Annotated in this window: 119 protein-coding genes, 4 pseudogenes and 2 riboswitches; of the genes and pseudogenes, 27 read left to right on the top strand and 96 right to left on the bottom strand. The window is 36.4% G+C overall.

Annotated features, from left to right (window positions below):
* The coding region (locus ACYQ73_RS23770) for an IS3 family transposase (RefSeq protein WP_460014710.1) at positions 1-89 on the top strand (89 nt) is incomplete at its 5' end.
* 180 nt (positions 90-269) lie between these two features.
* Here ACYQ73_RS23770 and ACYQ73_RS23765 read toward each other — a convergent pair.
* The 8 genes from ACYQ73_RS23765 to ACYQ73_RS23730 form a co-directional block, all read right to left on the bottom strand.
* Positions 270-644 carry a carboxymuconolactone decarboxylase family protein gene (locus tag ACYQ73_RS23765; RefSeq protein WP_460014707.1) on the bottom strand — a complete coding sequence of 125 codons (375 nt, stop codon included), beginning with the start codon at positions 642-644 and terminating at the stop codon, positions 270-272.
* A 210-nt stretch (positions 645-854) separates the two neighbouring features.
* The gene (gene argH, locus ACYQ73_RS23760) at positions 855-2,228 is read right to left on the bottom strand and encodes an argininosuccinate lyase (protein WP_460014706.1); all 1,374 of its coding nucleotides are present in this window, start codon (positions 2,226-2,228) and stop codon (positions 855-857) included.
* A 79-nt stretch (positions 2,229-2,307) separates the two neighbouring features.
* Entirely contained in the window at positions 2,308-3,501 is a 1,194-nt protein-coding gene (locus ACYQ73_RS23755) for an argininosuccinate synthase (protein ID WP_460014705.1), read from the bottom strand.
* Positions 3,502-4,005: 504 nt separating this feature from the next.
* Entirely contained in the window at positions 4,006-5,358 is a 1,353-nt protein-coding gene (locus tag ACYQ73_RS23750; protein WP_460014704.1) for a serine hydrolase domain-containing protein, read from the bottom strand.
* The gene (locus ACYQ73_RS23745; RefSeq protein ID WP_460014703.1) at positions 5,345-5,800 is read right to left on the bottom strand and encodes a MarR family winged helix-turn-helix transcriptional regulator; all 456 of its coding nucleotides are present in this window, start codon (positions 5,798-5,800) and stop codon (positions 5,345-5,347) included. The genes ACYQ73_RS23750 and ACYQ73_RS23745 overlap by 14 nt, the downstream gene beginning before the upstream one ends.
* A 120-nt stretch (positions 5,801-5,920) precedes the next feature.
* Positions 5,921-6,676, bottom strand: coding sequence for an SDR family NAD(P)-dependent oxidoreductase (locus tag ACYQ73_RS23740; RefSeq protein WP_460014702.1), 756 nt, complete (start codon positions 6,674-6,676; stop codon positions 5,921-5,923).
* Between the two features lie 8 nt (positions 6,677-6,684).
* Entirely contained in the window at positions 6,685-7,632 is a 948-nt protein-coding gene (locus ACYQ73_RS23735; protein WP_460014701.1) for an MBL fold metallo-hydrolase, read from the bottom strand.
* A 290-nt stretch (positions 7,633-7,922) separates the two neighbouring features.
* Entirely contained in the window at positions 7,923-8,141 is a 219-nt protein-coding gene (locus ACYQ73_RS23730) for a hypothetical protein (RefSeq protein WP_460014700.1), read from the bottom strand.
* An 83-nt stretch (positions 8,142-8,224) separates the two neighbouring features.
* Here ACYQ73_RS23730 and proC point away from each other — a divergent pair, with 83 nt between their 5' ends.
* Complete coding sequence (gene proC / locus ACYQ73_RS23725) at positions 8,225-9,031, top strand: pyrroline-5-carboxylate reductase (protein WP_460014699.1); 807 nt, start codon at positions 8,225-8,227, stop codon at positions 9,029-9,031.
* Between the two features lie 197 nt (positions 9,032-9,228).
* Positions 9,229-10,239: an NADPH dehydrogenase NamA gene (gene namA, locus ACYQ73_RS23720; RefSeq protein ID WP_460014698.1), complete on the top strand. Its 1,011-nt coding sequence runs from the start codon at positions 9,229-9,231 to the stop codon at positions 10,237-10,239.
* Positions 10,240-10,526: 287 nt separating this feature from the next.
* Here namA and ACYQ73_RS23715 read toward each other — a convergent pair whose 3' ends face one another.
* The 7 genes from ACYQ73_RS23715 to ACYQ73_RS23685 all read right to left on the bottom strand — a co-directional run bounded on the left by ACYQ73_RS23715 (position 10,527) and on the right by ACYQ73_RS23685 (position 14,787).
* Complete coding sequence (locus ACYQ73_RS23715) at positions 10,527-11,141, bottom strand: Imm43 family immunity protein (RefSeq protein WP_460014697.1); 615 nt, start codon at positions 11,139-11,141, stop codon at positions 10,527-10,529.
* A gap of 230 nt (positions 11,142-11,371) precedes the next feature.
* Positions 11,372-11,725: a hypothetical protein gene (locus ACYQ73_RS23710; RefSeq protein ID WP_460014696.1), complete on the bottom strand. Its 354-nt coding sequence runs from the start codon at positions 11,723-11,725 to the stop codon at positions 11,372-11,374.
* 132 nt (positions 11,726-11,857) lie between these two features.
* The gene (locus ACYQ73_RS23705; RefSeq protein ID WP_460014695.1) at positions 11,858-12,079 is read right to left on the bottom strand and encodes a hypothetical protein; all 222 of its coding nucleotides are present in this window, start codon (positions 12,077-12,079) and stop codon (positions 11,858-11,860) included.
* A 145-nt stretch (positions 12,080-12,224) separates the two neighbouring features.
* On the bottom strand, positions 12,225-12,761 hold the full coding sequence (locus tag ACYQ73_RS23700) for an SMI1/KNR4 family protein (RefSeq protein ID WP_460014694.1): 537 nt from the start codon (positions 12,759-12,761) through the stop codon (positions 12,225-12,227).
* Between the two features lie 49 nt (positions 12,762-12,810).
* A complete protein-coding gene (locus ACYQ73_RS23695; protein ID WP_460014693.1) occupies positions 12,811-13,455 on the bottom strand; it encodes a DUF1963 domain-containing protein in 645 nt (214 codons plus the stop codon).
* Between the two features lie 53 nt (positions 13,456-13,508).
* Positions 13,509-14,060: a hypothetical protein gene (locus ACYQ73_RS23690; protein ID WP_460014692.1), complete on the bottom strand. Its 552-nt coding sequence runs from the start codon at positions 14,058-14,060 to the stop codon at positions 13,509-13,511.
* Between the two features lie 79 nt (positions 14,061-14,139).
* Positions 14,140-14,787, bottom strand: a complete 648-nt coding sequence (locus ACYQ73_RS23685; RefSeq protein WP_460014691.1) for a hypothetical protein — start codon at positions 14,785-14,787, stop codon at positions 14,140-14,142.
* Positions 14,788-16,120: 1,333 nt separating this feature from the next.
* Between ACYQ73_RS23685 and ACYQ73_RS23680 the strand changes: the two genes are divergently transcribed.
* Entirely contained in the window at positions 16,121-16,216 is a 96-nt protein-coding gene (locus ACYQ73_RS23680) for a putative holin-like toxin (RefSeq protein ID WP_460014690.1), read from the top strand.
* A 364-nt stretch (positions 16,217-16,580) separates the two neighbouring features.
* Here the strand turns inward: ACYQ73_RS23680 and ACYQ73_RS23675 are convergent, their stop codons facing one another.
* The 19 genes from ACYQ73_RS23675 to ACYQ73_RS23585 form a co-directional block, all read right to left on the bottom strand.
* Positions 16,581-17,654: a hypothetical protein gene (locus tag ACYQ73_RS23675; protein WP_460014689.1), complete on the bottom strand. Its 1,074-nt coding sequence runs from the start codon at positions 17,652-17,654 to the stop codon at positions 16,581-16,583.
* A gap of 110 nt (positions 17,655-17,764) precedes the next feature.
* Positions 17,765-18,238: a hypothetical protein gene (locus ACYQ73_RS23670; RefSeq protein WP_460014688.1), complete on the bottom strand. Its 474-nt coding sequence runs from the start codon at positions 18,236-18,238 to the stop codon at positions 17,765-17,767.
* 328 nt (positions 18,239-18,566) lie between these two features.
* Positions 18,567-19,163 (bottom strand): hypothetical protein, encoded by a 597-nt coding sequence (locus ACYQ73_RS23665; RefSeq protein WP_460014687.1) that lies wholly within the window; start codon positions 19,161-19,163, stop codon positions 18,567-18,569.
* A 171-nt stretch (positions 19,164-19,334) separates the two neighbouring features.
* Entirely contained in the window at positions 19,335-19,814 is a 480-nt protein-coding gene (locus ACYQ73_RS23660; protein WP_460014686.1) for an Imm30 family immunity protein, read from the bottom strand.
* Positions 19,815-20,250: 436 nt separating this feature from the next.
* Positions 20,251-20,502, bottom strand: a complete 252-nt coding sequence (locus ACYQ73_RS23655) for a DUF2750 domain-containing protein (RefSeq protein ID WP_460014685.1) — start codon at positions 20,500-20,502, stop codon at positions 20,251-20,253.
* Positions 20,503-20,881: 379 nt separating this feature from the next.
* On the bottom strand, positions 20,882-21,445 hold the full coding sequence (locus ACYQ73_RS23650) for a DUF4303 domain-containing protein (protein ID WP_460014684.1): 564 nt from the start codon (positions 21,443-21,445) through the stop codon (positions 20,882-20,884).
* Positions 21,446-21,537: 92 nt separating this feature from the next.
* Positions 21,538-22,080, bottom strand: a complete 543-nt coding sequence (locus tag ACYQ73_RS23645) for an Imm26 family immunity protein (protein WP_460014683.1) — start codon at positions 22,078-22,080, stop codon at positions 21,538-21,540.
* 108 nt (positions 22,081-22,188) lie between these two features.
* Positions 22,189-23,040 carry a leucine-rich repeat domain-containing protein gene (locus ACYQ73_RS23640; RefSeq protein WP_460014682.1) on the bottom strand — a complete coding sequence of 284 codons (852 nt, stop codon included), beginning with the start codon at positions 23,038-23,040 and terminating at the stop codon, positions 22,189-22,191.
* 659 nt (positions 23,041-23,699) lie between these two features.
* Entirely contained in the window at positions 23,700-24,206 is a 507-nt protein-coding gene (locus ACYQ73_RS23635; protein ID WP_460014681.1) for an imm68 putative immunity domain-containing protein, read from the bottom strand.
* Positions 24,207-24,354: 148 nt separating this feature from the next.
* A complete protein-coding gene (locus ACYQ73_RS23630; protein ID WP_460014680.1) occupies positions 24,355-24,825 on the bottom strand; it encodes a hypothetical protein in 471 nt (156 codons plus the stop codon).
* 45 nt (positions 24,826-24,870) lie between these two features.
* On the bottom strand, positions 24,871-25,395 hold the full coding sequence (locus ACYQ73_RS23625; RefSeq protein ID WP_460014679.1) for a hypothetical protein: 525 nt from the start codon (positions 25,393-25,395) through the stop codon (positions 24,871-24,873).
* Between the two features lie 380 nt (positions 25,396-25,775).
* Positions 25,776-26,261 carry an SMI1/KNR4 family protein gene (locus tag ACYQ73_RS23620; protein ID WP_460014678.1) on the bottom strand — a complete coding sequence of 162 codons (486 nt, stop codon included), beginning with the start codon at positions 26,259-26,261 and terminating at the stop codon, positions 25,776-25,778.
* Positions 26,262-26,818: 557 nt separating this feature from the next.
* A complete protein-coding gene (locus ACYQ73_RS23615) occupies positions 26,819-27,046 on the bottom strand; it encodes a hypothetical protein (RefSeq protein WP_460014677.1) in 228 nt (75 codons plus the stop codon).
* A 279-nt stretch (positions 27,047-27,325) separates the two neighbouring features.
* The gene (locus ACYQ73_RS23610; RefSeq protein ID WP_460014676.1) at positions 27,326-27,832 is read right to left on the bottom strand and encodes a hypothetical protein; all 507 of its coding nucleotides are present in this window, start codon (positions 27,830-27,832) and stop codon (positions 27,326-27,328) included.
* 446 nt (positions 27,833-28,278) lie between these two features.
* Positions 28,279-28,818: an SMI1/KNR4 family protein gene (locus ACYQ73_RS23605; RefSeq protein WP_460014675.1), complete on the bottom strand. Its 540-nt coding sequence runs from the start codon at positions 28,816-28,818 to the stop codon at positions 28,279-28,281.
* Between the two features lie 48 nt (positions 28,819-28,866).
* The gene (locus ACYQ73_RS23600) at positions 28,867-29,751 is read right to left on the bottom strand and encodes a leucine-rich repeat domain-containing protein (protein ID WP_460014674.1); all 885 of its coding nucleotides are present in this window, start codon (positions 29,749-29,751) and stop codon (positions 28,867-28,869) included.
* 51 nt (positions 29,752-29,802) lie between these two features.
* Positions 29,803-30,255, bottom strand: coding sequence for an SMI1/KNR4 family protein (locus ACYQ73_RS23595; RefSeq protein ID WP_460014673.1), 453 nt, complete (start codon positions 30,253-30,255; stop codon positions 29,803-29,805).
* Between the two features lie 59 nt (positions 30,256-30,314).
* The gene (locus ACYQ73_RS23590) at positions 30,315-30,596 is read right to left on the bottom strand and encodes a hypothetical protein (RefSeq protein WP_460014672.1); all 282 of its coding nucleotides are present in this window, start codon (positions 30,594-30,596) and stop codon (positions 30,315-30,317) included.
* 54 nt (positions 30,597-30,650) lie between these two features.
* Entirely contained in the window at positions 30,651-31,502 is an 852-nt protein-coding gene (locus tag ACYQ73_RS23585) for a hypothetical protein (protein WP_460014671.1), read from the bottom strand.
* Between the two features lie 528 nt (positions 31,503-32,030).
* On the opposite strand from ACYQ73_RS23585, the gene ACYQ73_RS23580 reads away from it, so the two are divergent.
* Positions 32,031-32,240, top strand: a complete 210-nt coding sequence (locus ACYQ73_RS23580) for a hypothetical protein (protein WP_460014670.1) — start codon at positions 32,031-32,033, stop codon at positions 32,238-32,240.
* 27 nt (positions 32,241-32,267) lie between these two features.
* Positions 32,268-33,269 carry a DUF2167 domain-containing protein gene (locus ACYQ73_RS23575; protein ID WP_460014669.1) on the top strand — a complete coding sequence of 334 codons (1,002 nt, stop codon included), beginning with the start codon at positions 32,268-32,270 and terminating at the stop codon, positions 33,267-33,269.
* Between the two features lie 367 nt (positions 33,270-33,636).
* On the opposite strand, the pseudogene ACYQ73_RS23570 reads toward ACYQ73_RS23575, so the two are convergent.
* Positions 33,637-34,226: pseudogene (locus ACYQ73_RS23570) on the bottom strand (IS66 family transposase); the annotation flags it as partial.
* Positions 34,227-34,393: 167 nt separating this feature from the next.
* On the opposite strand from ACYQ73_RS23570, the gene ACYQ73_RS23565 reads away from it, so the two are divergent.
* On the top strand, positions 34,394-35,290 hold the full coding sequence (locus tag ACYQ73_RS23565) for a DegV family protein (protein ID WP_323646460.1): 897 nt from the start codon (positions 34,394-34,396) through the stop codon (positions 35,288-35,290).
* Between the two features lie 260 nt (positions 35,291-35,550).
* On the opposite strand, the pseudogene ACYQ73_RS23560 reads toward ACYQ73_RS23565, so the two are convergent.
* The 10 genes and pseudogenes from ACYQ73_RS23560 to ACYQ73_RS23515 all read right to left on the bottom strand — a co-directional run.
* Positions 35,551-35,777: pseudogene (locus ACYQ73_RS23560) on the bottom strand (DDE-type integrase/transposase/recombinase); the annotation flags it as partial.
* 83 nt (positions 35,778-35,860) lie between these two features.
* On the bottom strand, positions 35,861-36,409 hold the full coding sequence (locus ACYQ73_RS23555; protein WP_460014668.1) for an IS66 family transposase: 549 nt from the start codon (positions 36,407-36,409) through the stop codon (positions 35,861-35,863).
* Positions 36,351-36,479 carry an IS66 family transposase gene (locus tag ACYQ73_RS23550; protein WP_460014667.1) on the bottom strand — a complete coding sequence of 43 codons (129 nt, stop codon included), beginning with the start codon at positions 36,477-36,479 and terminating at the stop codon, positions 36,351-36,353. The genes ACYQ73_RS23555 and ACYQ73_RS23550 overlap by 59 nt, the downstream gene beginning before the upstream one ends.
* On the bottom strand, positions 36,476-36,784 hold the full coding sequence (locus ACYQ73_RS23545) for a hypothetical protein (RefSeq protein ID WP_460014666.1): 309 nt from the start codon (positions 36,782-36,784) through the stop codon (positions 36,476-36,478). Before ACYQ73_RS23545 ends, ACYQ73_RS23550 begins: the two co-directional genes overlap by 4 nt.
* Positions 36,785-37,006: 222 nt before the next feature.
* A complete protein-coding gene (locus tag ACYQ73_RS23540) occupies positions 37,007-37,192 on the bottom strand; it encodes a hypothetical protein (RefSeq protein ID WP_460014665.1) in 186 nt (61 codons plus the stop codon).
* A gap of 229 nt (positions 37,193-37,421) precedes the next feature.
* Complete coding sequence (locus ACYQ73_RS23535; protein ID WP_460014664.1) at positions 37,422-37,781, bottom strand: SMI1/KNR4 family protein; 360 nt, start codon at positions 37,779-37,781, stop codon at positions 37,422-37,424.
* A 373-nt stretch (positions 37,782-38,154) separates the two neighbouring features.
* Positions 38,155-39,039: a sensor histidine kinase gene (locus ACYQ73_RS23530; RefSeq protein ID WP_460014663.1), complete on the bottom strand. Its 885-nt coding sequence runs from the start codon at positions 39,037-39,039 to the stop codon at positions 38,155-38,157.
* A 13-nt stretch (positions 39,040-39,052) separates the two neighbouring features.
* Entirely contained in the window at positions 39,053-39,835 is a 783-nt protein-coding gene (locus ACYQ73_RS23525; RefSeq protein ID WP_460014662.1) for an ABC transporter permease, read from the bottom strand.
* Positions 39,828-40,751 carry an ABC transporter ATP-binding protein gene (locus ACYQ73_RS23520; RefSeq protein ID WP_460014661.1) on the bottom strand — a complete coding sequence of 308 codons (924 nt, stop codon included), beginning with the start codon at positions 40,749-40,751 and terminating at the stop codon, positions 39,828-39,830. Before ACYQ73_RS23520 ends, ACYQ73_RS23525 begins: the two co-directional genes overlap by 8 nt.
* A gap of 82 nt (positions 40,752-40,833) precedes the next feature.
* The gene (locus ACYQ73_RS23515; protein ID WP_460014660.1) at positions 40,834-41,496 is read right to left on the bottom strand and encodes a response regulator transcription factor; all 663 of its coding nucleotides are present in this window, start codon (positions 41,494-41,496) and stop codon (positions 40,834-40,836) included.
* Between the two features lie 133 nt (positions 41,497-41,629).
* On the opposite strand from ACYQ73_RS23515, the gene ACYQ73_RS23510 reads away from it, so the two are divergent.
* Complete coding sequence (locus tag ACYQ73_RS23510; protein ID WP_460014659.1) at positions 41,630-41,806, top strand: hypothetical protein; 177 nt, start codon at positions 41,630-41,632, stop codon at positions 41,804-41,806.
* A 112-nt stretch (positions 41,807-41,918) separates the two neighbouring features.
* Here ACYQ73_RS23510 and ACYQ73_RS23505 read toward each other — a convergent pair whose 3' ends face one another.
* Entirely contained in the window at positions 41,919-42,800 is an 882-nt protein-coding gene (locus ACYQ73_RS23505; RefSeq protein ID WP_460014658.1) for a LysR family transcriptional regulator, read from the bottom strand.
* A gap of 122 nt (positions 42,801-42,922) precedes the next feature.
* Between ACYQ73_RS23505 and ACYQ73_RS23500 the strand changes: the two genes are divergently transcribed.
* Complete coding sequence (locus ACYQ73_RS23500; RefSeq protein WP_460014657.1) at positions 42,923-43,948, top strand: DUF2332 domain-containing protein; 1,026 nt, start codon at positions 42,923-42,925, stop codon at positions 43,946-43,948.
* 144 nt (positions 43,949-44,092) lie between these two features.
* Here ACYQ73_RS23500 and ACYQ73_RS23495 read toward each other — a convergent pair whose 3' ends face one another.
* The 4 genes from ACYQ73_RS23495 to cdaS all read right to left on the bottom strand — a co-directional run bounded on the left by ACYQ73_RS23495 (position 44,093) and on the right by cdaS (position 47,318).
* Positions 44,093-45,148, bottom strand: a complete 1,056-nt coding sequence (locus ACYQ73_RS23495; RefSeq protein WP_460014656.1) for an LLM class flavin-dependent oxidoreductase — start codon at positions 45,146-45,148, stop codon at positions 44,093-44,095.
* 14 nt (positions 45,149-45,162) lie between these two features.
* Positions 45,163-46,104 carry a ring-cleaving dioxygenase gene (locus ACYQ73_RS23490; protein WP_460014655.1) on the bottom strand — a complete coding sequence of 314 codons (942 nt, stop codon included), beginning with the start codon at positions 46,102-46,104 and terminating at the stop codon, positions 45,163-45,165.
* Between the two features lie 52 nt (positions 46,105-46,156).
* The gene (locus ACYQ73_RS23485; protein ID WP_460014654.1) at positions 46,157-46,600 is read right to left on the bottom strand and encodes a MarR family winged helix-turn-helix transcriptional regulator; all 444 of its coding nucleotides are present in this window, start codon (positions 46,598-46,600) and stop codon (positions 46,157-46,159) included.
* A gap of 97 nt (positions 46,601-46,697) precedes the next feature.
* Positions 46,698-47,318 (bottom strand): sporulation-specific diadenylate cyclase CdaS, encoded by a 621-nt coding sequence (gene cdaS, locus ACYQ73_RS23480; RefSeq protein ID WP_460014653.1) that lies wholly within the window; start codon positions 47,316-47,318, stop codon positions 46,698-46,700.
* A 300-nt stretch (positions 47,319-47,618) separates the two neighbouring features.
* Between cdaS and ACYQ73_RS23475 the strand changes: the two genes are divergently transcribed.
* Positions 47,619-48,071, top strand: a complete 453-nt coding sequence (locus tag ACYQ73_RS23475) for a hypothetical protein (protein ID WP_460014652.1) — start codon at positions 47,619-47,621, stop codon at positions 48,069-48,071.
* Between the two features lie 31 nt (positions 48,072-48,102).
* Here the strand turns inward: ACYQ73_RS23475 and ACYQ73_RS23470 are convergent, their stop codons facing one another.
* Positions 48,103-48,333: an acyl-phosphate glycerol 3-phosphate acyltransferase gene (locus ACYQ73_RS23470; protein ID WP_460014651.1), complete on the bottom strand. Its 231-nt coding sequence runs from the start codon at positions 48,331-48,333 to the stop codon at positions 48,103-48,105.
* Positions 48,334-48,770: 437 nt separating this feature from the next.
* On the opposite strand from ACYQ73_RS23470, the pseudogene ACYQ73_RS23465 reads away from it, so the two are divergent.
* Positions 48,771-49,413 (top strand): annotated as a pseudogene (locus tag ACYQ73_RS23465) (transposase); the annotation flags it as partial.
* 2 nt (positions 49,414-49,415) lie between these two features.
* On the opposite strand, the gene ACYQ73_RS23460 reads toward ACYQ73_RS23465, so the two are convergent.
* The 7 genes and pseudogenes from ACYQ73_RS23460 to ACYQ73_RS23430 all read right to left on the bottom strand — a co-directional run bounded on the left by ACYQ73_RS23460 (position 49,416) and on the right by ACYQ73_RS23430 (position 56,456).
* Positions 49,416-49,985: a DUF6434 domain-containing protein gene (locus ACYQ73_RS23460; RefSeq protein WP_460014650.1), complete on the bottom strand. Its 570-nt coding sequence runs from the start codon at positions 49,983-49,985 to the stop codon at positions 49,416-49,418.
* A 402-nt stretch (positions 49,986-50,387) separates the two neighbouring features.
* Positions 50,388-51,743, bottom strand: coding sequence for a sensor histidine kinase (locus ACYQ73_RS23455; RefSeq protein ID WP_460014649.1), 1,356 nt, complete (start codon positions 51,741-51,743; stop codon positions 50,388-50,390).
* Entirely contained in the window at positions 51,740-52,378 is a 639-nt protein-coding gene (locus tag ACYQ73_RS23450) for a response regulator transcription factor (RefSeq protein ID WP_460014648.1), read from the bottom strand. Before ACYQ73_RS23450 ends, ACYQ73_RS23455 begins: the two co-directional genes overlap by 4 nt.
* Positions 52,379-52,390: 12 nt before the next feature.
* The gene (locus ACYQ73_RS23445; protein WP_460014647.1) at positions 52,391-52,963 is read right to left on the bottom strand and encodes a glycoside hydrolase family 73 protein; all 573 of its coding nucleotides are present in this window, start codon (positions 52,961-52,963) and stop codon (positions 52,391-52,393) included.
* A gap of 347 nt (positions 52,964-53,310) precedes the next feature.
* A pseudogene (locus ACYQ73_RS23440) lies at positions 53,311-54,486 on the bottom strand (glycoside hydrolase family 5 protein); the annotation flags it as partial.
* Positions 54,420-54,611, bottom strand: a complete 192-nt coding sequence (locus ACYQ73_RS23435) for a hypothetical protein (RefSeq protein ID WP_460014646.1) — start codon at positions 54,609-54,611, stop codon at positions 54,420-54,422. The gene ACYQ73_RS23435 and the pseudogene ACYQ73_RS23440, both read right to left, overlap by 67 nt.
* Positions 54,612-55,022: 411 nt before the next feature.
* On the bottom strand, positions 55,023-56,456 hold the full coding sequence (locus ACYQ73_RS23430) for a DHA2 family efflux MFS transporter permease subunit (RefSeq protein ID WP_460014645.1): 1,434 nt from the start codon (positions 56,454-56,456) through the stop codon (positions 55,023-55,025).
* A gap of 170 nt (positions 56,457-56,626) precedes the next feature.
* Between ACYQ73_RS23430 and ACYQ73_RS23425 the strand changes: the two genes are divergently transcribed.
* A complete protein-coding gene (locus ACYQ73_RS23425; protein WP_460014644.1) occupies positions 56,627-57,169 on the top strand; it encodes a TetR/AcrR family transcriptional regulator in 543 nt (180 codons plus the stop codon).
* Positions 57,170-57,325: 156 nt separating this feature from the next.
* On the opposite strand, the gene rnz is transcribed toward ACYQ73_RS23425, so the two are convergent.
* The 19 genes from rnz to ACYQ73_RS23330 all read right to left on the bottom strand — a co-directional run bounded on the left by rnz (position 57,326) and on the right by ACYQ73_RS23330 (position 74,863).
* Entirely contained in the window at positions 57,326-58,258 is a 933-nt protein-coding gene (gene rnz / locus ACYQ73_RS23420; RefSeq protein ID WP_460014643.1) for a ribonuclease Z, read from the bottom strand.
* A 99-nt stretch (positions 58,259-58,357) separates the two neighbouring features.
* Positions 58,358-59,194, bottom strand: coding sequence for a class I SAM-dependent methyltransferase (locus ACYQ73_RS23415; protein ID WP_460014642.1), 837 nt, complete (start codon positions 59,192-59,194; stop codon positions 58,358-58,360).
* On the bottom strand, positions 59,191-60,690 hold the full coding sequence (locus tag ACYQ73_RS23410; RefSeq protein ID WP_460014641.1) for a cobyric acid synthase: 1,500 nt from the start codon (positions 60,688-60,690) through the stop codon (positions 59,191-59,193). The genes ACYQ73_RS23415 and ACYQ73_RS23410 overlap by 4 nt, the downstream gene beginning before the upstream one ends.
* Before the next feature lie 69 nt (positions 60,691-60,759).
* Positions 60,760-61,602 carry a hypothetical protein gene (locus ACYQ73_RS23405; protein ID WP_460014640.1) on the bottom strand — a complete coding sequence of 281 codons (843 nt, stop codon included), beginning with the start codon at positions 61,600-61,602 and terminating at the stop codon, positions 60,760-60,762.
* A 40-nt stretch (positions 61,603-61,642) separates the two neighbouring features.
* Positions 61,643-62,179: a cob(I)yrinic acid a,c-diamide adenosyltransferase gene (locus tag ACYQ73_RS23400; protein WP_053483796.1), complete on the bottom strand. Its 537-nt coding sequence runs from the start codon at positions 62,177-62,179 to the stop codon at positions 61,643-61,645.
* 14 nt (positions 62,180-62,193) lie between these two features.
* Positions 62,194-62,754, bottom strand: a complete 561-nt coding sequence (locus ACYQ73_RS23395; protein ID WP_460014639.1) for a nitroreductase family protein — start codon at positions 62,752-62,754, stop codon at positions 62,194-62,196.
* Positions 62,755-62,786: 32 nt separating this feature from the next.
* Entirely contained in the window at positions 62,787-63,554 is a 768-nt protein-coding gene (cobA, locus tag ACYQ73_RS23390; protein WP_460014638.1) for a uroporphyrinogen-III C-methyltransferase, read from the bottom strand.
* On the bottom strand, positions 63,551-64,189 hold the full coding sequence (locus tag ACYQ73_RS23385; protein ID WP_460014637.1) for a precorrin-2 dehydrogenase/sirohydrochlorin ferrochelatase family protein: 639 nt from the start codon (positions 64,187-64,189) through the stop codon (positions 63,551-63,553). The genes cobA and ACYQ73_RS23385 overlap by 4 nt, the downstream gene beginning before the upstream one ends.
* Positions 64,182-65,549: a cobyrinate a,c-diamide synthase gene (locus ACYQ73_RS23380; protein WP_460014636.1), complete on the bottom strand. Its 1,368-nt coding sequence runs from the start codon at positions 65,547-65,549 to the stop codon at positions 64,182-64,184. The genes ACYQ73_RS23385 and ACYQ73_RS23380 overlap by 8 nt, the downstream gene beginning before the upstream one ends.
* An 11-nt stretch (positions 65,550-65,560) precedes the next feature.
* Complete coding sequence (locus tag ACYQ73_RS23375) at positions 65,561-66,682, bottom strand: cobalt-precorrin 5A hydrolase (RefSeq protein WP_460014635.1); 1,122 nt, start codon at positions 66,680-66,682, stop codon at positions 65,561-65,563.
* Entirely contained in the window at positions 66,675-67,460 is a 786-nt protein-coding gene (gene cobM / locus ACYQ73_RS23370; protein WP_337989697.1) for a precorrin-4 C(11)-methyltransferase, read from the bottom strand. Before cobM ends, ACYQ73_RS23375 begins: the two co-directional genes overlap by 8 nt.
* Complete coding sequence (cobI, locus tag ACYQ73_RS23365) at positions 67,460-68,167, bottom strand: precorrin-2 C(20)-methyltransferase (RefSeq protein WP_460014634.1); 708 nt, start codon at positions 68,165-68,167, stop codon at positions 67,460-67,462. The genes cobM and cobI overlap by 1 nt, the downstream gene beginning before the upstream one ends.
* Entirely contained in the window at positions 68,160-69,380 is a 1,221-nt protein-coding gene (cbiE, locus tag ACYQ73_RS23360) for a precorrin-6y C5,15-methyltransferase (decarboxylating) subunit CbiE (protein WP_460014633.1), read from the bottom strand. Before cbiE ends, cobI begins: the two co-directional genes overlap by 8 nt.
* Positions 69,337-70,470 carry a cobalt-precorrin-5B (C(1))-methyltransferase gene (locus ACYQ73_RS23355; protein ID WP_460014632.1) on the bottom strand — a complete coding sequence of 378 codons (1,134 nt, stop codon included), beginning with the start codon at positions 70,468-70,470 and terminating at the stop codon, positions 69,337-69,339. Before ACYQ73_RS23355 ends, cbiE begins: the two co-directional genes overlap by 44 nt.
* The gene (locus ACYQ73_RS23350) at positions 70,470-71,129 is read right to left on the bottom strand and encodes a precorrin-8X methylmutase (RefSeq protein WP_197143136.1); all 660 of its coding nucleotides are present in this window, start codon (positions 71,127-71,129) and stop codon (positions 70,470-70,472) included. The genes ACYQ73_RS23355 and ACYQ73_RS23350 overlap by 1 nt, the downstream gene beginning before the upstream one ends.
* 12 nt (positions 71,130-71,141) lie before the next feature.
* Positions 71,142-71,903, bottom strand: coding sequence for a precorrin-6A reductase (cobK, locus tag ACYQ73_RS23345; RefSeq protein ID WP_460014631.1), 762 nt, complete (start codon positions 71,901-71,903; stop codon positions 71,142-71,144).
* Entirely contained in the window at positions 71,900-72,802 is a 903-nt protein-coding gene (locus ACYQ73_RS23340; RefSeq protein ID WP_460014630.1) for a sirohydrochlorin chelatase, read from the bottom strand. The genes cobK and ACYQ73_RS23340 overlap by 4 nt, the downstream gene beginning before the upstream one ends.
* A gap of 14 nt (positions 72,803-72,816) precedes the next feature.
* Positions 72,817-74,487, bottom strand: a complete 1,671-nt coding sequence (cobJ, locus tag ACYQ73_RS23335; RefSeq protein WP_460014629.1) for a precorrin-3B C(17)-methyltransferase — start codon at positions 74,485-74,487, stop codon at positions 72,817-72,819.
* Positions 74,488-74,491: 4 nt separating this feature from the next.
* A complete protein-coding gene (locus ACYQ73_RS23330; RefSeq protein WP_460014628.1) occupies positions 74,492-74,863 on the bottom strand; it encodes a (2Fe-2S) ferredoxin domain-containing protein in 372 nt (123 codons plus the stop codon).
* A gap of 138 nt (positions 74,864-75,001) precedes the next feature.
* A riboswitch (cobalamin riboswitch) is annotated at positions 75,002-75,183 on the bottom strand.
* Positions 75,184-75,411: 228 nt separating this feature from the next.
* A riboswitch (cobalamin riboswitch) is annotated at positions 75,412-75,597 on the top strand.
* Between the two features lie 143 nt (positions 75,598-75,740).
* On the opposite strand from ACYQ73_RS23330, the gene ACYQ73_RS23325 reads away from it, so the two are divergent.
* From ACYQ73_RS23325 to ACYQ73_RS23305, 5 genes are all read left to right on the top strand, one after another.
* Positions 75,741-76,487, top strand: coding sequence for an energy-coupling factor ABC transporter permease (locus tag ACYQ73_RS23325; protein WP_460014627.1), 747 nt, complete (start codon positions 75,741-75,743; stop codon positions 76,485-76,487).
* Between the two features lies 1 nt (position 76,488).
* On the top strand, positions 76,489-76,761 hold the full coding sequence (locus ACYQ73_RS23320) for an energy-coupling factor ABC transporter substrate-binding protein (RefSeq protein ID WP_460014626.1): 273 nt from the start codon (positions 76,489-76,491) through the stop codon (positions 76,759-76,761).
* Positions 76,762-76,766: 5 nt separating this feature from the next.
* The gene (cbiQ, locus tag ACYQ73_RS23315) at positions 76,767-77,537 is read left to right on the top strand and encodes a cobalt ECF transporter T component CbiQ (protein WP_460014625.1); all 771 of its coding nucleotides are present in this window, start codon (positions 76,767-76,769) and stop codon (positions 77,535-77,537) included.
* A complete protein-coding gene (locus tag ACYQ73_RS23310; protein ID WP_460014624.1) occupies positions 77,537-78,373 on the top strand; it encodes an energy-coupling factor ABC transporter ATP-binding protein in 837 nt (278 codons plus the stop codon). The genes cbiQ and ACYQ73_RS23310 overlap by 1 nt, the downstream gene beginning before the upstream one ends.
* 261 nt (positions 78,374-78,634) lie before the next feature.
* Positions 78,635-82,132 carry a S8 family peptidase gene (locus tag ACYQ73_RS23305; protein ID WP_460014623.1) on the top strand — a complete coding sequence of 1,166 codons (3,498 nt, stop codon included), beginning with the start codon at positions 78,635-78,637 and terminating at the stop codon, positions 82,130-82,132.
* 437 nt (positions 82,133-82,569) lie between these two features.
* On the opposite strand, the gene ACYQ73_RS23300 is transcribed toward ACYQ73_RS23305, so the two are convergent.
* Positions 82,570-83,673, bottom strand: a complete 1,104-nt coding sequence (locus ACYQ73_RS23300) for a glycosyltransferase family 4 protein (RefSeq protein WP_460014622.1) — start codon at positions 83,671-83,673, stop codon at positions 82,570-82,572.
* 290 nt (positions 83,674-83,963) lie between these two features.
* Here ACYQ73_RS23300 and ACYQ73_RS23295 point away from each other — a divergent pair, with 290 nt between their 5' ends.
* The 3 genes from ACYQ73_RS23295 to ACYQ73_RS23285 are packed head-to-tail and all read left to right on the top strand — an operon-like array spanning position 83,964 to position 86,482.
* Positions 83,964-84,563, top strand: coding sequence for a glycosyltransferase family 2 protein (locus ACYQ73_RS23295; protein WP_460014621.1), 600 nt, complete (start codon positions 83,964-83,966; stop codon positions 84,561-84,563).
* Between the two features lie 39 nt (positions 84,564-84,602).
* Positions 84,603-85,631: a polysaccharide biosynthesis protein gene (locus ACYQ73_RS23290; protein WP_460014620.1), complete on the top strand. Its 1,029-nt coding sequence runs from the start codon at positions 84,603-84,605 to the stop codon at positions 85,629-85,631.
* Positions 85,628-86,482, top strand: coding sequence for an SDR family oxidoreductase (locus ACYQ73_RS23285; protein ID WP_460014619.1), 855 nt, complete (start codon positions 85,628-85,630; stop codon positions 86,480-86,482). Before ACYQ73_RS23290 ends, ACYQ73_RS23285 begins: the two co-directional genes overlap by 4 nt.
* Before the next feature lie 143 nt (positions 86,483-86,625).
* Here ACYQ73_RS23285 and ACYQ73_RS23280 read toward each other — a convergent pair whose 3' ends face one another.
* The 6 genes from ACYQ73_RS23280 to ACYQ73_RS23255 all read right to left on the bottom strand — a co-directional run bounded on the left by ACYQ73_RS23280 (position 86,626) and on the right by ACYQ73_RS23255 (position 93,493).
* Positions 86,626-87,759, bottom strand: a complete 1,134-nt coding sequence (locus ACYQ73_RS23280) for a DUF4261 domain-containing protein (protein WP_460014618.1) — start codon at positions 87,757-87,759, stop codon at positions 86,626-86,628.
* A 235-nt stretch (positions 87,760-87,994) separates the two neighbouring features.
* Positions 87,995-88,441, bottom strand: a complete 447-nt coding sequence (locus ACYQ73_RS23275; protein WP_460014617.1) for a YfmQ family protein — start codon at positions 88,439-88,441, stop codon at positions 87,995-87,997.
* A gap of 165 nt (positions 88,442-88,606) precedes the next feature.
* The gene (pdxR, locus tag ACYQ73_RS23270) at positions 88,607-90,037 is read right to left on the bottom strand and encodes a MocR-like pyridoxine biosynthesis transcription factor PdxR (protein WP_460014616.1); all 1,431 of its coding nucleotides are present in this window, start codon (positions 90,035-90,037) and stop codon (positions 88,607-88,609) included.
* 576 nt (positions 90,038-90,613) lie between these two features.
* Entirely contained in the window at positions 90,614-91,405 is a 792-nt protein-coding gene (locus tag ACYQ73_RS23265) for a putative hydro-lyase (RefSeq protein ID WP_460014615.1), read from the bottom strand.
* Positions 91,406-91,470: 65 nt separating this feature from the next.
* Entirely contained in the window at positions 91,471-92,688 is a 1,218-nt protein-coding gene (locus ACYQ73_RS23260) for an NRAMP family divalent metal transporter (protein WP_460014709.1), read from the bottom strand.
* Between the two features lie 40 nt (positions 92,689-92,728).
* Positions 92,729-93,493 carry a LamB/YcsF family protein gene (locus ACYQ73_RS23255; protein ID WP_460014614.1) on the bottom strand — a complete coding sequence of 255 codons (765 nt, stop codon included), beginning with the start codon at positions 93,491-93,493 and terminating at the stop codon, positions 92,729-92,731.
* Between the two features lie 277 nt (positions 93,494-93,770).
* On the opposite strand from ACYQ73_RS23255, the gene pxpB reads away from it, so the two are divergent.
* Together pxpB and ACYQ73_RS23245 are read left to right on the top strand one after the other, a co-directional pair.
* Entirely contained in the window at positions 93,771-94,511 is a 741-nt protein-coding gene (gene pxpB / locus ACYQ73_RS23250) for a 5-oxoprolinase subunit PxpB (protein ID WP_460014613.1), read from the top strand.
* Complete coding sequence (locus ACYQ73_RS23245) at positions 94,502-95,503, top strand: 5-oxoprolinase subunit C family protein (protein ID WP_460014612.1); 1,002 nt, start codon at positions 94,502-94,504, stop codon at positions 95,501-95,503. The genes pxpB and ACYQ73_RS23245 overlap by 10 nt, the downstream gene beginning before the upstream one ends.
* A 114-nt stretch (positions 95,504-95,617) precedes the next feature.
* Here ACYQ73_RS23245 and ACYQ73_RS23240 read toward each other — a convergent pair whose 3' ends face one another.
* The 4 genes from ACYQ73_RS23240 to ACYQ73_RS23225 form a co-directional block, all read right to left on the bottom strand.
* Positions 95,618-96,376, bottom strand: a complete 759-nt coding sequence (locus ACYQ73_RS23240; protein WP_460014611.1) for an IclR family transcriptional regulator — start codon at positions 96,374-96,376, stop codon at positions 95,618-95,620.
* 416 nt (positions 96,377-96,792) lie between these two features.
* Positions 96,793-98,073 (bottom strand): MFS transporter, encoded by a 1,281-nt coding sequence (locus tag ACYQ73_RS23235; protein WP_460014610.1) that lies wholly within the window; start codon positions 98,071-98,073, stop codon positions 96,793-96,795.
* A 114-nt stretch (positions 98,074-98,187) separates the two neighbouring features.
* Positions 98,188-98,400: a hypothetical protein gene (locus tag ACYQ73_RS23230; RefSeq protein WP_460014609.1), complete on the bottom strand. Its 213-nt coding sequence runs from the start codon at positions 98,398-98,400 to the stop codon at positions 98,188-98,190.
* 108 nt (positions 98,401-98,508) lie between these two features.
* Positions 98,509-99,108, bottom strand: coding sequence for an alpha/beta fold hydrolase (locus ACYQ73_RS23225; protein WP_460014708.1), 600 nt, complete (start codon positions 99,106-99,108; stop codon positions 98,509-98,511).
* A 208-nt stretch (positions 99,109-99,316) separates the two neighbouring features.
* On the opposite strand from ACYQ73_RS23225, the gene ACYQ73_RS23220 reads away from it, so the two are divergent.
* A complete protein-coding gene (locus tag ACYQ73_RS23220) occupies positions 99,317-101,410 on the top strand; it encodes a hypothetical protein (RefSeq protein ID WP_460014608.1) in 2,094 nt (697 codons plus the stop codon).
* 139 nt (positions 101,411-101,549) lie between these two features.
* On the opposite strand, the gene ACYQ73_RS23215 is transcribed toward ACYQ73_RS23220, so the two are convergent.
* Both ACYQ73_RS23215 and ACYQ73_RS23210 read right to left on the bottom strand, forming a co-directional pair.
* Positions 101,550-102,785 carry a DNA polymerase IV gene (locus ACYQ73_RS23215; protein WP_460014607.1) on the bottom strand — a complete coding sequence of 412 codons (1,236 nt, stop codon included), beginning with the start codon at positions 102,783-102,785 and terminating at the stop codon, positions 101,550-101,552.
* A gap of 150 nt (positions 102,786-102,935) precedes the next feature.
* Positions 102,936-104,333, bottom strand: a complete 1,398-nt coding sequence (locus tag ACYQ73_RS23210) for an aminotransferase-like domain-containing protein (protein WP_460014606.1) — start codon at positions 104,331-104,333, stop codon at positions 102,936-102,938.
* 133 nt (positions 104,334-104,466) lie between these two features.
* Between ACYQ73_RS23210 and ACYQ73_RS23205 the strand changes: the two genes are divergently transcribed.
* Entirely contained in the window at positions 104,467-105,633 is a 1,167-nt protein-coding gene (locus ACYQ73_RS23205; RefSeq protein WP_460014605.1) for an aminotransferase-like domain-containing protein, read from the top strand.
* 102 nt (positions 105,634-105,735) lie between these two features.
* Here the strand turns inward: ACYQ73_RS23205 and ACYQ73_RS23200 are convergent, their stop codons facing one another.
* The 6 genes from ACYQ73_RS23200 to bioD all read right to left on the bottom strand — a co-directional run bounded on the left by ACYQ73_RS23200 (position 105,736) and on the right by bioD (position 110,777).
* On the bottom strand, positions 105,736-105,912 hold the full coding sequence (locus ACYQ73_RS23200; RefSeq protein ID WP_460014604.1) for a hypothetical protein: 177 nt from the start codon (positions 105,910-105,912) through the stop codon (positions 105,736-105,738).
* Between the two features lie 383 nt (positions 105,913-106,295).
* Positions 106,296-106,418 carry a hypothetical protein gene (locus tag ACYQ73_RS23195; protein WP_255350007.1) on the bottom strand — a complete coding sequence of 41 codons (123 nt, stop codon included), beginning with the start codon at positions 106,416-106,418 and terminating at the stop codon, positions 106,296-106,298.
* Between the two features lie 583 nt (positions 106,419-107,001).
* Complete coding sequence (bioB, locus tag ACYQ73_RS23190; protein ID WP_460014603.1) at positions 107,002-107,997, bottom strand: biotin synthase BioB; 996 nt, start codon at positions 107,995-107,997, stop codon at positions 107,002-107,004.
* A gap of 134 nt (positions 107,998-108,131) precedes the next feature.
* Positions 108,132-108,722, bottom strand: a complete 591-nt coding sequence (locus tag ACYQ73_RS23185; RefSeq protein ID WP_460014602.1) for a biotin transporter BioY — start codon at positions 108,720-108,722, stop codon at positions 108,132-108,134.
* The gene (bioA, locus tag ACYQ73_RS23180) at positions 108,689-110,092 is read right to left on the bottom strand and encodes an adenosylmethionine--8-amino-7-oxononanoate transaminase (RefSeq protein ID WP_460014601.1); all 1,404 of its coding nucleotides are present in this window, start codon (positions 110,090-110,092) and stop codon (positions 108,689-108,691) included. Before bioA ends, ACYQ73_RS23185 begins: the two co-directional genes overlap by 34 nt.
* Complete coding sequence (bioD, locus tag ACYQ73_RS23175; protein ID WP_460014600.1) at positions 110,073-110,777, bottom strand: dethiobiotin synthase; 705 nt, start codon at positions 110,775-110,777, stop codon at positions 110,073-110,075. Before bioD ends, bioA begins: the two co-directional genes overlap by 20 nt.
* A gap of 387 nt (positions 110,778-111,164) precedes the next feature.
* Here bioD and ACYQ73_RS23170 point away from each other — a divergent pair, with 387 nt between their 5' ends.
* The 3 genes from ACYQ73_RS23170 (at position 111,165) to ACYQ73_RS23160 (ending at position 113,468) form a co-directional block, all read left to right on the top strand.
* A complete protein-coding gene (locus ACYQ73_RS23170; protein WP_460014599.1) occupies positions 111,165-111,938 on the top strand; it encodes a CPBP family glutamic-type intramembrane protease in 774 nt (257 codons plus the stop codon).
* A 219-nt stretch (positions 111,939-112,157) separates the two neighbouring features.
* On the top strand, positions 112,158-112,622 hold the full coding sequence (locus tag ACYQ73_RS23165) for a hypothetical protein (protein WP_460014598.1): 465 nt from the start codon (positions 112,158-112,160) through the stop codon (positions 112,620-112,622).
* A 147-nt stretch (positions 112,623-112,769) separates the two neighbouring features.
* Positions 112,770-113,468: an ABC transporter ATP-binding protein gene (locus ACYQ73_RS23160; protein WP_460014597.1), complete on the top strand. Its 699-nt coding sequence runs from the start codon at positions 112,770-112,772 to the stop codon at positions 113,466-113,468.
* The last annotated feature ends 257 nt before the right edge of the window (positions 113,469-113,725 follow it).

Here is a 113,725-nt window from a genome sequence, read left to right as displayed (position 1 = left end):
ATATCAATTACTATAATACGAAACGGATTAAGGCAAAATTAAAAACGAGTCCGGTGCAATACCGAACTCGTTTTACCCAAGCTGCCTAATGAAATAACTGTGTCTAACTTTTAGGGGTCACTTCAAAATGCAGAGTTTTATTTTAGGCGTCTTCTTTAAAGACTTGTTGCGCAATGGATCAATTATGCCTCGGCATAATTGCGTCCGGAATCGGCTTTGTGCTTGCACAAAGCCGATTCCGTGACATCCGCCGGAGGCTTTAACTTTTTTCAATAGGTGTTTGGACACCTGCTGAAAAAAGTTAAAGCATTTTGTACACGTGGAAAACCTATATATGGCACTAATTGTAATAATGCTTCCACAATTTCTATCTGTGTCAAACCTGCATGTAGACCTCGTTTAATATGTGTTTTTGTTTGTGGGGCAGCACCTTGAGTTACTACTGCTGTAATGACAACAAGTGCACGGCTTTTTGCATCTAGCCCTGGTCGTGAATAAACATCACCATAGGCAAATTCAATAATCATTTTGCGTAAATCTGGGGCTACATCAGTAAGTGCATCTGCCTCAATCATTCGTGCTACTTCTTCCTTTGTCACATACTGTTTTATTGTTTCTAATCCCTTTGTAAAACGCTCATTCATTGAAATCCCTCCCATTGTTATTTCTTTACACAAAAACCCCAATTCCGCGTCTCCAGAATTGGGGATTGTCCTTCACCTATGTAAGGGGCTCTTTTTCGTTTCACCCTCTGGCTCTAACGAAAAAGGAAAATGGTTTTTCATAGTGCCTCACTGGACAGCTTTAATGAATATCTATGCAAAAGTCACAAGGACATGCACGCTAAGTTATGGTTAAACAAGACAAGCTTTTGCCTTTTCGATTTGGATGTTTACTTGATCAAACCCTGTACCACCTAAAGAATGGCGACGACGAACGGCTGCTTCAGGCGCTAATACATCGTAAATATCCGCTTCGATAAGCTCACTTTCTTTTTTCATGTCTTCCAGCGGTAAATCTAATAAGTAGATACCCTGTTGAATACATGTGAATACAAGTTTTCCTGTCACTTCATGTGCTTCACGGAAAGGCATACCTTTTGTTGCTAGGTAATCTGCAAGCTCCGTAGCATTGGAGAAGTCAGAGTGTACTGCCTGGTGCAAACGCTCTGTATTGACAGTCATCGTGCGAACCATACCTTCAAAGATTTTTAATGAACCAAGAATTGTATGGACTGTATCGAACATACCTTCTTTATCTTCCTGCATATCTTTGTTGTATGTTAACGGTGTTCCTTTAAGAACGGTTAATAAGCCCATTAAGTTACCGTAAACGCGTCCCGTTTTTCCACGGATTAACTCCGCCATATCGGGATTTTTCTTTTGTGGCATAATAGAAGAACCTGTTGAGAAGGCATCATCTAATTCGATAAATTTAAATTCATCTGTCGACCACAAAATAACTTCCTCTGCAAAACGAGATAAATGCGCCATTAATAATGATGAATTGCTTAAAAATTCAACGATAAAATCACGGTCACTTACTGCATCCATCGAGTTCGCATAAACCTCGTTGAAGCCTAAAAGCTCCGCGGATTTTAAGCGGTCGATTGGAAAAGTTGTACCCGCCATAGCACCTGCACCTAAAGGCAATATATCGATACGCTTAAGTGACTCCGTAAAGCGTTGTTTATCACGCTCTAACATCCAGAAATAGGCCATTAAGTGATGCGCAAATGAGATTGGTTGAGCTCGTTGTAAATGTGTATAGCCTGGAGCAATTGTTTCTACATGCTCCTCAGCCTTTTCAAGCAATGTCTTTTGGAATGTCTCAATTAAGCCGATTGCTTCCTTCACACGTTTTTTCAAGAAAATATGCATATCTGTTGCTACTTGGTCATTTCGGCTACGGCCAGTGTGAAGCTTACCACCTACAGGACCAATTAAATCAATGAGCATTTTTTCCAAATTCAAGTGAATATCTTCATTAGCAACTGTAAATTCAAGCTCTCCTGCGATTGCTTTTTCTTGTAATTGTGCAAGGCCATTTAAAATGGCCTCTACGTCAACTGCTGGTAAAATTCCTGTTGCGCCAAGCATTGTAACATGTGCTACGCTACCTTCAAGGTCTTCTAGAACAAGCTGTTGGTCGAAGCCAATCGATGCGCCGAACTCGTCCACCCATGCTTCTGCTGATTTTTGGAAACGTCCGCCCCAAAGTTTTGTCATAACAGCTCACCTTTTCCTTCATTTCTTTTTGAAAAGGTGCAGCATAGCACAAAGCTATCCTACACCTTGCTTGTCAAAATTAGTTTTTATTTACTGAAGAGTTAACCACTGTTGGCAGACCCCATAATTCGATGAAGCCTACTGCTGAAGCATGATTGAATTGGTCTTCTTTAGAATATGTTGCTAGCTTTTCACTATAAAGTGAATTTGGAGATTTACGTCCTTCCACAATTGCATGACCTTTGTAAAGCTTCACACGTACAGTTCCGTTCACAAATTTTTGTGATTCAGCAAGGAATGATTCCAGTGCCACACGTAATGGAGAGAACCATAAACCATCATAAATTAATTCAGATAATTTTTTCTCAATGACTGGCTTGAAATGCGCTAACTCTTTTACAAGCGTTAAGTCTTCTAGCTCTTTATGTGCTGTTAATAGCACTTTTGCTCCTGGAATTTCATATACTTCACGAGATTTAATACCAACTAATCGGTTTTCTACGTGATCGATACGACCAACACCGTGTGCACCAGCTACTGCATTTAGCTCTTGGATTAAATCAGCAAGCTTCATTTCTTTACCGTTTAAAGCTACTGGCTTACCAGCAACGAATTCAAGTTCTACGTATTCCGCTTCATCTGGAGTGTTTTCCACAGAAACTGTTAAACCATAAGCTTCTTCTGGCGGTGATACCCATGGATCTTCCATTACGCCCGCTTCATTTGCACGGCCCCATAAGTTTTGGTCAATAGAGAATGGTGAATCTAACGTTGCAGGAATCGGTACATCATGTTTCATAGCATATTCGATTTCCTCATCACGACTCCAGCCCCACTCACGTACAGGTGCTAACACTTCTAAGTCTGGATTTAATGCCTTGATTGAAACTTCGAAACGAACTTGGTCATTACCTTTACCTGTGCAACCATGAGCTACTGCGTCCGCACCTACTTGGTTTGCAATTTCCACTAATTTTTTAGAAATTAATGGACGAGAAAGTGCCGATACTAATGGATATTTTTGTTCGTACCAAGTATGAGCTTGTAATGAGATTAGTGCATATTCTTCAGCAAACTCATCCTTCGCATCTACCATATATGATTCAATTGCACCTACTTGAAGGGCTTTATTTTTTACAAACTCAAGGTCCTTACCTTCACCAACGTCAAGACAAACTGCAATAACGTCCCAACCTTGTTCTTTTAACCACGGAATTGCTACAGAAGTATCAAGACCTCCTGAATATGCTAATACTACTTTTTTATTCGTCATAAAAAATGCGCCTCCAATTAATCTATAAGATATGTATGTTTATACATCCACTTAAAAGTTTATACACGAATAGTATCATGTTATAAAAATAAAAACAAGTGTATTTTTATAAATTTATAGACTTTTATGTTTATTGTAAAAAGTGTGTCATTATAATACTTTTAGCGCTTGTACAACTATGAATATTTTTACTCGGAAAAACGAATTTTTACTCGCTACTTGAATGTATATAATATAAATTTCAGGAAAGTACATGGTTCTTTGGCAAAACGAGGGGTTGATTTAACATGTACATTCTGACATGTTCCTAGAATTTTTAAACACTATTAAAAAAGAACCCATTGTTTAAAAATGAGTTCTCATGCCGACAAAAAAGATAAATATTAATTTTTTGTGTATCAATCAATATGAAATACTATTATCTTTATACAAACAAATAATATTTAGTCTACAATCTGAGAATACATTATGCAAACCGGTTTTGTTTGATCTCAAATTATAAAACTACGAAAATATGTTATTATCCTTTAAGCTCGTGGTTATTTTTTTAGCGATCGTTTTTTGACTTTCATTATTAACTATTAATATATCTTGCTTTATCGTTATTAGAACGCCTAAACTACGTAAGAAAAATTCATCTTTTTTTATCGCATGTAATTCAAGTGGCATTGTAGCAGGTAGGAAAATATATAAGCGATTGCCATCTTGTAACGCTATTTCCACTGCATGTTCAGGTTGTTCTTGGAGTTGGTATTTACCTTCATAGCTCTGTAAAATTTCGACTGGTAAATGCACAGCTTTATATTGTTCAGGCTTTTTCGGTAAATGAAATTCATGTGTCGTTACTGCTTTTTCAATCGCTTCACCAATAGCTATTTCATAATCCACTTCTTGCTCTTTACTGCGTAAAAATACAAAGATTGACTTAGATTTTGGATAAATTTTAAATGTAGTTGCATACCCAGGCCATCCACCGCTGTGCCATACACATTTCCCCAGCTGTTCATCCTCGTAAATAATCCAGCCCATACCATAAGAAAAAGGTTCCTCTGCTGTAAGAGTTGAGGGAGTAAAGGCTTGCTCAAGTAAAGCTTCATCCCAAAGCTGTGCTTGAATAACAGCACGCCCTATTTTCCATAAGTCCTCTACCGTCGAATAGATTCCGCCATCGCCAGTAATATAATTCAAACAAGTAGTACTTTTCGTTTCTTCAAGTTCTGAAGGGTCCACATACTGCCCGGTATACACATCAAGCACGTAGCCATGTGCAATTTCATTTGTATATTGTTTAGTAAAAGTAGTTGACGTTACGGTTGTATTCATCATATTTAAAGGTTTAAATATAGAATCATCCATAAATTCAGTAAAACTTTTATTCGCCACACGCTCGATTATAAGAGCTAACAGGACATAACCTGTATTGCAGTATTCCATTTTCTCACCTGCTTTAAAAAGTCGAGGTGGTGCATATTGAATTAATAGTTGCAGAACATCTTCATTTGTGGCAGCTGTTGTTTCATCCCAATTTGAAAACAATGCCATATAATCAGGCAACCCTGATGTATGATGTAATAAGTGGCGCACAGTAATATTTGTGTAAGGTAAATTATCGAACCATTGGCTAATATCATCATCGAATGTTATTTTCTTATCCTGTACTAAAAGTAAAATTCCCAATGCTGTAATCGGCTTTGATACAGAAGCTAAGTTAAAACGTTGATGAAGTTCCATAGGCGCGTGTGTTTCTATCGAAGCTTCGCCATAGGCACCTTGCAATAAAATTGTCTCATCCTGCGCAAGCAAAACTGTACCATTAAACGTATTTTCAAGCTGTTCTTTTACTTTATTCCAATCCATTTGAAATCTCCTCCTCAACAATTTGATATAAGCGCTGGATCAAGCTACGCAATTGTTCTAAATCTGCTTCAGGCATTTTGCTATAAATCTTATCAAGAATAAGCTTATTAATTTGTTCATCGCGATGATAATACGCCTCTCCATTTTCAGCCAACATAACAACCACTTCCCTACGATTATTAGGGTTAATATCACGTTTAAGATAGTTTTCTTTTTCAAGTCTCGCTACTATTTGACTCACCGCACTTGGGGAGATTTCCATAAAGAGCGCAATTTCGCCCATTGTACACTTTTTATGCTTGTGTACAAAATCGATTACCATCGTTTGTTTCATCGACAAATCATCTTTAAATAGAGCTTCTTGAGCCTTCGCTAATTTTACATTCATTTCATAACTATATTGATTAATGTCATCGACAATTTGTTTTATATTTTTAGTCATCTTTACCAGCCTTAATATTTTAGTTAACTTAAATGTTAATTAACATAAATTTTTTTGTCAATAAAAAGGGATTAAAAAAACTGTAAACACACTCAACTTGGTATGTTTACAGTTTAATTCCTATTTTTTATTGAAAAATGATTTGCCTAAAAATTCTACGGTTGCAGGTGCCATTGCATACAGCTTGCTTGTTAATCCCATGATCCTTGGTAAATTAACCTCTCGGACAGGGCGTTCAATTGTTTTTACAGTAGCTTGTGCCACCTCTTCCGCTGTTAATAAAAATCTTCCTAAAGACTCGCGATAGCCACTTTCATCACTCGCCTTATCTAAAAATGGTGTATCGATTGGACCTGGATGTATCGCAGTAACTTTAACATTATACGGAGCCAGTTCCATGCGAAGCCCATTCGTAAAACCGACAATCGCATGCTTTGTAGCAGCATAAACACTAGCCTTAGGTGTCGCTACCTTTCCAGCCTGTGAGCCGATGAAGATTAACTGACCTTGCTGACGTTGCATCATAGGTGATGCGAGACGTTTTGCTAAATACATTGGTACACTGACATTTAGCTCTACCATTTGTCTAATAGCTTCATCTGATAAGTCAGTCGCAATGCCAAATTTACCTACCCCTGCAGATAAAATAGCTACATCTAAAGGCGGTAGTTGTGCACATACTTCATCGATTGTAGATAAATTAGTTAAATCTGCTTGGATCACGTTTGCGCCAACACGTTCTAAAGCTTTTAATGAAACCGCGTTGCGTCCTGTTGCATAAACCGTATGACCCTGTGCTACTAATAATTCTGTCATTTTCAATCCTACACCACTTGTTGCACCTGTAACGAAGATAGTCTTTTTATTCATCTTCATATTTAAACCTACCTCCTTTGAAATAAATAGATACCTTCTTCCGTTTTTGTAGATGTAATGAAATTGTTGGCCTCTAAGTAATCTAAATACCCAAGCGTTTTGGACAACGTCAGACCAAACTGACGCTGAAAAACCGCTGGGTAAAAGCGCTTCGTTACTTGTACAGCAGTTAATGAATCGTCACCAAATAATTCACAGACCTTCAAAGATTGCTGATGCTGGCGTTCTAGTCGTTTATCAATTAATTCAGGAATATTCTCTAACTCAGCACCATGTCCTGTATACATCTTTTTTACGGGTAATCGACGTAAAATTTCTAGCGATTCATTATATTGTAGTAACGATTTAGTACGTCCTAATGTACGGTCTAGTGGTGGCTCAATTAATGGGTTTGGTGTTATTTTTGCAAGCAATAAATCTCCACCTATTACATCATGAGTTTTTTCATCCCAGAATATTAAGTGACTTTGTGCGTGTCCTAATGTTTCAATAGCCTTTAATCCTGGATGTCCTGGCACTTCATCTCCATCGTTAAGAATTTGTGTTAAAGGTCGTTCACCTACAAGCTCTATTTCACGGCGGACATGTACACTCGGCTGGATATATTCTTGAGGAACTCCGTGCTCAAATAAGCGCTCACTGTAAAACTGCACATGGTAACGTAAAAAATCCTCGTCATGACGAAGCCATTTATCGTTATAGGCATGCCCTAAAATTTCTGCGTTTGGAAAGGCATCCACCCAACCTGCATGATCTGGATGATGATGGGTTAACACAACCTGTTCAATATCTCGCATGTCAAAGCCCGCTGCTCGAATACCCCATTTAAGCGTATCATAGGCTTCTATTGTTTTTGGACCAACATCAAAAATGGTCAATGCATCCCCTTTTACAACAAATGCATTCACATCTCCTACTTCATAGGGTGTTGGTATTTCTATTTTGTATATAGACAAAAGCTGTTTCCCCCTTTAATGCAACTAGTGAATACCTATTCATTCTATTTTACAAGTTTTTCTTCTTTTCGTCACCCTCCTGTTGACAGGATGACGTATTATTAATATAATTTTGAATAATCTAATTATATTTGCGCATTGATGAAGCCAAGTACGTAATTGGTGAAGGTGTCTTAGAGAGTGTTACATTTGCTGAAAGTGACATCACCCGCTCCCATTACCGAACCTACTTCTGAGCAGTTATGAAAACATAACCGTTTCCCTTGCGATAAAAGGGCTATGAGTTGTGCCTATTGGCAAACAAAGGTGGTACCGCGGAAACAACAGCGTTTTCGTCCTTCTTTATAAGGACGGGAGCGCTTTTTTTTATCTTCATTCAGCAAATGTTTTAGTAGCGACAGCGTAGGGACAGCTACAAATATCCAAACACCCGCTGAAATAGAGGAACTCAGTCTAAGAACGCTACGTCCTGTGGCAACGACTGAGTGACCAACATCTTGTTGGCCCAAAGCCTCCGGCGGATGTCACGGATTTTCAAAATCCGGACGCAATTACGCCAAGGCGAAATTGAATTTGAACTGGAGGTTTTATCATGAAAAAAATACTATTTATTGGTGCAGGCTCTATGGCAGAGGCGTTGATTCAGGGCTGGATTAAAGAAAAGGTATTTACAGCACAAGAAATTTACGTCACCAATCGCTCAGACAAGGAACGCTTACAATTTTTACACGACACATATAATGTAAATGGCAATTTTGAAGATGCTATTTATCAGCAGGCTGATTTAATCATTTTAGCGATGAAACCAAAAGATGCCGTTGCAGCGATGCGTGAGCTAAAGCCTAAAATTACAGAGCAATCAGCCGTCCTTTCTATTTTAGCTGGTATTGCCATTACTACTATTACAGAACATTTAGGTGCTCGTCCAGTCGCACGCGTTATGCCTAACACTTCTGCCACTATTGGGATGTCTGCGAGCGGGATTGCCTTTAATGACAAAGTGACAGCAGAACAACATGCTATTTTCTTACAGCTTTTAGAGGCGGTTGGTTCAGTTATTGAAGTAGATGAGGATCAATTACATGCTGTAACCGCTCTTTCCGGTAGTGGGCCAGCTTATATTTATTATTTAATGGAGGCATTTGAACGGGTTGGTACAAAGGTTGGTCTCTCGAAGGATACAGTACGACTATTAATGACGCAAACACTTGCTGGTACTGCGGAAATGCTGAAGCAATCCGTCGATGAGCCTGATGTATTACGGAAGAAAGTAACAAGTCCAGGTGGTACAACAGAAGCTGGAATTAAAGCTCTTGAACAATATCGATTTAATGAAGCCATTGAAGCATGCATTAAAGAAGCTGAAGCTCGATCTCGATCACTTGCAAATAGTAAATAATGTGTGCAAAATAAAGTGAAACTTTAATCAGTGGGGGTTTTCTTCACCCCCCTCTGATTATTAGTTGAACGAATCGGGCTTTTACGGGCAGTTTATCTCCCATCTAACTTCTTTGCTTTTGCTAAAATTTTGAGAAGGAGTACTACTGCCCGTTAATGCGGGATAAAGTATATCACTAGGGATTAGGGGGCTTTAAATTGACTAAATTATTCGAACCTTATCATTTGCAAAAAATCACTTTAAAAAACCGTGTTGTGATGGCACCGATGTGTATGTACTCGGCACAGGATGATGGGCTTGCAACACCTTTCCACCAAGTACATTATGCAACGCGGGCTGCTGGTCAAGTTGGTTTAATTATTGTCGAAGCTACTGGTGTTGTACCAGAGGGTCGTATTTCTAGTAACGATCTTGGCATATGGGATGACGCTCATATTGAAGGTTTAGGTCAATTAGTTCAAGGAATGAAAGCATACGGAGCAAAAACAGGCATACAGCTTGCACACGCTGGACGTAAAGCAACTGTAGATGGAGAAATATTTGCGCCATCAGCCATTGCATTTAGCGATGCTTATAAAACGCCAACTGAAATGACATTAGAAGACATTGAATATGTTGTAGAAGCATTTAAAAACGCAGCTGTCCGGGCAGCTAAAGCAGGCTTTGATGTTCTTGAAATCCACGGAGCACATGGCTATTTAATTAGTGAATTTTTATCACCAGCAACGAATAAACGCAATGACCAATACGGTGGCTCTCAAGAAAATCGTTATCGATTATTACGTCAAGTCATCGATGCTATTCGTAGTGTTTGGGAAGGCCCTTTACTTGTGCGCGTTTCCGCTGAGGACTATGCAGAAGATGGTACATCAATGGATGATTTTATCGTCTTCAGTCGTTGGATGAAATCACAAGGTATCGATTTAGTGGATGTTTCTACAGGTGGTATCGTGCAAGCACGTATTAATGTTTTTCCAGGCTACCAAGTAACTCATGCTGAAGCGATTAAGCATGGTGCTGATATTCCAACTGGAGCAGTCGGCCTTATTACGACAGCTATTCAAGCAGAGGAAATTTTACAAAATAATCGTGCTGACTTAATCTTCCTGGCGCGTGTTCTTTTACGCGAGCCATATTGGCCACTTCATGCTGCTAAGGAATTGGGAGAAGAAGTTACACCTCCAGTGCAATACGTACGAGGCTGGTAAACTGTATAGTGGCTCTTCACCAAAATATAAAAAACAGCTTGTTGATTTATGCTAACAAGCTGTTTCCATTTCAATATCGGATCTTTCATTTAATATATCATAGGCATCTGCCGCTCCAAGTGATAAGTTTGTGATGCAGAATTCAACTCTATTTTTCAATTGCTGCGGCGCTTTCTTTTTTTAAAAAAGAGAAAATACCATCCCCTGATGCCCCCTCCCACTCAAAGGAAAGTTTTTAAACAATATAATTTACCGTTCGCTGTTAATGAATAATAATCGATACAATATTAAAGTTTATACACATCAGCTTCATTAGACGGGACAAAGGTAATGCCCTTCAATTTAAGTTTTTCAGCTTCTTTTTTAAATTCTTCTGAACAAAATAATATACTTGAAAGGTTAGTATTATTTATTAGAAAAACATCTGGGAGAGTATTTGATTCTTTCAGCTGTAGATCCCATATTTTTTTTATACTTCCATCTTGCTTATAAAATTCAATATTTGATTTCTCCATATCTATTACATCTTCTAACCTATCATAAAATCGCACGTAATAATATTCCTTTGAAGTTATACTTTCTTTATGCTTATTAACCATGTGCAATTTAGTGTATTGAAAATTATTGATTCCAAATTTTAATAATAAATTTAGAAATTCTGATGTTATGAAAAAACCTTGACTATCCCATCTCAAATCAAACGCATAACTTCTATCCTTTGAAACGAACCATAACTCTTTAGGTAATTCTGTTTTTATATTTTTCGTGGTTCTCCATTGTCCAGCATCAGATTTTCTAGCTTCAAATGGATCTTTTTCAAAGAATTCCGTATGCAATATCCCCTCTAATAAAGTAGGGCATGACTTCTCTTTCTTTTTAAAAATCGCAAATGTATTTCCCATATTAAAAACGCCATTCCCTTCATTTTTAAATAGATAAGTTCTAGGTGTTTATATTAAATTGAATAGGGTAGCTTCCATCTTAATGAATTAAGAAGAAAAAAGTTACTTTACAAACTGCTCCTTCTAAAAATAAGAGACTTTTATTAATATCAAAATACCACTCTAAAAATTCATTAAAACTGCTCCACTGTGGAACAAATTTACCTTTAATAATTGCATTCATCTCTATTTCATTTACATAGTATACGGTTTTTATTAATTTTATCGTATAAAAATATATACTCCCCACTAGTATCACTAAACGGGATAAATTTTTTTGGTAAATTTCCTTCAGGTCTATTTTCCCAAAGAGAATTTGTTAATGCTTCAAAATCGTCGCTATATAGAGAAAACCAGCAAATATTAATCAATTCAGGTCCTTTATTTGTACTAAATGTACTTTCGGTAGTAAATCTTTGAAATTCTGCAAAATCGGAATCATCGGGGATAGCAAGATCACTTATGACCCTATCATATTCTCGATCTTCTTCTGTAATTAGCCAACCTTTATTTAAAAGAAATTTTCTAACTTTATCATTTAACATGTAACTATCCTTTCAATTGTTGTTCTTCAAACTCTTCTCTATCTATTTTTGAACAGATTTCTATGTAGATTGTGATTAGAGCAAGCACCAGCAAGCGCTGCTCATTTAGTGTAACAACTGGCCTCTCCATTCCTACGTCTGATATTGTTTAATCAATGCATTTGCATTATCAGGAAATCTTCTTGCGAGCATTACTAAAATATCAATATGCGCTAACATTGCTTGATATGGTTTATCGCTATTTTTTAACCATTCATTGTTTTTATTTATTTCTTCAATTGCTAGATTAATGTATCGAGCATTTGCAAATTCCGCTGCTTCATTATCTTCAGGCTTAATTCCAAAGATCCTCAATTTCATCCTCCCCCAATACATTTAATTTTTAGGTTTATCCATCCTCTAAATCTTTTTTAATAGATCATCTGAAATCTATCTTTCTTTAGCTATCAATAGAGTCGATGAATCCATTTTCCTATTATCTCCCCATATCTTTCTAATTCTATTCCCTACGTTTTGTCTGAATGTGTTTGCAAAATTCCAAAAACGACGGTGCTACAACGATTGCATCATCAGGGTCGTAACTTTCTTCGTAATCCATATATTTTATTTCTCCTGTTTGGATATCAATCCAAAAATCATTGTCTGCATAATTATCAGCAAAAGGGATATGAAACAAAACAAAGTTCTCAAAGTCCTCAGAGTAATCTATCCTTCTATCTTTTGCTCTTTCAATAGACATTGTGTAATTAGAATCATCCTCATCTTCGATTAATGGAATATGAAAAAAACTCCCAATTTCTATCGAAAAATAATCGTTGTTTAATATTTCATAAAAATGATCAGGGTAAATGTATGCCCCTTTAGTAAATATCCCTCCATTTTTAGCAAGATAAAACTCTATAAAATCTTTTTTTCCTGGAAAGTCGTCAGATACAATTTCATTAATCTCGGAAGTCGATATCTCCTTCCAAGAATACTCAAACAAAATATCTTTATTCAGAAAGTCATTAATGTTACCTTTAGAATTTTTGTTCATTTAAGTCTACTTCCTACTTCCTCTTTTAATTTATTTCGACTTTTATTGCTCAACTACATTGTGTAAAGAAAACACCTGCATGATTTTGATCATTTTTTTTATCTAAAAACAAATATCCGACCGAGTCACTAAGGCTAAACACATCTTGATATCCTTCAGGAAAATCACCACCATAAATTTGTAGGCAAAATTGATAATCATCCAAACCCATATTTTCTACTTGTAACAAAGATGGTTTATTGCCAATCAACGAACCACAGTAAACCTCAATATCATCAAAGTCTTCTTCATCAACTTCTTCTAAATCTAAATTTACTTCATCTCCAAAAACGAACTCTTGTGCTGGTATTAGAAAGTCTGATTCATTTCGAGTATCACCTGCTTTGTGTAATAAAACTTTTGTATATCCTTTTTTAATATTTATTAACTCTTCCTGATCTCCGTGAAAAGTGATTGAATCTAAAAAGTAATCATCTTTTTTATACGTTGTAAAAACGGATAGAACATGTTCTTCTGGTAAGTTTACATTTAGAGTTTCATTAAGAAAATCCGTCGGTAAACATAATACAAGTGTTAATTTATCTCCATCTGGATTTAATGGCCAATCAATACTTTCAGGCAAGAAGCTATATCCGCCCAGTCTAGCTACATTGGATCCATTTTCTACTCCTTTAAAAATAACTTCAATTGACATTATATTTAATACCACCCTTATTTTCTATGTATACAACTTTCGAATCATTTTTTCTATTCTATTTCCCTCTTAGCTGTTCCTACCTCCCTAAAATACAATCCACTAATTCCGTTTTTCTTAATAAAATCTATAAACTTTTGTTTACAATAATAGTTTGAACTAACTTTAGCGTCTCTAAATAAAGTTTCATTTTCTATTTTTTCTAAATTAAACCTGATCTTTTCACATCGCAACATTGCAAGAGATTCTTGCAAATCTAAACCGTCAAAATTAATTGCTGTCACCACATTCGTTACATTTATATAGATGTAATCTTCTGGAATGCCTTTGATTTTTATTGGGAAGGTTTCTATACTATCAGAAAATTCTTCGATAAAAAGCTTTTCAAATTTCTTTTTTATTATAAATATTGCTCCAAAACAACGTGAATCAAAATCTAACAAGCTTTCTCTTGTATGTTTATCTTCTGAAATACCAAAAACCTCTTCGTTCCAATCCGTAGTAATCTTCTGTCCCTTAAAGGTTGAAAAAAGACGAACATCTTCCTTATTCAAAAAAGTTAAATCTTTATAATCATAGTCATTTCCTAATCTATATACTTTCATTAACAACACCCCTTTTCACAACTTCTCTACATATGTCTCAGACCCTTTATTACCCCACGAGTCAAATAATTTAGATTTTTTATCCATATAAGTAATCGATAAAATTTTCAACAAGTTCATCGTTATTATTTATATTACTTAGTATCTCTTTTAAATCTGCTATAAAGCCTTCGAGCAATTCACAAGATTCATCATCTATTATTTCTCCATTATATTTTCCCTGTATTAATTCTAATGTAATTGAGAGATAATCCAGAAAATCGGAAAAAGTGTTTGCAATCGGAAAAAGAGCACCTGTTTCATAAGAGGCCATGACTGGTGAGCCTTCTTTATCTGTTACAACCACGACAGGAGCATCATTTATATCTGCAATGACAAGCCTAAATGGATTCCATTCTGGATCTTCTTTCAGATCCGTTCCAATCCAACGAAATCCCTCTTGCCTATAGACAAGATTTTCAGGAGACCAAAAATAAAGAAGTCCACTTCCTACATCCATACTCGTACATTTTAGATTATGACCATCATGACGAACATCACAAATTATTTCACAATGTTCATAAAAAAACTTTAATTCAGGAGAAAGATAAATTTTTTCATCTACCTGTAATTTTACTAATTCTGATCTATAATGCACTCCACCACTCTTTACAACTGGGGATTCTTCTTGCGGGTATTTATTCATTGTCTGTATAAATTTTAAAATTGAATCCACTATTTGTTTCACAAAAGCTCAATCCTCTCGTTTATTATTTACATTGTTACTATTCAATGTTCTTGCCCTAAGCGAGAAGGCTGATTTACGACATCGATTTTGCACATAAGCTACTAAACGATGGCTATTTCATCATATCTACTCGCAATCCAATGGTCATTCTACCTCTCATTAATTGCTTGAAGATGGATCTCACTCTAAATTTACAGTCACATGCTCATTTTCAGTCTCAATTAACAAACCATTTCTGTCATAGCCAAACGCATCTACTTTTGAACATTAATAATCTAATAATACGTCGGAACATTAAACAGCACATTACATATAATGCTATTTTATACAATTATATAATATGTAAGGTATAATATACTAAAATTAATATCGATAAAGAAGGGGAAGGGACTGTCAATATTTTTGTGTAAATGACAATCTAACCTTTTCTTATAGATCACCACTTTTTGATTTTCAAATAGATTTGTTCGAAGGAATGGTTTTGGTTTTTGGGAAGGGTGTTCCATCTCTTTATTCTTGTCATTCAAATATCGCTTCAAGTTCTGCTCGTGCCGCTTTTGGAAAGCTATAAAACGTCAGATGATAAGCATTGCCTTGCAAAAATTTCACGATTAAACAACCTTGGTTGCAATCCCAGTGAAAGGAAGTATCTGAATCAAAAATCAAAATTTCAAGGCTTTTTACTTACCTTTGTGTACGTTTCTGAAGTAGATGTAAAACAAAAAACATATGCAAAAGAAGGATTTAATACCTTCTCGCATATGCCTTTAAAAAAGAGCTTTCCATAATGCTGCCCTCGGAAAAATTAAGATTATTAAATATATATAGCGAAAACTCTTCTTCCACTAACAAGCCTAACCTTCTATATTTTTTAACCAGTTAATATAGTAATTGTACTGTTCTTAGATTTCTACAAATCTCAAATCCTCGTCAAACTCAAATATGTCAACTATATCTTTTATTGTAGCTGGTTTTCCAAATTTCAATTTATATGCTAAATGTCCGCTCCCCATCGATAGCTGCATGTTGAAGGATACACAATTAACACAGCCCTATTACACATAATCGGTATATCGGCAATTACAAACCTTGGATAGGAAATAATCAATTGAATTATTGAGTGATAAAGTTTAAAAAATCGAAGTAGAGAATAACTAATCAGTTAGAGGAATTAGAATCTAGTAAAAGATAGCAAATCTGTGATAATGATAGAAGAAATGGTATAATTAAAGTGTAACAGAACAAAGGTATTTCAGGGTGATTGGCGATCTTTTCTACTACTCCTAATTCAAATTTTGCTATTTAGTTCTAGGAGAGAAAGGAGGGATTGCTTATGACAACATACGAAGCATTAAGCATAGCTATTGGTATTGGCACTTTAATTGTAGCTATCCTTGCATTGTCATATACTTTTTCACAAAAAAAGTAAAAGCACCCTTTAAAACCTAAGCGAGGTTAAAGTGCTTTTACTTTTCGCTCTTGCCAATCGCTCTTAAAGCGTTTGTTTTGTTACTTGACCGTATGGTGTTACAGCACCATACGGTCTTTTTCTTACCCCTATTATAACACATCGCTTTTATTTCTCAAGAATTTATACCCCTATTCCCCTTCCTCTATGGTTATTATGTAACGGTAAACGTTGTATACTCTAAGTAATTATAAGATTACATAAAAAAACTATAAGTAATGCGAGGTGAATAATTACAAACAAGGTCGTCTTTTACAATCTATTTCGAAAAGATCCTTTATTTAGAGGAATGCCCTTAATCTCAAGTATTTATTAAAATCAAAATTCAAAAGAAACTGTAGTTAATAATCGGTTCTATATTTTCTACCTTTTCTTCACTTCTTTGAAGAATATACATCGGAATTATTTCGTTTCCGAGAGCACCTGACCAAGTACATAGCGAAAGATCAATTTTTTCACCATCACCTTCCAATTGTAATTTAGGCCATTCTTTTTCTAGACATGCTGGCCATGTGAGCAATTCATCACCAGGAATAACCGATAACTCTTTTATCTCTTTTTTAATTTTATAGGTTCCACTGACTATGCATTCATCAAATATAATTGAGCTATTCATCGTTTGAATATAATAATGCCAAGGCTTTATCCCCCAAGTAATAACCAGCATACCTTCTTCAAAACATTTATCAACTAAATCGGTAGTAGTAAATAAATCAACAAGATTGATTGGCTCATTACCAACTTCATTGCTTATAAATTCACTAAATAGTTTAAGATCCACCATAAAAAATCCTAGATTCCCCAGACTTCCGTGAACAGAAGAATTAGCAAACTTTTTGTTTTTTTGAATATCAATAGAGCTTCTATAGATCAACACATAAACCGTAATTGTTTCAATTTTTTGTTCATAATCCGTAAAATATTGAGGGGATTCTGCTGATAAAAAATCAGGATGATGAATCCCTTGTCGAAAAACTTGAATTTTTATATCGTATCCCCCGTTTAATTCTATGTAATCCTTTCGATAGGAATTTTCTTTATGTAATACTCCATCTTTAAGAGCTTGTTGAATAGTCTCATTTTCACTATTTTTAAGTAACTCAAAATTATTTTCATGTGTATAACGAACAAAGTCTCGATCCGAAAACGATACATTTTTATATGTTATTTCTGATATTTTTTCACCTAATATAGCGGAGTCCAACAATAATTGTTTTTCACTTCTCACTTCTTCAACAATCAATTTAAACCTACAAACATCGTATTCACTAATAGTTTCATTTAAAGGGATTTCTAGTGTTACACTTTTAGTTTGCAATTTTGCATTTTTAAAATGGCTGGAACAATAGCCTTGTTCCAACAGCAAAGCCGTATTTTCCATTAATTTCACCTCTGACATATAATTAGATTCCTTTTTTCCAAAAGGGAAATAAACAATTTTTTAGTTAAACGAAAGAGTAGCATAATAATCGGTTAAGGGTCTTGCAACAATTCCCCCTTATTAATATCCTAATCAGAAATTATTCCTCTCTCTTTCAGAAATAAAACCCAATCGTCCTCTTCAGAATTCGGGATAACTTTACAATATCCAGATCCAAAAACATAATTTTTTAAAAAGGAATCGAATTCTCCATAACAATTCATCATAGTGCCTTCATCCATGATGAACCTATAAACATTCCCATCAAACCTGTTAATTATTAATGGATCATAAAGAATGTGCCCTATCGATAACCACGATTCTTTTTCATCTTGAATATCTGACAGAACATATTGATTGCTTTCTAATTCATTGTAACTCCATAAATCAATATCACCACAACGCGCACCGTTTGTTAATTTTAATAAATCGTAATATTTCCCTAACTTTAAAGAATTAACTTCCTCGATACCATCATTTAATTTTCCAAAAACTATATATGAGTGATCTTCGTTTAAACCTTCTTTTAGGCAATCAATAATTTTTTTAATATCCTCGTTCATTAACATCAACCTCGCTTTTATTATTGTACCAGCTGATTTACGGACGTATTTGCTATGTTGTATTAAAAATCTATTTTTTCATCGTTTCCATGATAAAATTCCTTTCAGCATCTACCAAAGAGGTACTTTCTTTCAAAAAATTCTGCATGTAACACCCATCCTCTGATTTTACCGTGTAACAAAACACAATTTTATGTTTTCGATGACGGTATTCGGTATATACATGGAGGAGGAAATTCCATTTCTAACACAAAAAACATATGTACAGAAAGTGCTCATAACTTCTTCTTTACATATGTTTTGTAACTCCTATTTTGGAAAATTTGTATCATTTACTCCCTCGATTTTCAGGATCGACTACAAAATTATACTCATCAATACTCTTTGTAAAATCAAAGTGTGGTAGCTTTTCAGTAGCACTAAAATTAAAAATATAGCCAAACTCTATATTGGTTTTTAATTTATTACCACAGTAACCTGTTATTCTAACCGAGTAATTGTTGTTCGACATCTGCACACTGTTACAATTGTCGTAACTTTCATCTTTTATATTTTCATAGTTTACGTAATAATTTTTATCCCAATCAATAATAGCAGAGATATCCGATATAATAAGATTTCCACTAGTAACATGTAGAGGAAAAGTATTTGTTATAAAGATATTATTTTGTTCAGGTATTGAGGCATTATCCTGTTCATGGTTAATTATTATTTGATAGGGATCATCGAGTTCAGGAATTTCGTATATTGGAATAATGCAACCTTGAGAAATAACCTCCTGGCCAATTTTTTCATTGTTACAAAAAAGTTTGAGCAAATCGCTTTCAACAATGTTATTTTTCTCTAGATAGTTATATAAAGTTAGGGGATCAAACACAACTAATCCAGGAGCATATAACATCAATTTAAATTTTTTTATTACCATTACTTACACCCCACTTGCATAGAAATCTTTCATTAACTTTTCCGCCTGATTCCAAAGGTCGAAACGATTTTATTCCTTGTGTCAAAAGCTGTTATACACTAAATACAAGGAATAGGAAACTCTATTTCTAACAAAAAAATATATGTAAAGATAATGATATACTTTCATCCTTTAAAGGAGTTCATCTGTACGGGCCTCAATGATCGATAAAACCTCTGCAGTTGAATCATAATGACTCGGCGATTCTTCTTTTAATTGATTCATAATGTTAATAACTAACTTTTGCAAATTAGGATCTGCATTAGAAACTATAGCTGCATAAATCTTTCTGCCTATTTCTTCGTTTAAAATTCTTGCATGTATCCATTCTGCCCATTGTTGAGCATGAGGGAGCATTTCAATTAATATCTCAAATCCTTTTTCATCTCCAAACATTATTCTGCTATGTTCTACTGTATACAATAAATTTTCCCCATACTCTGGTAGCTCGAATCTATCATCAAAAGCCAAATACAGTGCTCGTATATATTCACTATTGTTTGATTTAATTATTTCTGACAATAGTTGCTCAAACTCTTCCATTTCCATATCAGGATCAACTAACTTACCATTTATTATTTTCTCTATCTTCATATCCAACTCCATTTTCATATCACCCATTCCCTTGTTGTTTTATTTCTGAAGTATAGATAACAGTACCGCTTCTCTCTTTCTCCATTATAGAGGCTACTTCATTACTACATATTATTCAGCATCTACATCTCTCTTATACCCTTGTCAATTTGTTGCATAGGTTTTTCGCATCTCATAAGAGAATCTCCTACATTGCGTTTCATTTTAAAGTAGCAATAAAACCCGGCTTAGTATTTATGCTACTCTTCTGCTCGCTCTACAAACATTGCTCAAACTCTTTATTAACATCCATATTTCAAAAGATTTTATTCTAATTGAGAACATTCGTATAATAAATTATTTTTAAAGTCATCCGCAGATACTCTTATAACTTCTTCATCTTCTGGAACTTTGAAAACAACTACATACGTTCCTTCTTCCGACAGGTTAGGTAATATTTCGTCTATTAGTGTATTTATATGTATTTTTTTGTTTTACAGTTTTTCCATTCATCTCTTATACATTTCATAGCATACTCTTCGAAGGACCAAATAGGCATAGAAAGATTTCCTTCTTTATCTGAAGTTGTAACAAACCCTTCATCTATTTTCAATGACCACGCCTCTTCCCAGTCTGCTATACGTTTTACAGAGTAAATATATCGATCTCTAGCTGGTTTTTTTATCATGGCTTTAAATTCTGGACTTGCTTCAAATCCCTTTCCCATATTAAAGTCCTCATTTCTTTTCATTATTTTTTCTTTATCGTCAAACGTCTTTGTAAATAATCTACAACTCATTCTAATTATATTTTTTCATAAACTGTTCTGAAATTCTTTGTAATCAATTGATATATCATTACTATAGGCAACCTAATCATATGTATTCTTTGTCGTACTTAAATGTACGAAAAAAACTAAACAAGCTCATCGCTCCTACTCGTTATTAAAAGTATTCTGCTAGATTATCTGGTATTTAGGAGATATTCTGTGAAGAATACTTCGTCATATTTTCGAATTTATCAAAATTATTGCCTGAGAAATACTCATGTAGATAGAAGGATAGCTCTATTGATAATTTCAATTTTACATTTCTTTTGAAATCCTTTTAACTCCATCTATTTACAAAATTACTCCTTACATTTTCTGAGTTCAGCAACCCCGCTGAATAATTCTCAATCATTTCTGCTCGGTCATCATCAGAAATAGATATAAATATTGTTATGTCATCTTTTTCATGACAAAACAAACCCTCATTGTGTAATGTAAGTAATGTTTCAGTCATTGTTTTATAAAATTCCTCCTCAAACTCCTGAAATCTACTGTCTTCGATAGATTCCCTCTTCTCAGCCAAATAGTCTGAAACTAAAACTATCTCACTCTGTTCAAGATCGCTATCATCGTATTCCCATTCAGCAGGAACCCATTTTATAGTTTTGTATAAAACTTCATCACTTAAATTCTCTGACCGATTCTTCTGAGTATACTTATGATATTTACTTTCCATCTTTTCGAAAGTATTTATCGCTAAAAATACTGTCATAGCATCACTGTCAGTTCCTAAACAAATAGCATATATTCTTTCGTTTCCAATTATTTTTGACAATTCTTTAAAGTCATTTCTAACTGCTATGATCAACCTTTTTCCAAACTCATCAAAAAATTCTTTCATAGACCAAAAATCCCCTTCGATATCCAGATTTATTACTTAAGCTTTGATTACTCACAATATTTTTTCCAGTAAACGATAAATCCCGTTGGTATTTAACAACCAACAGACTCACTAATGTCTTGTCTATATTTTTTAATCTCTTCCTTAACCTGTATGTCTCCCCATGGACTTCTAAGTAAAAAAACTTCATTCTTTCTACCTTTAATTTTAAAATGTAATCCTCCAGATTGAATTCTATGTTCATCCCCATTAACAATAGAATATTCTATATTTCCGCAATCGTTATCAAAAACACCTAATAGTTTCGTATCTGTAACCTTCTCAGCAGCCATACCCCAATAGCGCAAATAATCAACATTTTCTGGTTTGAAAGAATCCTCATGTCCAATTACCTTCCAAATACCTTCTTTTTTTCTTTTACCGAATAATCCCCAAGTATCTATAGGAATTGGCTCGAACAGCCTCTTTTCGGTAATATTTGTATCAAAAATAATTTCTTCAGAAAAATAATCGAAAATTTCAACGATATGTCCTAAACTTATTTGAGAAATACAGCGTCCAAATGCATACTCATGATTATCTAGTTTTAAACTAAAAATATCTCCCACTTGAAACTTACTTTTAGATGTTTTCATCGTTTGCTCTCCTTTATAAGCCGTGCTGAGTACCTTAGTACTGAAACTGAGCCTGCTCAATTCCTCCTACCAGACCTGTCGTTTCATCATTAATTAATCTTCCCTTGTTTAACTCTTGTTTTTTAGGAGATTGTTTATAGTGTCTCTTTTATGAGAGTAATACCTCTTCTCTGGATGAAAAGAAACCTCTTTTAATGTCGGACATTCTAGTAATGGCGTTAAGTCCCCTGATTTACAGTTCCAAAAGTTAATGGTCTCCAATGCTCTCATGGTTCTTACAAACTCCAAAGTGGCTAGATCTGAAATTAACAATTTTTTTATGGAGCCATTATCATTCAAGAAAGAATAATCTATTAGGTTTTTGCAACCTTCTACATGTAACCACTTTAAACTACTTAGTTGAGATATGCTATTTGCATCAGAAAGGTAATTGTTTTTAGCCAACCAGCAAGTTTCAAGGCTTTTTAATTCTTCAACACCTTCAAGTGATTCCAGTTTCTTAGACCCACTTAGTCGTAGATAAACCAATTCTTTTAATGTGCGCAACTCGTAACAATTTTGTTTAGAATATCCAAAAATATAAAGCCTTTTTAAATTAGTAAGTGTTTCTAAGTTTTCATAACAACTATTAAAGAGATATAGTTTTTCTAGTTGGTTTAATCGAGAAAAATCAATATGGATTTGCAAAGATACACTAAAATCAATCATATTCACCAAAGAGTAAAGAGCTTCAATATTGGCAACACTTTTTAATTTAAAATTGTTGTCAATCGCCAGATTTTTAATAAATTTCTTATCCTTTAAAGGCGCAAGATCTAAATCACACTTAAAATCTACATCATCAACAAATGCACTAATATTAATCGATTCAAACTGCTCTTCTTCTGCAACACGGACTCCTTCTTCTAAATATCTTGGATCTATTTCAATTATATTGTCATTAAAACTATATTTTCTCATAAAAAACCGACTCGTTTGTAAACATTAAATAATTTATAGTAACTCATAAATATCATCCTTCATCATTTAGTTGTGCTACAATTTGCAATTTTTTTCTCCTCACATACTTAACGAGAAATTCTAAAATTTCCAAAAGTCAAATGATTGTTTGATTGGTATGATGTAGTATCTTAAAAAGAGAGAGTAGCAATTTTATCCAAATTCCAAAGGATTTATGCTACTCATTGATGTTTGTATAAATTTTCACAATAGGCTCTAATTTATCAGGTAAACAAAGAAAACGAGTTATAGCACCCAAATCGATATCGATGCTATCTTTTAAATACCTAGTCTATTACCGGCTGCATGACCTTTTCTTTACAGGATTCTGTATCCCTAATTTCTCAATTAAGAAGTGTAATAAATCAGACACAGTTCTCCCTCCGAAAGCTCCTAAATGTGATCAATTACTTCTTTCAGAGTATCCAATCAGGCTATTTGGTCTGCTGCCTCATACGCTAAAAATACAGGTATATAGCATGTGTGTTTCAGTCTATCCACATCATCCCTCGACCTTGTCGCAAAACCATTCCAATGCATTCCTCAGGCGAATGGCTCAGAAACCTGCCGATTTCCTGTTGTTTATTATGTTCATTCCACCGTTGCATTTATATGTAAATTTATATATTTAGTTCTGTTATAATCTCGTTGCATTGCTTTGCAATTTCTCGCATATCATCTTCCGGGCAAAACTCCGCCAAATCATAACTTAAAGGGTGATGAATAAAATCTTCCAATACTCCCCTCAAAAAAGCCATTTCTTCTTTTTCCACTTTTAAAGAAATAACAGCATTTTTGTCCATGATGCCGCCATCCAAATCCGTAAGATGAACCTTACCGTTTTTTTGACATTCCAGAATAATAGCCGTGATATCCATCAACAAATTGATCACACAACCTATATCTTGAAAAAACTCTTTTTCTATAATATAGTAAATGTCTTTTGTTTGGCGTAAGTCTTTTATTTCCCGAGTATTATTCAGTTGAAAGTCTTTCAAAATATTTTTAACGTTAATTTCTGTTGGAATATCCAACTCAAATTCTCTGTTAACGAAATAGTCGATTAAAGTGCATGTATCATCGGTTCCACCGATATATTCTCCCCACCATCGCTCAATGTACATCATCGCTTCTCAGGCCCCCTCAAAAGTCTTGTTTATACAACAAATTTGGAAAACTAGTTGTAATTGTTTCCTGCATTCCCTTTGTGTATCGCGGCAATAGTTGAAGTTTTATTTCAACAACTTTCTCTTACTGCTTTAAAAGATAGATTTATTAAGAATTAAATCTTTTGAGATTTTCAAACAAATAAAAATCTACTAGATTGGTACTATTGTATCCAGTTTCTACCAGGACTTGTCGTAGTTGCTGCAAAAGCTTGAGCCACTCTTTTATATATAAATCTATTGTCATCGTAATACTACGATAGTCATCCCGACTATCCCAATTAATGTTAATATTACATTTTTCAATGTTACATATCCAAGTTTCGAAAAATGCTTGACTTGGGAAAGTTACAACAAACCGCTTCTCTCTTTGTTTTATTGCCTCTAACATTTTAACAACATCACTTATGCCCTCTGCTATTTGTGTTCCATAATTGATTCTTAATGACCTATCATGCCATCTCATTATAAAATATTGGCTATTAACATACCTATTATCTAGTGCTTCAGATATCGTTGAATCTTCTAAATCACGTAGTCCAATCTTAAAATTGGGGTTAATTATTATTTCAAATTCCAATTTACTCACCTCATGGGCATTTAACTTTTTGTAGTGAATATTTTTTTAATATACTTTTAATGTACCTTTCGAAAGGTCAATTGGTGCTCCTGTGTAATCTTCTTTAATCTCGCCTATCCATCCACAAGGAATATTCCCTACAGAATAAACGTCAATTAAGTACTTGAAAAATACAGGTATTTTCCTATTAATAGATAAATAATGGTTTTCCATAGCCGCACCAAAAACGATCCATAAGACATCATCTACGAACATTTTCCCTAATCCATTTAGATCTGCATAGTTTTTAATTGTTTCAGTTACTGTATTTAAATTTCCCTTATAATACCCTGTTATTTCATTCCAACGTCGATATTCATTCATATTATATTTATGTAAAAAAGTTGTTAATCTATTTCTTGCTTCCAAAGTTAGTTGTTCCCACGAAGGTGATGCAATTGAATTTTTCAAATCATCAACTGAACTAACGAATTGGATGTTGATAGGAAATCCTGATATTGAAAAATCTTTCCCACCATTTTTAAACCAATCTATATTTTGTAATCTTTCAATAAAATTCGTATTAATCATTTTTTCTCCTTATCCTTTAAAATATAACCCACCAATCCCTATGCCCATCCTTATTATGTAACAGCTCCAAAAATTCTGAACTCTCTGTGTACTAGTTGCATAACTTATACTCTATCGGACGATGAATCCTTTGAACCAAAAACCGTCTGAATTTTCTTAATTTCAAACGATTCTCCTGTTTGGATTGTAATTATGTCGATGATGTATTCCTTAGGAAAAATTAATGCGAGACAACCTTCTCCGAAAGAATCTAGTTGGAGATTTGGAAAACCATTAAATCCTGAAACGGAGATCATGTAATTTTGGATTGAGGGTACAAGTTCATCATAGTAGTAAATCAAGACTATCCAATCATTGTGCACATAAGCTACTGAGGCCTTTTATGATATGTTTGAATAAGTTTCGAATAATAATTCTTCTAACGAATTATATAAAAATTCGACTTCTCCTGAATCATGTAGAAAAATAAATATTTTCCCATTTTCATTCATTAGAATTGGATTCCCTGAACCATCATCTGAATTAACATAGGAATTTTTTAGTAAAAATACTATACTTTTACCTTCAAATTCCACGTCTTCAAAGTCAAATATTGCTTCTTCAAATATCCTTCTAAATTTTAAAGTGAGCTCGACGACTGTTGACTTTCCAATTAAATCTCCATTGCTAAAAGCTCTGATTGCTAATCCTCCATAAGCCCCGCCAAATAATTTAATAAATTCTATATATTGATCATTAAATTTTACATTTAAAAACGTTTCTGCATTATTAATTTCTTTAATACTCGCAGGTTTACCAATAAGACGACTGCTATTTTCTTCTTTTCTCAGAAAGTTATCTATCTTGTTAAGAAGCTCTTTGTTCATTTTAAACATTCTCCGCTTTTTAAGATGACATATTATTTCTTTTTAAATTAAATACAAATTTCCCATAGACCCTTTGCATTAACTATATTTAATCTAAACCGAAATTCTGACCTTTTACTCCAATTAAAAATTTTTTTTCATAGAAAAACTTCCCTATTATGTAGGCGTTCTTCTGGAACTGTCCACAACCAATTTCCTCGCCCTATTTCTTCTAAAATACCATTTTAAGGATTTAACATCCAGTCTTTACATGAAAAGGTAGCATCTTCATACTCTAAAAATTCACGATTTATAATGTTGACTGGATATATATGCCTTAGTTTAGGAGAAGAATTGTAAAGTACATTCCTATTTCTAGGATTTAATGCAAGCCACCAAATATGATTATCCGCCATATATAAATCTAGACTCTCACCTTTACCCCAAATTGTTTCATATGAAAAATATCCAAAATTGACTTCTTTATCATCTAAGTATGCAGTTAATAGATTTACAAGAATTTTTGTATGGTTAATTTCTAAGCTTGTATTAAAGAAAATCTGTAACTCTCTACTGGGTTAATCAAACCTTATCCCATATTCCCATGAGCTTGGAACTTTCATACTTTTACCCTTAAATAACGTAAATGAAAATAAACTTTCCAAATAATCTTCATCCATTTCATTGAATTCACTTTGAAAATTTTTAATGCTCTTCCTCTCTAACTTCTGATAGTTCACATCATAACTAACACTTTTAAGAGGAAAACCCATGTTAGAGAACAGCTCAACAGTTTTTTTATCCATTCTGAGACACCGCCACAATACCCATAAATATTACAGTATATTCCATTATTTCCTCCATCCATATTGAACCTACGATACCAAATAACTACATTTCGATTACTCTTAACTCTCCTTGCTTTCCCATAATGTTAATACGCTACGAAACCAATTATTGTATTTCTTGCCTTATACACAAAAGACATCATCTATATGCAAAAATGATGTATGTTTTCCAGTAATATTTAGGATAAATATTTAATTTACATATCAGTTAGGTTTTATAAAGGGGGTAATCGATTTTCAAGTACCAAAATCCTCAGCAATCTCTTTTATTTCCAGTGAATCGTGGTTACTACAGAAAGATAAATGATTATTTAATAACTTTTCGAATCCTAAATGAACATATAATTCAGCCACTCTTCTATACTTCCATTCTTCATCATCTGGTTCCAAAATGGAAATCTGTTCTATATAGCCCCCAATATTTTCTTCTAACCATTTTCTATTAACTAATCCAATCACTTTCCTAGAGTAGGTAATATTCGTTGGATTTCCATAGATCGCAATATCAACTAATTGTGGCATTAATTTTTCTATGATTTCCAACTCGTCTGGATGAGTGAGATACTGCAAAAACTTTAAAGCCATTGTACATTCATATGGTGAATCAAAAGCTTTCTTTAGAATATTTTGCATATCCTTATGCTTCACTAACAACTCTCTAACATTATTACATTCATTTTCTATAATTTTATATTCACCCCAAATATCACTACCATTACTTTCATCAATAAAAAACTCGGACATTTTTCCTCCATAGCTACTTAGAGTTGAATTAATTTTTCTACAAACTTATCACAAGACATAAATTTGTAGGAAAAATAGTCATTCTCTTTACCATGATCTATTTTTTAACCAGGTGCGTCAAATATACAAAACAATCCTTATTTAACAGTTTCAGTACCGATTGCGCTAATATATTCCAGTTGACTCACCGAATTTTTCAAAACATATTTCATCTGCGATGCCGAATAAAGTTTCATAATCTTCGGCTGTAAAAGGGATTAACTTAGGATTATTAAGTATCTATGCATAGTATTTCTTTCCCTACTTACTACCAAATAACTTACATCTTCAATTCCATCCTCCGACTCTTCCATGTAATTTAAAAATGGTTCGATTTGTAATTCGACTGCCGCACCTAATACACTAGCTTATTTCACCTAATCATTTCAATCAATTTAGTATTTATTTCAATCTACCTCTCCTACTATATATTCAAGATCAATATCTAATAGATCATCAGGGAATAGATGACAAGTTATATTTCCACTAGAGACACCATAAAGAAATTCAACCAACGAGCATTTATATTCATAGGAAACACCTGATCTTCCATCATAGAACAATATGGACCAGTTTTCCGGGTCATTTGAGGTAATCCAATTTAATACATCGCCATTATCTGTTCCCCCGAAAGGAAGCAATCCACCTTCCTCTGGAAATAAATTTCGAGGAAAATCATCAGGCAATTTTTGTTTTGAAGTAAAATAAGCTTCGTTCTCTTCTTTTGACCTTATAAAAAAATTCAAGTTATTATCGCAAGTAAATGGGGAGTAAATCCATAAAAAGTCGCCGATCCAACCTGTTCCATAGGTAGAAATAAATTCTTTATAATCTAATGGGAATTTTGAGCCTAACTCCTTTTCAGCCTCTTTCCATTGAAATATATCTCCTGCGCCAAAAGTTTTTGCAGGTACAGATAAAATCGTTTTTAGTTTTTCTAAAGACATATTTAATCACTCCTATCTATCAGAAAAAGTTGTATTGTTCTGTAAACCTTAATACTGAACAAATTTGAATCTAATCAAATCATCATCAGTTATATCATAATGTTTTTTTAATGTTATATTAGCTATTTCAATACCTGGTTTTCCAATAATTTCTTTCAATAATCCATCCTTAATTGTTGTATTACCTGTGATCATCAGTTTCTTAAGATTTGGAAGCGCGTTTAGAAATGTTACCGATTCAATCTCGCCGCAATCTCCTAAGTATATTTCCTCTACTTCTTGTAATTCAGATATAGTTTCCCAATCAGCTATTTTTTTACAATTTACAATACTAAGACCCTTTAGATTAGTTGTATCTAAATCTTTTATAGTGGCTAATTTCCTATTATAAGAAACACCAAGAAATTCAATATTTTGCAATTGAGATATAAACTCAAGATTCCCCAACTTGAATTGGTTAAGATGAAGTCTCTTTACATTTTTTAATTTAGACAAATCATTATGATGTTTCTCTTTATAATTATGAAGAGTAAGATACTCTAGTTTCAAATTATCAAAAATTAAATTACAAGTTTTTTTATCGTAATTTATTTCTGCACACCATAGTCTTTCAAAGTTATTAAAAGGAATTAAATTGTCGCATAAATTTAATATTTGGAAATATTCAAGCTTTCTAAAATTTGAAAGAGTATCAACAGAAGTATAGTGATACCTATTTAAAGCAATTGCTTTAACTCCACTAAAAGTACTCAATTTACTCAAGTCTAATATATCTTCTTGACCATATAGAGAAAGTCCATTAATAGCGTACAATTCTATATCTTCGTTTTGAAATGATTCTTTGCCATCTAAACTGTACTTGTAGTATTTATAAAAACGGTCATAACATTTTTTTTCATAAACATTCAAAAAAATCTGTTCTTCAGTTAACATAACTTCTCCTTTTTATATGAAAAGAATTTGACGATAAATCCTCTATTAACCTTAATATTTACGTTCTTCCTCTTCCACATCTAGTAAGCAATTAAAAAAGTCAGAAAAGTCCTCCCATACATCTGGCTTAGAAATAAAATCTTGCTTTTCTAATTTAGTTATTTCTACAGAATCAAGCCATATGATGGAAGGCTTGTCTTCAGTATCCATAACAATAATACTCATATCAAGTTCAGCAATAACAACAAATCTATTCGGTAAACCAACCGCTTCTCTAATTCTCAAAGTCTCTCCTATAAGATTTGTTGGATCAGAAAATACATAAGAATGTATATTTTCCCCTCCTATATCTCCTCCACTGTAGTAACTAGATATTTCACGAAAGTCATTTGGTAGTTTTACTTGAAGATTCTGTTCAATTTTATCCAAGTAATTTTTAGAAATTCCATCAACATCATCATATAAAGAAATATATTTATGTCGTAATTCATTTATATCATTCATATTCTTTTCACCTCTTTAAAAATCTTATTTACATTGCATAATGTTTTAGAATTTGAAACTCATGCTTTGATGAAATCTACACAAGCATCATGTAACTGAATATTTTCCTTCAAAGATTTTTTACTGTCTTTTTCAATAATATCTAACTGTAAATCATCTTTTGAATAACCATCAATAAGCTCCATTATCTTAAAAATGGTATCGTAAGTTACATCGTATAATAATGCTTCAATATTTTCACAACTGCATTTACATTTACTAAGAGCAACCTGTACTACATCTTCTTGAACTTCATGTAATGTCCTAAAAAATTTTTCTTGACTAGGATTTAATTTTCTCATAAAGACTCCACTTCTTATCATTTATGTCATACCTACACACAAACCACTAATATTTCAGTTTTGCTCAGTTCTTACTTTAGCACCTAACGAAGTAAAATAATCAGCCAAAACTAAAGTATTTTCCCCATATCCTTCAGCTATTAGAAATCCAGTACTATTTAATTGATTTCGTATTTCATCGAATGATAGACCTGTTTCTTTTTTTACTGCTAAGATTACTTTTGATTTATTCTTTCCTGGATCATCAAGATACACATAATGTTTTTTAACTTTTTCTTTAACTCGTTGCGCACTTGGTGCAAAATTTTCTTTTGATTTTGTAATAGGAAGAAATTCGCATATATTTTTAATTTCTTCATTATTTAATTTAGTTTTCCACTCCTTCTCCATTGACTCATAAAAATTAGATTGATATGCACCACTTTTATAGTACTTATCATCATGTTTATCCAGCCATACAGATAAAAAGTAGTCGAACTTTTCTAGTGAATCCACTAGAAGTTTTGGGGAAAATTCTCCTCCAACATAATCATAATAAATCGGTGTTTCCACTTTACTTACATCTGCAATCACTGGATTTCCGCTCCAAATGGAAATAATAATCCAATTTTGGTTCCATTTCATTTTCTCCGAGAAATCTACCCAACCTTTATCTTCTTTAATAAATCTGTAACCTTCTAAAGCATTCATTAGATTTTCCTTACCAACTAAATAGAAGTCGTTAGTCCATTCAAACATTAGGTCTTTAGATTCAGGTAAGTCACTGTACCATTCCAAAAGTGTTTGACTTAAAAAAGGGAGTTTAAAATTTTCTTTTAACTCCCTTTTCATTTCTTCAGATGTTTCTAGAAATCTAATTTTACTGCCGTTTTCATTTTTAAAAATCGACTGAGTTAGGTATTTCATTTTTTTGCTACAGCCCCTTTGCTTCTACTAAACCGTATGTATGACTGAAGAGATACAATCGCATATTTGAGCGCATCTCAATATACGTATACTGGTAAACCAGTTGCTCCAATTAAAATATAATGGCACCGATAATGTCCTAGTCTCGTGCGCTAACTATAATTAAAAATAGGTTAACACAAAAATAAAGCAATAAAAACTGAACTATTGTCAATAAATTCCGAAAAACACCTGTCGATTTCGCATTGAAGTAATTGTAGCTGACGCTTTGCTTTCGCTACTGAAAACGTTTGTTGCTCTTGCTTCGCTTTCGAACAGATAAACAATGCGACCGGATTTTATATAGTAGTTAGTTGGTTGGTAAATCGTTTTTATATAGAAAATCCAACCTCCAGAAAAACATCCTCTTATTTCCATCGATTCTTAATTACAACAAAAGTTATATGACTATTTACACCGTTGCCACATTTTGGTTTATATGATAATCTACAGAAGTATTTTTCCATTATTTTATCAAGGAGGTTAATTATGTTACGTACTGGTATTATATTTTTAATTTTAGGGTTAGGGGCATTCATACTGCCGCAATTCGGTATACAATTCAAATTATTTACCGTTTTTGGCAAAATTTTTGGCGGAGGCGAAACCTTTGTTGAAATTGCTTTTGCAGGTATCGGCGCCATCCTAGTAGCCATTCATTTATTTAAAGGAAATAAGGACAAGTCGTCCGCAGCGTAAGAACACAGATTTGGGAGGAAGCTATTTTTGAAATCGTTGATTGCAAAACTATTAAAATCAGTAACTGTTATGACTCTTATTATAATGGCGTGTGCGGTTCCCGCATACGCCGAAGAGGAGCTGAATTGGGTAGAAGGTGGACAGAAAGTCGACGTAGGGACCAATTTAGCAGAACTGGAGTTAGGCAGTGATTTTCTTTTTCTTAATGCCGAAGATACGAAAAAGTATCTAACTCAGGGCGGAATGGAACCAAGCGGGTCAGAAATCGGTGTGGTTTTCCCAAAGGATGAAAATCAGACTTGGGCCGTTTATTTCGAATATGAAGAATCTGGACATATAGAAGACGACGAGAAAACGGAAATCGATGCTGATGCCTTGTTGGAAAGCTACAAAGAAGGTACGGAAGAAATGAATAAGGAGTTAAGCCCTGAAAATCAGTTATTCGTTGACAAATGGGATGTTGCTCCATTCTACGACAACCAATTACATAGTTTGTCGTGGTCTTTATTGGCGCATGATAATCAGAACAACGGTGTTATTAACTACAATGTGCGAATTCTATCCCGCGAAGGCTATATCTCAGCGATACTCGTCTCAGATCCGGCGAATTTGCAGGCCGATCGTATAGTGTTTAACAACAAGATTCTAAAGCAGTTTAACTTAAAGCAAGGTCAGCGCTATGAGGATTTTGACAAAAAAACCGATAAGGTAGCTGAATTTGGCTTGACTGGATTAATTCTTGGAGGCGCGGGTCTAGCGGTTGCAAAAAAAGCGGGCTTGCTTGCTGTGCTAATCCCTCTTTTGAAGAAGTTTTGGATCGTGCTTTTGCTGTTCGGCGGAGCGATTTGGGGCTTTATTCGCAAAAAACTCGGAATGAAGAAAGAGCAGTCTGAGCAGCAACCGACACAATCGGAGCAAACGGAACAGTCGGAACAACCGGCACAGTCGGAGCAAACGGCACAGTCGGAGCAAACGGAACAGGAACAGGACCAGGCGAGTGAACGCAGCAAGGTTAATTCGCATGAGTAATAACCGCTAAACGCTTTTCGGAGTGGTTATTGAATTGTTCCAAAAATAAGAATAATCAAAGCCCTTCCTATTCGCTCCATAGCCGAGTGATTAGGAGGGGCTTTTATATCGTTTATTCATTTAAATAGAAGCTCCTTATAAAATAAGCTGCCTAGTGAAAACTATCACCGACACATAATAACCTTCTCAAAACACCTTAGATTACATTATCCCCAAGTTTAAGTGACGAAAATAATAAGATATTTTAATGACCATATTCACTCAATTCTTTAAATAACTCTGTGAGCCCGAAATATAAAAAATATGCGCACCTTTCCGGACCGCACTACGAATGTCCATCTATCTGAAATTTTTTTCGAATAGATGGCTATTTTGCACATGTGGCTTGGATATTTTTCGACCAAGGCATGTATTTATTTAAAATTTGGGGTTGCTGATGGATCGGTAAATTCGGCAGCTCCATCCTTAGTTTAACTAAATATTGATAGAAATCGATACCATTCGCTTTTGCTGTTTCAGCCAGACTCAAGCAGTGCATGCGCTTTAGCACCAGCTTCACTCACAGAAAAACGCCAGTTCTTTCGGCCAATCACATTAGGACGAATCGGATTTTCAGCTGGATTATTATCAATTCCAATCCGACCATCGAACAGAGAAACTTTTAACCCATGTACACGATTTAATGTGTTTTTGGAAACCTTATCCAAGGTGTTTTTTTCCGAAGAATGGCGATTTATCTACCCATTCCTGAAACTTTTCGACAATCGGTTTTGATTGCTTTTGCTGTGCTTTACGACGCTTTCCTGGTAAGAGATGCTTATATTGCCGTTCTAAGCGATACAGTTGATCACAGTAATCCAAGCCGATTTTCCCATTTTCGCTATCGGGTTTCAGCCAATAACGTCGTATATGCGTCCAACAATTAGCGAATGAAATATTAGATAGCTTACCGTATGCTTATAAAATGCTATTTTTATCGCAATTATTGTCGAAATAATGTCGAAGATTATAAAAAAATAAATACAGTATTATAAATATCACTACTCATGATGATCTTATCTGTGTATAGTTGCATAAGATAAAATGAATAATATTCTACGATAGATGAAGGGGATTACTTTTAAATGGGAAAGAAAATTGCATGGGTTACAGATACAGCAGCATTGTTAGATGAAAAGTTCATACAGGACAATCAAATTCACGTATTACCACTTAATATAGTGTTCGAAGAAGGGGCTTTACGCGAAACTGTTGATATGACACATGATCAGTTTTACGAAAAGCTACGAAATGCTAAAAAAAATCCAAAGACATCACAACCTGCTATTGGTGAAGTTGTAGACTTATATAAATCATTAAAAGAACAAGGGTATACATGTGCAATTGCAATTCATACCTCTCAACATCTTTCGGGCACTTATCAAAGCACTTTCACAGCAGCTGGTCAAGCTGAATTTGAAGTATATCCAGTGGATTCAAAAATCGGGTCATTTCCGATGATGAAAATGATTAAACTCGGTCAGCAGTTAGAGCGTGAAGGTTTTGAACCTGGCTATATTGTTGAAAGAATCAATGAGATGGCAGATAACAGTGAGCTTTCATTTATTCCGGCTAACTTATCACAATTACATAAAAGTGGTCGAGTTTCAGGGACTCAAGCATTTTTAAGTAACTTGTTGAATATTAAAGTTGTCATATCATTTGAAGATGGGAAGCCGGTTATGAAAGAAAAAGTACGCGCTACGACTAGAGCTAAAACATATGTACAAAATGTTTTAAATACAGATCTAGAAAAAAGTATTATCCCTGAAGTTGCAATTATTCACTGTAATGATGAAGAAGGCGCAACCGCTTGGAAAAAAGCTTTAGAGAACGAATATCCGCTCATAAACTTCTCCGTATTACCACTAAGTGCTTGTGTAGCGGTTCATGCAGGTGAAGGAACGCTTGGTTTAAGTTGGGTACGTCTACCAGAGCTTGCACCACTTAAGAAAAAGAAAGCTGAATTAGTTACTATATAAACATAATTGTAATCTAAATTATTGTAGGTACATGAAGTTGCGAAATTTCTATAAACCAACTATTATACAGTCAGAGAGCATTTTAGCTTAAGTAAACTGGCAGATGTAACGTTATTTTTTGAATGATATCAGTGTTTTCATTCAGGTATGGGGGACTGGCTGTTAAATTTTGTTTGAATACGGATATTGTTATTATAGGTAATTTAGTCTTCGGCGATTTGTATCATATGCGCATTTGTCGTGCGGTAGATTTCGTCGAGATAGAACGTTTCAATTGGGGAATTATCAGTGGGCGTGCCTTTGCGGGACATGCTTAGGGTAATTCCTTTTTCTTTGACTGATTTTTGATACGCATATGATGTGTACACAGAACCTTGATCGCTATGCAAGATGCAGCCTTGCGGTAGAATTGATATAAAGTATCCAAAACGAATGACGTATCTTGTGTAGAAACAATTGTTTGCGCTACAATTTCTCCGATATAGAGTAAGCCCAAAATATAAAAAAAAGCGCACCTTTTCGGTACACACGACGAATGGCCATCTATCCTAATTTTTTTCGGATAGATGGCTAGTTTGTACATGTGGCTTGGATTTTTTTCGACCAAGGCATGTAATTATTTAAAATCTCTGGCTGCTGATGAATCGGTAAATTTGGCAATTCTGTCATTAACGTCACTAGGTATTGATAGAAATCGATGCCGTTTGCTTTTGCCGTTTCAGCCAAACTTAAACAGATGGCTTTCGCTTTAGCGCCTGCTTCACTAACAGAGAAAAGCCAGTTCTTACGACCAATCACATTTGGACGAATCGCATTTTCAGCCGGATTATTATCGATTTCCATCCTACCGTCGAACAGAAAAGCTTTTAATCCATGTACACGATTTAATGTGTATTCCGCAACTTTGGCTAAGGTATTTTTTCCGAAGAAAGGTGATTCTCCACCCATTTTAAGAATTTCTCTACAATCGGCTTTGAATGTTTTTGCCGTGATTTTCGGCGTTTGACGTTCTAGGTGATACAGTTGATCACAGTAATCCACGCCAATTTGCCCGTTTTTGCTATCGGCTTTCCAGCCAATAACGTCGCACATGCGCCCTACAGTTGGCGAACGTGACATCAGATAGATTAGCGTATGCCGAATAACCATCACAAATCATGGTTCCTTTAAAGCCTTCTGAAAAAATCATTCAGAAAAAAGTTCTGTTGCCTTTTCCTGTAACTCAATACCTATTCCCTCTAATTCTTCCAAAAACTCAACGTCAAAATATCCTGCTTGAAATGAAAATGCACCATAGATATCAACCATAGCTAATGCTACCTTTTTGGGAACTGTCTCTTTATCCTTATAGTATTGTGTTAATACATCCAGTGCCTCTCTCACTTGATTTAATAAAACCGAATCTAATTCCCTATTCGTTCTTAATTTTACTGGTACTGAATTTTCACTTATTAACCCATCACAAATTATACCAAACGCTTCTTTTATATCCATAAATCCACTCCATTTGTAAATTCAAGAAAATTACCTTTCATCTTTTAAAATATAAGGTCTTTTGTAATTTCCATACTGAGTAGCAAAAACAAAGGGCAATAAACCCTTTTTAATTGTTTTATTCCCCTTTCTATCATTTATCATTTAATAGGAACATCAAACTCAATATAAAGTACACCATTTCGTCGTTACCATCTAAAAGGTTCGCCTAAATAATCCAAATCAAGTTATCCCTATTCCAAATAATTGAAAGGGGGAATTTTTTGAAAGCCCTGTTTTAATCTTTTCAATTTCTTCAATGGCTTTTTGTTTCCAATGCTCCTTTAATCTACAATCTTCATCATAAAAACTTTCGTTATGAAGTTGAGAAATTAAATCTGCTAACTCAAACCACTCTAGTATATTCATTGACATATTCACCATGTTTTCAGAACTAAAATCCTCAAGGTCATGATCATAAAAAAATACGGTTGGTGGTGATTTTATATCATCAAGATCAATTATCCAAAAATCGCCTCTCCCACTTTCGGCAAATATCCAATGGCTTTCTTTAAATTCACTAAAATCTTCGTGATACTCTTTATTATATTTTTTCGCTTTTTCATAAGATAAAAAAACATGATCTGCCTAGCTGCCGCTACAAAAGGCATTTGCTGAAAGAAGTTAAAATAGGATTCCCTGAGCCATCATTTGAAATAACATAGGCATCCTTCAATTCATGCGGAATCATATCTTCTCCACCTTTTTTAAACCAATGTGTAAGTTCAACTACAGTACTTTTTCCAATAAAACTTCCGTTATTAAATGCATGTATATTTAAGCCGACACAAGCACCTCCAAATATTTTAATAAATTGAATATACTCTTCGTTAAACTTTACATTTAAAACTTGTTCAGCATTCAATATTTCTTCGTCGGTTGCTGGCATTCCTTTAAACCCTTTGAACTCACTTTTGTTCAAAAAAGATTCAATTCTACTAATAAGATTGGCATCCATATTTAGCGCTCTCCCCCATATACAAAAATCAGTATGATCATATTACTGAATATCACTTTACGCTTTCAAATGTCTAATAAGTATGAAAATGCCTTTTTTCTTCATTGAAGAACTCCCTAATCTAATGGTCATCTAGTGAAACTATTTTTATATGACTAAGTCATAGAGATACGAGATATCCCTAGTAATACAAGTCCAATCCAAATTTTTTTAGGGGTACATAAAATGATGAAATCACCACCAACATAACCATCACCACATATACTATAATTACCATAAATAGTTTTATAATTCCATAGTGATTATAACATTGTTATAAACGTTTCATGTAATAGTAGTAGCCAAGATGCACTAAGCTTCTTGGCTACTACTATTACAAATTCTTTTTTAAACACACTAAAAACTCAATCATGCCATTTTCTATTTTGGCCGTAGCATTTCCACCTAATTTTTCTGCTAGCAGCTTGACAATAGATAGCCCTAGACCCGTGTTTTTACGTCTGGAATTATCTGTTGTATAAAATCGATCAAAGAGCTGGTTAGGATTTAGTTGAATATTTTCGTCAATCGGATTTTGAAAACAGATATATGCATGTTCTTCTTCTAACCATATCTTGATCGTGACATCACCTTGAGCATGCATGATGCTATTTCGTACTAGGTTTTGCACAATACGTAAAAGCATTTCTTCATCAGAGTTAATAATGAGCGGCTCAAAATTAGGTAAGTTGACGGCTATTCCTTTTTGTTCAAATTGTGCAAAGGCACCAGCAATCTCTTCAAATACGATGTTTGATATATTAATACGATCCTTTTTGGGTTGATCTTCATTACTATGCAAATAGGAATATTCAAAAAATGTTGCTAATAATTGCTCTAGTCTTCCAACATGTTTTTGTGCGACTCCAAGCTTTGCAAGCTGCTTTTCTGTTAAGGGTTCTTTTAAAAGCATTTGTTGATAGCCCTTTATCGCAGTTAGTGGCGTACGAAAATCATGAGAAATGTTTGAAATCATTTCCTTATAGTATTTTTCCTCCCGTTTAATATACGACCTTGATTTCTGCGATTCTATCAATATGCGATTTATATTTGCCACTAGTTGATTTATTTCTTTGTTTAATAGCTCTACGCTAATTGGCTGCGTATATTGCTCATGTAGACGTTGTGACAATTGTATGTTCATCAATCGTATTTGCCTTTGTATATAAAAAATATAAAACAATAATCCTACAATGACTACAACTGCCACAATCCACATTCCCTACATCCCCTTACTTGATTTCTGCTTTTCTAAATGTCACGAATGTTAAATATATAATTACTACTATAAAGATGACACAAATGAAAACGGCCGAAATTATATCACCTTTACTCATGCTTAAATTAATCGTAAGATACTCCGCTGAATATGGTGTGAAGGATAATACCTTATCTATCATCTCAAATGAATCCTGAAAACTAGCGACCTGCCCAAAGAACATGGACATCATGTAATACGCAGCTACTACAAGCACCGATTTTCTTAAGGCAAACGCAAGAAAAATACAAGTCGTTAACTGTGCAAGATAGACTATAGTCATTGTGCACATTATTGTTACGTATTCGCCAAAGCTACCACTAGTAGTCGAAGTTAGAATGCTTAAAAAACCTGCTGCTTTCCCGCCCATGCTAAACGTGCTGTCCATTGATAAACCAATTATTGTCACGATGATATACGGGCTTACAAGAACAATAAGTAATATCCAGAAAACAATCGCTTTACTTATAACAATTTGGATTCTTGCAAAGCCGCTTATAATTGGATGATGAATATTTTTGGTATCAAAATCTGAACAAATAAGTGTAGTAGCAAGTACTGCACCTACTATTGACATCGTATTCATATCAGATAGTAGAAAACCAACGTTGCTGATGCTTTCATTTATTGAGTTATTGCCAATCCCATAGGCAATACTAAACATTGCTGTTGCAGAACATGTTGTGAGAGCCAATAAGACCCAAAATATTTTGGATTTAGTTGTTTTATAGAGGTAAGCACGTACTAAATTAAACATGGTTCTCACCTCCAATTAACGTAAGGAAGTAGTTCTCTAATGTGTCTCCTTGTAGACTAAATTCCGTAAGTGTTACCCCATTTTCGAATAAGGCGGTTGATACGTCCCCAAGATCCTCTAAGAAATCATACAATTTAATCGTTTTATTTGGCATGACTTGAAAATTTTGTGTTTTAAGATTTGTTTCTAATACATGCGCACATTGTTCGGGAGCTGTACAACCAATGCGAATATAATGTCTACATTCTTCGTCGAGCTGTTGTTGCGTCATTTGTTTCATAATTTTCCCTTTATGAATAATGATATAATCAGTTGTTGTTTGATAAAGTTCCGGTAAATTATGACTCGAAATTAAAATTGTCATCTGTCGCTCTTCACAAAGCCGTGTTAAAAGCTGACGAATTTCAACAACACCTATAGGATCTAACCCATTCACTGGCTCATCTAAAATCAATAACTCTGGGTTAGTTAATAACGCAATAGCGATGCCTAAACGTTGTTTCATGCCTAGTGAAAAATGCTTAGCTTTCTTATTGTTGGTACTCGTCAATCCAACCAATTGCAGTATTTCATCCTCTAGCTCTTCATTCGGAATCCCCCGCATTAAACGATGATATTTAAGGTTACCTTTTGCAGTCATATCAGGGCTAATCGCCGGTTGTTCAATCATGCTGGCAATACGTTTTCGTTGCTGCTGTATTTCCTTGTTAGACGATTTTCCAAATAACTCAAATGAACCTTCTGTTTGAAAACTAATCCCTGAAACAATCTTCATTAAGGTTGTTTTTCCCGCACCGTTTTCACCAATAAGCCCATAAATACGTCCTTCTTTTAATTCGATTGATACGTCGTGAAGTACTGTATGCTTTTTATATGTTTTCGTTAATTGATTTGTTTTTAATATGGTTTCTCCCATATTAAGCACCTCCCTTTCATATTCATAGATTACTCATGAAAGGTATAGATAAAGTAAAGATGGCGTATAGATTACGGATAATTTATGGACGTAAACGATAACCAAGCCCACGAAGCGTCTCGATATAATCCGCTTGTGGATTTTTTGTCTTTAATTTATGTCGAAGATTACTAATATGGATTTTAATAATATGTTCATCCCCTAAATATTCTTCCTGCCAAATGGATTCATATAAATTTGCTTTCGTGAATACTTTCTCTTGGTTTGTCATAAATAATTCGAGCAATAGATATTCCTTTGCAGTTAGCAAGACCTCTCCACCACTCACTGTAACTCGCTTAGCGACATCATCCAGTACTATATCCTTATATTGCAGCTGCTTCATAGGTGTAGCTTGTTTTTTAACACGACGTAATATCGATTCAATACGGGCAAGAACCTCACCAAGGTCAAATGGTTTCGTAATATAATCATCCGCTCCTAAACGAAGCAAATCAATTTTTGTTGACACTAAATCTTTAGCTGAAATCATAACAACAGGTACATCCGAAATAGCGCGAATTTCTTTTAATAATTCATCCCCACTTTTATAGGGAAGCATAATATCAAGAAGCACAATATCAAACTCATTTTGTAAAAATGCCCGGTAACCTTCTACTCCATCCATCACACTTGTTACCTGATAATCTGCTTGCTCAAACAATTCGGTTAACATCGCATTTACATCTTCATGATCCTCAACCATTAAAATTCTCAATATAATCACGCCTTTGTTAAAATATCCCTATTGGTATTATATAAAACTTTACGTCGTTCAACATTAAATTTTTAAGAGCTATCACCATAACGTGGGTTGATTTCCGTTCCGACTGGGCGCATTGTCGCTGACGCTTCGCTTTCGCACAGAGCAAAGCTTCCTGGGGGCGTCCGATGAGCCGCTTCGCTACAGGGTCTCGGGCCAACACGATGTTGGTCACGAAGACGTTATCACAGGATGTGATGGTTTTAGCCTTCGTTCCTCTATCACTAATCCCCAAGGAGTCGCCCAGTCGTAACGAAGATCAACTTACATGGCATAGGTTTTACTAACGACTTCCCTACTTTTGATATGACCATTAATATAGCTATGAAATCGATAATTAATTCTCGGGATGGTTGACTATAATTTTATAAATAATCCCTTGTCTGCAATAAACATAATAGCTCTTCTGGAATTTTTACTGAATCCTTATAAAAAAGATATACAGGAACACTTGGCAAAGCTAATTCATCGAAGGGAACGATATTAAACCGACCTTCCATCCGCTCTCTTCTCACAATCATCCGTGGCAAAAATGACATGCCTAGTCCATCTTTTATTAAGCGCTTTACCACATAGGATTGGGATATGGACACTTGCTTGGTCACTACATATTTTTCCTGAATTTTATGTAATAAAGCATCCCAAATAGTTGGATGATGATGTGTAAATAAAGTGTAGGTTTGAAATAATTCCTCATAATCAATATAAGCTCCTGTCTCATCATCGAAAGCATCCAGTGGAATAACCAATTCTAAAGGACTCTCTACAAGAAGCTCTTGGTGCCAATGGCGGTAACGTGTTGGCAATAAGGAAACACCAATATGCGACTTATCACTATTTATTAAATCCTCAATTTTTGCTGAATCCTCTACTAGAATCGATATTTCAATGGCAGGATTTTCATTGATAAACTGATAGATAACATAAGGCAATATCGTTTCCACCATTAAAGGAGTCATTGCAATCACTAGTTTTTCTTCAATACCCTTTGTTGCTAACTGAAAACGTTCAATACTTTTTTCCCATTGATGAATGATTTGCTGAGCTTCTATTAGAAAAAGCTGTCCTGCCTCCGTCAATTGCACACGATTTTTTTCACGTTTAAATAATTTAACATTCAAAAATTGTTCTAGCTGATGAATATGAACTGTAATACTTGGCTGTGATAAATGAAGTTCTTCTGCGGCTTCTCGAAAATTACAAGATTTAGCGGCTACTACAAAAGACTGTATCCATTTATAATCCAAAATCTCACCCCATTCATTAATGTTGTTAATCAACTTCATTAACTATATTTAATTTACTAAATTATCCAACAATAATAAACTAAAAATAGAATCGATTACTTTTACACAAAGGGGAGAATCGTATGTTAGCTAAATTAAGTAAGCAATTTCGTACTTTTGCAAAAAATGAATGTGAAAACTCAAGTCCACTGTATGAACATTTAGCGAATAAAATTGCCGATGATGATGAACTCTTAAAAGTTGCTGCATTTATACCCCAAGGACAACCTGTACCAAATTTATTATTAGCTGGCGTTCAATATTTGCTGCCATCATCAAATGATGAATTAGTTAATTTTTATCCATCCTTAACGACAACACCCAAAGCAATAAATGAAGTGTACCCTGTTTTTAAAGCATTCGTCTTGTCCCATTCAGAAGAATTGAAGACTTTATTTCAAGAAAAACTTGTCCAGACAAATGAAATTCGTCGTTGTTCTTACCTTTACCCGATGATGACAGAAATTTATGAACGCCATCAAAAACCACTAGCCTTCATAGAAATCGGGGCAAGTGCAGGACTTCAACTTGGAATGGATCAATACAATTACTGCTATAATCAACAGCTTCATATAAACAATTCAAATAGCGCTTTCGTCTTGTCCTCAGAAAATCGGGGAGAACCGCTTCCAGCTTCCATTTCAAATGCGCCAGTTGTTTGTAAGCGAGTTGGTATTGATTTAAATCCTATTGATATTCATAACGAGGAAGAGCTTCGTTGGTTACAGGCATTAATTTGGCCAGAGCATCAAGAACGTAGACTTTTATTAAATCAAGCACTTCCTATTTTAAAAGAACTCGATTTAGAGCTGATAAAAGGAGATGCTATTAAACTTATAAAAGAGATTAGTAGAGATATAAATCAAGATGCGCTATTAGTTGTTTATCATACGCATGTGGCCAATCAAATCCCCATGGAATTACGCCTTGAACTAATTGAACAATTAAAAGAAATCAGCATGGAACGACCTCTCTACCATTGTTATAACAATTTATTTGATATGCTATTGCATCAAGATTTTATTGATCAAGGAGAAATAACATCAAACCGTAGTATGGAGCGCCCTGATGGTCATGCTCGGTGGTTTAAGTGGGCCAACCAAAACTAAATATTTACACGAAAAAACGCTGCATAAGATTTAATCTCATGCAGCGTCATAAAGTATGGCCCTCCGGCAAAACGAGGGGTTGATCTCCGTTCCGGCCGGGCGCTTTACTGGGGGCGTCGGGCTATCTTCTATCTGTTACTCCCCTTATTTTGCTGTATATTTTTTGATCACAGGTAGAATGTCGTTCCCTATAATTTCAATATTTTTCATTAATTTATCGAATGGCACACCGCCAAAGTCAATTTGTGCCATAAATCGCTGCATGCCATAGAGCTCGTATTGGTACAGTAATTTTTCAATAATTTGCTCCTTACTTCCGACCATTAAGGCGTCTCGTGTATCTGGCGCTTCCTCAAATTGTTGCTTTGGGTAACCCGTGCCACGAATTGCTTGGAAACCACCATTTAAATGTGGGTACATCCCTTCTAGTGCCTCTTGTGTCGTATCAGCAACATAGAAAAGGCTAGTTGTAGCAATCGGTAACTCTTGCGGATCAAAGCCACTTCGCTCTGCTGCCTCTCTGTAGGCATCAACTGATGGCTTAAAGTTAACAGCGGGACCACCTAATGTCGTTAGCATCATCGGAATACCCATATAGCCAGCTTTAATGGCACTTGCAGGTGGTCCACCGACAGCTCGCCAAATTGGCAACGACCCATTTTTAGGTTGTGGCAAAATTTGTGCACTGTGAAGTGGTGCACGGAATTGTCCTTCCCAAGTGACCAGTTCGTTGTCATTTATTTTTTTCAGTAACTCTAATTTTTCTTCAAAAATTTCTTCATAATCCTTTAAATCAACGCCTAGTAATTGATATGCACCAACTCGAGAGCCACGCCCTGCGACTATTTCTGCACGTCCATCTGAAATTAAATCGATCGTTGCAAAATCTTCATATACGCGTACTGGATCAGAGACACTTAGTACTGTTGCAGAGCTTGCTAATTTAATTTTTGATGTAGCTTGTGCGATTGCTCCTAAAACAACCGTGTGTGCCTGTGTCGTAAAGTACGACTGATGACTTTCGCCAACAGCAAAAACATCAATACCTGCTTGTTCTGCAAGCTGACTTGCTTCAATTAGTCCTTGGATTCGTTGCTGAGCTGAAATACGTTCACCTGTTAATGGATTTGGAATATGATCCCCTAATGAATAAAGGCCAAATTCGATGCCTTTCGATTGATCAATACGGTATTTTTCCATGATAAAATCTCTCCTTAATCTAGTGGCTCTAAAATAGCTTCGATTTCTGCACGCCTTTCTTCTAAAAATGGTGGAAGATCAAGTTCTTTGCCAAGATCCTCTATTGCCGAATCAACTGTAAATCCTGGGCCATCTGTCGCCATTTCAAATAAAATCCCATTACGGTCTCTAAAATAAAGGCTTTGGAAATAATAACGATCCACAATACCAGTACTATCAAAGCCCTGCTCCTTAATTTTGAGATCCCACTGTTGCAATTCCTCCACTGTGCCAACACGTAGTGCAAGATGATGAATACTACCACGTCCAGGTTTCTCACTTGGCCCTTCTAATTCTTGAACGACGATTTCCCCAATCACTTCACCAGGAATGGATTGCAATACCGCTTCTTTTTCACTTTCTGTTACAGCTGTGTAATTAAAAAGCTCTTTTAATAAGCTTACTGTCCGTTGCAAATAACGAACTGTCATTTCAACTGTACCCATTCCTAAAATGCGATGTTCTGCAGGGATATCAGAGCCGTCCCATGGGTGCCAATGAGATGGTGTTTCATGACCATGATTGTTTAAAAGGACCATTCGTAATCCTTCATGATCCTCAAAAAACAATGCATCTTTACCTGCATAAGTTGTTATTTCACTATGTTCAATCTCTAACTGTTGAAAACGAGCTTTCCAATATTGCAGACTATCATAGCTTGGCACTAGTAGCCCAATACGTGTAATGGCATTTGTTCCGCGAACTGTCCGTCCTGCTACAGGCATTTCAAAAAACGTTAATTCTGTACCCGGTGCTCCTGTTATGTCTCCATAAAACAAGTGATACATGGAAGGCGAATCTTGGTTTACTGATTTCTTTACACGACGTAAGCCGAGAATTTTTGTGTAAAAATCATTATTACGTTTACCGTTTTTTGTTAGCATTGATATATGATGATGTCCACTTAATTTGTTCACGAATGTTTCCTCCTCATTTTCACTTGACTAAGCAAGTGATAGTGTAAAAAAATCACGCTGGTGGTAATTTTTTATCACGACTATGCTTCTCTATTTTCGATATTAGTGTATTTAAAGTTTTCATTTCTTCGTCTGTTAATACTTCTTCAAAAAATGAAGATTGAAATTGTAGCTGACTTGGTGTTGCCGCATCAATCATCTGCTCGCCTTTAGCTGTTAGTGAGATTGTTTTAGTCTTCCAATTTTGCTTACGTTCAATAAGTCCATCTTTTTCAAGACGAGCAAGCATCCGAGACATACCACCTTGCGTCACTATCACTTTCTCTGCTAATTGGGATTGCGTTAACGGTGCATATGTCTTAATTTGGATTAGGACATCAAATTGTGCAGTCGTTAAGTTAAAGCGCTTTAAAAACTCATTGGATAGTTGATTACTTTGATTTGTAAAGCGCATCATCCGAATCCACGTCAGTGTTCCGAGCGTGTGTTTTCGCATCGCTTCCTCCCCCTCTCATACATCACTTTACAACGCAAATGATAAATAAGCAAGGAAAATATCTCGAATTCAAGATTTTTTTAGTGTGAAGCTCACACTATATAATGCCATGCGTCGTAATTGGATATAAATTTCCTTTAAAGGCAAAGGAAATTCTTCCTGTTTCTTCAGACACTATCATGACAAGCGCATCACTTACTTCACTTAACCCTAATGCTGCTCGATGTCTTGTGCCCAGTTTCTTTTCTCCCGTATATCTCTCTGACAGTGGCAGTACATTTGCTGCTGATTTAATTAGATTTTGGCTTATTAAAACGGCACCATCATGAAGAGGATTTCCAGGAAAAAAAATAGTTTCTAATAAGGAATGCGTTACTTCTGCACCAATATGAATACCAGGCTGTATAATAGATGATACAGAATCCTCCCGTTCAATAACAATTAGTCCGCCGTGTCTTCTTTTAGACATATTTTGTACGCTATGCGAAAGCTCAGGATATTTTTCAGTAAACGGCGAAAGATAGCAATTCAAATAAAACGTAGCAGCCTTCATTTCAATCGTTACAAATTTCTCTTTTATTTTTTCAAAATTCCCAAGAAGACAGTTTGCATCCGTATCCATTGCTTCTACACTTTGCTGTAATGAATGAATGACTTGCAGAAGCTCTTCCTTTAATGTTTGTTTCATTGGTGAAAAATCACAATTTATTGGATCCAAAAAAACACCCCGCTTTTCAATTTTTTTTTTTGAAACAACTCGTATTTATTATTAGTGTCTCTAGATGGAATTATTTTATTCGCCTTGACTAATACACCCTGCTTATAATGTATGCTTTGCTTGTAGATCAAATATCTATCATTAAGGCATTTTTCAGAAAATGTAGCTCTTGTAAAATTAGGTATCATACAAATAGAAAAAGAGAAATCGTGGAATCAATTTTACGTTTCAAAGTTAATTTAACATTTCCAGTTTTTTCTTTTATAATAAAGTAAGATGGTCACCTTATGGAGGTGCTTTATGAAAAGAATACCGTTGTTATCGCTATTATTTATATTTATGATTTCATCCTCTGTTCAAGCACTCTCTTGGGCTTATCCTTTTGTCGTTTGGAAAGGAAATGTTTATGAAGTTAAACAAGAAGAATTTATTGAAGATAGTGAAATTGTTAATATTATAGGGGAAGTAAAGACCAAGCCAAATGATATGACCGGAAATTATTACGGAGATGCCTCAAACTATTACCCAAAAGGAACAAAATATTATGCAATAAATGGGATATCGACTTCTATGGCAATTGCAGTAAAGGAAAATAACCATTGGGTAAAGGCAGTCTTTGTTCATAAAGCACCTTTTCACATAATGAATGTCATTTCTAACATATACTTTATATCAGTTGTTGTAATCATAGCACTACTTGTAATTGGAGTTATATTATTCAGAACTAAAAAGTCCAAAAAGTGTATCCATTAGTTTATCTAATGAATACACTTTTTGTTTTAGCTTACATTTGTCCAGCGCGAATTTTTTTAACAATGCTGAATGTCGTATAGGCAGCAGCCGGTGCAAGTACTACAATAAAAATAAGCCAAACCGTTAAGTTGTCCGTCGCTTTTAATGTGTCATAATTTGAGATAACAAAAAGAATTAGTCCAAATAGCAATAAATAGCTCAGAACATTCGGAAAAATTACGATTAAACGCAATAGTGCTGGTGGCATCTTTTGCTGATTCATATAAAACCACTCCCCTTTAATCAATTATACAAAAATTCACTATTCACCGCATTATATTTCTTTTATATTCCAAATTTCCATTCTACAACTATTACTACTTTTCTTTTAACTTGAAAGGTAGAGACAACTTAATTATGAGGGCACTGAAAAAGTCTATATCTTCTCACATTGCGAGGTATTCAACGATTAAATCGTTGAATACCCCGCTTTTTTCATTTGGCACTGTGACTCTACTGTTGTTTTCCGAAGCATTCCGCTCGCTTTCCGCGGGCGAGCGCCGAGCCTCCTCCTACGCTTCGCTTCGTGCGGGATCTCGTCTGTCTCGCTTTCCCGCAGGAGTCGAGCGATGCTTCTCCAAACAACGCAATGTATCACACTATTATTTTAGTCACGCTTTCCTTTATAATTAAAGAATTAATGTGCAGGTGATGCCCCCGATAATTTCAAATCAAGAAACCCTTCATGTAAGTCCATATATGGCGATCTACGATATTGTTGTGCCAAAAGATAATATACTTCGCCAAATCAATGAACTTGTTGATTTTTCATTCATTTTAGAAGAGTTAAAAACAAAATATTGTTTAGACAATGGACATAATGCCATTCCTCCATTTCGTATGTTTAAGTACTTAATATTAAAAGCGATTTATGATGTATCAGACGTCGACCTTGTAGAGCGTTCAAAGTACGATATGTCATTCAAATATTTCTTGGATATGGCGCCAGAAGATCCTATCATTGATTCAAGTTCGCTTACAAATTTCGTCGGCTTCGTCTTCAAGACGTAAGCTTAATAAACATGCTCATTGGGAAAACAGTTGAGATCGCATTGGAGAAAAAAATCATCAACAGTCAAACGATTATTGTGGATGCCACACATACAAAAGCCCGTTACAATCAAAAAACGCTCGAAAAGTTGTCTACAAAATTGACGAATCGATGAAAGACAAATTCCCCGCAAAGATCACTTCTAACGAAGTAAAGGATGAATTAACTTACTGTAAGGAAGTTATTTCAGTCATTGAAAAGGAACCACAAATTGCACAAATGCCATCTGTCAAAGAAAAGCTGAATGTTTTAAACTAATTTTCAGGTATATATTTGTTACTTCCAGGGAGTTTCTTAATTTTGTTCCAAGCTTCAATCGCTTCTGCACGACTTTTCCCTTTATTTTTTGAGTCAGAGAAAAAGTCCCGAATGAATTGATTGTATTCAAACTGAGGAGGAATTTTCTTCTCGTGTGATGGGTCTTTTTTTCGTTTTTCTTCTTCATACCAAGCATCTACAACATCACGATACGTTTTTCCAATATTATTTTTAATGTAGTTTTGAATATAGGTAGAAAAATGAAACTTTGGAATTACTGACTTAAAAAATGCTCTCACCTCTTGACTACAACGATGATTCCCCGTAATGACTGTATCAAGACTTAGTTCACTGTTAGTTCGAGGTTTATTATTAGCCTTTGAATTTCTTTGTGGTTTTTTTACCTTGCCTGTCCGAAGAAAAGTCTCAATTCTATCAGAAATCTCTATCTTAGAACCCGACGCGCTCATTCCATTATCTCTACAAAATGATTGCAATTCTTCTTTTAACCAATAAAAATCCATAAAATCTTGACTACTAATTTCTTTTGTAAGAATAGGTCTCATTCATAACACTCCTTATGTATACACATTCATATTATAGAACGTTTACTCTTTAATGTAAGCAAATTTTTAGAGCAACAAACTTTACGAAAACAGCTAATTATAAAAACAAGAGCCTTGCTACACTTTATTGTAGTAAGGCTCTTTGTTGAAGTGTAAGCATTCACAAACTAATTCGAGTCAAACTTTTAATGCTTAGTGTTTTATCAAGACTTTTGATTAATTTATTCAAAGTTAATTAGGCTTATTTCTTTAAATACATGTATGTAAAGATACAACTACCAAATAAAAAACAATGTTGCGATTGTTTGTCTTTAGACTAATAATGCAACATTGTTTTAGGATAGTTCAACAACTGTTATCAATTAATATTAAGACCCATTTTTAAATTATCAATACTATGATTTAATGCATTCCCACGCAATCATGATTTACAAAATCGATTTTAAAAATGATTTTACTGTTAGATAACGTTGCTTGAGCTGAATATCCTAATTGTTCAACAAGGCTTTTAACGGTAGCTAGTCCTAGCCCAGTACCTGAAAAGTTTTTGTCACGAGAGCTTTCTCCAACATAAAAGGGCTGCCATATTCTAGATATATCTGTAAGAGTGGTATCATTACTAATTTCGAACACTCCGTCTTGACAAAAGAAAATCTGAATTTCATCTCCAGAAGCATATTTGATTGCATTACTAATCATATTTTCAAATATGAAATGTACTTTATCTTGTTCAGTCGACAGCATAAATTCAGTAACTTCAGTTTTAAAATAAATATGTTTATCTCCTTGTATATGTCGATAGTTATCCAGTATCTCATTTATCAACATTATTAAATCAAAGTTTGTTTTATTAGAATCGTTTTCTTCTGTTTTGGCGAAATAAAGCATATCTGTAATTATTTTTTCCATTCTATCAACTTGCTTGTTAATGGTTGCAAGATAAGTTCCATCATCCATACCATCTTCAATTCCACTGGAATATACTCTAACTAATGCTAAAGGAGTTTTAAGCTCATGGGTTAAACCTATCATAAATTGCTTTAAATCAATGTTTCTTTTTGATAAATCCTGTTGCGCTTTTTCAAGTGCCTTACTCATTTTATTAATACTTCTTGCAAGGTCCTCGATTTCATCTCCTGTCCGAATTTCAGCCTGTTTAAAATCCAACTCACCAATTTCTTTTGCAACTTTTTTGAGTTCATTTAACGGCCTTGTTAGTTTTCGAGATAAAAGGGCAGTAATAATAATAATTAGTAAGATACTGACTATCAAAAAGAATATGTTAAAACGATTAATAAAATTAGCTATTTCAATAAAATTAGCCATTGAGGCTCCAATCATTATTAGCTGATGATCATCTTTTGAATAATGTGCGATAAAACTGGATTTTTGTTTTCCTTGATTGTAAACCTTGCCTACAATTTTATCCTCATTAACTTTTTGTATTACTTCTTCGGAAACCCAAAATTTATTAAGTGCAATATGTTCTCTTGCAAGTTGTTGTTTTAAATTTTCATTCAAGACATTAATATTATCTTTTAGCGATACTGAAAGAATAGTTACATCAAATTGATCCTCCACCAAACTCTTATCCTCAAATTCCTGATATACTGAAAAAGCATTAGTTACTTTTTGGTTCAATTGATAAAGATAATATTTTGGTAGAAAAAACTGACTTACCGCAAGTGAGATACTAAATGTGATGATAACAACAAGAGTTATATAAATAGTTAATTTTGTTCCAATTTTTCGTTTCATTCTCTTGTACTATATCCAACTCCTCGATGTGTTTGGATAATATCCTCTCCAATTTTTTCACGTAGACGCCGAATATGTGTATCTACCGTCCGCGGATCACCCTCGTAGTCCATTCCCCATATTAAATCAAGTAGTTGATCTCTCGTTAATATTTGTCTTCTATTTTGGCTAAATATACGTAAAAGCTCGAATTCAGTCTTTGTTAAAATCAATTCATTTCCAGATTTCCATACACGTTTGCTTGAAATATCAAATGAAACATCGTTTATTCGTTGAATGGATTCCATTTGCAACAATTTTTTCGCCCTCATTAATAAAACTTTTGGATAAAATGGTTTATTTACATAATCATCAGCGCCATCAGATAGGGCAATAAATTCATCTTCTCCAGTATCTCTAGCCGTTAGTATTAATACTTTAATTTTTTGGGTCTTTTTCATTTCGCGGCAAACTGTAATTCCATCTTTTTCTGGCATCATCCAATCTAAAATGGCCAAATCAATTTTTTCATTATAGAAAATATCAAGTGCCTCTGAACCATTTGTAGCCGTAAATACCGTAAATCCTTCCTTTTTGAAATAACTTTGTAAAATCTTTAACATATCTAGTTCATCATCAGCGATAAGTACATTCATTATATTTATCTCCTAATTGTCATATTTCCCTAAATTATACTGTTCTATAATAGCAATTAATTTTTCTGGATACATAGGATCTGTGGAATAGTGGTTTTTTTTCAAAGCATGGGCTGCTTCCTGATAATTCGCTGCAGCAAGAACATCATAATATTGATGCTTATTCCAACTCGTTCCTTCTAAAATTAATTTAGTATGGTCAATAAACGCACTTTTCAAATCTGGATAAGCTCTAAACTCAGTTTCAATTGTATACCTTTTATTATTTTTATATTCCATAGTTGGCATTTTTACTGAATTGCCTTTATAGCTACCTTTTATTCCAAATAAATTATTTGCTTTTATAGCTAATTCACTTTTGCCATAATTCGATTCTAATATAGCCTGTGCAATTGTTATACTCGGAAGCACTCCTCTTGTTTGTTGGTTTAATTCTACAGCTATAGGAGCAATTTCATCTATAAAATGAATTTCTCTATTATCTTTTTGAAATAGCCTAATAAAAAAAATAGAAAGTAAAGCTAAACTAACTACGAGTATAATTATTGACACTTTGTATTTTCTATATTTGCATATTCTTTTCATTATATAACCTCTTTTTAAATGAATTTATACATGTATTTTAAAAGAGGAATGTTACAGTAATTTGACAAAAGAATATTATTAGATAAAAAACTTAAATAGGTTTAAGGAATACGTTGTTCACTTATTTCTATAATAAAAAAGTGAGGCTGGGACATAACCAAATGGTTCCTTCATAAAACCGAATAATCTCTAAATTAACAAAACGCGATAAATAGAAAAACCGAACTTTTCCGAAACACTTCATGAGAGTTTCATTGGATAGTTCGGTATTTTTGTTGGCTGAAACACATTTGTCCCAGCCTCACGGATACTATTATTTTATTTTGAACTACGTGTATCGAACAAGGTCATTTGTTCAGTCCTTTTTTCAATGCATCCCAAATCAAATTATGCACTTCTATATCTTTTCTATCTGGTAGTTCGCCATCTTCCTTAGCTTCCCAATATGCCCACTTGACGGGTTGACTTCCTAATTCAAAATCCATACCTTCCCACGTATCTTCACGAAATGCATAAAATGCCCAGTGCCAGCCATAATCATCGAAAATATCAATTAAATCCTTTACATATTGATCGGCTCCGCCAACCATTCGGTTAATTCCAAACTCTTCAGCAATAATTCGGTTGTTTGGTATATTGTGTTGCTCTGTCCATTGTACAACTGGCTTTAAAAAATCTTTCAATGCAGCTTTATCGAACATTTTTTCTGCTTGATCTTCACCAACCTTCACCTTGCCAGGATAAGTGTATGTGAATCCTTTTTTTCGATTTTGGCTTGTCATTTCATAAGACTCATACATATGAAATGCATATAACACATTATCGTCATCTAGTGGTTTTAAATATTTAATTGCCCATGGAGTGGCAAATAAACCTGAATCTAAAATAATTGGTGTGTCAAAATCTACAGTTCTTATAGAATCTACAATTGTTTCATAAAGCAGGTTTAAATCTGCGGGAGTATTTTCTAATTTGTTGTACCATTTGTCATAATCTTCTGTCCAAAATCATTAAATCCCGTAGCTGTTTCAGAGTGTGGCTCATTAATTACGTTATATCCAACCACTGCAGGATGATCTTTCAAACGGAAGGCAAGATCTTTCCAAAAAAGCGCTGCTTGCTCATGATATTTAAAATCTTTCCAAATACGGTCTTCATTTTCATAATTATTAAACTGCCTCCAACGATTTCCTGGAAGACTTAGAACGGTTAGTACAACTTTTGACCCTCTTGCATATGCTGCATCCAAATCCTCTTTTAACTTTATAAAATCTTCTTCAACAATTCCCTCATATTGATCTGCATTACCGATTAAGAAATCTTTACTAGAATTAGAGTCTTTCCCGTCATTAAATAAGAAGTCTCTATCTTTTGCCCATTTATCAGGTGCTAAATGGATAAATTCAATATTGAATTTATTCGCTTCTTCATAATTTTTTCGGTAAAGAAGTAGAATTCATAAAATTTGTTTCTTTTCTTTGCCCATCACAAAATCTTTCTTTATCTCCTTTACTTCTTGTATTTCCTGTTTCTTTTCTTGCTCTAAAGAACTACAGCCAGCAGCAAGTGCTACTGTTAAAGCACTACCAAGGGAGGCTACCATTTTGAGTTTATTTTTCAGCCATTTCCTTTGATTTATTTCTCTCATAATATCACCTCGCGATATATACTACTGAATCTGTGTTACGTAAATGTGACAAAATATGCGGATGTGTATTTGTTTATCTGAAATCAAATTAAGGATCTTTGAAAAGTATTTAATGAGGAATTAGGGTAGAGAATGTATGTAGATTAATTTATTGATAATCAACTTCTAAAACTCAAAATATAGTTTTAGATGATATGCATAAGATTTAATGATGTTTTCTGCTCTCTCTATATTGGAAAGATATTTTAAATAGTTGATCCAAACTCTTATACCTCCATCTTCTTCCTCAGTTTCATTAATAACTTTAAGAACTATAAAACCACAACCGAAATAAAGTATTTAACCATAAAAAAAGAACAGTAAGCTAACGTAGAAAACGTTAACTACTGCTCGTCATTATAGTATATAAAATCATTCTGCTTGTTGTTTAAACTTATTTTTAGATGGAACAAATAGAGTTAAAACAAATGCAATTATCGCTAAAATTGTCATGAAGTAATAGGCATCACTTGAACCTAGGGTTGAAGCAAGTGTGCGGATACCTTCAGCCGTAGCATTTGGTGCTTCTGCTAGCAATGTTTTCGCATGGTTTGTCGTTTGAGCTGTGAAAATTGTAATAACGACAGCAGATCCAATGGCACCTGCAATTTGACGTAATGTATTATTCACTGCTGTACCATGTGTGACAAGAGTCTTAGGTAAGGCATTTAAACCAGCTGTGTTCAATGGCATTGTGATAAAACTCAACCCTATACGTAGAACGATAGTACGTATCATTATAAAGCCATAGGTTGTTGTGTCTGATAAATCTGTTACAACCCACATTGAAGGAATGACAAAAATCAAACCGATAATAAATAACGGCTTTGCGCCAAAGCGATCATACATTTTTCCTGTCACTGGAGACATAAAGGCATTTACAAGTGCACCCGGTAATAATAATAAACCAGCGTCTAAAGCCGTAAACCCTCTTCCGTTTTGTAAATATATTGGTAATAAAATCATATCCGCATACATCATCATTGTGACAATAATGTTGATGATGGACGTTAGTGTAAATAATTTATTGTTAAAAACGGTTAAGTTAAGAAGTGGATCAGCAGATTTAATTTGGCGAAGACAGAATATTGCCGTAGTCATTATCCCTACTAGTATAGAAGTTATTACTACTTTATCATCCCAACCATGGCTTCCTGCATTACTAAAGCCATACAAAATAAGACCAAAGCCAATTGTCGATAAAATAACACTGATTACATCTAACTTCGTTTTTGCTGTTTCCGAAACATTAATTAAATATTTCATTGCCATAAATATAATGAGCACGACAAATGGAATTATTCCGATAAATAACCAACGCCATGAATAATAATCTATAACGAAACCTGCTAATGTGGGGGCGATGGCTGGAGCGAAAATCATAGCTAGCCCAATTAAGCCCATCATACTGCCTCTCTTTTCGGGAGGAAAAATAAACATCACGATGCTCATTAGTAATGGCATAATAATTCCTGCCCCTATTGCTTGAATCATACGACCTATTAGTAAAGTGGTGAAGTTCGGAGCTACTGCACAAAAAAAAGAGCCTAATAATAAAAACAGCATTGAACTTATAAATAATTGGCGTGTTGAAAAACGTTTCATTAAGTATGCTGTAATAGGGACTAGCACCCCGTTTACTAACATAAAGCCAGTAGACAACCACTGAACGGTTGTAGCAGAAACGGAAAATACGTCCATTAAATTACTTAATGCAACGTTTAACAATGTTTGGTTTAGTGTAGATAAAAAACACCCTATAATTAGTACTGTTAATAGTACTTTTTTATTTATTGATTCCGACATTCATTTATTCCTCTTTCCACTTGTTTTATTAACACTATGTCAATAAAATAGATAATAACATTTTTATTTTTTGATTCCTATTTACAATTTTTCAAGAAGTGTCAATTAAACAACAAAATTTAAAATACTATTAATTAAATTTTTGATTTAATAGATAAAGGAGAATTAAATTGACTACACAAAAAAAGCAAGACCCACGATCTATTCGCTCTAAACGGGTATTTAAAGAAGCTGTAGTAGATATCTTGATTGAAAACCCAGATATTTCGAAACTTACAGTACAAAAAATAGCTCAACGTGCAGAGCTAAATCGAGCAACTTTTTATTTACATTTTTTAGATATTAATGATTTATTAAAGCAGGTAGTTTATGATATTTTCGACGACTTGTTGTCGGAAATATCTCCAACTTTACAAATTGATAATTTAAATAATCAAGAACAATTAATTACGTTTTTAGATTACTTTTATAAGCATAGAAAAATTTTAGCTGTTCTATTTGAGCACCCTGGTTTCAATAAAAAAATGCATATGACACTAAAGGACTTGATTGTCATACAACGTAAAAGTGAAGGTGCTAATAGTACTAACACAACTCTATCAATGGATATTCTCGCATCTTCAATACTTGGCATCATCATGTGGTGGCTCAGAAACGGAGTTCACTTTAGCTCCGAATATATAGCCACTCAAATTATTGAATTATATCGATAATTATTCGTAATAAAATAACTTCAAAATGTGGGTGTGTTTCACTATGAAAGCATTTTGTTGCTGTCACGTCGCTGCGCTTTCGTATAGAAAACATTCGCTAAAGAGAGAAAAGTACCTTTTAAATGAAGTCATCTAAAAGGTACTTTATGTTTTTAATTAAATTAATTTGTTGTTATTCCATGTAAATAAAGATTGATCGGATGTCAGGAAAGTTTGCGGGAAAACCTCCTGTGCATCTGCTAAGAATTTTGGTAAATCATGTGGTAAGAAGCGAGCACTTAAATGGTTTAGCAGTAAATATTTTGCTCCTGCTTGTTGTGCCACCTTTGCCGCTTCAATATTTGTAGAGTGTCCGTAGTTCGCTGCTAAATCGGTCGTAGTACCGTCAAAGGTCGCTTCATGAATAACGATATCTGCTCCATTCGCCAATGAAATTGCCTCTGGACAGTATTTCGTATCTCCTAAAATAGTGAGCGTAAAGCCTTTTTTCGGCGGAGCGACAACATCTTTCGCATAAACAATGGTGCCATCCGCAAGCTCAATATCTTTCCCAGCTTTTAATTGTCCCAGCATAGGACCTTTTGGTACACCAAGAGCCTGTGCTTTTTCCATTAACAATTCGCCAGGTAAATCCTTTTGCTCAATACGGTAGCCATAGCATGGAACTACATGTCGCAATTCACTTGCACTTACTGTAAAATGTTCATCTACATAAATAATACCTTCATGAACTTCAACAAATTGTAATGGATATGTTAAATGCGTCTTTGACACGGCTAAGGTTTGCTCAATCCATTGCTGTAAACCTTGTGGGCCAAATATCGTTAATGGCTCGTCCCCGCCTTGAAATGAACGAGAGCTTAAAAAGCCAGGTAATCCAAAAATATGGTCTCCGTGTAAATGTGTAATAAATATTTTCGTTACTTTACGTGGCTTTAACGATGTATGCAAAATTTGATGTTGGGTCGCCTCCCCACAATCAAAAAGCCACATTTCCCCCACTTCATCTAATAGCTTTACCATTAGAGCACTTGTATTTCGTTCCTTTGAAGGCATTCCTGCGCCTGTTCCTAAAAAATGTAGTTGCACATATGCCACCTCACTTCTATTTCTATATCGCTTTATTGTACCCTATACCTTCCAATAAAAAAAACCTTTGGTCACTAGTTTTGTCCAAAGGTTTCATATTTATTTCGGCTCCCATGATACGAGTGCCGCATGGAAATCATGACGATAATAATAACGCCCGTTCTTTTCCTCAATAAACGGCAAAAGCGACTCCTCAACATAGGCTCTATTAAAAGTATCATTTAATATTTTTTTACTTTGTGTTGTGACAAGCTGCTCATAGCTTTCATATTCATATACACGTTCTAATGGGATGATTTTGCACTCTGCATAAATATCCATTTCATAGAGCAAATTTAAAAATTCTATATAATCTCTTCGTGGAAATTTAATATCGTAGCCATACTTTTCGTATAAAATTTCATAGTGAGGTTGAATCGGCCCTGTTGTCATGCCAATAATTGCACGTTTTTTAGCTAGACGATTCATATGGTAAAGTGCTGATTTGATTTCATACATACGATAAAAGCAATTGACACCAATGACTATATCGTGCGCTTTTACTTCATCTTCAGCAAGGTTTTCCCATTTTGCATGAATATAGGAAACATGTTGATTATCCTCCATGCAATTTTCTAAATAGCTAAGAATACTTTCTGAGCTATCTACACACGTTAGCTTGCGCACATGATCTGCTAGTGGAAACGTATAATTACCCCAGCCTGGACCAATTTCCAATACCGAGTCCTCAGGTTGAATACTTTTTTTAATTTCTTGAAAAATTTTGGCAGCATACGGATCTGTTTGCCCAGCCTTTTTACGTGTGATTGACTGTGCCCAAAACTGCTCCTCTAATTGATCATTGACCATTCTTTCAGGCATTTGGCCATGCCAGTCCTTCATACCTTCCTGCCATAACGCCTCATAATTAATAGCTAACGGTCCTTTTCTTGTCATACAGGTACCTCTATATTCATGATTTCGTATACTTTTTTCATATCGAGATTAGCACGCACATGCTTTGCCAGCATATTGTAAGCGTCCTCTCTACGTTCTGCGTCACTTTTCACATCACTTGCTAAAGCAGCGAGCCCTTTTTTCACGCGAATGTCGTTGACAAGCTGTCGTGTAAAGGTGCGATTATGGAATAAGCCGTGGAAATATGTTCCGATCACTTGTTCATCAGCACTAACTGCCCCATCTACTCGTCCATCTGCAAGCTGTAAAAACGGTAATACTTCATCACGTAAAATTTTTGTACGACCAAGATGAATTTCATAGCCAGTAAACGTATCCTGTCCTCTTGTTCCTGTCATTTGCACTGTTTTTTTATCGCCAACAAAAACAGTTTCCATTGGCAATAATCCTAGACCTTGTGCTGAATCGCCATTACCTTCTACTGCATCTGGGTCTAGTAACGTTTCGCCAAGCATTTGGAAGCCACCGCAAATGCCAATAATTTTTGTTCCTTGTGCGCGTAAATTTGCTATCGCACGGTCGAAGCCTTGTGCCTTTAACCACGCTAAATCATCTATTGTACTTTTAGTTCCAGGTAGTATAAGTAAGTCGGGCGTACCAAGCTCATTGACATTACCAATTAAACGTACACCAACCTCTGGCTCATCAAAAAATGGATCAACATCCGTAAAGTTTGAAATTCGTGGCAGGCGAATCATTGCCACATCCACTGCAAACTCCCCTTGCTTTGGCTTTTTAAAGCGCAATGAAGATAGTGCTAGCGAATCTTCAGCCTCAATATTGACTTCTACATAAGGTACAACTCCAAGGACAGGAATCCCCGTTTCACGCTCTACCCATTCAATGCCATCATCGAGTAATTCACGCATCCCTCTAAACTTATTAATAATCAACCCTTTTACACGTGCACGTTCCGCATCGTCAAGTAATGCGAGTGTTCCAACAATCGATGCAAATACTCCGCCTCGATCGATATCAGCCACTAGCACAACCGCTGCATCTGCTAGATGAGCCATGCGCATATTTGCTATATCACGGTCTTTCAAATTAATTTCTGCCGGGCTTCCCGCACCTTCAAGAACAATGACATCATATGTATTTTGTAAAGTTCGTACTGACTTTTCAACGATTGGCATCGCTTCTTGTACAAATTGATTGCGATAGCTTTTGGCATCCATATTTAAAAAATGTCTGCCATGAACAATCACTTCTGATACCATATCCTGCTTTGGTTTTAGCAATATAGGATTCATATCCGTAGTTGCGACAACTCGTGCCGCCTCTGCTTGTACACCCTGTGCCCGACCAATTTCTCCGCCGTCTTCAGTTACGAACGAATTAAGGGCCATATTTTGTGATTTAAACGGTACTACCTTCAGCCCATCATCAGAGAAAATACGGCACAGTGCAGTACAAATCATACTTTTCCCTACATCAGATGCCGTTCCTTGAATCATGATAGATTTTGCTGGCATAGTCTTTTCCCTCCTTTTTTTATAGTTGAAGCGCGGGAGCAAGTCACGGTCCTTGCGCAGATGTTTCCCTCAGAAGCACGGGGATTCTTCTTGCTTCTGCGGGGATCTCCCTTCCAATCGCGGGGATCTCCCTTCCAATCGCGGGGATTCTCCCTTCCAATCGCGGGGATTCTTCTCGCTTCCGCGGGTACTTCCCCCCAAAGCGCGGGGATTCTCCCTTCCAATCGCGGGGATTCTTCCTGCTTCCACGGGTATTTCCCTTCCAAGCGCGGGGATTCTTCCTGCTTCCGCGGGTATTTCTCCCAAAGCGCGGGGATTCCACCACGTTCCGCGGGTATTTCCCTTCCAATCGCGGGTATTCTTCTCGCTTCCGCGGGTATTTCCCCCAAAGCGCGGGTATTTCTCCCAAAGCGCGGGGATTCCACCACGTTCCGCGAGTATTTCCCCCAAAGCGCGGGGATCTCCTCGCTTCCGCGGATATTTCCCTCCCAAGCGCGGGGATTCTTCCTGCTTCCGCGGGTATTTCCCTTCCAATCGCGGGGATTCTCCTCGCTTCCGCAGGTATTTCCCTTCCAAGCGCGGGTATTCTCCTTGCTTCCGCGGGTATTTCCCTTCCAATCGCGGGTATTCTCCTCGCTTCCGCGGGTATTTCCCTTCCAATCGCGGGTATTCTTCCTGCTTCCGCGGGTATTTCCCCCAAAGCGCGGGGATCTCCTCGCTTCCGCGGATATTTCCCTTCCAATCGCGGGTATTCTCCTTGCTTCCGCGGGTATTCCCTTCCAAAGCGCGGATTCTTCTACATTCCGCGGATATCCCCCAAGCGCAGGGATTCTGCCACGTTCCGCGGATATCCCCCAAGCGCAGGGATTCCACCACATTCCGCGGGTATCCCCCCAAGCGCGGGGATTCCATCACGTTCCGCGGGTATCCCCACCGATGCGAGAATCTCTAATTAGAATTCTAGACCTTTAACTGCTGGAATGCCTTCTTCATAATAGTGCTTTGTCGCATCGATTGTTGATACTAAATCGGCCATTGCAATTAGTGCTGGATTGGCGCTACGGCCAGTTACGACTAAATGCATTGTAGATGGGCGCTGCTGAATGGCTTCAATGACTTCAGCTAATGGGAGCACATCATCGATTGGAAATTTTGTAATAGCCAGCGCGTTGTTGAGCTCATCTAATACGAGTACATCAATACTGTCGTCTTGCAAGGCAGCCTTTGTTTTTTTCCATGCTTTTGCTAATGCAGCACGATGCTCCTCTGGTGTTTTTGTCCAAGTGAAGCCGATTCCCATTTGCTCCATTTCTACGCCAAGCTTACGAAGAGCAATTTGCTCTCCGTATGTTCGTTCTGGTGATTTAATAAATTGCATGTAACGTACATTTAGTCCTCGACCAACCGCGCGCAATGTGACACCAAGGGAAGCTGTTGTTTTGCCTTTCCCTTCACCTGTATAAACTAAAAACAAACCTTTTCTAGCCATTCTTTAAGCCTCCCTTAAAGCCATGTTGTTTTTTCTTCAAATGGGGTACGTTTTTTGTCTTTAAGCTCCTGCTCTTCTGGATAGCCAATAAAGATCGTTCCTACTACTTTTTGTGAGTCACTTGCGCCAATGAATGCGTGCATACGCGGGTCATGAACAAGCCCTACACCACGTGTACGCCATACGAAGCCAAGCCCTTGCTCCTCTGCGGCAAGCCACATAGACATGATAGCGCTACATACAGCAAAGACATTATCTGCTGTCGCATCAGCATCGCCTTCCACAATATCTGCTGTTACAACAATGGCAACAGGCGTTGTTTGAACAACCTTTAACGAACTCTCTACTAAATTAGGTTTTGTTGGGAATCGCTCTTGCAAATAAGCATTTGCCATTTCCTCGTAGCGTTTCATCGCATCATCTTGAATAACATAAAAATGCCATGGCTCACGCATACGGTCATTGGGAGCATAAGTTGCTGCTTGTAAAATTTGCTCGATTTTTTCTTTTTCAACAGGCTGTGTCGTGTAATTGCGAATCGCTCGACGATTTTTTAAAGCCTCCATAACTGTCATGATGTGTTTCCTCCTTATGCTCAAATAACTTTTTATGAAAGGGCTAGTCCTTGTTCTTCAAACCATTGAATTTTCTCGCGTACATTGACGACATCGCCAACGATAATCATAGAAGGATTATGATAGCCTTCTCGTTCAATAATGCTAGCAATTTCATCAAGCTGACCTGTAATGGTACGCTGTTGCTCTGTTGTTCCCCACTCAATAACGGCGACTGGAGTAGTTGCCTTGCGACCATTTTCAATGAGCTTTCTAGAAATATAAGCAATATTGCCAACACTCATATAAAAGGCAACTGTATCAATACCTGTTGCAAGTGCTGGCCAATTTAAAAAGTCCTGTCCTTTTTCCTCACGACCGTGACCTGTTACAAGCGCAAAGCTCGTTGCAAAATCTCGGTGTGTTACAGGGATGCCGGCATACGCCGGGGCAGCAATTCCTGCTGTAATACCAGGTACGATTTCATAAGCAATACCATGATTTCTCAAAATTTCCGCTTCCTCTGCACCACGACCAAAAACAAATGGATCGCCGCCTTTTAAACGTGTGACAATCTTGCCTTCCTGCGCTTTTTCGACAAGTAATGTATGAATCTCATCTTGAATTAAGTGATGCTTACCAGGTAATTTACCACAGTACACAAGCTCAGCATCTTTTTTCGCAAACTCTAGTAATTTCGGGTTCACAAGACGGTCATATGCAATGACATCAGCCTTTTGAATACATTCGAGCCCGTACACTGTAATGAGCTTTGGATCTCCTGGTCCAGCTCCAACTAAATACACTATTCCGTCTTTCATCGCGCTTCTCCTATCAGTATTTGTTGTAAAAATGCTTCACGTCTATCAATCTCTCCATTGCGTGTCCATTCTAGTAGGCTTGGTTCAAGTAATGCTTGTAAAGCGTTGCGTCTTTGTGCGCCTTTTTCAAACTTAGCCGCAATCATTAAACGTGCCTGCTGTAGGAAGCTTACATAGTCATCATAAACCTCATCAAATTGCTCTTCGAGATCAGCTTTGATTTTACGCGCTAATGCTGGGCTGGCACCTGATGTGGAAACTGTTAACACTAAAGGACCACGGCGCACTGTTGCTGGCGTTATAAAGTCGCTTTCAGCCTGTGCATCTGCGCGGTTGATGAGCTGCCAATGTTGTGCTGCTTCTTGTACAGCCTCATTTACTGACGTATCATTTGTCGCCGCAATGATGAGTGATGCATCATCTAAATCACGGGCTTCAAATTCTTTTTCACGCCACGTAATTTGCCCTGACTCAGCAAGAGGCAGTAAGGATTCATCTAGAGTTGGACTAACAACGACAATATTAGCTTTAGCTGGAAGCAGTGAAGCTACCTTCTGTGTTGCTACGTGCCCCCCTCCAACAATTACTACGGTTTTATATTCAATATTGATGTGAATAGGAAAATAATTAGTCATGATTTTTCACCTTCTTACAAGCTGTTAACCAATTGTCAACAAGCTTTGGGTTCGATACGAAATGAAAATGCGTATAGCCTGCTACTAAATTTCCTGCTTGGTAGCCCTCTTGTTTGTTACCAAAGCGACCCTTCGTTTCATAGGCTGGCGAATTATGTGAGCCGCTATATTTTGAATAGTGGAATTCATGTCCCTTAGCTTCTTCATCCGTACCAATTAAAAAATTATTTGGTGTGCCAAAAATTTCTCGGTAGCCAAGAGCTGCAAGCTTTGTTTGCATCGCTACTTCTCCCGGAATAACACCTACCATGTCATAACGGTCACCATTGCTGTTCGTAATAGCCTCCGTCAAATACATAAAGCCTCCACACTCGGCTAATGTTGGTAGACCTTTGGCAATTGCTTCACGAATAGACTTTTTGGCATCCGAATTGTCCGCCAAAATATCTGCAAATTCCTCTGGGAAGCCACCACCGATATACAATCCGTCTGCTTCAGCTGGAACAGGCTCATTCGCAAGTGGAGAGAAAAATTGCAGCTCTGCCCCTTTTGCACGTAGCAGAGCCAAATTCTCTTCATAATAAAAGTTAAACGCAGCATCCTTTGCTACGGCAATGCAAATATTTTGAGATGGTTGTTCCGCAAAAATTTGCCCTAATTCTTGTAAAACAGGAGCCTTTGTTAATTCAAGCAATTGATCTAAATCAATGGTCTCAGCCATTAGAGAGCCTAGCTTATCAAAAAATGTATCGAGTTCTCCTCGTTCGATGGCAGGGACTAATCCTAAATGGCGACTAGGAATATCAATCCCTTCCTCACGCGTTAAATATCCGATGACTGGAATACCACATTCCTGCTCAATAGCAGCCTTCGCAATTTCATAATGACCGACACTACCGACTTGGTTGGCAATGACACCAACGATATTCGGTTGATCCGACAACAATTGAAAACCTTTCACAACGGCCGCTACACTTCGTGCCATACTCGCACAATTGACAATTAAAATAACAGGACTCTCTGTGACAACACTAATGTCTGCTGCAGAGCCCGCATCCGATAGCGGACTTTTGCCATCATAAAAGCCCATAACTCCTTCAATAATGGAAACATCAGCATCTTTGCTTGCGCGCGCGACAATATCACGCACTGCTTCATGTGAAAACATCCAGCTATCAATATTGCGCGATACCCTTCCTGTTACGGCAGTATGATAGGTAGGGTCAATATAATCGGGACCACATTTAAAGCCCTGCACAATTTTGCCCTTTTCTTGTAATGCTTTCATGAGTCCAATGGTAAAGGTTGTTTTACCAACCCCACTGCCAGTACCTGCAAGTACAAAACGATTTGTTTGCATAGGCTTCCTCCTTAAAATGTTAATCTAGCAACAGAGATTGTAGCATTGCCCGATTTTTTCTTTTCTAGCACAAGCGACTCGACCTGCGCATAACGCATTGCTGCAGGCTCACTCACCCCGTATGCTCCTGTATATTTAAATACAGTTTCCGAAGGTGATGGGAAATTAATTTCATTTAATTCCGCAGGTGAATATGTTACAAATTCCCAATCGTATTTCTTTGTTATTTCTAGGAAGCATTGCTCGTCTTTCTTTAAATCAATCGTGCATAGCGCTTTCACACTTTTTTTCGAAAGTTTCAGTTCTGCAAGGGTTTCATCAATGACTTGCTCAATTTCTTCCACAGCTGTCCCACGATTACAGCCCATGCCAAGCACAACCGATTTTGGTCGATAAATGACACCATTTTCAAGAAGCACTTCTTCCTCTGGGTCAATAATGCGGTCAGTAATCAGTAATGTCGCATGTGGTTTCGCTTCAATCGCATCATATGTTGACGGATACATTTTAATTTGCTCTGGCATCGCTGTGTCACGCATCCACCAGTCACGTTCCCCCGTTTCCTGTACGATTGCAACATGCTCCTCGTTAACAACAGAGGCACTGACAGGTGTCAGTTTATCGGCACTATCCCATACCCAGCCAAAACGTGCACCAAATAAATCAACCGGAATGGTCTTTTGCACATCTGAGGCTGTCGTAATAATTGGATTTGCTCCAAGTGCTGCAGCTACTTCATGTGTCAGCTCATTGGCACCACCTAAATGTCCTGATAAGACGCTAATCACATTTTCACCACGGTCATCAATGACAACTACGCCTGGATCTGTCTTTTTATCTTTTAAAATGGGAGCGATCATGCGTACAACTGCACCAAGTGAGATGATTAAAATTAAGCCTTTATATTGCTTAAAAAGAGTAGGCAACAGTAAACGCACAGTACCTGTAAACATCTGAATATGCTTTTCTGCTTCATCACCCTGCTCAAATTTACTCATGTAATATAAGTCGCTCGCAGCAAAGGTATGCTGCAAACGACGTCCGATTTGTACACCGTGCTTTGTAATGGCTACAACTGCGTAAGGATTTCGTTGATCAACTTCTGGCAATACGCCCTCTTGTAACTCAATCACTAGTCTTCACGCCTTTTCTAAAGCCATGTGTAAAGGTAGCATCATATAATTTCGAACGATATTGATCTTTATCATGAATATTCGGATCTAATGCCCAGCCAGCCAAAATCATCGCATGCTTACGAATACCGTTGACACGCATAGCTTCATCCAATTCAATTAATGTTGTACGTACGATTTTTTGATCTGGCCAAGAAGCTCGTTGGATAACAGCTACTGGTGTATCATCAGCCCAGCCAGCATTTTGTAGTTCTTTTACTATTTTCTTTGTTAACGTTGCGCTCAAGAATAAGGCAATTGTACAATGATGACTCGCTAAATCGCGTAGCTTTTCAAATTCTGGTACAGGAGTACGTCCTTCGGCACGCGTTAAAATAAGTGTTTGTGTTAAATCAGGAATTGTTAATTCTGCCCCGATTGCCGCTGCAGAAGCGAAGACAGAGCTAACACCAGGAATAACCTCGTAGCCAATGCCTTCTTTTTTTAATAGGGCTACCTGCTCCATGATGGCTCCATACATTGCGGGATCTCCTGTATGCATACGAGCTACTACTTTACCTGCATTGACGCGATCTACCATAACCGCTACCATTTCCTCTAAATGCATACCTGCTGTACGAATAACCTCTGCATCTGGTCGTGCCTTTGCAATAAGGTCCTCACTCACTAAAGAATCTGTATACATGACTACGTCTGCTGTTTGTAGCATATGTAAGCCTTTTACTGTAATTAAATCTGGATCACCAGGACCAGCGCCGACAATATATATTTTCTTCATTATTTACGCACCACCATTAACGTTAAATATTCTAAATCGACACCGTCTAGCTCCTGTACATCCCAAATAATTTCCTCGTCAGACGTTACCTTTGTTACGACCGATGCCTTATCAAGTAAATCTAAATCACGTAGTACCTCAAGCATTAAATCAATAACCTTCGCTACTTTTATGAACACCACTGCATCGTGGCTTTCAATCGCTTCACGCATTGCATCATAGTCATCATGGGCAGGGACAATGGCAACACGGTCATCGCCATCTGCCAGTGCGATCCCAAGTCGTGATGCTGAACCGTTGAATGAAGAAATTCCGGGAACTGTTCGAATTTCAACGTCAGGGTGCATGTCCTGCATAAGCTTCATCATATGGATGAACGTACTATATAGTAATGGGTCACCTTCTGTTACGAATGCGACGTCCTTACCTTCTTTTAATTTTCCATAGACAAGTTCCACTGATTTCGTCCATTCGCGTTCTAATACAGCCTCATCCTTAGTCATTGGAAATATTAGGCCAAGCATATCCTTTTCTTCTGGGTTAATATAGACATCTACGATACGATGGGCATAACTTTTACTGCCTTTTAGTTTTTTCGGATAGGCAATAACAGGCGATTCTTGAATGATACGGAATGCCTTAACTGTAATTAACTCTGGATCGCCAGGACCTACGCCCAAGCCATATAAAATACCAAGATTACTCATGATTTTCTTCCTTTCGATATGCAGAAATAATGTAAATCGGATTTAATGGGACAAAACGTGTCATATCTAATATTGGTTTACTGCGCGCAAGCTGTGCCTGCAAGATATCTACAGCAAAGCCACAAGACTTAAACGCTTCGACTGCTTTATATAAATTTTCAATGGTTGCAGCATTCAAGACAATATGACCATTTGGCTTTAAGCGTGTACAGCACAATTGTAATAGCTCCACCATTTCTCCTCCTGTGCCGCCGATAAAAATCGCATCCGGATCAGGGAAGTTTTCAAGTCCTGCTGGCGCTTTACTATGAATAGCAGTAATATCTACACGGAACTTTTGCTGATTTTGCAGACAATTTTCTAAATCAGGTGCGTTTTTCTCCACTGCAAATATTTGACCTTCTGGCGCAAGCTTACCGGCCTCAATGGCCATCGAACCCGTACATGTGCCAACGTCCCAAATGATGCTATCCTTTTGTAGTTGCATCGCTTGTAAACTTAAAACTCGAATTTCTTTTTTCGTAATCAGCCCTTTATCTGGCTTACGCTGTGAGAATTCTTCATCATCGATACCGAGTGCATAACGTTTCGGTACTGAGGTTTGCTGTAGAATGACAACATTTAACGGAGAAAAATCAGCCATTTCTAATTCATCAAGCGAATACCAACCGAATTTTTCATTTGTGCCCTGTAAATTTTCTGCGACAAATGCACGGTATTCTGTCATGCCAAAATGCTTTAAATAACGTGCCAACTCATTCGGATTATTCTCTGCATCTGTTAGCAATGCCACTTTCTTTTTACCATCAATTCGTTGTGCTAAGCCTTTCATGGAGCGCCCATGAATACTTGTAACATAAGCATCCTGCCAGCTTTCCCCCATCTTTGAAAAAGCAAGCTGGACTGAACTCATATATGGATAAACGTCAATGTCTAGCTTTTTCGCTAAATAACCACCGATTCCGTAAAATAATGGATCACCTGACGCTAAAATAACTGTACTTCTTGTTTCTGCAGATAATCTTTCGACAAGCGCTGAAAGACCACCTTTAATCAACATTTTTTCTCCTGTAAAGTTCGGGAAAAATTCTAGAACACGCTCTCCACCAACAAGCACCTCACAGTCTTCAATCCACTGTACATATTGCGGTAGCAAGCTTTCTTGTCCGTTATCCCCGATCCCAATCAATTTCATCGATCGATGCAATGTCATCAGCCCTTCCTAATAATTGTCCCTGCATCGAATAGATCGATGTGGAAAGCGTTAAACCGCCCTTTATGTGATGTATTGATGAATAACAGCACGCTTCGCATAAGTGGTTAAAGAATGCATCATAGCCCTTTTCTGCCATAATTTCTCCGACCTGTGAAGCAGTATTTGCCTCTCGTACGTTCGTAACGGTTTCTTCATCTGCACCTATATCCACTGCTAATTGTGCTAAAAAGTTAAAATCAATAGGAGCGCTTTTGGAGTGCACCATCATGACACCTTGTGCCACCTTCGAGAATTTCCCCATCATACCAACAAGCGATACTTGCTTCATACCAAGTCGTTTACAATGCTTTAATGTAAACCCTACAAAATCGCCCATTTCTATAAACGCTTCCTCTGGTAAATGAGGGTACTGAGCCATCGCATACTTTTCACTACGTCCACCAGTCGTAACAACTAAATGCTCACAACCAGCCTCTTTTGCAACACTAATCGCTTGGACAATGCTGGCCATATAGGCGGAACTCGAAAAAGGCACGACGGTTCCCCTTGTGCCTAAAATGGAGATGCCCCCAATAATACCAAGTCTCCCATTTAACGTTTTTTTAGCAATTTCCTCACCTTTAGGAACGGAAATAACTACGTTAACGCCTCGTTTAATTTGAAATTCATCAAGTACCCCTTGTACAGTACTATGAATCATCTTCCGTGGTACCGGATTGATGGCTGCTTCTCCGACAGGTACTGGTAAGCCGGGCTTTGTTACACGCCCGACACCAATTCCGCCGTCCAAATGAATACCTGGTATATCCGACCAGCTTACTGTGCTGATAATGAGTGCTTTATGTGTTGCGTCTGGGTCATCACCAGCATCTTTAATCGTTTCACAGCTGACAGCATCCTGCTGAAATGTACATTTTTCTATCGTAAAGGTCGCATCTCGGCCAATCGGCAAATGAATGGTACTAGTTTCTTGCTCTTCATTTGTAATTAAGGCAAGCAACGCGGCCTTCGTTACTGCAGTCGCACAGGATCCCGTTGTATAACCGTGACGCATGTCCTTGGGATCCTTTTTAGGCTTCCGCTCCATTATTTTTTCGCCTGTTCATCCGCTAAAAGTGAGACAGCATTCAATGCGGCAACCGTCACTGTACTACCGCCTTTACGACCAACATTTGTAATATACGGAATACCTTCTAGTTTTAATAGCTCTTCTTTCGATTCAGCAGCCGATACAAATCCAACTGGCATACCGATAATTAAATCCGGTTTCGCTAAGCCTTCTTTAATTAAACGAATTAATTCAAGCAATGCTGTTGGTGCATTCCCAATTGCATAAATGCCGCCTTCATGTAATTTAGCAGCCTTTTGCATAGAAATAATCGCACGTGTCGTGTTTTGTTTTTTCGCTTCAATCGATACGTCTTCATCTGCAATATAGCAGTGTAAATCGCCGCCATGCTTTTGGAAGCGTTTTTTACCTGAACCACTTTCAATCATTTGCACATCTGCAATGACATGGCGACCAGCAAGAATTGATTTAATACCTGCTTCAATCGCTCCTGGTGTAATAATAACGCTACGTCCTAGTTCAAAGTCAGCAGAAGCATGAATGATTCGGCGTACAATTTTCCACTCGTCCTCTGAGAAGTTATGCTCGCCCATCTCCTCTGCAATAATTGAAAAACTGTAATCGTAAATTTTATCTGGGTCTACTGTTAAAGGTTTGAAATCTGTTTTAAAATCCATCTGAATTGCCTCCTAAAGTGTGTTTTGTACAGCTTGTAATACATCTTCAAATGTAGAATATTGCTGTCCGTATTTTATATTTGGTCTTGCAATTAAAATCGTTTCAATGCCACATGCTAGGGCAGCATCTAGCTTTTCATCCACCGAGCCAACCTTGCCGCTTTCTTTCGTAATCATCAATGTCACATCGTATTGACGAAACAGTGCTTCGTTTAATTCCTTAGAAAAAGGGCCCTGTATGGCAACAATATCTCTTTGTGCCACACCAAGTGCTTCACATTTTTCCATATTATCGAGTCGAGGAAGCATACGTGCAATCACCCGCGTATTTTCTAAGCCATGTAACACCTTTGTAAAGGTAGCCAGCGTTTTACTGCCCGTCGTTAGCATAATGACACCACGTTTTTCCGCTGCTAAATGGGCAGCCTCCTCATAATCCTTCACAACCGTAATGAGTGGATGAGCATAATGCTCGTGAGCACGTTCATAGCGAATATACGGAACATTGGCTTGCTCAGCTGCCGCAATGGCATTTTTTGAAGCTTCTTCAGCAAATGGATGAGAGGCATCTACAACTAAACGGTACCCTTGCTCCGTAATAATCGTCGCCATTTCATCCGCCGTTAGACGACCGACTAAATAAGGAAGGCCCACTTCTGCAAGGCTAGAAGCAGCTGATTCAGTAACGACCGTTGCTGTCACAGCATAACCCGCTGACTGTAATTCAAGTGCTAGATTTCTAGCATCGCTCGTCCCTGCTAACATGAAAATCATTTCACTGGCTCCTCTTCATGGTGGTGATGATGGTCATGGTCGTGATGATCATGTCCATGATCGTGGTCATGATGGTGATGATGATGCGCATGCCCATGTACTGCCGCATAAGCACGATAATTTTCTAAATCTTGCATACCTGTTGATGTACCATTCACAGCTTGCTCAATACGCTCTAATAGCACATTTTGTAAACGCTCATGATAGCCAAAATAATTGGCAATTTGAATATCACAGCCAGCATATTTTTCGTTAAATTGCTTACACATATCGTTCATACGTTCCATTAAGATACCTGTGAATAAAAAGTACGGAAGCATAATGATTTTTTTAGCACCAAGCTTCACACAGCGCTCAATTCCTTCTTCAACACGAGGATCTGTAACCCCCATAAATGCGCTTTCTACATATTGAACCGGGAGTTTCTCCCATAACAGGCGTGTAATTTTATAAAAATCACCATTTGCATATGGGTCACTGCCGCCTCGTGCAATTAATAAAACCGCAGTATCCTTATGTTCTTCTTCAGCATTAAAGCCAATTTCTGCTAAACGATCTTCTAAAATAGCAAATATTTCTTCATGGATACCGATTGTTTGACCATATGTGAACGTTATATTTGGATAATGCTCACGCGCATGTTCGATTTCTGCTGGAATATGCATTTTTGAATGTCCAGCATGAAGAAGAATAATCGGAATAACATGCACCTCTGTAGCGCCCTTCTTCACACAGTTCGTAATACCTTCTTCAATGTTTGGCGAAGCGAACTCTAAAAAACATGTTTCTACTAAAAAACTCTCATCAATACGAGGTTTCATTTGCTCGATAAACGTGCGTACCTCTTCATTTCCTGCTTCTAAACGGCTCCCGTGGCCGACAAATAAAATTGCTTTCATCTCATTACCCCTCACTAGTCGCCGCATGGAGCGGGCTCGACTTTTATTTTTGAAGACATATCCTGATACGTAAAATGTAGGATCTTTTTCACACGCTTGAAGTATTTAAACAAACGTTCATTTGGATGTGCATTTGCTTTGTATTCTTCGATAATGTCGGTAATAAGCGGTATTAGCTGTTCAGGCTCTAATCCTTCAACAACAGGCTGAGCCGCATGTGCTGTCCGACCAACCGGCTTGGCACCAATAAAAACATCGAATTTACTTTTACGATAAACAATGCCAATATCATCAAATACGGCTCGATAACACGCCATACCACAGCCATTAAAACCAATATTCAATGTTTTCGGTAACGACATACCACCAAGCTGTTCTTGAATTTCTTCCGCATATGGAATCGAATCGGCCTTTTCTCCATAGCAGAAGTCACAAGCCTTTAACGATAGCACGTCACCAAGTGGTGCGAGTAAAAAGTCAACTGCACGAAGCTTTGCGGTAATCTCTTCAGGCTCAGACGTTGGAATTTTCAAATGAATTTGATGGTCTGGTGTATACTCCATCGTTCCTTCCTCACCAACTACTTCAGCTAACGTCTTCATTTGTTGAGGAGTAAAGAACTTATTGGCTACCCCAGGACTAACCGCTAATTCAAAAATAGATTCGATTTTTTGTTGAACACGCTTAGGTGATACTTTCACCGTGCTCGTTCCCTTAACCATTGCAAGAGCTGCTGTCGCCATTTCAAGTGACGATTTTTCAGGCTTTGGTTGTGGTGTTATGGCTAAACTGGGCTTAATACGATTGGCATTAGGATCTGTCGCAAAATCATTACGCGCTGCTCCGGTTTCTTGATTCATCGCCCATGGTTCATTTTCTTCCTTAAGTCGTTGATGTGGTCGTAACGGTTGTTTTTCCTCACCAAGTGTATATTTGCGCTGATATCCACGTGGCGTAATCATTTTATTGTCGTAGAAGAACGTTGTTGAATTCCCGATAATAACCGTTGTTAACATGCCGATATCATGTTCAAGCATTTCTGCTAAAGTAGTCATCGTTATTTCCTGACGGTCACGATATGCGCTTTTCACAAGTCCAACTGGTGTATCTGGCGAACGATATTCCAGTAAAATTCGTTGTGCCTCTACAATTTGTCTCGTACGACGTCCACTTTTCGGGTTATAAAGAGCAATAACAAAATCCGCCATTGCTGCCGCTTCTACTCTTTTTGCAATTAAATTCCAAGGTGTTAAGTGGTCACTTAAACTAATAGTACAGGCGTCATGCATAATGGGAGCACCTAGTAAACTTGCACATGAATTAATAGCTGAAATACCTGGAACAATTTCTACCTCGATACCAGTTGCTTCTGTCCAGCCTAGCTCGATTAATACCTCATACACTAATCCTGCCATTCCATAAACCCCGGCATCACCGCTGGAAATGACCGATACGATACTTCCAGCCTCTGCTTGACGCACCGCTTCCTGTGCACGTGAAACTTCCTCTGTCATACCAGTACTAATAATTGATTTTGCACTAACTAAATCCTGAATCAGTTCAACATAAGTTTTATAGCCTATGATCATATGACTTTGTTGTAGTGCCTCCACAGCACGAGTCGTAATATGTTTAAAGTCTCCAGGGCCAAAGCCAACTACGAAAATCTTACCTTTTTGTGCCATTTTGTTACCCCTCTTTCACCTTTTCAATGCCTTTAATGGCTGTTGTTTGTGCTGTACGCTGCAACGAACCTTCACGCAATGTAAAGACATGCTCATTATGTAACGCTTCATGATTTAAATCTTGAACTAGTATTCTCGCATGCTCCTGCGTCGGCACTCGGTACCAATTTCCCTGAGGATATGCAATGACAACACAAGCATCCTTACACCTGCCATTACAGCGGGTCCTTGTCGTATGTATTTCCTTATCAAGCTCCAGTAACTGTATTTCATCACGAATTGCCTGTGTAATGTCCTCAGCATCTTTTTTCATACAGCTACTACCATTGCAAATAAAAAGATGTGTTTTCATCCCCTCTAAATTCCAAGTTGTCATAGTCGTTCTCCCCTCATTTGCTTTTTAAAAAAAGAAAAACCTTTACTCTAGACGAAGAGTAAAGGTTTAGTAGAAGCCAAATAAAAACGAATATATACGGGTACTCGTTTTCGCTTCAACTTCTCCCTCCGAAAAGTTTGCATGCATCATCACATAAGCAGGTTTCCTGACTTAAGCTTCCTTTTACTTTCGCGCCTTCCCAAGTTTTCACTAGTGGCATCCGCGATTTCATAGCTATTACAGTAGCGGGGGCTGTATCGGACTTTCACCGATTTCCCTATTATCTTGAATATTCAAGCACTTATGGACGTTTTATATGAATTTATAGTTTTTTTATGTAATAGAAAACTGTTTCTATCATAGCTTATTTTTTTAAAATTTCAATATTTCTTTCTTAATTTGTGACAATTTTTTTAAAATTCCATAGAAAAATGCGACATCCATTTTCTATTTATCTAAATTTTCGACATAGACACTCAATTTCAAATTTTTTCACAAAAAGTATAGCATATATATGGAAATTCATGTTACACTTTGTCGTGAAATCTCACAACTTCATCTTTTTTCGGTGCGAATTGTTCAGCAATTCGCTTAAAAGGGAAGCCGGTTCAAGTCCGGCGCGGTCCCGCCACTGTATTAGGGAGTTTTATAAAGAATGTCACTGTCCAAAGGATGGGAAGGCCTATAAAACGTTGAACTAAAGCCAGGAGACCTGCCGAAAAACATGTGATCGTTTCAACCTACGAGGATGGGTGTGCGGCTTAGCAGATTAGAATTTTATTTGCTTTTTTAGCTATGCACTTTTCCACAACTGGAAAAGTGTTTTTTTATTTTCGCACGCTAATTTGAAAAATTTTAATGTGAGGAGGAGAGATTTTTGAAATTTTCTGGTTGGAAGCTTAGTTATTTCTTATTGGCATTTTTATTCGTGCCAAATCGTGCATTTGCGATGCATATTATGGAGGGCTTTTTGCCAATCGAATGGGCGATTTTTTGGTGGGTCATATCGATTCCATTTATTATTTTAGGATTACGTTCTATTCGTAAAACCATTGATGAAAATCCGGAAACAAAAATGATATTAGGGCTATCCGGTGCCTTTGCCTTTGTGCTATCAGCCTTAAAGATTCCTTCTGTAACAGGGAGTTGCTCTCATCCAACTGGAGTTGGGCTTGGAACAGTTCTTTTTGGACCATTAGCGATGAGTGTTATCGGGACAATCGTATTATTATTCCAATCATTACTGTTAGCACATGGTGGGCTTACAACATTAGGGGCAAATACTTTTTCCATGGCAATTATGGGTCCTATTATCGCGTACTATGTATTTAAGGGCTCACAAAAAATGGGACTATCCTTTTCCATCGCTGTCTTTTTAGCAGCAATGCTTGGTGACTTAGGTACATATGTTGTCACTTCTGTACAATTAGCTCTTGCCTTCCCTTCTGAGGTCGGAGGCTTTATGGCTTCATTCACAAAATTTGCTAGTATTTTTGCGTTAACACAAATTCCTCTTGCTGTTAGTGAAGGAATTTTAACAGTGATCGTTATGAACTTCCTGAAAAAATACAATGTGAGTGAATTAAAAGCTTTACGTGTTTTCTCAGCAAAGGAGGCTCACTAAAATGAAAAAAAACTTACTGCTTTTAGCCATTGTTGTGTTATTAGCAATCGTTCCTCTATTTATTCAAAAAGGTGCAGAATTCGAAGGGGCTGATGGCGAAGCGGAGGCAGCTATTGGTGAAATAGATGCTAGCTACGAGCCATGGTTTGAAAGCTTATGGGAGCCACCAAGTGGTGAAATTGAAAGCTTATTATTCGCACTACAAGCTGCTATTGGCGCTGGATTTATTGGCTATTTCATCGGCTTAATGCGCGGTAAGCATAAAGAAGGTTAAACGCGATGTTACGCATTGATAAGTATGCTTATTTGAATAAATTAGCGTCTGTTCATCCGCTAGAAAAAATGACGTTATCCCTTGGACTACTTATATTGTCGCTTATCATGAGAGATGAACGAATTTCACTCATTACATTTATTGTGATGAGTGCTTTTATCATTTTAAGCGCAAAAATCCCTGCCAAATATTACGCTAAATTACTATTGCTACCTGGATTTTTTTTACTATCAAGTTTAGTGTCCATTTTAATTTCTATAGCGCCAACAACTAGCACGCTACCACCTCATATTTGGTCATTTTCACTTAATAGTTGGACGATTTTTATCGGCAGTGCGAGCCTCGTGACAGCGCAACAGCTTTTTTTCATCGTCCTTGGCAGCATTAGCTGTTTGTATTTTTTAATTCTCACAACATCAGTCCAATCTATTTGTTACGTGCTACGACAATGGCGACTTCCAACTCTATTTGTAGAGTTAGTAGAGCTAACGTATCGTTTTATTTTTATCTTTTTAGATAGTATGCAAAAAATTCATCTTGCCCAACAGGCACGTTTAGGATACAGCTCCCCTATGCAGTGGCTTCGCTCGGTATCAATGCTAATTGCAGCTTTATTTGTCGAGATGTTCCAACGTAGTCGTGAGCTAACCAATGCGATGGAAGCGCGTGGTGGCGAAGCTGTCTATTGGCAAGATGATCTTATCTATAACACGAAAAATTGGGTAGGTATTGCTGCTATTTTTATACTCCTCATCATTTATGGAGGTCTTTTCTGATGACTGATTTATACTTTGATTTAACACATTTATCCTACGCTTATGCAGATGGAACTCATGCCTTAACAGATATTACACTTCAAATTCCAAAGGGGAAAAAAATCGCTTTACTTGGTCATAATGGAGCTGGAAAATCAACGTTATTTCAGCATTTAAATGGTATTTTGAAGCCTACTGCTGGAACTATATCCTTTTGTGGTAATGAACTGAACTATAGTAGAAAAGCATTAAAAGAATTACGCCAACAGGTTGGTATTGTTTTTCAGGATGCAGACAACCAGCTTTTTTCTGGCACAGTTAAACAAGATATTGCTTTTGGTCCTTTGAATCTTGGCTGGACAACTGAAAAAATTGAAGAAAAAATTGCGTGGGCTGTCACTCAAACCGAAGTCGAAGCATTGCTAGATAAACCGATCCATTTTTTAAGTGTTGGACAAAAAAAACGTGTCGCGATGGCAGGAGTACTTGCAATGGAACCTTCCGTTTTATTATTAGATGAACCGACAGCTGGACTAGATAATTATTATAGCGCACAAGTTTTACAGTATTTAGCTACATTAGAGAACGGTGCACGAACAATTTTACTAGCTACGCATGATATTTCATTAGCCTATGAATGGGCAGATCAAATAGTCGTGATGGAAGCTGGGAGAATTATTTATAATGGGGATCCAGTTGAAATGTTCTTCCAAGAGGATTTGCTTGAAAGAGCCCATCTTGAACGCCCATGGGTCTTTGAAATGGCCGTTGCCTTACAAAAGAAAAAATTATTTAAAAAAAACATTAAAATGCCTCGTTCGAAGAAAGATTTATACAGTCTTATTGAGCAGCTTTAAAGACAATTTATCCATAGTTGGTACTATTCAATTGTGGTTGAATCCACGCTACTACTTCAATCTCACAAATCGAGTAGGATGTACCTTATGGACCTGGGAGGATATTCGACCTCCCTTCTACATATTTTTATAACGGGAAACATGGTAAAATATAGATTGGTTCTTTTGGAAAAATATATACTTATTACGAAACTTTTCTATCACTCATACGTAATAGTATAGATGTCACAAATATTTGGAACACTCAAGGAGGGAAAACAGTTGAAAAACTGGAAGAAAAAATCAGTTGCTTTAGTAGCATCTGCAGCACTAATGGTTCCTGCTACTTCTGCCTTTGCTGAAGCACCACAAAAAACAGCAAAGAACCAAGAATTAATGAAAGTAGCTAGCAACAAGGATCAAACATCTAAGAATCAAAAAGAATGGATTAGTCAGGATACTATTATCGTCAAACATTCTGGTCTTGATAAGAATGTGCACAAAAAAATTGGCGCGAAAGTGATCCGCTCAATTCCTTCATTAGGATACGATGTTATCCAACTTAACAAAGGAACAAATTTAGAAAAAGCAGTTTCATATTATGTGAAGCAAAAAGGGGTTAAAAATGTATCCCCAAGTTACGTGTATCATTCCTTTGGCACAGAAGCAGATCCAAAGAAACAGGATATGTACCATTTGAGTCTACTTCAAATTGATAAAGCACTAGAATTAGCAGGCAACAATGATGTAAAAGTAGCCGTTATCGATTCTGGTGTGGATTTTAAACATCCCGATTTAAAATCTCAAGTGCTGCCACCATATAATGCTGCAGCACCTGCCAATACTTCTTATCCTGGTGATCATGGAACACATGTAGCAGGAATTATTGGCGCTGCAAAAGATAATGGGATTGGAGGACATGGGATTAATCCAAATGCCAAGCTTCTTCCAATCGATGTATTCAACGGAAAAGATGGTGCTAATGATTTCGTTATTGCACAAGGAATCCTTTACGCGATTGAGCAAGGCGCTGATGTTATCAATATGAGCCTTGGCGGTTATGGTGAATCTCCATTAATGCAGGAAGCTGTTCAGAAAGCAATTGATAAAGGAGTTACCATTGTAGCAGCTGCTGGAAATGAATCGACAGACAATTACTCCTTCCCTGCTTCTTACGAAGGCGTGATTAGTGTAGGCTCTACGAATGATAGAAACAAACTATCAAACTATTCAAACTATGGTCCATCGGTTGATCTAGTAGCTCCAGGTGAAGAAGTTTACAGTACAGTTCATGATGAGAAAAAAGGATCATCCTTTGTAAAATTTAGTGGAACATCGATGGCATCTCCTGTTGTTGCAGGTGTGGCATCCCTACTAAAATCAAAATATCCAAATTTAAAGCCTTATGAAATAGAAGCTATTCTTGAAATGACCGCAAAGGATTTAGGTGACAAGGGCTATGATCTTACATATGGACATGGCCTTGTAGATCCTGTAAAAGCATTACAGTTTAATATTAATAATCTACCAAAACAGTATTCTGAAACAAAAGAAGAGCGCTTGAAAAATGCAAAAGTCCTTAAAAAAGATATACTAAATACTGAAAAAGGTGAATTTAAGTTACCGGACGAAAAGAAATGGTACAAGGTTGATCTAGACGCAAATGAGTATGCTCAACTGACATTAAAAGGTGCAAACAAATACGATTATGCATTTGATTTATACTTCTACCCTGAAGGTCATAAAGAAGAAGTAGAACCAATTAAGGTCAATGATGTTCGCGTAGGCAAGCAAGAAGGATACCTATATAATGCAGATCAAAAAGGAACCCTTCTTATTGGCGTTAAAGATCATAATGGAAGCTATAGCTCAAAGGGTGATTCGAACTACGTCTTCACGGCTCAAACGACTAAAAAATTACCAATCGATGCATTAGATATGGAACATATGGAGAAGGTTGAAAAATTCCCATTCAGTACAGCCGGGAAAAACTATACCCTACTTTCTGAAGATCATCTAGGTGACAAAGATTATTTTACATTTTCAGTGAATGAACCAACGACACTGAAATTTGATTTAACTGGGATTCCAGGTGTTACTGCATCCATGGAGCTTTATCGAAAAGAAGATTTAGTTAATGTTCCGACAGAGGAAGACGATGCTGAAGGATTAAATGAGGCCTACCCAATCCGAGCATCTTACGGCACGGATAAAGGCGATGGAGTAAACTTAGTTGTCGATGCTATGCCTGAGGAAGAGTATGTAATAAGCGTATCTAATGAAAACGGTATGAATTTTTCACTTGATATGTTCTTTAGCGGCGGTATTGATACTGAGCAAACTGTTAGCGAATCCATCATTCCTTACACATTAAAAGGTGAAGTCGTTACCCTTCCTAAAGATGAAGACGGCCTTTCATTAAATGGAGGAATGCAAGAAAACAACGTACTAAAGAATGTTTTACCTTTAACTGAGTATAATACAAAGAAACGTAATCAACTAAATGATTTTATGAATATATTCATGAATCCAGATGCTATGGGACAACCGGAAAACGTTGACCAAATCATGAACCAAGCAATTCGTTTTGATATTGGTAAAGATCAAAAAGCATACTTCCAAACAGAAGATGATGAAGATTACTTCGCATTTACAGCTAAAGAAGATGCCGTATATGGTTTCCAAATTCAAAAAGGGTTAAACCAATCTCCAGCTGGTACTATATTCGAATATGATGAGGAAACAAATGAATTAATCCCAGTTTCTTCATTAACTAATGATATGGGGATACTCAGTCTACTTTTCGGATCAACAAGTGATTCAAACGAAGCTAAGGCAATTGCATTGAAAAAGGACAAAACTTATATTTTAAAAGTAATGAATCTTGGTGAGCGTTCTGCTGAACCATATACACTTAAAACTAGTAAAATGGCAGCAATTCCAGAAGACGATAATAGAAATAATAACACACCAACTACTGCAAAAACGATTAAACCTGGTATCACTTATAAAGACCATCTCATTTACCAAGATGATACTGATTTCTACTACTATAAACAACAAGGTAAAGATGAAGTCATGAGTCTTCTTGTTTCTTCTGTACCATATACTAAAGAACAGCTAGCTCAATTACCTAAAGAACTTCAAAATGACTTGAAATTCTCAGGCTCCATTATAGAAGATACAAATGGTAATATGGAAATTGATCCAAAAGAATTGGCAACAGAAATTCCATTTGGACAAGGTGAAGACCTCATTCAAATGCTACTCGGTCTTGGAGGAACAACAGATGTAAATACTTCTTTTAAAGCCAAAAAAGATCACGGTTATTTTATTGTTCTTAACGGAAGCAATGTTGGACAAGTATCAATCCAGCCATATACTTTAACTTTGTTTGATCATAAAAAACCAGATGAAGATGCAGATTCTAAGTTAGTTAACGGGATACCGACAAAACCAACTGTACTTACGAAAAAAGATGATAAATGGGTAGCCACTCAATATCTAAATGCTGGTGTTCCATTTGGTGATAAGGACTATTTTGAATTTAAAAACGATAGCAAACGCAATGTGTCCTTCTCTCTTCAAACAGAAAAAGAACTAGATGGCGTCATCCGTATTATTGATGAAAAAGGAAAAACAGTAGAAACTTTAGATCTTTACGGAGCTGGAGATGCTGAAGTAGGTACAGTCGAACTGGATAAAGGCACTTACTATATTGAAGTAAGTGAATATTACGGCAAAGCTAGTACTCAACCATATACACTTGAAATAAAGTGAGACTTTAATCAGCCGGGGTTTTTCATCCCCACTGATTATTAGTCTTCACCAATCGGGCGTTTACGGGCAGTTCACCTCAATGTCTTTGCATAGTTTTGAGGTGCTAGTCGCTGCGCTTTCTGTACAGATAAATTACTGCCCGTTAATGCGGGATAAAATAACTGAAAAAACGAACTTAGTAGAAGAATAGAATTTTCGGTTGAAGGTAGTGTTAAAGAATTATCCCCTAGATGATGAAAAATCTAGGGGATATTTTTATGCATTAGTGTTTTATTTACCATAACGAGGAGTTTATTTCCGTTCATCCCGAAGGCTTATGATGCTTTAAGCCTCGTTACCCTACTGGCTCTCTAATCTCCAGTAGTCGCCCTGTCTTCATTCCAATCACCTTATAATAATGGTATGTTAGAGATGATCTATCCTTCCTCTTATTCGACCTAATTTAAACTTGGCTTTTCCCCTAAATATTTGGCTACTTTTTGCACAATATGCTTCCAATTTAATTCCGCTCTTGCGAATACTTGGAGGCGTTCGCATGTATCGGCCAATAAAGCTTCCTGTTTTGTAACTTGCTGCAATGTCCGCCCAACACTTTGCCAATCATGTGTCGGATGAATTGATCCGTAGCGTTCATTATGAGTAATATCCGTAGCCCCATCTACATCAGTCGTAACGATATAACAACCATTTTTTGCGGCCTCAGCAAATACATGAGCATAGCATTCTACTAAAGAGGTAAGGCAAAAAATTTTAGCCTTTCTATACTCCTCCTCCAATTGCACCTTATCGTAAATTGGTCCTAAAATAGTGACCTGTGCCGCAAATGGGTTTCCATCAAGGACGTTCAATAGCTCCTGTCTAAACGCCTCTGACATTGGACCTACTAACCGAAATTCCCAATCTGAAAGTTGTGCTGCTAAAAATGCTTTAACCGCTAAAAGGATTTGTTTTTCAGGAGCATCTAAACGGCCAACCGTTAGTATTCTATTTTCTTTCTCGTTAAATGAAACTAGCTCTGTATGAAACAGCTCATAAAAACCGTTAGGAATACGTTTAATATCTAAATTCAAAAATTCATGAATAGCGTTTTGAATGGATTCACATTCAGAGGAAAGGACATCACAAAGCTGGAGTAACTCTGAAAAATAAGGATAGGTTTTTAATCGGTTTAACCAAAACCGATTAACATCTAGTTTCATATAAATTTTTCCGTTCGGATTAAATTTTTTATAGGTTTTCAATATCGATAAATACGATGGATACGGTCCTATCGCAAATGCAATATCGATATCCTTCGCATGCTCTATTAAATAGGTATTCATATTAGCAACATAGTCATCTCCAAACGGTATATGTTGGAAAGTGACAGAAGGGAAAGCTTGTTTCAATAATGCTTCATTCATTTCCGTTGTTAAAATACTAACATCATAGCCTAAATATTCACCTAACAAAATCGGAACAAGACACAAATCTTTGAAAATATGTGCATCGGAGAGCTTATACGACTCCACGCTACATATGAAGGCTATCTTTTTCGACATAACATCCCCCTTTTTAAAAATGAAGCTCTCATTAAATTATGATTTCTCGTTTAATAACGTGAAAAGATTAGTATAAGCACCGTAAATACATTAGTAAAATCACCTTATTTTTATAGTACTTTCTCTCCTTTAAATAACTAACGAATATAAGCAATTGCCTACAGAACAACTCTTGCAACGCATATTGTAATAAAGAGTCCTTTATGTCAATCAAAGCTAACAGCATTAGACTTTATTAAAACTTCTGCTCACGCCTATTTCTACTAACTATAAAAGAATCGAGGTTTTTCATGAATATCAGCTTTTTATCACCTGCCTACAATAGTGAAGAGTGGATATTGACCATGTTGGAAAGTATCCCAAAAGAATACGCCTATGAAATTATCGTCTGCGATGACGGCTCAACCGACAATACTGTAGCCCTATTAAAGGACTATCAAAAAAACTGTCCTGCCTTAAAAATAATTAACCATCCAACTAATTTGGGTGCTAGTGTAGCCTATAATCGATGTATCGCAGAAGCTACAGGTGATTATATAGCTATCATTGATAGTGATGATCACTATTTACCCGCTATACGAAACGTCTTAGCCGAAGTAGATGGTCAGTTTGATATTTACTACTACAACATGCTAACAAAGGCTGGCTATGCATTTATAAAAGATGAATCTAATCGATACACATTACCTGGACAATTTAAAATTATTCGAAGAAGTTTTATAGGTGATGCAACCTTTACCATAAGAAAAGATATTGCTGGGGATTGGGATTTTAACTGTGCCTTAATGGATAAAAACCCGACGAGCAAATATACAAATGAATTGGCATATTGGTATAACTTCCCAAGAGAGAATTCTGAATACGATTTACATCGAAGAGGATTAAAATAATCAAATACTTTGTATATGTATGAGGTGTGAGACACAACAATGTTTAAAGATAAAGTTCTTCTCATAACAGGGGGCACCGGCTCTTTTGGTCATGCGGTATTAAGGAGATTTTTGAATACCGACATAAAAGAAATACGCATCTTTTCAAGAGATGAAAAAAAGCAAGATGATATGCGTAAACTCTATCAACAACCGAAAATTAAATTTTTTATTGGCGATGTACGTGATATCCAAAGCATTTACAATGCGATGTATGATGTCGATTATGTTTTTCATGCTGCCGCTCTTAAGCAAGTCCCCTCTTGCGAATTTTTCCCACTGGAAGCAGTTAAGACAAATATCCTCGGCACCGACAATGTTTTAACTGCTGCTATTCAAACTGGTGTTAAAAAAATTATTTGCCTATCTACTGATAAGGCTGCTTATCCAGTAAATGCAATGGGAATTTCAAAGGCCATGATGGAAAAAACGTTTATTGCTAAGTCAAGAATGGTTCATCCAAATCAAACATTGATTTGTGGTACACGATACGGTAATGTAATGGCTTCACGAGGCTCTGTTATCCCCTTATTTATCGAACAAATTAAAGCTGGCAAGCCTTTAACTATTACAGATCCAAAAATGACACGCTTTATGATGAGTCTTGATGAGGCAGTAGAATTAGTTTTATACGCCTTCACACACGCTGACAATGGGGACATTATGGTACAAAAATCACCAGCTGCTTACATTGAGGATTTAGCAAAAGCTTTACTAGAAATATTTCAGGTTCAAAATAAAATACAAATTATTGGAACACGGCATGGTGAAAAGATTTATGAAGTGTTATTAACAAAGGAAGAAGCTGCAAAGGCCATCGATATGGGGAATTTTTATAGAATCCCTGCAGATAATCGGGATTTAAATTACGGGAAATATCTTGATGAGGGTTCTCCTAAAATTACGTTAACCGATGAATATAACTCTACTAATACGAAAATACTGACCGTCGCTGAAATAAAAGAAAAATTATTAAAGCTCCCTCTTGTTCAAGAAGAATTACATAATTGGATGGGAGGAAAACCTTGAAATTTTTAGTTCTTGGAGCTACTGGAATGGCTGGCCACACGATTTCACTCTATTTATGCTCTCAAGGGCATGATGTAACTACCTATTCACGAACAGCCTTTTCATACGGAAATAATATTACGGGAGATATTACTGATTCAAATTTTTTTAAGTCACTATTACTAGATCACGACTACGACGTTGTAGTCAATTGTATCGGAGTGTTAAATGATGCCTGTGAAACCGACCGTGAGAAAAGCATATATCTCAATAGTTATTTGCCTCATGCCATCGTATCTTTATTAAAAAATAGGAAAACCAAACTTATTCATTTGAGTACGGATTGTGTATTCTCAGGAAAAGCCGCTCCCTATCATGAAAAAAGCCTTCTCGACGGAGAAACCTATTATGATCGTACGAAGGGCTTAGGGGAAATTGAAAACACTCCACACCTGACGTTTCGTAACTCTATTATCGGCCCTGATATGAAGGAAAATGGCATTGGTCTCTTTCATTGGTTTATGAAGCAGCACAATACTATTAACGGTTATACTGGTGCAATATGGACGGGAGTTACTACCCTAACATTAGCAAAAGCAATTGAACGTGCAACAATTGAAGGTACAACAGGCCTCTACCACCTAGTCAACAATAGCAGTATTTCAAAATTTGAGCTACTGCAATTATTCAATAAGCACTTCAAGGAAAATAAAGTAACGATCCAGCCATATCCCCTCGTAAACATTGAAAAAACACTAGTCAACACACGTAAAGATTTTTCATTTATTGTACCTAGCTATGAAGGCATGATCGTTGAGATGAAACACTGGATATGGCAGCATAAAGATTTGTATCCTCATTATTTTAAATGAGTTTGAAGGATCCGGATGCTAAAGAGAAAGTTCGGAGACCGTTCAGAATATGGTATTACTCCCCTCTCTTGCGGTTGGAAATCGCGATTAGTGAAACAAAGTGCAAAAAAAAGACACCTGTTATGGTGTCTTTTGGCATGAGATTAGAATTTGATTTTGAGAGTATCCCCATCGACATAAACCCCCTCGGAACGTGAAATCGGCAGCTTTTGCTCTGCTGAGAAGCCAATCGTTTCTCCATCCCTTAAAGTGACATCCTCTTCTACAATATATCCGGAAATAGTAATCAAAAAATCACGTAGCTCGGCAGGAGATGCTTGGCTGTCCAGGATTTCAATTTCATCCTTGCCAAAGGCTTTTAGCCCATAAGTATATCCATTTACCCCAGTTTCCGTTCCGACCAGGCCGAAATAAACCAGATTCAGTAAAGGAAACATGTCGTCATTCTTCATGACTTCTGCCATATCCTGATAAAGTTCAGGCTGAAATACGGTGCCGCATGTATAGATCCCTATTGCGTTAGGAAGCTTTAGACAACTGTCCGCCAGTTTGGTGTATAATCTGCCGCTGTCCAGCGGGGAGCCGGAACGAGTAAATACAGCCAGGATGATTTGAGCTACATGCGTTTGAGTAACCTCCACGGCTTCTTTCCACATGTAGTTTCCCTGTGCATAATACTCAGCCTCACCATCTGGTACGGGAGCATCGACAAAACTTACCGCTAACATGCAGTCGTCCACTTCAAAGACCAAGGTTCCTTCGTTTGTTTCTTCGGCGTTATCCTTATCCTCTTCCTCTACCGAGGAGCAGGAGATGTTCCAATCATTCAAAAGGTTGGCTTTTATCTGATCAATATCACATTCTGCAGAATTAAGCAGAATGAACCCGTTAAAAATACCAGATCCATTGTCTTGTGTTTCCGCCTCATCCCCCATGGATTGGGTAGCTTCATATGCTGCAGCCTGCTGCATCCAGTATTCTCGGATTAATTCTACCATCTTTACAGCTTCTTGCTCTGCAGTCGCAGGGTCATAGGGTTGCATCTCACTGAATATATGGCCACAATGCTCAGTGTCAGACGGATCCTCATAGCCTCCGCATACGCCAAGGAGCCATTTTCCAAGCATCGATTTTTTATACTTGAATATGTAGTAATGCATATCATGTAAATCAAATTCTCCTGCAATTTCTATTTTTTTGGGTTGTTGCCCAAGTTCTCGTTCATCTGCAAGCCAGTCAATCATGGATTGTGTTGCTGCTTGTTGTTGAGCTGTCATTAATTTCTCCCCTTTATAAATGTATGATTCTACCATTATTATACCAACTTTTACGGAAAGAAATAGTGAAGCAAGAATTATTCCTCTTATGGTAGATTACTCCTATTTCTAATATAGGAAGTCGTTCATCAAGTATTGAGTGCTGGGATGAGTAGCAATATAATCCCGTTTTTTGGTCATGAAAAAGGGATTCTTTGTCAGTGACTGAATCCCTAATTTTTCGAAAACCTTTTATTCAATGGTTTGTATTTGTAGTTAAAATGGAGAAATTTTGTAGATATTCAGAACTAATACTATATGAAACAACCTTCTCCTGGCACTTCTTGACTACATCAACGTGATTGTCGTAACTAAAAACAAAGAAATCAACATCTTTTTTGCCTCTTTTTACGTTGATGACAAATGGAGTAACATTAGTCTCTGGCTGTAAAAATAATTTTTCATTGCCTGGAAATATATAATATTTTTTTAAAAAGGAAGCTTTATTAAAATAGTCTGTAAATCTATTTTTTTCTTCCTCTTCTAAATTCTTTCCGTTAAATGTTACTGTAACATCTTTTGCATCAAGTTTTTTATGAAGTTCAAATTTACTTACTCCCCATGCCACAGCTATACTAGGAGGGCTCATTAACAATTTAATAATAGATCCAATCACTAGTGTAATAATCAAACCCGATGTCATATCATATCAACTCTTTCAGTAGGCTATATCGATGATTTATCATCTACCTCTCAATAATAAGGGATTTATATTTTTTATAACCATCCAATTCGATACTTTTTTGACCATCCATTTATCTTAGGGATAAAAAACATCCATTCTAACACATTTTAGTCATCCAATTGGCTATAAATTATTAAGAGCTTCTGCAAACCTTTTGATTCCTTCATCTATTGAATCTTCATCTTCCTTGGCGAAAGTAAAACGAACAAAACCATCTTTGGATCCCAGCGTAGAACCAGGAACATAAATGACGCCTCTTTTAATGGATTCTTCAAGCAATTGGGTTTCATTATAATTTTTAAGTATTTTACACCATATATGAATACCACCTTGAGGAATAGAATATTCTACTAGATCTTTTAAATAAGTATCAAGGCTTTTTATAATTTTATCTCTCCGTTTTTCTAATTCCTTCATTAAACTTTTTATATGAATATGAAAGTTTTCTGATTCTAAAAAATCATTCGCTACCCATTGTGTATAGCTAGAATGACCGAAGTCGATTTGTTGTTTCGCATCGGATAATCTTTCAATCACCGATGTTGGGCCAATAATCCACCCTATTCTTAACCCTGAGGCAACAATTTTGGACAAAGAACTAATGTATAAGACGTTTCCATTCCTATCCATTGATTTAAGGGTAGAGATTTTTTCTCCTGAAAAAGCTGTTAAACTATAAGGATCATCTTCTACTACTGGAATTCCAAGCTTTGAGGATATGTCTAAAATCGCTTCTTTTTTCTTTTTATTCAATAAGGAGCCCGTTGGATTTTGAAAATATGGATTTAAAAAAATCATTTTAATTCGGTGTTTTTTATATAATGACTGCAAATCCTCTGGGTTCATACCATCCTTATCGACTGGTAGATAATGTACTTGTATACCTACCGATTTGAAGATTGGAAGATTATAATTATAAGAAGGATCTTCTATTGCTATTGCATCTCCAGGCTTTAACAAACATTGTACAACTAAATGTAATGCTTGTTGCGCTCCTGATGTTATAAGTATTGAAGAAGGATTAGTTTCGATTCCCCGACATTTTTTTACGTGTTTTGTAATGGTAGTTCTAAGGATTTCATTCCCCTGTGGATGATCGTATCCTAGGCTTCCAATAAAAGAACGTGTTGAAGTTATCTCGCTTAAAAAGCTTTTTGGGAAAAGTTCTTCTGACAATTCACCAGAAGCTAAATTTATTAATTTATGTTCAACAGCTTCTTTTCTTATTTTTTGCGTTACAGGTTGACTAGGTAAAAAAGAACCCGCCTCAATATACCTATTCCAGCTAGGAATCCGTTTTTTTGTTAACCCCCATATATCTTTACTAATGGTAGTACCACTTCCTCTATTTCTTTCAATTAACCCCATTGATTCTAATTCATCATATGCATGAACGACAGTACTTCTGTTTAAATTTAGAGTGCTAGCTAAATATCTCTCTGATGGCAATGGTTTATCAGGTGGAAATGTACCATCTGCAATTCCCTTTTCTATATATTCTGCGAGTTGTTTATAGATAGCTTTTTTCGCTTTTCTATCAGGTTTCCAATCCAACTATACTCACCTCATTAGTTCCTTTAAACTTGCTTAAATATTGCCTTCTTCTTTTAGCAGTGTTATTCCTGGTAAAAGATTATATATTAATATTATTTCATTTGTAATGAACCATCCACTTTATTGTTATTTTAGCCATAATTCTCATTTTCTATTTTATAACCAACGTTACAATGAGCGTGAATTAAACTTTTATTTCATAGACTACATTCCCCTACTATTCTATCGATATACCATCATCAAGGAAGTTCTAGTGTATTGAATAGACACAAAAAGACAAAGTGCTTAGTGCTGTTAAATCATCTCATTTTTCTTCATGCTTTCTAAGCAGTGCATTAAACTTGTCACGACACGTATTTCTTTACCCTCAAGATCCATGAATTGAACGACACCGTGGCGCTTTTTCGTTTGTTTTTGTGGTGTTCAAGCAAGTCCTTTTTTATAAAAAAATTAAAAGCTGGTGAAATCTTACCCGTCGTAAAATTTCACCAGCTTTTTAGATTTCAGAAATTGGTTTTGTTCCAACCTCATAACGCTTACGTATGAAGAAAATAATTAATTGTCTTCGAACATACCTTAAAGTATGCTCAAGCTTGTTTCCTTTATATCAGTGATTAGCATATGACCCGGTGCATGGGTAATTATAATAGAGGGTTTACTTGCCATTGCTATTGCCTGAGGGGTTACGCCACAAGCCCAAAATACTGGTATTTCCCCTGGCTTAATGGACACAGCATCACCGAAATCTGGTTTTAAAATATCTGTAATCCCAATTTGTTCTGGACTACCAATATGAATTGGTGCACCGTGTACATTTGGAAAACGAGAAGTAATTTGGATAGCACGAATCGCATCCTCTGGTGTCATAGGGCGCATACTGACAACAGTTGGTCCTTCAAACACACCTGCTTTTTCACACGCGATATTTGTTTTATACATTGGCACATTACAGTTTTCTTGAATATGTCTTATTGGAATACCTGCTTCAAGAAGAGGTGTTTCAAATGTAAAGCTACACCCTATTAAAAAACCTACCATATCCTCTTCCCAATAATCTGTAATGTCTAATACTTCTTCAGTTAAAATACCATCCCGATAAATACGATATTTCGGAATGTCCTTGCGAATATCTGCATTTTTAGCAATTTTTGAAGGTATAAATGACCCAGGTTCTGTCACCTCTAATAATGGGCATGGCTTTGGATTCCGCTGACAAAATAGTAGAAAATCAAACGCATGCTCCTTCTTCAAAATCACTAAATTTGCTTGTGTAAACCCAATCGACATGCCAGAAGTTGGTCCAGAAATTTCTTGATTGCGAATAAGTTTACGGATTTCATTCGGCTCTAAAGCACTATATGTTGTCATCATCCATTCACTCCTTAAAAAATAACCATCCATAAAAAGATACTCATGGATGGTAGGTTGTTAGATTAACTAAAAATTTTTGGAATTTCTTTAATTAATGTATTAATGCTGAGATATCCCATAAGAACAACTACAATTGCTCCAGTTACAGTTAACCAACGTGGATGCTTATATGTACCAACAATTTCTTTTTTGTGTGCAGCAACTAATATAATGCCAAGTGATAATGGTAAAACCAGTGCATTTAATGCACCTACCAAAATTAACACATTAACAGGCTTTCCAACCAAGGCAAAAGTTGTTGTTGAAATGACGATAAATGCTATAATCACCCAATTATGATATTTCTCAATGTTAGGGTGGAATGAACGAATAAATGAAACGGATGTATAAGCTGCACCTACAACAGAAGTAATCGCTGCAGCCCACATAATCATACCAAACATGCGATAACCAATATTACCCGCAGCTAGTTCGAAAACAGATGCAGGTGGATTGGCAGGATCAATAACTAAACCTTTTGAAACAACACCAAGAACCGCTAAAAATAAAGCAATACGCATTACGCCAGTAATCAATATCCCTGTCACAGAGCTTTTTGTTACTTCCGGCAAGGATTCTTGTCCTTTGATGCCAGCGTCCAAAAGGCGGTGACCACCAGCAAAAGTAATGTAACCTCCAACTGATCCACCAACCAAAGTTACAATCGCAAACCAGCTAATTTCTTTAGGCCAAACGGTATTCACAATCGCTTCTCCTACAGGAGGTGAGGTTTTAAAAGCAACGAATAGCATGAGTAGAATCATGACACCGCCAGCAATTTGCGCAACCTTGTCCATTGCCTTCCCTGCTTCTTTATAGATAAATATAAAAATAGCAAAAAGTGCACTTACAATGGCACCCATAATTGGATCTACGCCAAGCATTGCATTTAACCCTAATCCAGCTCCAGCAACGTTACCAATATTGAATGCTAAACCACCTATAACAATCATAATTGCAAGAAGAACACCTAAGCCAGGTAACACCTTATTGGCAATTTCTTGCCCTCGCAAGCCAGAAACAGCAATGATTCGCCAAACGTTTACCTGTGCGACAATGTCTAGAATTAATGAAATTAAAATTACAAATCCAAAGCTAGCCGCTAATTGCTGTGTAAATACTGTCGTTTGTGTTAAAAAACCTGGTCCAATAGATGAGGTAGCCATTAAAAAGGCAGCTCCTATTAACACACTTTTACTTGCTGTTTTCTTAACAAATTTACCTTTTTTCTCTTGCTCGATTACTGCTTCACTAACTTCCGTTATTTTTGCTCCCATTGGTCTACACCTCCTTGATTGCACCTACTAATATTTGATGTTCTGCTAATCTTGAATGAATATATTTTGCAAACTCTACAGCATGTTCTCCGTCCCCATGAATACAAATAGTATTTGCCTGTAATGGTATTTCGATTTGCTGTTGTGACAGCACAATTCCCTCTTTCACCATTCTTACAACCTGATTCACAGCTTGTTCCTTATCGGTAATCAATGCATCAGGTTGATTACGAGATGTTAGTGAACCATCCTTTTGATAGGTACGATCTGCAAACACTTCATGGGCTGTTTGAAGCCCTACTTTTTCTCCGGCTTTTGTTAATTCACTACCTGAGAGACCGAATAACACAAGTGAAGGTGAAATATCATAAATGGCTTGTGCGATTGCCTCAGCAATCGCTGGATTTTTAGCAGCCATATTATAAAGTGCTCCATGTGGTTTAACATGCTGCATCGTTTCATTGTAAGTCGTTAGAAAACCTTGCAATGCTCCAACTTGATAAATGACCATATCATAGGCTTCCTGTGGTGTGATGTTCATCTCACGTCGTCCAAAGCCATTTAAATCCGGTAATCCTGGATGTGCCCCGATTTTCACACCATTAGCAATGGCTAGCTTAACTGTCTCTCGCATGACTGTTGGATCTCCAGCATGGAATCCACAAGCAATATTAGCAGAGGTTACATATTTTAAGATTTCTTCTTGCTCTCCAAGTCGATAACGACCAAAACTTTCCCCTAAATCACAGTTTAAATCAACTCGAAACATCTTCTTCTCCCCGTTTTCTGCCCACTTAAGTAGTTATAATGAATACGTTTACAAGTATTCTGTACCGATATTCGGAACTTAAGTTTTGAAATTTAAAAAAATCTTAACATATTTTATAATTGCTGAAAAGTATAAATTTTAAATTTTGAGAAAGAATATTTTTTTTGAAATTTTCATTTAAATTAAACTTGTTTTCGTTTATTGTTTAAATATAGTATTAATAATCCTTTTTTTAAAACTTACATACCGAATTACGAAACTTCAGGAGATGGTTTTTATGATGAATTTAAAAGAGAATGTACAGATAAGACCTTTGAGCGATTCTGCACTAGTCATACATGTAGGTGAAGGAATCAGTGAGGCAATTCACAACAAAGTTAAAAATATCTTGAATTTATTAGAGAGAAATCCATTTGAAGGATTCATCGAAGTGGTGCCTGCCTATAATAATGTGACAGTTTATTACAATCCGATTGAAGTATACTTTTCAAATATAGAAAAAGAAGGCGAAATGCCTTACGAAAAGGTGAAGGCAACAATTCTTTCTTTAATGAACCAATCTCATATAGTTGAAACAACGAAGGAACGTGTCGTAAAAATCCCTGTAGTATATGGTGGTGAAATGGGACCAGATCTAGAATTTGTAGCCTCATATCATGGTTTAACACCTAATGAAGTCATTAATATTCATTCTTCCGTAGAATATCTTGTTTACATGATAGGCTTTGCTCCAGGTTTTCCGTTTATGGGAGGAATGGACAGACAAATTGCAACACCTCGTAAAGAAACTCCACGGTTATCGATTACTCCGGGATCTGTTGGAATTGCGGGAAATCAAACAGGGATTTACCCATTAGAAACTCCAGGTGGATGGCAAATCATCGGACGAACACCTTCTCGTTTGTTTCTACCTGAACAATCTCCTCCAACCTTGTTACAACCGGGGGATCGAATTCAGTTTATACCAATTTCGTTGGAAGAATATAAGAGCGATTGGGAGATGGAAACATGGGCATAAAAGTATTACAGCCAGGTATGTTGGCAACCATTCAAGACCTAGGAAGATATGGGCGACAAAAGTTTGGTGTTATCGTCGGAGGAGCAATGGATTCAATTTCCTTACGAATTGCGAATTTACTTGTTGGCAATTCGGAAGAAGAAGGCGCTCTTGAGGTGACACTATATGGAACAACCCTTTTATTTGAAACCGATGAACTGATCGCAATTACAGGTGGCAATTTACAACCTACAATAGACGGAAAAGAAGCACCCATGTGGCGACCACTTTTAATTCAAAAAGGATCTGTTTTAAAATTTAATACTGCGGTTAGTGGTTGCCGAGCCTACGTATCGTTTAGTGGGGGAATTCAAGTGCCCAAAGTAATGAACAGTAAAAGCACCTACATACGTGCTGGAATTGGAGGATTTCACGGAAGAAAATTGCTGAAGAATGATGTCATTGAATTAGAAAGACGATCAGAGTTAGGAGAAGATCTTTTTAACCAATTAAAAAAAGAACCAACGTACCTTTCTTGGTCAGCTGATTACACATCCTTTGTTACATTTAAAAAAACGCAAACAATCCGCTTCATAAGAGGCTCTGAATATCAGCATTTCGATGAGGAGAGTTTAAAAAAATTCCTTTCAACGCCTTACACCATCACAACACACGCAGATCGAATGGGCTACCGATTAGAAGGAGAGGCTATTCACTTAAAAGAGCCATTTGAATTATTATCCGAAGGGGTTACATTTGGAACGATTCAAGTGCCCTCCAATGGGCAACCTATTGTTTTAATGGCAGATCGTCAAACTACTGGTGGATATCCTAAAATAGCTCAAGTGATTTCTGCCGATTTACCATCATTAGCACAAATGCAAGCAAATGGTCGAGTCTATTTTAAAGAGGTCTCTCTTGAAGAAGCTCAATTGGCATTAATACATCAAGAAAGAAAACGAAATGAATTAGCATTTGGGCTCCGTTTAAAAGGATATGGAAACTTTAAGTAGAGGCTATTCAATCGTCTAAAATTCGATTATTTAGAAAGTAATGTTTTCCCAAAAAAGTTAGCGATTTCAGCGCAAAATGGGTAATCTCAAATAACTTATGAGACTACCCATTTTTTAAAGCTGTTCATACCCCAATTGTTTAGAAATCGCTGCAGTAGCCTTCTTAAGTTTATCGACGAAGATTTCAACGTTTTCTCCTCGATAATTGGTTTCTAGTCCCGCAATACTCATTGCTGCAACGACTTCTCCTTTATGATCGTAAATCGGTGCTGCAACAGCAGATGTATAATCTTCTAATTCTGAATGGCTGATTGTATAACCAAGTTCTCTAGCCTGCACAATCGTTTCAAAAAGCCTTTCCTTATCTGTAATCGTTCCCATTGCAAATGATTTAAGTTCCACCGATTCGAGATATTCCTTTATGTCTGCATCTGGTAAAAAGGATAATACAGCACGAGGGCATGCCCCTGCATAAAGAGGACTTTTTCTACCAATTGCTGTGTAGAGTCGAACTTTTTGCTTCGTATCTATTTTCTCGATATAAACAGCATCGTCACCATCACGAACGATTAAATTAATCGCTTCTTTTACATCATTATGTAACTCATTCATAATTGGATCTGCAATTTTTCGCACATCTAGGCGCGTTGATACTAGATGTCCAAATTTAAGGAAGAGAATGCCTAACCTATATTTTGCATCAGTTCCCTTTTCTAAAAATTCCATTTCCTCAAAAGATTTCAACATGCGGAAAGCAGAGGTTTTAGGGATTCCTGATAACTCTATTACTTCTTGAAATGACAGTTCAGTATGATCGATAAATAGATTTAAAATATCCATTGAACGGATAACCGTTTTATTATTATTTGTCAATTTAAGTTTTCTCCCCCTTCTATACTAGATTTATTTTAATCATAATTCTTCTTTTCTTAATTAATAATTATACCTAACATCTTACTATTTTTATATACCTTGGCTCTTCACCAAAACGTGTGATTAATTTCCGTTCCGACTGGGCGCTTTGTTGTTGCTGTCGCTACGCTTTCGCACAGAGCAAAGCTTCCTGGGGGCGTCCGATGAGCCGCAAGGAGTCGCCCAGCCCCCACTCCAATCAACCTCTATACAAGGTATACGTTTAACAAATGTCATCCACAACTTTTAGTGATGAGCCTATACCCTGTAAATCAGGTTGATAAAGGCATAAAAAACAGGAGCAGAGAATGGTTGCTTTGCTTCCATGCTCTTTACCCCTGCTTGTTATTCTTATTTTGATTCTCTCGATTACTATGCTAGCTAAAAATGCGGATATTCTTTTTTTGTCCTACGCTCTGACGTTTTTCCTTCAGTAAAATCACTCCAATCAAACCAACGATGGAGAAGATAACTGGCGTGATGAAACCATAGTAGTATCCATCAAATAGATTTCCTGAAGTTGCTTGAAAATGATCCAATATATATCCAAAAATGCTGGGTAGCAATACAGCACTTAGAAAGCCGCCCGTATTCGCAATACCTGAAACAATTCCTGATTCTTCTATATTAAAAGATTGACGTACAGCTGCAAAGGTTAATGCACTTGCCCCATATCCAAAGCCAATGATAAAGAAAATAATAATTAGAAAGAAAAAGGAAGGATGCCCATTACATAAAAGGAAAGAAAACCACCCTAATAAAACAATGATATGAACGACAATATACGGTCTTTTAATTGTTTCTAACCGACTTGAAATCCAACTAGCTAGAGGTGCTCCAATAAGTGCCCCGATAAGACCGATCATAATCAGCTGGCTGGTATCTGAACGAGTCATTTCATACATATTCATCCCATATGGTACTGCCCACGAACTGATAAACCCTACATAACCGCCGACTACCCCAAAATGGCAAAAGAATAGAGCCCACGCTTGCGGATTTGAAAATATTCTTCGTAGTAAAACGGATGTTTTTTCACGTTGCACTTCTGCTGTATCAACTACTTGCTCGTCCCCCAAAATTTGTTTTGTTTTTTTTACAAGTACAAAATAAAGGAGAATGCCACATAAACATAATAGTAGTCCTAATGAGAAAAATATTACTCTCCAACCAAATAAAAGTATCCATGTGGAGAAAGGTACTGTCGCCAATAAGAAACCAAGACTTCCTGTCATGCCCGCCAGGCCAATTAATCGAACAAATTCCTTTGGTTGAAACCATTGAGCCAAAATTAGCACCATGTTAACCCATATGGTCGCATCTCCTACCCCAGTTAGTATTCTGGCAAAAAACAGGACGAATTCATGTGTACCCATACTATAAATAATTGTCCCTAAACCTGTAAGAGTAGCGCCAATAATTAGAAACAAATTTGGCCCAAATCGATCAGCTAAAATCCCCATCGGAATTTGCAAACTCGTGTAGACAAAAAATTGTATACTCGTCAATAACCCAATCGTTGATGCTGTTACATTAAAATCTCGCATCAATTGGTCTGTAATCAGTCCTGGGGCGGTTCGTTGACTCGCCATTAACAAATAAGTAAATAATACAGAAACAAATACAACCCATCTATATCTGCTATTTTGTTTGTCCAATGATTTCTACTCCTATTAGCTTTTTACTATTATATATGAATTATATCTAACGTTAAAAACCTGTTTTTCAAAGTAGTTTTATGATTTGAATTTGGTTGAAATTGCTTTTAGTTCTCATTTAAGTGGGGTATCTCCAAGTTTATCCTGTGCTTCAAGATTTGCTCCATGCTCGATCAATATCTCTATCGCCTGAACAGGCATTCGATTAGTCAAAAATAGCATTAGCTGCGTTCTCCCTCGCTCGTCCCGTTCATTCACTTCCAGTTCTGCTACCGCCTTCTGTACCCGAGAAAGATCATCTGTCTTGCTAACTTCCTTCCAATTCAAGAGTACTCCCCCCCTTGACACGGTGCTAGCATCAACATTTGAGCTGAATAATTATAGAATACAACCATTTTTCTTCATCAATATTCACATATTTATAATATTGATGCACTAATTGATAACCTCCCCTTCTGGTAACTTCCCATCCTTAATCCACTCTTCAACAAAACGGTTAAAAAACTCAGGGTTCGCTAATGAGACACCGTGGCCGATGTTCGATAGCACAACACCTTGACAATTTGGATTGCTATTCACAAGTTGGATCGCAGATTTTTTCATGTTGCCCTTCTCTTTTTCACCAACAGTTACTAAAATGTTACATTGAGCTTTCGAAAAATCGTGTGGAATTCCAAAAGACATATTTTCTTGCAATATGTTAATAAGGGTATTTAATTTTATCTTTGAACTATCTTGATAATATTGCTCAAAATACTCTTGATCTACATATAATGTTTTAGCTTGAAGCTTTGCGAATGATTTATTTTTTATTAGGGGAAAAGTTAATTTTATTAATGGTCTTATCCATTTTTCTGCAGTTGGGGAAGGTTTCACTAAAGCACTGTTGATGATAGCAAAATCTATTAATTGCGGTTTTAGACTAATCATTTGAATAGCAATTTGAGCCCCTAATGAAAATCCCACTACTATGACATGTTTATTTTTTGCTTTTTCTTCTATTAAAGATAGAAGCTTTTTTGCACAATCTTCAATTGTCTTGTATTTCTCGGGAAATAAAAGTTTATTCTGATATTTTTACGCATTGCATTTATTTTACTATTTATTGTGTGTATTGTGTCATATTTACAGTTACAACTGCATATATAATACTTGAAACACACATTTTGTATTTTTTGAAATATTGTGGCACTTGGGATTGAGGAAGAAAGACAAAAAAATAATAAACATGGAGGTAATACAGATGGATCAAAACAAAACGAACGAAGCAAAACAATTATTAAATGCCATTAACCCTTCCAGTTTAGGAGAATTTCCCCTCTCACCAATTAGTGGTTTATATGCATGGAGCGAACAGCAAATCAGTGAGGAACTTCGTCTCGACGTAGACGGACTCTACCCACAAATGGTAGCAAGCGGAACTGTTATTTCAAACCTATCTTCTACTATTCATTGGATTGCCAAATTAACAGCGAATGGTCCAAATACTTGGACAGGCAATATTCGAAACAAATACCTAGATGACATACAATCATTTCCTTATACAAATGTAAAAATACAGGTAACTCGCGGTTCATTACCTGAACAGCATACTGCAGAAGTCATTTTTCTAATCGGAGGAGAGACAGACAGAACTAGAACTTTCCAGTTTCAATCTCCTTACTTCCACCCTGTGGAATTTGAATTTGATGCTGAAGAAGGTACTACGCCAGTTACAACTTATCAAACGCACGCCCATCCAGACAAACCTGCGTCATTGCCGGATGAAACTTTAACAATCGCAGAAGTCTTTAAACGCACTGGGTTTGATGTGAAAATATCAGAAGGTAATAATACTGTTTCCAAAGACTATACAGGAACTGATAAAAAGTGGAACACTCAAGAGATGCATGATGCCATGCAAGTATATTGGTCACACTTTGATAATAAGCCCCAATGGTCCATGTGGACATTCTTTGCTAATTCGGAAGCGGAAGAAGGCCATGGTTTGGGCGGTATTATGTTTGATAGCATAGGACCGAATCATCGTCAAGGGACGGCAATTTTTAATAATTCATTTATTTCAGATTCACCTAAAGGTGACCCCTCCCCAGAAGCATGGGTACAGCGATATCGTTTTTGGTGTGCTTGCCATGAGATGGGACATGCTTTCAATCTCTTGCACTCTTGGCAAAAACACCTAGGTCATCCTTGGGAACCGTTGGAGCGCCCTCTTACCCCAGAACCAAAGGCTCTAAGCTTTATGAATTATCCCTACAAATATGATAGCAACAATCAGGCGTTCTTTAAAAACTTTGAGTATCGTTTTAGTGATCAAGAACTTTTGTTTATGCGACACGCACCTGAGCGCTTCGTACAAATGGGTAATGCTGACTGGGCTGTTGACCATGGTTTTGAACAACCGATTATTTCTATTCACCCTTCTTTTAATCTTGAATTGAGAGTTAACCGTAAAACACCTATATTCCAATGGTTAGAACCTACAGTTATTGAAATTAAGCTAACTAATACTTCAAATCAACCACAGTTAATAAATAAACATATTTTATCCGATTTAGATGGAATGTCTTTCATTGTTAAAAAAGATGGAAAACAAGGGCGTCGGTTACTACCATATGTTCAATATTTAAGGAACTTAGAGAACAAGGTAATTATGCCTGGGGAATCCCTGTATGAAACTATTTTCGCTTCTGTAGGGAAAAATGGCTGGTTAATTGATGATCCAGGATTCTATAACATTCAAGTAGCCCTGCAAATAAACGGCCATAACATTGTATCTAACAACTTAAGGCTACGAGTTTTACCACCTACTGGGTACGATCAGGAATTCCTTGCTCAAGATTATTTCTCTGAAGAAGTCGGTCGTATTCTTGCATTTGACGGCAGCCGTTTTTTTGAAAAAGGGAACGATATCCTTCGTGAGGTAACCGAAAAACTTAGTGATCATGCTGTTGCTCTTCACGCTCATATCGCTCTTGCTAAACCATTGGCGTTCGATTATCAATTCCTTGATCTCACAGATGGCTCAGATTCAAGAGGTAAAATCAAAATAATACCTGCCCAACCAGATGAGGCACGTAAACAGTTTACGTCTGCTTTAACTAAGCACAACCAAATTGCTGCTAAGACACTTTCTAATATTGATTATCATGAATATATGGAAACATACAGTGAATTTCTAAGTAACCAAGAAGAAAATAAGGAAGCCGCAGAGGTACAAAATGTCCTTTATCAAACGTTGTCTGAACGGAATGTTCTAGACAGTGTATTACAAAAAATCAAAAATCGCCGTGAAAACTATGAACAAAAGGAAAATGAACACTTTACAAATATATAAAATTTCTACCTAAAAAAGCAGCTTTCAATCTAAATACAAATAGAAAACCGTCATTTCGAAAAAAGATTGATCGACATGACGGTTTTTTGTTTGATTTTAAAGTTGGATTATTTCTTATTGAACTAAAATTAGTTTCTTTCTACTTATGTTCGTCCCAAAAGTCCTTACTAAAACTCGTATTTGCTTGATATCTCCCTACTGGTTTAGCAATATCGGAACCTCGCAAAATTGTTCCTTTTCCAAACTTTTGCTCGATTTGATCAACAACTTTAATGATTGGTTCATCTTTTACATGCTCTTCAAAGTTAAATAACGTTAGTTGCTGTGTCGTTTCTTTAATATCACTGACATTTGATACGGTAACCCCCAATAATCTTACAGGTTCTTCATCCCAATGCTTATTAAATAAATACCAGGCATGTTCAACTATATCCTCTTTTGTATGAATCGCGTTATTGATAGACTTGCTTCGTGTACATGTTTCCCAGTCAGCTGAACGAATCATAATACTTACAGTTACCCCGGCAAGTTTCTTAGCCTTTAATCTTTCCGCTACCTTTTCAGAAAGTGTTACGATTACTTTATATAATTCATCTCTATCAGTCGTATCACTAGAAAGTGTTGTTGAATTCCCTACACTTTTCGTATCATATATTGCTTCTGGATCAACAGGCCTATCATCTTCACCATTTGCCTTTTGCTTCATACGTAGACCATTAATGCCGAAGTTTTGCTTTAATACATATTCATCCGCTTTAGCTAGTTCTCCAATTGTTCGGATACCTAAATTCCCCAATTTCTCTGCTGTACTTTTGCCAACCCCATGCATCTCAATTACATTCATCGGCCACAATACTGCAGGAACATCACGTTTACGGAGTATTGTAATACCCATTGGTTTTTTCATATCACTTGCCATTTTCGCCAAAAATTTATTTGGTGCAATGCCGATTGAACAAGGGAGTTGCAGTTCGTTCCAGATTCTATTTTGCATGTTTTGTATATGTTGCAAGACATTTTGGCCTTCAACTATAGGAAGTTGTAAATATCCTTCATCGATTGAAACTGGTTGGAGAATGTCACTATACTCTTTTAGCAAATTAAAAAAAGACTTGGAGGCAGCTCTATATCGTTCAAAATTAGGAGGTAATATAATTAGCTCCGGGCACTTTCGTCGTGCCTCCCCGACATTCATAGTTGTATAAACCCCACTTGCTCTTGCTTCGTAGCTACACGTAATAATAATACCTCTACGCTCTTTAGGATTACCTGCGATGGCTACTGGTTTCCCTTTTAATGAGGGATCATAAATTTGTTCAACAGAGGCATAAAAGCAATTAAGGTCGATATGTAAAATGATTCTTCCTTTATTCATATTCTATCTCCTCATTTACTTTGGCTTCCCCTTTAGACTAGGGTCATGCGCCTGCTCATTGACGCATGAAAACTATTCATTTATACGTCCTTTATGCGCTATTGAATCGCCACTTTTCTTTACATACTTTTATTATAAGCTTTCCTTACATTAATCAACAAATGTATAATCTCCATCACTTTCAAGTAAATCCTTCAAAATAATAAGTGCTTGTTCGAGCTGATTTTCAGGTGCAGTGATGGCCAAACGAACTGCATTAACTAGCTTCGCATTTCCTACGGCAAAACGTTCAGCTGCATACACTTGCACACCAGCTTTTGCTGCTAGCAATTCAAACTGAACACTGGTGAATTTTTCGGGGAGTATAAGCCATCTGAAAATACATTCTTCTTCTCCTATAATGTTATATTCCCCTAAATATTGATCGACTAGGGCATTTTGTTGCTTTGCATACAAGCGGTGTTTCTCTAAAATTGTTTGTGCAACGCCATCGTGAATCATCCTTGCTGTAAGCTCCACCATCATGAGAGACACTGAAATATTTATATTATACAGTGTTTCCATTATTTTTTTTCGTAGAGCTGGCGGTGTAACGATATAGGATAGTCGTAAGCCAGGTGAGATGGTTTTTGAGACACTAGCAATATAAATAACCTTTTCAGGAGCATAGGACGCTATTGGTGCAAGCGGCTTCTCCTTAAGAAAACTATAAATCGCATCCTCAATGACGATTAAGTCTTTCCGCCTCGCAACATCCGCAATCATTTTTCTTGTTTCCACCGACATTGTATGGGTAGTTGGATTATGAAAATCAGGAATAACATAAAGACCTTTTATATGCTCATTTTTACAAGCGTATAATAATCCCTCTCTTGTCATTTCACCGTTTCTTTGTTGGATCGCTACAAGTTGGATACCAAGCATATTTGCAGCTGTTTTTATACCTGCATATGTAATGGGATCTGTACCGATTCGATCTCCTGGTTGAAACAAAGCAGCTAACGTTCCAACAATGGCATTTTGTCCCCCCGCTCCAAGCAATACAGGTTGATCCGTTTGAAAGTTAACCTTTTCCAAAAGCTTCATTGCTGCCTCCGTTTGCCACGCAGTCCCTTCAGGCCTTCCATACTGAAATAATTTACTAAAATTAGGATCATTCATCATCTTTTTCATATAACGTGTAATATCTTCATTAGCATGATTTTCTGGGATTACAGAGCCCATTTCGATCATCTGAGAAGAATTATTTGTTGGTAATAACATTTTATTTGTCGCTGCATCAGATGAAACGAATGTACCATTTCCGATAGAAGCATAAATAAGCCCCTTCTGGCCACAAAGTTTAAAAGCCCTCGTGATCGTGCTTAAATTAACATCTAAAAAATCGGCTAACTCACGCTGAGGAGGTAGCTTGGTGCCCGAAGATAATTTTCCATCTTTGATATCTTGTTCCAGCTGTTCAGCTATTGCTATATATAATGGAGCCGAACTTTTACTAATGTCCGGTTTCCAACTCATTGGATATTCTTCAAACGAATTAACTGGCATATTCTAAGCTAAGCTCCTTCTCTCTAAGTTTTTGCATACAATATTTAATTGTCTTGCATACAATGATAATATTGTATGCATATGATGGCAATGATATAATTTTTAAAAAATCAGAAAAAAGGAATGAAAAATTATGCAATTTTCAGAAAAGATTTTAAATACCCCGTCCTCATTCATCCGAAATATTTTGAAAGTAACTGAATCTGAGGATGTCATTTCTTTTGCAGGAGGACTTCCGAATCCAATCTCTTTCCCAATCGAAGCGTTAAAGGCATCTGCGAACCATGCCATTACGGAAAATGGTAGTCGTCTATTCCAATACTCTTCTACACAAGGGTATGCACCATTACGTGAGTACATTGCCGCAAAATACCAACGTGTGCACGGACTAGATATCCATGCTGATGATGTATTTATTACAACAGGATCACAGCAAGCTCTTGAATTAATTGCGAAAGTATTGATTAACAAAGGTGATGGTATCGTTATCGAGGAGCCTGGTTACTTAGGTGCTATTCAAGCTTTCACATTAAGTGAGCCAACTTTCTATGGTGTAACACTTGAGAATGATGGATTAAACTTAGAAGAGTTAGAGAATGCACTACAACAACCAAATGTAAAATTCGTGTATACAGTTCCAAATTTCCAAAACCCAACAGGTCTTACGTATTCTAAAGAAAAACGCCAACAAATTTGCGAAATCATGGCAAAATATGATGATGTAGCGTTAATTGAAGATGATCCATATGGAGAATTACGCTTCCAAGGTGAGCCACTACCATACATCGGTGCTGGTAAATTAGAAAATAGTATTTTGCTAGGTTCTTTCTCTAAAACAGTTACACCAGGAATGCGTCTTGGCTTTATCATTACAAAGAATAAAGAATTATTGCAGCATATCGAGACAGCGAAGCAAGCAACTGACTTACACACAAACATTTTCTCTCAATATGTTATTTATGATTATCTAGCAAACAATGACTATATGGAACACGTTCAGAAAATTATAGCGTTATATAAAAATCAAGCAGATGCCATGCTTAATGCGATGGAGGAGTTTTTCCCAGCACATGTGGACTACACACGACCTGAAGGTGGAATGTTCATTTGGGCTACAATGAACAACGGCGCTTCGGCAGTAGATATCTTCCATAAAGCGATGGACCAAAAAGTAGCCTTCGTACCTGGCGATCCATTCTATACATCAAAAACTGATGTTAATACAATGCGCCTAAATTATACGAATGCAACACCTGAAGTCATCCGAGAAGGTATCAAACGCTTAGGCAGCATTTTATAAAGTCGTTTAATAACAAACAAAGTTATTGATAAGAGATGGTGTGAAATTTTCACACCATCTTTTCTTATTTCTCATCATGTCGATAAAGATTCAGCAATAACCTTAAATTTGATTAAACATCACTGTCATTTGGTCGATGATTTGTTGTTTTGATAAAGTAGTTTTTTCAACAATAGATAATTCTGCTACATCATAAATCATTCTAGCAAATAGCATGATTGTGAAATATTTAACTTCTTTCTCAACAGATAAATGACAACTTGTCTCGAAATATTTCATCAAAGACTTAACCCTTATTTAAAAGAAAAACCTATTGATTTATCGATGGACACATACAATCCGTTAAATGCGGACAGTTTACATGAGGCAACTTTAAAATTATTATCACAGAACGTAAAACATGACGATGATTATAGGTAATTACTATTATTTTAAACTACATTATTATGAATCATCTCCATAATCGGCTGAGCCTAATTGGTTCAGTTTTTCAAAAAATTCTACTACAATATCGTCAATCATTTAATATCGCGATGGCTCTTTTATTAGTGAATAGTACGATTTCAATTCTCGTTCATTAAAAAGATAATCTGTGCAACGTAAAAAGCAACCCGCTTCGTGCGCTCTGGCGTCGAAAAGGGTTGCTTTACCTTAATCTAAAATTATTTTGTATACGTTAAAACTGCATTTTTCTTAAATTTCGCTAAAGCCTGTGTCGCCTCATCTTTATTTGTATACTCAAAAATTCGAACGTCCTTTTTATCAAAAACTGTAATAACCCACATCATAATTTCTCCCTTCCAATTTGTTTTTGTAATATAACAACCACTTAAAACCGTGATACTTTTTTCTAACTGTTTTATAACAATCCCTTACTTGATTCTTATTTTACGCCGATTTTTTCAAAAATAAAGTATTATGTGAAGCCCTTCACAAACTGTTCAATTTCAAAACGCTTTCATTGAACAATTTGTGAAAACCGAATTTTTCTAGGCATAAAAACAGTTCTTTTCGTTTTAGCATCCATCACTTTTCATCTCTTATATGCCAATCGTGGGTTTTCGACGGATCTGAGCAGTTTTCTTTGTACCTGAGCATTTCCTCGACGAACCCGAGCACTTTTCTTGCCTGCCTGAGCGTTTCTACGATTTTATCAATCCAACAGAAAAAGCCGTATGTACGCCTTTTCCACGACGCACATACGGCTTTCCAATTTCGATGATAATTAAGTAGTAGTAGTAGATTTTATTTCATAAAGTGAAACTTTAATCAGTGGGGTTTCTTTATCCCCCACTGATTATTAGTCTTCACCAATCTGGCTTTTATGGGCAGTTCATTTCTGCCCGTTAATGCGGGATAAGTTTTTATTTAGCAGAATGCTGCTTCTTGCTTTTTCGATAATTCAATTTCAAAGCCTAAATCCTCAAGCATACGATAATCACTGTTTGCTTCTTGTCCTTCAGTTGTTAAATAATCCCCAACAAAGATACTGTTTGCTGCATATAAGCCTAGTGGCTGAAGTGACCCAAGATTGACTTCACGACCACCAGAAATACGAATTTCCTTTGTTGGATTAATAAAACGGAACAACGCTAAAACCTTTAAACAATAGCGTGGATTTAATTCCTTCGTCCCTTCTAGTTTCGTGCCATCAATCGCATTTAAAAAGTTAACCGGAATGGAATCCGCGTCTAATTGATGAAGTGCACGCGCAATATTCACGACATCCTCTTTTGTTTCCTTCATACCAATAATGGCACCTGAGCAAGGTGATATTCCATGCTTTTTCGCAATTTCAACCGTATTAACACGATCTTCATACGTATGGGACGTAGTAATATAGGAGTGATGTCGTTCAGATGTATTTAAGTTATGATTGTAACGATCCACCCCCGCCTCTTTTAATTGCTGTGCCTGTTCTTCTTTTAATAAGCCAAGACAGGCACATACTTTTAAGCCATACTTCTCTTTAATTTCTGTAACAGCTTCACTTACAACATTGACATCCTTTCGAGTTGGCCCACGACCACTTGCTACGATGCAATAAGTGCCAATTTTATTGTCAAATGCTCGTTTTGCCCCTGCTAAAATTTCCTCTTTCGTAATGAATGGATATTTTTCAATCGGTGCTGTTGATTTAGATGACTGTGAACAATAGCCACAATCCTCTGGACAATAACCGCTCTTAGCATTCATAATCATATTTAATTTTACTTTTTTCCCATAGTAATGCTTACGAATAGCAAAGGCACCGTCCATCACCTTTAATAACTCATCATCATCACTATTTAAAATAGCAAGAGCCTCCTCATTGCTAATGATTTTCCCTGCAATAACTTCATCTGCTAACTGTAACCAATTCATTTAAACATTCTCCCTCTCTACTTGTATAATTTATCAACTATGCCTCGGCATAATTGCGTGAAATCTTCCTGAGGCTATATCAGCTGATGTTTGATATCTGCTGAAAATAACTTAAATCTGCATTCCTCTCACATCTATAGAGGTGGGAGATTGCCGCTGAAAGAAGTTATTGACCTTGCTGAATTAAATACTTTGTAAAGTCGTTCGGCCAAAAATGCAGAAGCGATCGCTAAACAAAAATCTGCAACAATACTGTTTAAAAAGCCAACTACGAAAATATGTGACCAGCTCGTTTTCATATGTAACCAAAAATTCAATGACACATATAAATATGGAACTGCTACCGCATAAATAATAAAAAGCCCGACAATATTTGCACCGATAAAATGTTTTTTCGTTGGCGTATCCACTTTTTCAATCATGAAACCAATTACTAAAGCGGCCAGTGCAAAGCCGATAAGGAAGCCAAATGTTGGTTGCAATACATAGGTGATGCCCCCGCCTTGTGTAAAAACTGGCAAACCAACTAAACCAACGCCTATATAGACGAGCTGGCTTTGCAATCCATTGCGGCTGCCGAGCAAACTGCCTGCTAAAAATACAAAAACTATTTGTAATGTAAAAGGCACTACTGGTAGCGGTATTTTAATAAATGCCCCGATTGCGGTTAAAGCAGCAAACATCGCAATCATCACAAGTGACAGTGTTGATTGTCGTTTGAACAACTTATTCCCTCCCGCTCCTCAAAAAATTGCATGATCGTCTCTTTTGTTGTATCAATCATAAAGCTCATTTCATTATCAGATATGACGTACGGAGGCATGAAATATAATATATTGCCGAGAGGACGAATCAATAAGCCCTTTGCTAAGGCACGTTTATAGATTTGATAACCGATTCGTTCCTCACTTGGTAGTGGCTCCTTTGTTTCACGATTAGCGACTAATTCAATTGCGCCAACTAGTCCTACTTGTCGATATTCACCAACAAACGGCAACTCTCCAAATGCATTCATAGCTAGCTTTCGCATACGTTCACCCTTGTTTTGTATCATATCGATCACACGGTCCTCTTCAAACATTGTCAGAACTTCTAGGGCTACACGACAAGCGAGTGTATTACCGGAATAGCTATGGGAGTGTAAAAACGCTTTCATTGTACCGTAATCATCATAAAAAGCGTTGTATACATCATCAGTCGTTAAAACTGCAGATAGTGGCAAATAACCACCCGTTAAACCTTTTGATAAGCACATAAAATCTGGGGCAATACCGGCTTGCTCGCAGGCAAATAATGTACCTGTTCGTCCAAACCCAACTGCAATTTCATCTGCGATAAAGTGTACATCGTATTTTGTACATAGCTCTCTTAATCGCTTCAAATATATTGGTGGATACATTTTCATGCCTGCAGCTGCTTGAATGAGTGGCTCAATAATAATAGCTGTAATTTCTTCATGGTGCTGACTAAGCTCCTCTTCAACAAACTGTATACATTGGGCTTGACAGCTTCCAGGATTCTCTTGAAAAGGACATCGGAAGCAATCCGGTCCTTGTGCACGTAATGTATCCAATAAAAGTGGCTGATACACTTCGTTATACAGCCCAACTCCTCCAACAGATAAGGCACCAAGTGTTTCACCGTGATAAGCATCCGTTAAAGCTAAAAATCGCTTTTTCGTCGTTTTTCCCGTCTGCATATGATATTGAAAACTCATTTTTAATGCGACTTCTATTGCAGACGAGCCGTTATCTGCAAAAAATACTTTATTTAAACCGTCTGGCGTTAAGGCAACTAATTTTTCTGCCACCTTAATGGCAGGTTCATGTGAAAAATTCGCAAAGATTGTATGCTCTAATGTAAACGCTTGATCACTTAATGCTTGACTGATACGCGGATTCGCATGTCCAAATAAATTGACCCACCAGGAAGATACGGCGTCTAAATAGCGATTATCATTTTCATCGTAAAGCCATACACCTTGTCCTTTTTTAATAACAATTGGCGGAAATTGCTCATAGTCCTTCATTTGTGAGCAAGGATGCCAAACATGCTGTAAATCTCTCGTCTGCAATTCAGTTAATGCTTGTTTCATATTTGACCAACCTTTCAAACAAAGAAGTGTGTGAAATAGAGTAGTCAACAATCTGTGAAATATCCCCAAGCTTTGGGATCGTCGCATATGGCAAATCATGATGTTGTAGAATTGTATTCACATTATCTTGTTCCATCTGACTACCTGTGTCTCCATTAAATACAATGCCAAGAACCTCAACATTACGAGCATGTAATGCCTCAAGTGTAAGCAATGTATGGTTAATCGTTCCCAGTGTTGTTCGTGTGACAAGAACAACTGGAAGCTTACTTTGAACGATGACATCAAGAAGCGTATTTTCTCCATATGTATCTAACGGGACAAACAGCCCTCCTGCTCCTTCACAAATCACGACATCGTATGTTTGCTGTAACAACTGCATTTGCTGTAATAAATGCTCCACATTTATTTGCTGACCCTCCAGTTGTGCAGCAAAATGTGGTGATGCGGCTTCCTTAAACGAATAGCCGCTTAAATTTTCTTGCTTTAGTCTTTGTAATGAATACTTTTCATACATTGCTGTATCGTAGTAATAGCAATGCCCATTGTCATTAATTTCGCCAGTTTGCACGGGCTTATAAGGCGTGACTTGTAAATCATGCTTTTGTAACTGTCGCATCAGTAATGTAGTGATAACCGTTTTACCGACATCTGTATCCGTTCCAACAACCCAAAAATGTTGCATCGTTAACCTCCCCCTCTTTTTAAGTTAACTGTTTACATTTTTTAAGTTAACACATTTAATTTTATTTTGTAAATGCTATTTCCATATTTCTTCAAAAACAGCCCCTTTCTATGCAAAAGATAGAGAATTTTGTGATAATTTATACGCTTTTTTCATCAATAAAAAACACTAGATTCTTACCATGTGGCAAAATCTAGTGCTGGTTAATGTATATTTTCACAGGTATGTTAATAATCATCTTTGTCCAGAAGGCTATTCTAACGTAGCGCCCTATGAAACTTTAGTGCAGACTAGATGTAACTAAGACAAAAAATATATAGAAAAATATAATAATTTATGTTTATATGTTATTTGTAATTATATCCATTATATAGAAGGAGTCTTCTAATGTCCTATCTGGTGCAGTTACTCATTTTCGGCTTAACAGGTTCGTTAGTATACTATGGTGTTTACTATGGGACACCTCTTTTAGTTAAAAAGGGAGTACCATTAATGTATGCTTTTTGGTTCTTTCTATGGTTTCCTGTAATGAGTTTATTTCCAGTATCATTACTACTGTATCATTTAGAGGGAAATACTTGGACATGGCAAAATATTTTGGAAAGATTTCGTTTCAATCCTTTAACAGAAAATGATTGGTACTGGGTTGTGGGAACTGTTATTTTTACAGTAATCTTTGACCAACTTCTCGAACCTTTAGGAAAGTTTTTTGCGAGATTTCCAATACTTGCCCCACCAAGTTATCTTCCTGCACCATTTAATCCATTAAAAAGAATGGAAATACCTCCATCAGAATTTTTTGGTGTCACGCTTTATGGGAATTGGAAAATGTTAACCATATTTATTCCATTACACCTTTTTGCTATGCTTAGTGAAGAAATAATGTGGAGAGGTTTTTTCCTCCCTATCCAACAAGAGATTTTCGGGAATTGGGCTTGGGTGGTGAATGGATTACTTTGGGCATGGGTTGTTCATGCTTGTCTGAAGTGGCATTTTATCAATATGCTTCCTAGCATGCTTATTGCTCCATGGATCGCCCAGTTTACTAATTCAACATGGGCCTCTTTTGTAACCCATTCTGTTGGAAATAGTTTACTATGGATTTTGTTATTAGTGGGAATAATAAAAAAAACTAAACCTCAAAACATAAACTCAATTTAATTTTATAATGCAACTTTTAAAGTCTTGTTACATAAGTAAATGTAGCAAGATTTTTTTTATAATCACACTAACCCTTTATCAACTTTTAAGCTTGTATTTTAGCTGAATTTCTATTAATACCCAGAGAATTTTATTGTTTCATCACTTTTCTGAATATTACAGGAATTTTAAAGGGTTTTACTCTTCATTCGTAGTATTAAACTAAACGGGGGTGGCTATATGTTTGGTATTTTTAAAGAATCAGAAAAGACTATAGACTCTTATGAACATGTTAGTTTTATTTTAAAATCCTTGCTCACATACGAGCTAAAAGACTTACCTATTCGCTATGAATTTTGGTATCGTGTGGCTATTCGTCAGGAAGAATTACGAACGTTAAATACCGAGCATCGGGCAAAAATCTCTATGACTACAGCAGTAGGACGATTTCACCAAACACAATACGAAGGAACGAAACAAAAATTAGCAAGGCTTGAACGTCTCGCAGATATATATAAATCGTTTTGTATGGAGGAAGAACGAGAAGCATTAAATCATCGACTCCATTTTCAGAAAGAAGCGATTTCTGAGCTATATGAGCATGTCCAAAATAAAGAGCTATATGTGTATTGCGATTCTGTACAGCAACAATTTTGGAATGCAGTAAGTGAAGACATATTAAATGCAATAGCCCATCTAGATTAAGTAGGTGGGCTATTGCAAAGACGATCCTTTGAACATTATTAAATTCCCTCATTCCTCTATCAGTAAACTCATCTTCTAAACGATAAAAGCCTCAAAACTTGAAACATTTCCCACTTAAATTCGTAAATTAATAAAGAGAGGAAGTGAATGACAATAGATATTAACATACATAAAGGTGGCTATATAGAAAATGAAGCCATTATTTCAAACATTCAATTTCAAGTAAATAGTGGTGAGCTTGTTGGGTTAATCGGTTCTAATGGGGCAGGCAAAAGTACAACCTTACAAGCAATGATGGGTGTATTACCAATAGTCGATGGTCAAGTGACAATAGGAACTTATGGCTACGTACCAGAAAGACCAATTTTGTATGAGTATTTCACATTGTGGGAGCATATCGATTTTTACATGCGTGTAGCTGGTAAGGAAAATTCTTTAACAAATCGTGCGAATGAATTACTGAAAATTTTTCATTTGGACCATAAACTACACGATTATCCAACAACATTTTCCAAAGGTATGCAGCAAAAAGTGATGCTTATTTTAGCATTTCTCGACAAGCATTCTACTTATATTTTAGATGAACCATTTATGGGACTTGATCCACAGGCAATGCGTAAGCTCTTAACGATTTTAGAAGAATTAAAAGCGCAAGGTGCCGCCATTTTAATGAGTACACATGCACTCGATACAGCAGAAAAAATATGTGATCGTTTCATCTTGATTGATGATGGCCGAATTTTACAGCAAGGTACACTCGAATCGTTACGCTTAGCGGTGAACCAGGACAAAGCATCTCTACTTGATATTTTCGACACCCTGCTTGAGGAAAATCACCATGAGTAGTTTATTGCGACAACGAAGAAAATTAGAGCGCTCCAACAATTATAAACTACTGGCAAGCATCGTCGATTGGACAGTCGCCTTATATGTTGTTGTGCCAGCACTAGTCATAGGCTTTTTCCTTTATAAAGACTTTCACTAGCGTCGCATTAAAATAATTCAACGTAATTTTTAAAAACTGAATTTTCTGTAATATTATCCGTGCATAAAAAAAGCCTTTATAATGGTTGGGCAGTAGTAAACCATCCAAATCCAAAATA

The organism is Lysinibacillus sp. CTST325 (assembly GCF_054665055.1).
The sequence above is the reverse complement of the archived record's forward strand: the minus strand, read 5'-3'. Positions and strand labels throughout refer to the sequence as shown.

Excerpts from the sequence above, each read along its gene's own strand:
- ACYQ73_RS23290 (WP_460014620.1), top strand. The coding sequence starts at position 84,603 with ATGTTTAAAGATAAAGTTCTTCTCATAACAGGGGGCACCGGCTCTTTT.
- ACYQ73_RS23200 (WP_460014604.1), bottom strand. The coding sequence starts at position 105,912 with ATGAAATATTTCGAGACAAGTTGTCATTTATCTGTTGAGAAAGAAGTT.
- ACYQ73_RS23755 (WP_460014705.1), bottom strand. The coding sequence starts at position 3,501 with ATGACGAATAAAAAAGTAGTATTAGCATATTCAGGAGGTCTTGATACT.
- ACYQ73_RS23470 (WP_460014651.1), bottom strand. The coding sequence starts at position 48,333 with ATGAATCAGCAAAAGATGCCACCAGCACTATTGCGTTTAATCGTAATT.
- ACYQ73_RS23615 (WP_460014677.1), bottom strand. The coding sequence starts at position 27,046 with ATGGATAAAAAAACTGTTGAGCTGTTCTCTAACATGGGTTTTCCTCTT.
- cobM (WP_337989697.1), bottom strand. The coding sequence starts at position 67,460 with ATGAAGAAAATATATATTGTCGGCGCTGGTCCTGGTGATCCAGATTTA.
- pxpB (WP_460014613.1), top strand. The coding sequence starts at position 93,771 with ATGATGAATTTAAAAGAGAATGTACAGATAAGACCTTTGAGCGATTCT.
- ACYQ73_RS23330 (WP_460014628.1), bottom strand. The coding sequence starts at position 74,863 with ATGACAACTTGGAATTTAGAGGGGATGAAAACACATCTTTTTATTTGC.
- ACYQ73_RS23750 (WP_460014704.1), bottom strand. The coding sequence starts at position 5,358 with ATGGATTGGAATAAAGTAAAAGAACAGCTTGAAAATACGTTTAATGGT.
- ACYQ73_RS23435 (WP_460014646.1), bottom strand. The coding sequence starts at position 54,611 with ATGAGAGAAATAAATCAAAGGAAATGGCTGAAAAATAAACTCAAAATG.
- cobK (WP_460014631.1), bottom strand. The coding sequence starts at position 71,903 with ATGATTTTCATGTTAGCAGGGACGAGCGATGCTAGAAATCTAGCACTT.
- ACYQ73_RS23610 (WP_460014676.1), bottom strand. The coding sequence starts at position 27,832 with ATGTCCGAGTTTTTTATTGATGAAAGTAATGGTAGTGATATTTGGGGT.
- cobJ (WP_460014629.1), bottom strand. The coding sequence starts at position 74,487 with ATGGCACAAAAAGGTAAGATTTTCGTAGTTGGCTTTGGCCCTGGAGAC.
- cbiE (WP_460014633.1), bottom strand. The coding sequence starts at position 69,380 with ATGACATTGCATCGATCGATGAAATTGATTGGGATCGGGGATAACGGA.
- ACYQ73_RS23645 (WP_460014683.1), bottom strand. The coding sequence starts at position 22,080 with ATGAAAACATCTAAAAGTAAGTTTCAAGTGGGAGATATTTTTAGTTTA.
- ACYQ73_RS23395 (WP_460014639.1), bottom strand. The coding sequence starts at position 62,754 with ATGACAGTTATGGAGGCTTTAAAAAATCGTCGAGCGATTCGCAATTAC.
- ACYQ73_RS23710 (WP_460014696.1), bottom strand. The coding sequence starts at position 11,725 with ATGTTAAATGATAAAGTTAGAAAATTTCTTTTAAATAAAGGTTGGCTA.
- ACYQ73_RS23275 (WP_460014617.1), bottom strand. The coding sequence starts at position 88,441 with ATGACATCGGGTTTGATTATTACACTAGTGATTGGATCTATTATTAAA.
- ACYQ73_RS23475 (WP_460014652.1), top strand. The coding sequence starts at position 47,619 with ATGAAAAGAATACCGTTGTTATCGCTATTATTTATATTTATGATTTCA.
- ACYQ73_RS23620 (WP_460014678.1), bottom strand. The coding sequence starts at position 26,261 with ATGAACAAAGAGCTTCTTAACAAGATAGATAACTTTCTGAGAAAAGAA.
- ACYQ73_RS23485 (WP_460014654.1), bottom strand. The coding sequence starts at position 46,600 with ATGCGAAAACACACGCTCGGAACACTGACGTGGATTCGGATGATGCGC.
- ACYQ73_RS23195 (WP_255350007.1), bottom strand. The coding sequence starts at position 106,418 with ATGTGGGTTATTACAGTTTTTGATAAAAAGGACGTTCGAATTTTTGAG.
- ACYQ73_RS23700 (WP_460014694.1), bottom strand. The coding sequence starts at position 12,761 with ATGAACAAAAATTCTAAAGGTAACATTAATGACTTTCTGAATAAAGAT.
- cobI (WP_460014634.1), bottom strand. The coding sequence starts at position 68,167 with ATGAGTAATCTTGGTATTTTATATGGCTTGGGCGTAGGTCCTGGCGAT.
- ACYQ73_RS23655 (WP_460014685.1), bottom strand. The coding sequence starts at position 20,502 with ATGGGAAAGGGATTTGAAGCAAGTCCAGAATTTAAAGCCATGATAAAA.
- ACYQ73_RS23355 (WP_460014632.1), bottom strand. The coding sequence starts at position 70,470 with ATGGAGCGGAAGCCTAAAAAGGATCCCAAGGACATGCGTCACGGTTAT.
- ACYQ73_RS23160 (WP_460014597.1), top strand. The coding sequence starts at position 112,770 with ATGACAATAGATATTAACATACATAAAGGTGGCTATATAGAAAATGAA.
- ACYQ73_RS23640 (WP_460014682.1), bottom strand. The coding sequence starts at position 23,040 with ATGAGAAAATATAGTTTTAATGACAATATAATTGAAATAGATCCAAGA.
- ACYQ73_RS23605 (WP_460014675.1), bottom strand. The coding sequence starts at position 28,818 with ATGTCTTTAGAAAAACTAAAAACGATTTTATCTGTACCTGCAAAAACT.
- bioA (WP_460014601.1), bottom strand. The coding sequence starts at position 110,092 with ATGAAACAAGCATTAACTGAATTGCAGACGAGAGATTTACAGCATGTT.
- ACYQ73_RS23680 (WP_460014690.1), top strand. The coding sequence starts at position 16,121 with ATGACAACATACGAAGCATTAAGCATAGCTATTGGTATTGGCACTTTA.
- ACYQ73_RS23210 (WP_460014606.1), bottom strand. The coding sequence starts at position 104,333 with ATGCCAGTTAATTCGTTTGAAGAATATCCAATGAGTTGGAAACCGGAC.
- ACYQ73_RS23535 (WP_460014664.1), bottom strand. The coding sequence starts at position 37,781 with ATGGATGCCAATCTTATTAGTAGAATTGAATCTTTTTTGAACAAAAGT.
- ACYQ73_RS23625 (WP_460014679.1), bottom strand. The coding sequence starts at position 25,395 with ATGATTAATACGAATTTTATTGAAAGATTACAAAATATAGATTGGTTT.
- ACYQ73_RS23740 (WP_460014702.1), bottom strand. The coding sequence starts at position 6,676 with ATGAAGATGAATAAAAAGACTATCTTCGTTACAGGTGCAACAAGTGGT.
- ACYQ73_RS23635 (WP_460014681.1), bottom strand. The coding sequence starts at position 24,206 with ATGATGTACATTGAGCGATGGTGGGGAGAATATATCGGTGGAACCGAT.
- ACYQ73_RS23385 (WP_460014637.1), bottom strand. The coding sequence starts at position 64,189 with ATGACTAATTATTTTCCTATTCACATCAATATTGAATATAAAACCGTA.
- ACYQ73_RS23595 (WP_460014673.1), bottom strand. The coding sequence starts at position 30,255 with ATGAATGATATAAATGAATTACGACATAAATATATTTCTTTATATGAT.
- ACYQ73_RS23600 (WP_460014674.1), bottom strand. The coding sequence starts at position 29,751 with ATGTTAACTGAAGAACAGATTTTTTTGAATGTTTATGAAAAAAAATGT.
- ACYQ73_RS23380 (WP_460014636.1), bottom strand. The coding sequence starts at position 65,549 with ATGCAAACAAATCGTTTTGTACTTGCAGGTACTGGCAGTGGGGTTGGT.
- ACYQ73_RS23445 (WP_460014647.1), bottom strand. The coding sequence starts at position 52,963 with ATGAAAAGAATATGCAAATATAGAAAATACAAAGTGTCAATAATTATA.
- ACYQ73_RS23525 (WP_460014662.1), bottom strand. The coding sequence starts at position 39,835 with ATGTTTAATTTAGTACGTGCTTACCTCTATAAAACAACTAAATCCAAA.
- ACYQ73_RS23205 (WP_460014605.1), top strand. The coding sequence starts at position 104,467 with ATGCAATTTTCAGAAAAGATTTTAAATACCCCGTCCTCATTCATCCGA.
- ACYQ73_RS23540 (WP_460014665.1), bottom strand. The coding sequence starts at position 37,192 with ATGAATATACTAGAGTGGTTTGAGTTAGCAGATTTAATTTCTCAACTT.
- ACYQ73_RS23715 (WP_460014697.1), bottom strand. The coding sequence starts at position 11,141 with ATGGGAAATACATTTGCGATTTTTAAAAAGAAAGAGAAGTCATGCCCT.
- ACYQ73_RS23245 (WP_460014612.1), top strand. The coding sequence starts at position 94,502 with ATGGGCATAAAAGTATTACAGCCAGGTATGTTGGCAACCATTCAAGAC.
- ACYQ73_RS23295 (WP_460014621.1), top strand. The coding sequence starts at position 83,964 with ATGAATATCAGCTTTTTATCACCTGCCTACAATAGTGAAGAGTGGATA.
- ACYQ73_RS23310 (WP_460014624.1), top strand. The coding sequence starts at position 77,537 with ATGACTGATTTATACTTTGATTTAACACATTTATCCTACGCTTATGCA.
- ACYQ73_RS23215 (WP_460014607.1), bottom strand. The coding sequence starts at position 102,785 with ATGAATAAAGGAAGAATCATTTTACATATCGACCTTAATTGCTTTTAT.
- ACYQ73_RS23405 (WP_460014640.1), bottom strand. The coding sequence starts at position 61,602 with ATGGAATCCCCGCGCTTGGGGGGATACCCGCGGAATGTGGTGGAATCC.
- ACYQ73_RS23520 (WP_460014661.1), bottom strand. The coding sequence starts at position 40,751 with ATGGGAGAAACCATATTAAAAACAAATCAATTAACGAAAACATATAAA.
- ACYQ73_RS23765 (WP_460014707.1), bottom strand. The coding sequence starts at position 644 with ATGAATGAGCGTTTTACAAAGGGATTAGAAACAATAAAACAGTATGTG.
- ACYQ73_RS23340 (WP_460014630.1), bottom strand. The coding sequence starts at position 72,802 with ATGAAAGCAATTTTATTTGTCGGCCACGGGAGCCGTTTAGAAGCAGGA.
- cobA (WP_460014638.1), bottom strand. The coding sequence starts at position 63,554 with ATGAAAGACGGAATAGTGTATTTAGTTGGAGCTGGACCAGGAGATCCA.
- ACYQ73_RS23255 (WP_460014614.1), bottom strand. The coding sequence starts at position 93,493 with ATGTTTCGAGTTGATTTAAACTGTGATTTAGGGGAAAGTTTTGGTCGT.
- ACYQ73_RS23590 (WP_460014672.1), bottom strand. The coding sequence starts at position 30,596 with ATGAGAAAATTAAATCCTAGTCAAGAAAAATTTTTTAGGACATTACAT.
- ACYQ73_RS23515 (WP_460014660.1), bottom strand. The coding sequence starts at position 41,496 with ATGGTTGAGGATCATGAAGATGTAAATGCGATGTTAACCGAATTGTTT.
- ACYQ73_RS23690 (WP_460014692.1), bottom strand. The coding sequence starts at position 14,060 with ATGAAAGTATATAGATTAGGAAATGACTATGATTATAAAGATTTAACT.
- bioD (WP_460014600.1), bottom strand. The coding sequence starts at position 110,777 with ATGCAACATTTTTGGGTTGTTGGAACGGATACAGATGTCGGTAAAACG.
- ACYQ73_RS23455 (WP_460014649.1), bottom strand. The coding sequence starts at position 51,743 with ATGAAACGAAAAATTGGAACAAAATTAACTATTTATATAACTCTTGTT.
- ACYQ73_RS23545 (WP_460014666.1), bottom strand. The coding sequence starts at position 36,784 with ATGGATATAAAAGAAGCGTTTGGTATAATTTGTGATGGGTTAATAAGT.
- ACYQ73_RS23665 (WP_460014687.1), bottom strand. The coding sequence starts at position 19,163 with ATGGTAATAAAAAAATTTAAATTGATGTTATATGCTCCTGGATTAGTT.
- ACYQ73_RS23550 (WP_460014667.1), bottom strand. The coding sequence starts at position 36,479 with ATGATTTTTTCAGAAGGCTTTAAAGGAACCATGATTTGTGATGGTTAT.
- bioB (WP_460014603.1), bottom strand. The coding sequence starts at position 107,997 with ATGAATTGGTTACAGTTAGCAGATGAAGTTATTGCAGGGAAAATCATT.
- ACYQ73_RS23400 (WP_053483796.1), bottom strand. The coding sequence starts at position 62,179 with ATGGCTAGAAAAGGTTTGTTTTTAGTTTATACAGGTGAAGGGAAAGGC.
- proC (WP_460014699.1), top strand. The coding sequence starts at position 8,225 with ATGAAAAAAATACTATTTATTGGTGCAGGCTCTATGGCAGAGGCGTTG.
- ACYQ73_RS23675 (WP_460014689.1), bottom strand. The coding sequence starts at position 17,654 with ATGTCAGAGGTGAAATTAATGGAAAATACGGCTTTGCTGTTGGAACAA.
- argH (WP_460014706.1), bottom strand. The coding sequence starts at position 2,228 with ATGACAAAACTTTGGGGCGGACGTTTCCAAAAATCAGCAGAAGCATGG.
- ACYQ73_RS23415 (WP_460014642.1), bottom strand. The coding sequence starts at position 59,194 with ATGACAAGAAAAGGACCGTTAGCTATTAATTATGAGGCGTTATGGCAG.
- ACYQ73_RS23555 (WP_460014668.1), bottom strand. The coding sequence starts at position 36,409 with ATGTCACGTTCGCCAACTGTAGGGCGCATGTGCGACGTTATTGGCTGG.
- ACYQ73_RS23410 (WP_460014641.1), bottom strand. The coding sequence starts at position 60,690 with ATGCCAGCAAAATCTATCATGATTCAAGGAACGGCATCTGATGTAGGG.
- ACYQ73_RS23280 (WP_460014618.1), bottom strand. The coding sequence starts at position 87,759 with ATGACAGCTCAACAACAAGCAGCAACACAATCCATGATTGACTGGCTT.
- ACYQ73_RS23745 (WP_460014703.1), bottom strand. The coding sequence starts at position 5,800 with ATGACTAAAAATATAAAACAAATTGTCGATGACATTAATCAATATAGT.
- ACYQ73_RS23565 (WP_323646460.1), top strand. The coding sequence starts at position 34,394 with ATGGGAAAGAAAATTGCATGGGTTACAGATACAGCAGCATTGTTAGAT.
- ACYQ73_RS23320 (WP_460014626.1), top strand. The coding sequence starts at position 76,489 with ATGAAAAAAAACTTACTGCTTTTAGCCATTGTTGTGTTATTAGCAATC.
- cbiQ (WP_460014625.1), top strand. The coding sequence starts at position 76,767 with ATGTTACGCATTGATAAGTATGCTTATTTGAATAAATTAGCGTCTGTT.
- ACYQ73_RS23265 (WP_460014615.1), bottom strand. The coding sequence starts at position 91,405 with ATGACAACATATAGTGCTTTAGAGCCGAATGAAATCCGTAAACTTATT.
- ACYQ73_RS23660 (WP_460014686.1), bottom strand. The coding sequence starts at position 19,814 with ATGAAAATGGAGTTGGATATGAAGATAGAGAAAATAATAAATGGTAAG.
- ACYQ73_RS23695 (WP_460014693.1), bottom strand. The coding sequence starts at position 13,455 with ATGTCAATTGAAGTTATTTTTAAAGGAGTAGAAAATGGATCCAATGTA.
- ACYQ73_RS23670 (WP_460014688.1), bottom strand. The coding sequence starts at position 18,238 with ATGAACGAGGATATTAAAAAAATTATTGATTGCCTAAAAGAAGGTTTA.
- ACYQ73_RS23460 (WP_460014650.1), bottom strand. The coding sequence starts at position 49,985 with ATGAGACCTATTCTTACAAAAGAAATTAGTAGTCAAGATTTTATGGAT.
- ACYQ73_RS23300 (WP_460014622.1), bottom strand. The coding sequence starts at position 83,673 with ATGTCGAAAAAGATAGCCTTCATATGTAGCGTGGAGTCGTATAAGCTC.
- ACYQ73_RS23165 (WP_460014598.1), top strand. The coding sequence starts at position 112,158 with ATGTTTGGTATTTTTAAAGAATCAGAAAAGACTATAGACTCTTATGAA.
- ACYQ73_RS23350 (WP_197143136.1), bottom strand. The coding sequence starts at position 71,129 with ATGGATTTTAAAACAGATTTCAAACCTTTAACAGTAGACCCAGATAAA.
- ACYQ73_RS23500 (WP_460014657.1), top strand. The coding sequence starts at position 42,923 with ATGTTAGCTAAATTAAGTAAGCAATTTCGTACTTTTGCAAAAAATGAA.
- ACYQ73_RS23220 (WP_460014608.1), top strand. The coding sequence starts at position 99,317 with ATGGATCAAAACAAAACGAACGAAGCAAAACAATTATTAAATGCCATT.
- ACYQ73_RS23430 (WP_460014645.1), bottom strand. The coding sequence starts at position 56,456 with ATGTCGGAATCAATAAATAAAAAAGTACTATTAACAGTACTAATTATA.
- ACYQ73_RS23495 (WP_460014656.1), bottom strand. The coding sequence starts at position 45,148 with ATGGAAAAATACCGTATTGATCAATCGAAAGGCATCGAATTTGGCCTT.
- ACYQ73_RS23530 (WP_460014663.1), bottom strand. The coding sequence starts at position 39,039 with ATGTGGATTGTGGCAGTTGTAGTCATTGTAGGATTATTGTTTTATATT.
- ACYQ73_RS23650 (WP_460014684.1), bottom strand. The coding sequence starts at position 21,445 with ATGAAAGAATTTTTTGATGAGTTTGGAAAAAGGTTGATCATAGCAGTT.
- ACYQ73_RS23450 (WP_460014648.1), bottom strand. The coding sequence starts at position 52,378 with ATGAATGTACTTATCGCTGATGATGAACTAGATATGTTAAAGATTTTA.
- ACYQ73_RS23170 (WP_460014599.1), top strand. The coding sequence starts at position 111,165 with ATGTCCTATCTGGTGCAGTTACTCATTTTCGGCTTAACAGGTTCGTTA.
- ACYQ73_RS23585 (WP_460014671.1), bottom strand. The coding sequence starts at position 31,502 with ATGAAATACCTAACTCAGTCGATTTTTAAAAATGAAAACGGCAGTAAA.
- ACYQ73_RS23580 (WP_460014670.1), top strand. The coding sequence starts at position 32,031 with ATGTTACGTACTGGTATTATATTTTTAATTTTAGGGTTAGGGGCATTC.